The sequence below is a fragment of the Mesorhizobium sp. M1078 genome, assembly GCF_040318615.1.
GTDB lineage: Bacteria > Pseudomonadota > Alphaproteobacteria > Rhizobiales > Rhizobiaceae > Mesorhizobium.
Window position 1 is genome coordinate 169,106 of sequence record NZ_JAMYMP010000004.1, and the last position, 98,016, is coordinate 267,121.

Annotated in this window: 93 protein-coding genes, 2 tRNA genes and 1 pseudogene (1 of these 96 running past the window's edge); 52 read left to right on the forward strand and 44 right to left on the reverse strand. The window is 63.2% G+C overall.

Annotated features, from left to right (window positions below; genetic code table 11):
- The 3 genes from NKH38_RS08540 to NKH38_RS08550 all read right to left on the reverse strand — a co-directional run.
- Positions 1-53: the 5' portion of a hypothetical protein gene (locus NKH38_RS08540; protein ID WP_023691033.1), read on the reverse strand. Its footprint begins 214 nt before the window's first position; 53 of the gene's 267 nt are visible here — the first part of the coding sequence; it begins with the start codon at positions 51-53; its stop codon lies off the left edge, out of view.
- Between the two features lie 157 nt (positions 54-210).
- Positions 211-381: a hypothetical protein gene (locus NKH38_RS08545; RefSeq protein ID WP_023670429.1), complete on the reverse strand. Its 171-nt coding sequence runs from the start codon at positions 379-381 to the stop codon at positions 211-213.
- A 52-nt stretch (positions 382-433) separates the two neighbouring features.
- Complete coding sequence (locus tag NKH38_RS08550) at positions 434-1,219, reverse strand: TSUP family transporter (protein WP_352765636.1); 786 nt, start codon at positions 1,217-1,219, stop codon at positions 434-436.
- A 195-nt stretch (positions 1,220-1,414) separates the two neighbouring features.
- Here NKH38_RS08550 and NKH38_RS08555 point away from each other — a divergent pair, with 195 nt between their 5' ends.
- Complete coding sequence (locus tag NKH38_RS08555; protein WP_023688142.1) at positions 1,415-1,846, forward strand: TerB family tellurite resistance protein; 432 nt, start codon at positions 1,415-1,417, stop codon at positions 1,844-1,846.
- 115 nt (positions 1,847-1,961) lie between these two features.
- On the opposite strand, the gene NKH38_RS08560 is transcribed toward NKH38_RS08555, so the two are convergent.
- The 5 genes from NKH38_RS08560 to NKH38_RS08580 all read right to left on the reverse strand — a co-directional run bounded on the left by NKH38_RS08560 (position 1,962) and on the right by NKH38_RS08580 (position 8,706).
- Positions 1,962-3,584 carry an ABC transporter ATP-binding protein gene (locus tag NKH38_RS08560; protein ID WP_352765638.1) on the reverse strand — a complete coding sequence of 541 codons (1,623 nt, stop codon included), beginning with the start codon at positions 3,582-3,584 and terminating at the stop codon, positions 1,962-1,964.
- Positions 3,581-4,450: an ABC transporter permease gene (locus NKH38_RS08565; RefSeq protein ID WP_352765640.1), complete on the reverse strand. Its 870-nt coding sequence runs from the start codon at positions 4,448-4,450 to the stop codon at positions 3,581-3,583. Before NKH38_RS08565 ends, NKH38_RS08560 begins: the two co-directional genes overlap by 4 nt.
- On the reverse strand, positions 4,447-5,394 hold the full coding sequence (locus tag NKH38_RS08570; RefSeq protein ID WP_352765642.1) for an ABC transporter permease: 948 nt from the start codon (positions 5,392-5,394) through the stop codon (positions 4,447-4,449). The genes NKH38_RS08565 and NKH38_RS08570 overlap by 4 nt, the downstream gene beginning before the upstream one ends.
- Before the next feature lie 434 nt (positions 5,395-5,828).
- The gene (locus NKH38_RS08575; RefSeq protein ID WP_352763475.1) at positions 5,829-7,304 is read right to left on the reverse strand and encodes an ABC transporter substrate-binding protein; all 1,476 of its coding nucleotides are present in this window, start codon (positions 7,302-7,304) and stop codon (positions 5,829-5,831) included.
- A gap of 121 nt (positions 7,305-7,425) precedes the next feature.
- Entirely contained in the window at positions 7,426-8,706 is a 1,281-nt protein-coding gene (locus NKH38_RS08580) for an acetylornithine deacetylase/succinyl-diaminopimelate desuccinylase family protein (protein ID WP_023714367.1), read from the reverse strand.
- Positions 8,707-8,929: 223 nt separating this feature from the next.
- Here NKH38_RS08580 and NKH38_RS08585 point away from each other — a divergent pair, with 223 nt between their 5' ends.
- The gene (locus tag NKH38_RS08585; RefSeq protein ID WP_023681747.1) at positions 8,930-9,361 is read left to right on the forward strand and encodes a L,D-transpeptidase; all 432 of its coding nucleotides are present in this window, start codon (positions 8,930-8,932) and stop codon (positions 9,359-9,361) included.
- Between the two features lie 13 nt (positions 9,362-9,374).
- Here the strand turns inward: NKH38_RS08585 and NKH38_RS08590 are convergent, their stop codons facing one another.
- From NKH38_RS08590 to NKH38_RS08620, 7 genes are all read right to left on the reverse strand, one after another.
- Entirely contained in the window at positions 9,375-10,382 is a 1,008-nt protein-coding gene (locus NKH38_RS08590) for a lipid A biosynthesis lauroyl acyltransferase (protein ID WP_352763477.1), read from the reverse strand.
- Positions 10,383-10,386: 4 nt separating this feature from the next.
- Entirely contained in the window at positions 10,387-11,415 is a 1,029-nt protein-coding gene (locus NKH38_RS08595; protein ID WP_023815478.1) for a zinc-binding dehydrogenase, read from the reverse strand.
- Between the two features lie 36 nt (positions 11,416-11,451).
- Positions 11,452-12,723, reverse strand: coding sequence for a beta-ketoacyl-ACP synthase (locus NKH38_RS08600; protein WP_352763478.1), 1,272 nt, complete (start codon positions 12,721-12,723; stop codon positions 11,452-11,454).
- Positions 12,724-12,765: 42 nt separating this feature from the next.
- Complete coding sequence (locus NKH38_RS08605) at positions 12,766-13,956, reverse strand: beta-ketoacyl-ACP synthase (RefSeq protein ID WP_352763480.1); 1,191 nt, start codon at positions 13,954-13,956, stop codon at positions 12,766-12,768.
- A 55-nt stretch (positions 13,957-14,011) separates the two neighbouring features.
- Complete coding sequence (locus NKH38_RS08610; RefSeq protein WP_010909964.1) at positions 14,012-14,293, reverse strand: acyl carrier protein; 282 nt, start codon at positions 14,291-14,293, stop codon at positions 14,012-14,014.
- Positions 14,294-14,502: 209 nt separating this feature from the next.
- Positions 14,503-15,051, reverse strand: a complete 549-nt coding sequence (locus NKH38_RS08615; protein WP_023670442.1) for a histidine phosphatase family protein — start codon at positions 15,049-15,051, stop codon at positions 14,503-14,505.
- Positions 15,052-15,149: 98 nt separating this feature from the next.
- Positions 15,150-18,164 (reverse strand): caspase family protein, encoded by a 3,015-nt coding sequence (locus NKH38_RS08620; protein WP_023696482.1) that lies wholly within the window; start codon positions 18,162-18,164, stop codon positions 15,150-15,152.
- Positions 18,165-18,309: 145 nt separating this feature from the next.
- Here NKH38_RS08620 and NKH38_RS08625 point away from each other — a divergent pair, with 145 nt between their 5' ends.
- The 3 genes from NKH38_RS08625 to NKH38_RS08635 all read left to right on the forward strand — a co-directional run bounded on the left by NKH38_RS08625 (position 18,310) and on the right by NKH38_RS08635 (position 22,155).
- Positions 18,310-19,260 (forward strand): AEC family transporter, encoded by a 951-nt coding sequence (locus NKH38_RS08625; RefSeq protein WP_023670444.1) that lies wholly within the window; start codon positions 18,310-18,312, stop codon positions 19,258-19,260.
- A gap of 218 nt (positions 19,261-19,478) precedes the next feature.
- Positions 19,479-20,936, forward strand: coding sequence for an NAD-dependent succinate-semialdehyde dehydrogenase (locus NKH38_RS08630; RefSeq protein WP_023714372.1), 1,458 nt, complete (start codon positions 19,479-19,481; stop codon positions 20,934-20,936).
- 193 nt (positions 20,937-21,129) lie between these two features.
- A complete protein-coding gene (locus tag NKH38_RS08635) occupies positions 21,130-22,155 on the forward strand; it encodes an aldose epimerase family protein (protein WP_352763567.1) in 1,026 nt (341 codons plus the stop codon).
- 4 nt (positions 22,156-22,159) lie between these two features.
- Here the strand turns inward: NKH38_RS08635 and NKH38_RS08640 are convergent, their stop codons facing one another.
- Positions 22,160-23,080 (reverse strand): sugar kinase, encoded by a 921-nt coding sequence (locus NKH38_RS08640; RefSeq protein WP_023725631.1) that lies wholly within the window; start codon positions 23,078-23,080, stop codon positions 22,160-22,162.
- Between NKH38_RS08640 and NKH38_RS08645 the strand changes: the two genes are divergently transcribed.
- Together NKH38_RS08645 and NKH38_RS08650 are read left to right on the forward strand one after the other, a co-directional pair.
- Positions 23,004-23,678 carry a FixH family protein gene (locus tag NKH38_RS08645; RefSeq protein ID WP_245260578.1) on the forward strand — a complete coding sequence of 225 codons (675 nt, stop codon included), beginning with the start codon at positions 23,004-23,006 and terminating at the stop codon, positions 23,676-23,678. The genes NKH38_RS08640 and NKH38_RS08645 overlap by 77 nt on opposite strands.
- A gap of 4 nt (positions 23,679-23,682) precedes the next feature.
- Positions 23,683-24,882, forward strand: coding sequence for a cytochrome-c peroxidase (locus NKH38_RS08650; RefSeq protein WP_023696486.1), 1,200 nt, complete (start codon positions 23,683-23,685; stop codon positions 24,880-24,882).
- 1 nt (position 24,883) lies between these two features.
- On the opposite strand, the gene NKH38_RS08655 is transcribed toward NKH38_RS08650, so the two are convergent.
- Entirely contained in the window at positions 24,884-25,336 is a 453-nt protein-coding gene (locus tag NKH38_RS08655) for an Lrp/AsnC family transcriptional regulator (protein ID WP_023688158.1), read from the reverse strand.
- Positions 25,337-25,499: 163 nt separating this feature from the next.
- Here NKH38_RS08655 and putA point away from each other — a divergent pair, with 163 nt between their 5' ends.
- Both putA and NKH38_RS08665 read left to right on the forward strand, forming a co-directional pair.
- The gene (gene putA, locus NKH38_RS08660; RefSeq protein WP_352763489.1) at positions 25,500-29,108 is read left to right on the forward strand and encodes a bifunctional proline dehydrogenase/L-glutamate gamma-semialdehyde dehydrogenase PutA; all 3,609 of its coding nucleotides are present in this window, start codon (positions 25,500-25,502) and stop codon (positions 29,106-29,108) included.
- An 86-nt stretch (positions 29,109-29,194) separates the two neighbouring features.
- Positions 29,195-30,259 carry a glycosyltransferase gene (locus tag NKH38_RS08665; protein ID WP_352763491.1) on the forward strand — a complete coding sequence of 355 codons (1,065 nt, stop codon included), beginning with the start codon at positions 29,195-29,197 and terminating at the stop codon, positions 30,257-30,259.
- 45 nt (positions 30,260-30,304) lie between these two features.
- Here NKH38_RS08665 and hmuQ read toward each other — a convergent pair whose 3' ends face one another.
- The 4 genes from hmuQ to NKH38_RS08685 form a co-directional block, all read right to left on the reverse strand.
- Positions 30,305-30,619, reverse strand: a complete 315-nt coding sequence (hmuQ, locus tag NKH38_RS08670) for a heme-degrading protein HmuQ (protein WP_023714379.1) — start codon at positions 30,617-30,619, stop codon at positions 30,305-30,307.
- Between the two features lie 55 nt (positions 30,620-30,674).
- On the reverse strand, positions 30,675-31,493 hold the full coding sequence (locus NKH38_RS08675; protein WP_352763494.1) for an energy transducer TonB family protein: 819 nt from the start codon (positions 31,491-31,493) through the stop codon (positions 30,675-30,677).
- Between the two features lie 274 nt (positions 31,494-31,767).
- Entirely contained in the window at positions 31,768-32,202 is a 435-nt protein-coding gene (locus NKH38_RS08680; protein ID WP_023730718.1) for a hypothetical protein, read from the reverse strand.
- Between the two features lie 5 nt (positions 32,203-32,207).
- A complete protein-coding gene (locus NKH38_RS08685; protein WP_352763496.1) occupies positions 32,208-34,343 on the reverse strand; it encodes a TonB-dependent hemoglobin/transferrin/lactoferrin family receptor in 2,136 nt (711 codons plus the stop codon).
- 271 nt (positions 34,344-34,614) lie between these two features.
- Between NKH38_RS08685 and hemP the strand changes: the two genes are divergently transcribed.
- The 5 genes and pseudogenes from hemP to NKH38_RS08710 all read left to right on the forward strand — a co-directional run bounded on the left by hemP (position 34,615) and on the right by NKH38_RS08710 (position 38,725).
- Positions 34,615-34,821, forward strand: coding sequence for a hemin uptake protein HemP (gene hemP / locus NKH38_RS08690; protein WP_023673860.1), 207 nt, complete (start codon positions 34,615-34,617; stop codon positions 34,819-34,821).
- A gap of 36 nt (positions 34,822-34,857) precedes the next feature.
- A complete protein-coding gene (locus NKH38_RS08695; protein WP_352763499.1) occupies positions 34,858-35,928 on the forward strand; it encodes a hemin-degrading factor in 1,071 nt (356 codons plus the stop codon).
- Entirely contained in the window at positions 35,925-36,812 is an 888-nt protein-coding gene (locus NKH38_RS08700; protein ID WP_023730721.1) for a heme/hemin ABC transporter substrate-binding protein, read from the forward strand. The genes NKH38_RS08695 and NKH38_RS08700 overlap by 4 nt, the downstream gene beginning before the upstream one ends.
- Positions 36,813-36,816: 4 nt before the next feature.
- Positions 36,817-37,911 carry a FecCD family ABC transporter permease gene (locus tag NKH38_RS08705; protein WP_352763502.1) on the forward strand — a complete coding sequence of 365 codons (1,095 nt, stop codon included), beginning with the start codon at positions 36,817-36,819 and terminating at the stop codon, positions 37,909-37,911.
- A 23-nt stretch (positions 37,912-37,934) separates the two neighbouring features.
- A pseudogene (locus tag NKH38_RS08710) lies at positions 37,935-38,725 on the forward strand (heme ABC transporter ATP-binding protein).
- A gap of 10 nt (positions 38,726-38,735) precedes the next feature.
- Here NKH38_RS08710 and rirA read toward each other — a convergent pair.
- Positions 38,736-39,197 carry an iron-responsive transcriptional regulator RirA gene (gene rirA, locus NKH38_RS08715; protein ID WP_023672640.1) on the reverse strand — a complete coding sequence of 154 codons (462 nt, stop codon included), beginning with the start codon at positions 39,195-39,197 and terminating at the stop codon, positions 38,736-38,738.
- A gap of 295 nt (positions 39,198-39,492) precedes the next feature.
- Here rirA and NKH38_RS08720 point away from each other — a divergent pair, with 295 nt between their 5' ends.
- The 3 genes from NKH38_RS08720 (at position 39,493) to NKH38_RS08730 (ending at position 41,976) form a co-directional block, all read left to right on the forward strand.
- Complete coding sequence (locus NKH38_RS08720) at positions 39,493-40,788, forward strand: DUF445 domain-containing protein (RefSeq protein WP_352763504.1); 1,296 nt, start codon at positions 39,493-39,495, stop codon at positions 40,786-40,788.
- Between the two features lie 107 nt (positions 40,789-40,895).
- The gene (locus NKH38_RS08725) at positions 40,896-41,318 is read left to right on the forward strand and encodes a phasin family protein (protein WP_023672638.1); all 423 of its coding nucleotides are present in this window, start codon (positions 40,896-40,898) and stop codon (positions 41,316-41,318) included.
- 160 nt (positions 41,319-41,478) lie between these two features.
- A complete protein-coding gene (locus NKH38_RS08730) occupies positions 41,479-41,976 on the forward strand; it encodes a MaoC family dehydratase (RefSeq protein ID WP_023710737.1) in 498 nt (165 codons plus the stop codon).
- A gap of 14 nt (positions 41,977-41,990) precedes the next feature.
- Here NKH38_RS08730 and NKH38_RS08735 read toward each other — a convergent pair whose 3' ends face one another.
- Positions 41,991-43,463 (reverse strand): MFS transporter, encoded by a 1,473-nt coding sequence (locus tag NKH38_RS08735; protein WP_352763506.1) that lies wholly within the window; start codon positions 43,461-43,463, stop codon positions 41,991-41,993.
- A 131-nt stretch (positions 43,464-43,594) separates the two neighbouring features.
- Here NKH38_RS08735 and NKH38_RS08740 point away from each other — a divergent pair, with 131 nt between their 5' ends.
- Positions 43,595-44,488 carry a LysR family transcriptional regulator gene (locus NKH38_RS08740; protein WP_352763508.1) on the forward strand — a complete coding sequence of 298 codons (894 nt, stop codon included), beginning with the start codon at positions 43,595-43,597 and terminating at the stop codon, positions 44,486-44,488.
- A gap of 4 nt (positions 44,489-44,492) precedes the next feature.
- Here the strand turns inward: NKH38_RS08740 and NKH38_RS08745 are convergent, their stop codons facing one another.
- A complete protein-coding gene (locus NKH38_RS08745; protein WP_352763510.1) occupies positions 44,493-45,911 on the reverse strand; it encodes an aminotransferase-like domain-containing protein in 1,419 nt (472 codons plus the stop codon).
- A 106-nt stretch (positions 45,912-46,017) separates the two neighbouring features.
- On the opposite strand from NKH38_RS08745, the gene NKH38_RS08750 reads away from it, so the two are divergent.
- Positions 46,018-46,881, forward strand: coding sequence for a DMT family transporter (locus tag NKH38_RS08750; protein ID WP_352763512.1), 864 nt, complete (start codon positions 46,018-46,020; stop codon positions 46,879-46,881).
- Positions 46,882-46,901: 20 nt separating this feature from the next.
- On the opposite strand, the gene NKH38_RS08755 is transcribed toward NKH38_RS08750, so the two are convergent.
- The 4 genes from NKH38_RS08755 to NKH38_RS08770 all read right to left on the reverse strand — a co-directional run bounded on the left by NKH38_RS08755 (position 46,902) and on the right by NKH38_RS08770 (position 50,067).
- Positions 46,902-47,483: a hypothetical protein gene (locus NKH38_RS08755; protein ID WP_352763514.1), complete on the reverse strand. Its 582-nt coding sequence runs from the start codon at positions 47,481-47,483 to the stop codon at positions 46,902-46,904.
- A gap of 126 nt (positions 47,484-47,609) precedes the next feature.
- Entirely contained in the window at positions 47,610-48,653 is a 1,044-nt protein-coding gene (locus NKH38_RS08760; protein WP_352763516.1) for a zinc-dependent alcohol dehydrogenase family protein, read from the reverse strand.
- A gap of 36 nt (positions 48,654-48,689) precedes the next feature.
- Positions 48,690-49,340, reverse strand: a complete 651-nt coding sequence (gene maiA, locus NKH38_RS08765; RefSeq protein ID WP_023710731.1) for a maleylacetoacetate isomerase — start codon at positions 49,338-49,340, stop codon at positions 48,690-48,692.
- Positions 49,341-49,344: 4 nt separating this feature from the next.
- Positions 49,345-50,067: a fumarylacetoacetate hydrolase family protein gene (locus tag NKH38_RS08770; protein WP_352763519.1), complete on the reverse strand. Its 723-nt coding sequence runs from the start codon at positions 50,065-50,067 to the stop codon at positions 49,345-49,347.
- Positions 50,068-50,277: 210 nt separating this feature from the next.
- Here NKH38_RS08770 and NKH38_RS08775 point away from each other — a divergent pair, with 210 nt between their 5' ends.
- Positions 50,278-50,961, forward strand: a complete 684-nt coding sequence (locus tag NKH38_RS08775) for a response regulator (RefSeq protein WP_023701705.1) — start codon at positions 50,278-50,280, stop codon at positions 50,959-50,961.
- A gap of 123 nt (positions 50,962-51,084) precedes the next feature.
- Here the strand turns inward: NKH38_RS08775 and NKH38_RS08780 are convergent, their stop codons facing one another.
- Together NKH38_RS08780 and NKH38_RS08785 are read right to left on the reverse strand one after the other, a co-directional pair.
- The gene (locus NKH38_RS08780; protein ID WP_023688174.1) at positions 51,085-52,428 is read right to left on the reverse strand and encodes a hybrid sensor histidine kinase/response regulator; all 1,344 of its coding nucleotides are present in this window, start codon (positions 52,426-52,428) and stop codon (positions 51,085-51,087) included.
- Between the two features lie 3 nt (positions 52,429-52,431).
- A complete protein-coding gene (locus NKH38_RS08785; RefSeq protein ID WP_348625835.1) occupies positions 52,432-53,616 on the reverse strand; it encodes an FIST N-terminal domain-containing protein in 1,185 nt (394 codons plus the stop codon).
- Positions 53,617-53,865: 249 nt separating this feature from the next.
- Here NKH38_RS08785 and NKH38_RS08790 point away from each other — a divergent pair, with 249 nt between their 5' ends.
- From NKH38_RS08790 to NKH38_RS08805, 4 genes are all read left to right on the forward strand, one after another.
- Positions 53,866-54,366 (forward strand): (2Fe-2S)-binding protein, encoded by a 501-nt coding sequence (locus NKH38_RS08790; RefSeq protein ID WP_023681712.1) that lies wholly within the window; start codon positions 53,866-53,868, stop codon positions 54,364-54,366.
- 123 nt (positions 54,367-54,489) lie between these two features.
- Positions 54,490-56,835 (forward strand): xanthine dehydrogenase family protein molybdopterin-binding subunit, encoded by a 2,346-nt coding sequence (locus NKH38_RS08795; RefSeq protein ID WP_023688177.1) that lies wholly within the window; start codon positions 54,490-54,492, stop codon positions 56,833-56,835.
- A 105-nt stretch (positions 56,836-56,940) separates the two neighbouring features.
- A complete protein-coding gene (locus NKH38_RS08800) occupies positions 56,941-57,738 on the forward strand; it encodes an FAD binding domain-containing protein (RefSeq protein ID WP_352763523.1) in 798 nt (265 codons plus the stop codon).
- Between the two features lie 288 nt (positions 57,739-58,026).
- Positions 58,027-59,049, forward strand: a complete 1,023-nt coding sequence (locus NKH38_RS08805) for an acyltransferase family protein (protein WP_352763525.1) — start codon at positions 58,027-58,029, stop codon at positions 59,047-59,049.
- Between the two features lie 39 nt (positions 59,050-59,088).
- Here NKH38_RS08805 and NKH38_RS08810 read toward each other — a convergent pair whose 3' ends face one another.
- The 5 genes from NKH38_RS08810 to NKH38_RS08830 form a co-directional block, all read right to left on the reverse strand.
- Positions 59,089-59,595: a GNAT family N-acetyltransferase gene (locus NKH38_RS08810; RefSeq protein ID WP_352763571.1), complete on the reverse strand. Its 507-nt coding sequence runs from the start codon at positions 59,593-59,595 to the stop codon at positions 59,089-59,091.
- Positions 59,595-60,365, reverse strand: coding sequence for a copper homeostasis protein CutC (locus tag NKH38_RS08815; protein ID WP_502896640.1), 771 nt, complete (start codon positions 60,363-60,365; stop codon positions 59,595-59,597). Before NKH38_RS08815 ends, NKH38_RS08810 begins: the two co-directional genes overlap by 1 nt.
- 109 nt (positions 60,366-60,474) lie before the next feature.
- Positions 60,475-60,909 carry a cupin domain-containing protein gene (locus NKH38_RS08820; RefSeq protein WP_352763528.1) on the reverse strand — a complete coding sequence of 145 codons (435 nt, stop codon included), beginning with the start codon at positions 60,907-60,909 and terminating at the stop codon, positions 60,475-60,477.
- 78 nt (positions 60,910-60,987) lie between these two features.
- The gene (locus NKH38_RS08825) at positions 60,988-61,374 is read right to left on the reverse strand and encodes a hypothetical protein (RefSeq protein WP_023730737.1); all 387 of its coding nucleotides are present in this window, start codon (positions 61,372-61,374) and stop codon (positions 60,988-60,990) included.
- 64 nt (positions 61,375-61,438) lie between these two features.
- Positions 61,439-62,035 (reverse strand): alpha-ketoglutarate-dependent dioxygenase AlkB, encoded by a 597-nt coding sequence (locus tag NKH38_RS08830; protein ID WP_023730738.1) that lies wholly within the window; start codon positions 62,033-62,035, stop codon positions 61,439-61,441.
- Between the two features lie 96 nt (positions 62,036-62,131).
- Between NKH38_RS08830 and NKH38_RS08835 the strand changes: the two genes are divergently transcribed.
- The 8 genes from NKH38_RS08835 (at position 62,132) to apnL (ending at position 70,944) form a co-directional block, all read left to right on the forward strand.
- Positions 62,132-62,410, forward strand: a complete 279-nt coding sequence (locus tag NKH38_RS08835) for a KTSC domain-containing protein (protein ID WP_352763530.1) — start codon at positions 62,132-62,134, stop codon at positions 62,408-62,410.
- Between the two features lie 222 nt (positions 62,411-62,632).
- Entirely contained in the window at positions 62,633-63,460 is an 828-nt protein-coding gene (locus NKH38_RS08840; protein ID WP_023706030.1) for a phosphogluconate dehydrogenase C-terminal domain-containing protein, read from the forward strand.
- Positions 63,461-63,783: 323 nt separating this feature from the next.
- Positions 63,784-64,725: a D-ribose ABC transporter substrate-binding protein gene (locus NKH38_RS08845; RefSeq protein WP_352652032.1), complete on the forward strand. Its 942-nt coding sequence runs from the start codon at positions 63,784-63,786 to the stop codon at positions 64,723-64,725.
- Between the two features lie 92 nt (positions 64,726-64,817).
- Positions 64,818-65,462, forward strand: a complete 645-nt coding sequence (locus tag NKH38_RS08850) for a DUF2291 family protein (RefSeq protein ID WP_352763532.1) — start codon at positions 64,818-64,820, stop codon at positions 65,460-65,462.
- Positions 65,459-67,015, forward strand: coding sequence for a sugar ABC transporter ATP-binding protein (locus tag NKH38_RS08855; protein ID WP_023681702.1), 1,557 nt, complete (start codon positions 65,459-65,461; stop codon positions 67,013-67,015). Before NKH38_RS08850 ends, NKH38_RS08855 begins: the two co-directional genes overlap by 4 nt.
- Positions 67,008-68,072, forward strand: coding sequence for an ABC transporter permease (locus tag NKH38_RS08860; protein ID WP_023681701.1), 1,065 nt, complete (start codon positions 67,008-67,010; stop codon positions 68,070-68,072). Before NKH38_RS08855 ends, NKH38_RS08860 begins: the two co-directional genes overlap by 8 nt.
- 2 nt (positions 68,073-68,074) lie before the next feature.
- Complete coding sequence (locus NKH38_RS08865) at positions 68,075-69,109, forward strand: Gfo/Idh/MocA family protein (RefSeq protein WP_023681700.1); 1,035 nt, start codon at positions 68,075-68,077, stop codon at positions 69,107-69,109.
- Complete coding sequence (apnL, locus tag NKH38_RS08870) at positions 69,106-70,944, forward strand: D-apionate lactonase (protein WP_352763534.1); 1,839 nt, start codon at positions 69,106-69,108, stop codon at positions 70,942-70,944. The genes NKH38_RS08865 and apnL overlap by 4 nt, the downstream gene beginning before the upstream one ends.
- A 2-nt stretch (positions 70,945-70,946) precedes the next feature.
- Here apnL and NKH38_RS08875 read toward each other — a convergent pair whose 3' ends face one another.
- Positions 70,947-71,660: a transcriptional regulator NanR gene (locus NKH38_RS08875; protein ID WP_023672607.1), complete on the reverse strand. Its 714-nt coding sequence runs from the start codon at positions 71,658-71,660 to the stop codon at positions 70,947-70,949.
- A 187-nt stretch (positions 71,661-71,847) separates the two neighbouring features.
- On the opposite strand from NKH38_RS08875, the gene oiaX reads away from it, so the two are divergent.
- From oiaX to derI, 15 genes are all read left to right on the forward strand, one after another.
- Positions 71,848-73,098: a 3-oxo-isoapionate-4-phosphate decarboxylase OiaX gene (oiaX, locus tag NKH38_RS08880; protein ID WP_023681698.1), complete on the forward strand. Its 1,251-nt coding sequence runs from the start codon at positions 71,848-71,850 to the stop codon at positions 73,096-73,098.
- Between the two features lie 4 nt (positions 73,099-73,102).
- Entirely contained in the window at positions 73,103-74,437 is a 1,335-nt protein-coding gene (locus NKH38_RS08885; protein ID WP_352763536.1) for a four-carbon acid sugar kinase family protein, read from the forward strand.
- A gap of 232 nt (positions 74,438-74,669) precedes the next feature.
- Positions 74,670-76,187, forward strand: a complete 1,518-nt coding sequence (locus NKH38_RS08890; protein ID WP_352763538.1) for an FGGY-family carbohydrate kinase — start codon at positions 74,670-74,672, stop codon at positions 76,185-76,187.
- A complete protein-coding gene (locus NKH38_RS08895; protein WP_352763541.1) occupies positions 76,184-76,960 on the forward strand; it encodes a DeoR/GlpR family DNA-binding transcription regulator in 777 nt (258 codons plus the stop codon). Before NKH38_RS08890 ends, NKH38_RS08895 begins: the two co-directional genes overlap by 4 nt.
- The gene (locus NKH38_RS08900) at positions 76,957-78,669 is read left to right on the forward strand and encodes a glycerol-3-phosphate dehydrogenase/oxidase (RefSeq protein WP_023741520.1); all 1,713 of its coding nucleotides are present in this window, start codon (positions 76,957-76,959) and stop codon (positions 78,667-78,669) included. The genes NKH38_RS08895 and NKH38_RS08900 overlap by 4 nt, the downstream gene beginning before the upstream one ends.
- 275 nt (positions 78,670-78,944) lie before the next feature.
- Positions 78,945-80,009 (forward strand): sugar-binding transcriptional regulator, encoded by a 1,065-nt coding sequence (locus NKH38_RS08905; protein ID WP_352763544.1) that lies wholly within the window; start codon positions 78,945-78,947, stop codon positions 80,007-80,009.
- Positions 80,010-80,036: 27 nt separating this feature from the next.
- On the forward strand, positions 80,037-80,687 hold the full coding sequence (locus NKH38_RS08910; protein ID WP_023691086.1) for a DUF2291 domain-containing protein: 651 nt from the start codon (positions 80,037-80,039) through the stop codon (positions 80,685-80,687).
- Complete coding sequence (locus NKH38_RS08915; RefSeq protein ID WP_352763546.1) at positions 80,684-82,222, forward strand: sugar ABC transporter ATP-binding protein; 1,539 nt, start codon at positions 80,684-80,686, stop codon at positions 82,220-82,222. Before NKH38_RS08910 ends, NKH38_RS08915 begins: the two co-directional genes overlap by 4 nt.
- Before the next feature lie 25 nt (positions 82,223-82,247).
- Positions 82,248-83,381 (forward strand): ABC transporter permease, encoded by a 1,134-nt coding sequence (locus tag NKH38_RS08920; RefSeq protein WP_023688198.1) that lies wholly within the window; start codon positions 82,248-82,250, stop codon positions 83,379-83,381.
- A 39-nt stretch (positions 83,382-83,420) separates the two neighbouring features.
- On the forward strand, positions 83,421-84,362 hold the full coding sequence (locus tag NKH38_RS08925; protein ID WP_081726801.1) for a D-ribose ABC transporter substrate-binding protein: 942 nt from the start codon (positions 83,421-83,423) through the stop codon (positions 84,360-84,362).
- Positions 84,363-84,471: 109 nt separating this feature from the next.
- Positions 84,472-86,031 carry an FGGY-family carbohydrate kinase gene (locus NKH38_RS08930; protein ID WP_352462756.1) on the forward strand — a complete coding sequence of 520 codons (1,560 nt, stop codon included), beginning with the start codon at positions 84,472-84,474 and terminating at the stop codon, positions 86,029-86,031.
- Positions 86,028-87,545, forward strand: a complete 1,518-nt coding sequence (locus tag NKH38_RS08935) for a glycerol-3-phosphate dehydrogenase (protein WP_352763550.1) — start codon at positions 86,028-86,030, stop codon at positions 87,543-87,545. Before NKH38_RS08930 ends, NKH38_RS08935 begins: the two co-directional genes overlap by 4 nt.
- Positions 87,545-88,483, forward strand: coding sequence for a sugar phosphate isomerase/epimerase family protein (locus NKH38_RS08940; RefSeq protein WP_023815452.1), 939 nt, complete (start codon positions 87,545-87,547; stop codon positions 88,481-88,483). Before NKH38_RS08935 ends, NKH38_RS08940 begins: the two co-directional genes overlap by 1 nt.
- 65 nt (positions 88,484-88,548) lie before the next feature.
- The gene (locus NKH38_RS08945; RefSeq protein WP_352763553.1) at positions 88,549-89,316 is read left to right on the forward strand and encodes a triose-phosphate isomerase; all 768 of its coding nucleotides are present in this window, start codon (positions 88,549-88,551) and stop codon (positions 89,314-89,316) included.
- 26 nt (positions 89,317-89,342) lie between these two features.
- A complete protein-coding gene (derI, locus tag NKH38_RS08950) occupies positions 89,343-89,780 on the forward strand; it encodes a D-erythrulose-4-phosphate isomerase (RefSeq protein WP_352763556.1) in 438 nt (145 codons plus the stop codon).
- 15 nt (positions 89,781-89,795) lie between these two features.
- Here the strand turns inward: derI and dhaL are convergent, their stop codons facing one another.
- The 3 genes from dhaL to NKH38_RS08965 all read right to left on the reverse strand — a co-directional run bounded on the left by dhaL (position 89,796) and on the right by NKH38_RS08965 (position 91,753).
- Complete coding sequence (gene dhaL / locus NKH38_RS08955; RefSeq protein ID WP_352763558.1) at positions 89,796-90,437, reverse strand: dihydroxyacetone kinase subunit DhaL; 642 nt, start codon at positions 90,435-90,437, stop codon at positions 89,796-89,798.
- A gap of 26 nt (positions 90,438-90,463) precedes the next feature.
- Positions 90,464-91,471: a dihydroxyacetone kinase subunit DhaK gene (locus tag NKH38_RS08960; RefSeq protein ID WP_023667709.1), complete on the reverse strand. Its 1,008-nt coding sequence runs from the start codon at positions 91,469-91,471 to the stop codon at positions 90,464-90,466.
- A 207-nt stretch (positions 91,472-91,678) separates the two neighbouring features.
- A tRNA-Asn gene (locus tag NKH38_RS08965) sits at positions 91,679-91,753 on the reverse strand.
- 231 nt (positions 91,754-91,984) lie between these two features.
- On the opposite strand from NKH38_RS08965, the gene NKH38_RS08970 reads away from it, so the two are divergent.
- From NKH38_RS08970 to NKH38_RS08980, 3 genes are all read left to right on the forward strand, one after another.
- On the forward strand, positions 91,985-92,245 hold the full coding sequence (locus tag NKH38_RS08970) for a PGPGW domain-containing protein (protein ID WP_027050334.1): 261 nt from the start codon (positions 91,985-91,987) through the stop codon (positions 92,243-92,245).
- Between the two features lie 335 nt (positions 92,246-92,580).
- Positions 92,581-92,654: transfer RNA gene (locus tag NKH38_RS08975), tRNA-Cys, on the forward strand.
- Between the two features lie 285 nt (positions 92,655-92,939).
- Positions 92,940-93,155, forward strand: a complete 216-nt coding sequence (locus NKH38_RS08980; RefSeq protein WP_023730756.1) for a DUF1127 domain-containing protein — start codon at positions 92,940-92,942, stop codon at positions 93,153-93,155.
- Positions 93,156-93,320: 165 nt separating this feature from the next.
- Here the strand turns inward: NKH38_RS08980 and NKH38_RS08985 are convergent, their stop codons facing one another.
- The 3 genes from NKH38_RS08985 to NKH38_RS08995 all read right to left on the reverse strand — a co-directional run bounded on the left by NKH38_RS08985 (position 93,321) and on the right by NKH38_RS08995 (position 95,038).
- Entirely contained in the window at positions 93,321-93,839 is a 519-nt protein-coding gene (locus tag NKH38_RS08985; RefSeq protein WP_023730757.1) for an IS3 family transposase, read from the reverse strand.
- Between the two features lie 491 nt (positions 93,840-94,330).
- Positions 94,331-94,657: a hypothetical protein gene (locus NKH38_RS08990; RefSeq protein ID WP_023730758.1), complete on the reverse strand. Its 327-nt coding sequence runs from the start codon at positions 94,655-94,657 to the stop codon at positions 94,331-94,333.
- A 60-nt stretch (positions 94,658-94,717) separates the two neighbouring features.
- On the reverse strand, positions 94,718-95,038 hold the full coding sequence (locus tag NKH38_RS08995; protein WP_023730759.1) for a hypothetical protein: 321 nt from the start codon (positions 95,036-95,038) through the stop codon (positions 94,718-94,720).
- Positions 95,039-95,524: 486 nt separating this feature from the next.
- Here NKH38_RS08995 and NKH38_RS09000 point away from each other — a divergent pair, with 486 nt between their 5' ends.
- Both NKH38_RS09000 and NKH38_RS09005 read left to right on the forward strand, forming a co-directional pair.
- Positions 95,525-95,815, forward strand: a complete 291-nt coding sequence (locus tag NKH38_RS09000; RefSeq protein ID WP_023730760.1) for a type II toxin-antitoxin system RelE/ParE family toxin — start codon at positions 95,525-95,527, stop codon at positions 95,813-95,815.
- Positions 95,816-95,825: 10 nt separating this feature from the next.
- On the forward strand, positions 95,826-96,140 hold the full coding sequence (locus tag NKH38_RS09005; protein WP_023730761.1) for an addiction module antidote protein: 315 nt from the start codon (positions 95,826-95,828) through the stop codon (positions 96,138-96,140).
- Positions 96,141-96,211: 71 nt separating this feature from the next.
- On the opposite strand, the gene NKH38_RS09010 is transcribed toward NKH38_RS09005, so the two are convergent.
- Together NKH38_RS09010 and NKH38_RS09015 are read right to left on the reverse strand one after the other, a co-directional pair.
- Positions 96,212-96,373 (reverse strand): hypothetical protein, encoded by a 162-nt coding sequence (locus NKH38_RS09010; protein ID WP_023730762.1) that lies wholly within the window; start codon positions 96,371-96,373, stop codon positions 96,212-96,214.
- Entirely contained in the window at positions 96,370-96,522 is a 153-nt protein-coding gene (locus NKH38_RS09015; protein ID WP_156941405.1) for a hypothetical protein, read from the reverse strand. The genes NKH38_RS09010 and NKH38_RS09015 overlap by 4 nt, the downstream gene beginning before the upstream one ends.
- Positions 96,523-98,016 lie beyond the last annotated feature (1,494 nt).

Genomic DNA, 98,016 nt, shown 5'->3' on the forward strand with positions numbered 1-98,016 from the left:
CAAATGTCGGTGACCGCATTCTGCAGCAGCAGGCCCGGCGCGCGCCGCACCATCTCGAACCGGTCGGCGACCGGGCCCTACTGTTGATCGTGGCGCTCCGTCTCGACGGGCATGGTCATCCTTCCGCGGAAGAGCCTAACAGACCATGCATCCAAAGCAAAAGCGCCCGGCTTTTGACCGGGCGCTTCGAATTGCAGAGGTCGCGGGTGCCTAGGCGCCGCGCATCAGGCAGGCGGCGGCAAGCACAATGTATGCGATGAGGACAATCCACACCGCAGCCAGAGGAATGAACGCAAGAACGCCAAGCGCGGCGAGCACGCCGATGATGGCGATAACAAGGGAGATGATGAAAACAAGCTGAGTGGGTGCACTAAGATTCATGTGTGGTCCCTCCAACATGATTCGTACAACGGCACTCTATCAGGCGTGAGGCTTATACACCAATCAGCTGGCGCAATGGGTTCGCCGGGTCGGCCAGCAGCTTCACCGCCAGAGCCAGGCAGATGATCACCAGCAGCGGCTTGATCAGCCGGGCGCCGATGCGGATGGCAAGGCTGGCGCCGAGCCGGGCGCCGAGGAACTGGGCGACGCCCATCATAAGCCCGATCTTCCAGTAGACGACGCCGGCGACGGCAAAGACGATGAAGCCGCCAATGTTGGAGGCGAAATTGAGCAGCTTGGTGTGTGCCGTCGCCTTGAGCACGCCGAAGCCGGCAAGGCTGACGAAGGCCAGCATATAGAAGGAGCCGGCTCCCGGCCCGAACAGCCCGTCATAGAAGCCGACCAAAGGGGCGATGATCAGCCCGAACAGGAAGGGCGACAGGCGCTCGGCGCGGTCGACATCGTTCATGTTGGGTTTCACGGCGAAGTAGATCGCGATGGCGATCAAAAGCAGCGGCAGCAGCGCCCGCAGGAGATCACCTGGCACGAATGCCGCCAGCAAGGCGCCGACGGCACTGCCGGCAAGGGCCAGAAGCGCCGATGGCAGCTGTCGACGCAGATCGACATGGCCATTCCTGGCGTAGTGGATGGTCGCCGAAGCGGTGCCGAAAATGTCCTGCAGCTTGTTGGTTCCAAGTGCTGCGACCGGCGGGAAGCCGGCAAGCAGCAGGGCCGGGATGGTGATCAGCCCGCCGCCGCCGGCTATCGAATCGACAAAGCCGGCTGCAAAGGCGGCGAAGGCAAGCATGATGACGGTCTGGGTAGCGAGGTCGAGCATCGGGATTTTCTGAACATTCCGGCTGGAAAGGCGATGCCGCGCCTTCTCATGGCCATCCGGTTTGCGCAAGGCCGATTCCGCGCTACGTCCATCCAAGCGCGTTGCGCTTGGATTTCCTGTGGTGCATGTCATTATCCCAATACCGCTGGGCAGTTTTGGGTTTGCACTGGGCGGGCTCGGAAAAAAGGGACACTGTTGGCGATGGCATTGCTCGACCAGATACGCTCGATCTTCGATGGTGACCCCGGCGTGCGCAAGGTTGCCGACGACCCCGTGCTGTCGGCGGAACTCTTGATGCTGTTTCGCATGATCCTGGCCGACGGCTCGGTTTCGGAGAGCGAAATGGTCGCCTTCCGGCGTATCTGCAAGGACGCCTTCGGCATCCCGGAAACCAGCATCGACGCGGTCATCGAATATCTCAATGATTTCGGCTACGAGACCAACGGTTCGCAAGCCATTGCGCTGTTCCGCGATCTCGATGTCGAACGGCGCAAGTTGCTGGCGCTCCACATGGCGGAGATCGCCAAAGCCGATTCCAAGCTGGCCGAGAGCGAAGTGCGGCTGCTGCGCCGCACGCTCGATTTGCTCGACATAAGCCCGGTCGATGTGGTGAAGCCGGAGGAGTGAGGCAGACCAGGGGCAACGGCCGCCCAGCCGGGTCCCCGCTGCTTCGCAGCGTCCCAGCGTTTGTGACCTTTCATCGTGCCACTGGCACGATGAATTCGCTGCGCGAACCGGTCACTCACCCCTGTTCCTGCATACGGTGAGCGATCGCCCGATGCAGATCGGGCGCAGCCGCGACCAGCGCCCTGGCCGCCTCCGACTGCGGATGATCGAGCACGTCACCGGTCTTGCCGCGCTCGACGATCCTGCCGTCATGCATGACCAGCACCTCATCGGTGATGGCGCGGGCGACGGTCAAATCGTGAGTGATGAAGAGATAGGCGATGCCGAGCTTCTGGTTGAGCTCTGCGAACAGATCGAGGATCTGGGCGCGGATCGAGACGTCGAGCGCCGAGACCGGCTCGTCGGCGACGACCAGCTTCGGCCTTGTGATGATGGCGCGGGCGATGGACAGGCGCTGGCGCTGGCCGCCGGAAAACTCATGCGGATATTTGTCCATGTCGCTGGTGCCGAGGCCGACCTCGTGCAGTGCGTGCGCCACCATCTCGCGCCGCTCAGCCGGTGTCGGCTTCGTCTCCAGTACATGCAGCGGCTCGGCGACCAGTTTTACGACCTTCTGGCGCGGGTCGAAAGAGCCGTAGGGATCCTGGAACACCACCTGCATGTCGCGCCGCGCGGCTTTGAGCTCCGCCTCGCTTTTGCCGGTGATGGTCTCGCCGCGAAAGCGGATCGATCCCGATGTCGATTTGTCGAGCGCCAGGATCATGCGGGCAAGCGTTGACTTGCCGCAGCCGGAGCGGCCGACCAGCGCCACCGATTGGCCTGGCGCCAGCGACAAGGACACGTCGTCGACGGCGCGGATCGGAGCCGCTGACTTGAACAGGGAGGTGCGCCGGCCCGGATAGTCCCGTGTCACGCCTTCGACCTCAAGCAGCGGTTTGGCCGATCCGGTGGCGTGAACCTTGGCGCGCGCGGGCACGTGCATGGAGGCCAGCGCCAGCTGGCGCGTGTAGGGATGCAGCTGTTCCGACAGCGTGCGTGCGGTGTCGCCGGCTTCCATCACCTCGCCATTGCGCAGAATGGTGATGCGTTCGGCCATTTCGGTGACGACCGCGAGATCGTGCGAGATCAACAGCAGGCCCATTCGGTTTTCGCTGACAAGGCCGCGCAAGAGGTCGAGGATCTGCGCCTGCAGCACCACGTCGAGCGCCGTGGTCGGCTCGTCGGCGATGAGCAGCTTGGGTTTCAATGCGCAGGCAATGGCGATGACGACGCGCTGGCGCTGGCCGCCCGACAGTTCGTGCGGATAGCGCGACAGCGGGAATTTGGCCTCCGGCAGGCCAACGCGGTCGAGCATTTTGCGCGCGCGGTCTTCGGCGTCGGCACGGCTTGCCCTGGTGTGCCAGCGTATGCCTTCGGCGACCTGCTCGCCGATGGTCTTGACGGGGTTGAGCGCCGTCATCGGCTCCTGGAACACCATGCCGATGTCGTCCCCACGCAGCGCGCACATCTGGTCCTCGGTTGCGGCCAGAATATCGATGCCGTCGAAGGTCACGCGGCCGGTGGCGCACGCCGCATGCGGCAGAAGCTGCATGATGGTCAGCGCCGTCATCGATTTGCCGGAACCGGATTCACCGACCAGGCCCATCACCTCGCCGGGCGCGACGGAGAGCTCGACCCCTTTCAGGATCGGCGCGTCGCCGATCGCCAGCGACAGGTTCTCGATTTGCAGCAGGCTCATCGCTGCCGCCGCGATTTCGGGTCGAGTATGTCGGCGATGCCGTCGCCGAGCAGATTGAGCCCAAGCACGGTGATGACGATGGCCATGCCGGGGAAGATCGCCATCCAAGGCGCCACCACCATGCGCGTCTGGGCGTCGAACAGCATGCGGCCCCAGCTCGGCATTGGCGGCTGGGCGCCGAGTCCGACATAGGAGAGGCCGGCTTCGGCCAAAATGCCGAGCGCGAACTGGATGGTGCCTTGCACCAGAAGCAGCGTGGCGATGTTGGGCAGCACGTGCTCGATTGTAATCTGCGTCTTGCTCTTGCCGGCGGCGCGCGCGGCGAGGATGAATTCGCGCGGCCAGATCGCCAGCGCACCTGCCCGGGCGACGCGCGCAAACACCGGGACGTTGAAAATGCCGATTGCGATGATGGCGTTGATTGCGCCCGGTCCGAAGATGGCGGTGATCATGATCGCCGACAGCAGCGCCGGGAAGGCGAAGACGAGGTCGTTCAGCCGCATCAGCGCCTCGTCGACAAACCCGCCGCGCGCCGCGGCGAAGGCGCCGAGCGGCACGCCGACGCCCATGCCGATGCCGACCGCGACCAGCGCCACGGCAATCGAGTTGCGGGCGCCGACCATGATCATCGACAGGATGTCGCGGCCGAAATGATCGGTGCCGAACCAGTGCGCCGCAGAGGGCGCCAGCGTCTTGTCCGAGATCACCAGTTTGGTCACGTCGTAGGGCGTCCAGACGTAGGAGATGACCGCTATTGCAGCCACCAGCACCGTGATGGCGAAGCCGATGTGGAAGGAGCGGTTGCGGAAGGCCTTGGCCAGAATGCTGCCCAACGTCTCCTGCGGGATGTCGATGTGCAGCGTCATTGCCGGCCTCGAAGGCGCGGATCGACGATGGCGTAGGAGACGTCGACGACGAGGTTGACCGCAATGACGGCGACGACCAGCAGCATGACGATGCTTTCCACCACGATCAGGTCGCGCTGAGTGATCGCCTGGAACACCAGCCGTCCGAGGCCCGGCAGATAAAAGACGTTCTCGATGATGATGGTGCCGGCGAGCAGGAAGGCGAATTGCAGGCCCAGAATGGTCAGAACCGGGATCATCGCGTTGCGCAGCGCGTGCCGCCAAAGTACGGCGCGATAGGGCAGGCCCTTGGCGCGGGCGGTGCGGATATAATCCTCGTTCAGCACCTCGAGCAGCGCGGAGCGGGCAACGCGAGCCAGGATCGCGGCCTGCGGCAGAGCGAGTGCTACGGCCGGCAGAAGCAGCGATTTCAGCGCCGGCAAGGCGCCGGCGCTCCAGCCGGGAAAGCCGCCGGCCGGCACCAGCCGCAGCCAGACGGCAAAGAGGTAGATCAGCATCAGCGCGAACCAGAAGTTCGGGATGGCGACGCCGAGCTGGGCGGCACCCATGGCAATCGTGTCACCGGCGCGGCCGCGCCGACTGGCGGAATAGAGCCCGACCGGAATGGCAATGATGGTGGACAGCGTCAGCGCGATCAGCGCCAGCGGCAGGGAAACCGCCGTGCGCTCGCGGACAAGGTCGATGACCGGCACCGAATAAGTGTAGGAGCGGCCGAAATCGAGGCTGAGCAGACCGCCGACCCAGTGGAGGTAGCGCAGGAGAAGCGGCGCGTTGAGGCCCATCTGGTTGCGCAGGAGTTCGACCTGCTCGGCGCTGGCGTTGAGGCCAAGCATCAGCCGCGCCGGATCGCCGGGCAGGACTTCGAGCACGGCGAAGACGACCATCGACGCCAGGATCAAGGTTGCGATCGCGATGGCGAGGCGTTTGAGGAGGTAGGCGGTCATTGCGGCGGGAATGGTGCGTTGCCAAGTGCGATGACTGAGCAAAGGCAGCGTTCTGTCACACCCCCCTCTGTCCTACCGGACCCGGGGGGGGGGGGGGGGGGGGGGGGGGGGGGTGGGGTGTGTATGAGAAGCAGAAGGAGGAAGGGGAGGAGGCGGGGGCCCGCCGCCCCCCCCCCCCCCCCCCGCCCTTCGCTGGCGCTTCGGGGGTTGGTTGTTCGTAAACCCAAGAAGTTGTCTTTCCGTCCGCTGCGCGGACCACTCCTCACCCCCCGCAAGGGGGGAGATCAGCAGTTTCCGTGTCGTCGACCAGCGTTCAACGTTCGCGATAGGCGAAAGCGGAGATGATAGCCCGATCTCCCCCCTTGCGGGGGAGATGCCCGGCAGGGCAGAGGGGGGTGTGACGGAGCGCAAACGCCGCCCTTTGGCCCGCCGCCTCAATCCGTCCACTTCACCTTGGTCAGATCATTCGCCTGGATCGGCGCATTCTCCCACAGGCCCTGCAGCTTGGCGTCCCAGACGCCGACCTTCGGCAGTTCATAGAGGAACCCCACCACGGCGTCGTCGGCCAGGATCTTCTGCGCTTCGCCGAGCAGCGTGTTGCGCTTGGCGTCGTCGGAGGTGAGGTTCAGCTCGGCGATGATCTTGTCGAAGGCCGGATTGTCGTAGTTGAAGTAATAATCCTTGCGCGAGTAGATATCGATGTCGTTGGGCTCCGTGTGAGAGACGATGGTCAGGTCGTAATCCTTCTTGGTGAACACCTGGTCCAGCCACTGCGCCCATTCGACCGGAATGATTTCCAGGTCGATGCCGACATCGCGCAGCTGCGAGGCGATGATCTCGCCGCCAAGCCGCGCATAGGAAGGCGGCGGCAGTTTCAGCGTCGCCTTGATGCCGGTTTCGAAGCCGGCTTGCTTCAGCAGCTCCTTGGCCTTGTCGACATTGTGCGGGTACAGGCCGGTGAGGTCGACATAGGCTTTGCTGGCGGGCGACATGTGCGAGCCGATCGGCACGCCGAGGCCGGCCGAGGCGCCGTCGATGATCGCCTTGCGGTCGAGCGCGAAGGCAATCGCCTGCCGCACCTCGAGCTTGTCGAAAGGCGGCTTCTTGTTGTTGATCGCCAGAATGGTCTCGCCCTCGGTCGAGCCGATCACCACCTTGAAGCGCGGATCGTCCTTGACCTGCGCGACGCTGTCGGGATCGAAGAAAGGGAAAGCCTGGATGTCGGCCGAGAGCAGCGCCGGCACGGCGGCGGCGGCGTCGGGAACGATGCGGAACTCGGCTTTGTCGAGGAACACCGGGGCGCCCCAGTAGTTGTCGGATTTGACCAGCGTGATCGACGAGCCCTTGGCCCAGCTCTGGAATTTGAACGGGCCGGTGCCGATAGGCTTTTCCTTGTTGGTGTCGGCGCTCTCGGGCGCCACGATCACCGCGTCGCCCCAGCCCAGATTGTAGATGAACGACCCCTGCGGGTTCTTCAGCGTCACCTTGACGGTCGTCGGATCGACGACTTCGACCGTATCGATGGCGGCGAACAGGGCCTTTTGCGCGTTTACGGAATTGTCGGCGCGGGCGCGGTCGAGCGAGAACTTCACGTCGCCGGCGTCGAAGTCGCTGCCGTCATGGAATTTGACGCCGGTGTGCAGCTTGAAGGTGTAGACCTTGCCATCGTCGGAAATGGCCCAGCTCTCGGCAAGGTCGGGCAGCACTTCGCCATTCGGGCCGATGCGGGTCAGGCCCTCGAAGACGTTGGCGTAGAGCACTTCGTCGATCGCCGCGGCAGCACCGGCGGTCGGATCGAGATGCGGCGGCTCGAGCGGAATGCCGATCACCAGGTCGGTGCGTGCGGCAAATGCCTGACTGCCGGCCAGTGCCAGCACCGCGGCGGCAAGAATGGTTTTCCACAATTTCATCGTGCAACTCCCAAATGCTCGAACCCTTGTGCGATAGAAGCGTGATTTCGAGGTGGAGTAAATTGCGTTTCGTGCTCTGCAGCGGCGCGGGGAGGAATGTTTTTTCAGCGAAGTCGATGGTTCAGCCCGCGGCCGTGCCCCTGAGCAGCACATTGAGCCCGATCGCCATCACCTTGGCCGACTCCACCATATCAGAGATACCGACCCATTCGTCGGGCCGGTGGGCGAGGTCCAAAATGCCCGGGCCATAGGCGATGCAATCATAGATGTGGCCGATGCGGGCGATGTGCTTCTGGTCGTAAGTGCCTGGTGAAATGACATAATCCGGCTCGCGGGCGAAGATCGCCATGATGCCTTGCGCCACCGCCTTGACCACCGGCGCATCGCGCTCGGTCATCAGCGGCAGCACCTCCATCAGGTCGCGAATCTCGTAGTCGAACTTTTTGCGCTCGCGCTTCAGCCGGTCGAGGATATCGGTCACCTCGCTCTTGACCGTGGCAAGGTCCTCCTCGAGCAGGAAGCGGCGATCGATGGTCAGCCGGCAGGCGTCGGGCACGTTGGGTGAGGGCAGGCCGGGGCGGAAATCCTCAGTCTGGCCGCCATGGATCGAGTTGATGTTCATGGTCGAGCGCTTTGCGCCTTCGGGCACGACAGGCATGCGCGTCACCTTGCGATCGAGCGCCGGAAACAGTTCATCCTCGAAGGCCTGCAGCACGGCGCCCATGTGGCGCACGGCATTGTCGCCGAGGAACGGCATCGAGCCATGCGCGATCTCGCCCTTGGTCTCGATCTCCGCCCACCAGACGCCGCGATGGCCAAGACAGATGCGGTCCTTGTTCAGCGGCTCGGGGATGATGACGTGGTCGACCTTGGGTTTCGAGAAATAGCCAAGCTTCGCCAGATGGGCGACGCCGCCGAAGCCGCCGGACTCTTCATCGACGGTGCCGGAGATTTCGATGGCGCCAGGAAAGTCGGGGAATACCTCCATGAAGGCTTCCGCCGCGATGATCGAGGCGGCCATGCCCCCTTTCATGTCGCAGGCGCCCCGCCCGTAGACCTTGCCGTCCTTCACCACGCCGGCAAAGGGATCGACGCTCCAGCCCTCGCCGGCTTCGACCACATCGATGTGCGAGTTGAAATGGACGCAGGCCCCAGGCGAGCGGCCGTCGAAGCGGGCGACGACATTGACGCGGGGATAGCGGTCGGTATCGCCGGGCGTGCCTTCGGCGCGGATGAATTCGGTTTCGAAGCCAAGCCTGCCTAGGCGCGCACCTATATATTCGACGCAGGGGCGATAGGCTTCGCCAGGTGGGTTGATGGTCGGGAAGCGGATCAGGTCGGCGGTCAGTGCGACCAAGTCATCAACACGGGCGTCTATCGCTTTGAAGAGTCGTTCGTTCATTCCCGGATTTGAGCAGGCAAGGGGGTGGTTTTGCAAGCATCGCGCCACTGGCGCCGAAACTTCGTGTCGCAGCGGCAACTATGGCGGGAAAATCGTTCAAATTCGCTGCTTTAGATTGGCGAATTTATCAAGGAGTGTGTGTTAGATCACTCACCTGTCGTTAAAAAGATGAAAAACCGCGTGATGACAGGGCAGGCAAGGGGCATCAAAGGGGTTTGATCTCATGACTAAAATCGTTCTCATGGCAGCTGCTTTTGCGGCGATGCTGTTCGGCACGTCCATCGAAAGCAGGGCTGCCTCGCTGGTGGCCAGCATCGACGTCTCGTCGCAGACCATGACCGTCAGCCAATACGGCCAGGTGCTTTATCGCTGGAGCGTGTCGACCGCCCGCAGTGGCTATTTCACGCCGCGCGGCACCTATCGGCCGCAACGCACGGCGAGGATGTGGTATTCGAAAAAATACCACATGTCGCCAATGCCTTACTCGGTGTTCTTCCATGGCGGCTACGCCATCCACGGCACCGGCGCGGTCAGGCAGCTAGGGCGTCCCGCATCGCATGGCTGCGTGCGGCTGCACACCGCCAATGCCGCGATGTTCTATGCGATGGTGCGCGAAGTCGGCTTCGGCAATACGCGGATCGTTGTTACGAACTGAGGCTATCGACGACTTAAGATTGACGCTGCCGCTGGCCGGTGGCGTTGGCCTGTCCGCGCCGGCGCCGACGCCGGCCCGAGATTTCCCACCTTTTGTGGAACCACATCCACTGTCCCGGATCCTCGCGCACCCAGCGCTCGACCACGTCGGCGAGCAGTTGGGTGGTGGCCGCGACATCGACGCTGCCGCTTTCATTGCGCGGCAAGGTCAGCTTGTCCTCGATCTCGAGGCGGAAGCGGTTGCCTGGCAGCCGCACACATCGCGCCGGATAGACGTCGCAATCATAGTGACGGGCGAGCATGCCCAGAACCGGATTGCTCTGGCACGGGCGACCGAAGAAGATCGTCTCCAGCCCGCTGGAGAATTTCTGGTCGACCAAAACGCCGATATTGCCGCCTTTCTCCAGAATCGACGCCAGCGCGAAGGAGGCGCCGGTCGAAGACGGCAGCAAGGCGCCCATGCTCGAACGCCGCGTCGAATGGATATAATCGGCGAGGTAAGGATTGTTCGGGGGACGAAACAGCGCCGTGATCTTCATGCCGAACGTCGCGGCTGCCACGGGCAGCAGCTCGAAATTGCCGAGATGGCCGGTGAACAGGATATGCGGTTTGTCCTCGCCAGCTATCTGATGGAAATGATCGGCGCCACCGACTTCGACGCGGCCGGGCGTCGCTGCGTTCGGATCATAGTCGAAGAGGGCGTCAAGAAAGATGTATTCGGCGGCGAGCCGGGCCATGTTGCCCCACATGTCGGAGGCGATGGCCTCGATCTCGACATCGCTCTTTTCGGGATAGGCAAGGCGCAGATTGTTGATGGCGACACGGTGGCGCCCGACCCACGGACCGATGCGCCGTGCCGCCCGGTCGGCGAAATTGAGCGCCCTGTCCGCGGGCAAGAGGCGCAGCAGCGAGATGATCGTCATCGCCACGCGCGCCACCAGCCAGTGCTCCATCTGGCGCAGTCTTCGGCCATAGCGGAACATGAAGTCCCGGCGGGCTTTCTTGAACACCGAGCCGGCCATGGTCCTAAGAAACGCGCAGGATGATCTTGCCGAACACGTCGCGGCCTTCCATGCGCTTCAACGCGGCGTCGATGCCGTCGAAGCCGACTTCGGTGTCGATGACAGGTGCGACCTGTCCCGCCGCCATCTTCTGCATGGCGTTGGCCATGTTCTCCATGCGGCAGCCGAAGGACCCAAGCAGCTTCAGCTGCTGCTGGAACAGCTGCATCAGATTGATCTGCGTCGACACGCCGGAGGTCGAGCCGCAGGTGACCAGGCGGCCGCCGCGCTTGAGGCACAGCATCGAGGCGGCAAAGGTGTCGGCGCCGACATGTTCGAAGACGACGTCGACGCCCTTCTTCCTGGTGAGCTTGCGCACGACGCCTTCGAAACGATCGTCGCGGTAGTTGATGACATGGTCGGCGCCGAGCGCCTTGGCCTTGTCGATCTTGTCGTTGGAACCGACCGTGGTGATGATGGTGCAACCCATGCGCTTGGCCAGCTGGATCGCCGCCGAGCCGATGCCGGAGCCGCCGGCATGGATGAGGATGGTTTCGCCGGGCTGCAGCTTGGCATTGTCGAACAGCATGTGCTCGACGGTGCCGAAGGTGACGGGGGCGACAGCCGCGCCGACATCGGTCACGCCGGGAGGAGCAGGGACCAGCAGGCGCGCCGGCAGGTTGATCTTCTCCTGGGCAAAGCCGTCGAGATGGAAGCCGTGGACGCCCGAGACATGTTCGCAGAGATTGTCGCGGCCTTCGCGGCAGGCGCGGCAAAGGCCGCAGGTGCGCGCGCCGTAGATCGACAGCAATTGTCCGGGCAGCAGGCTGGAGACGCCGGGGCCGACAGCTTCGACCTCGCCGGAGGCTTCGGCGCCGACGACCAGCGGCAGCTTACGCTTGGCGAAGGCCATGCCACGCCAGCCCCAGACGTCGATATGGTTCAGCGCCACCGCCTTGATGCGCAGCGTGACTTCGCCCAATGCGGGGGGCGGTGGGGGCGGCAGGTCCACCGTTTCAAGACGGCGGTCCTCGATAAGTTGCAGTGCGCGCATGGGACCTGTCAGTTCAGTCTGGCTGAAAAAGGTCGCTTAGACCGGTTCCCGCGCCATGACAAGGCAAGTGTTCTGGCCGCCGAAGCCGAACGAGTTCGACAGAACGCTACGAACCTCGGCATTGCGCTTCTTGTTGGGCACCACGTCGAGCACGATTGCCGGGTCGGGATTGTCGTAGTTGATGGTCGGCGGAATGACGCTTTCGCGCATGGTCATCAGCGAAAACGCCGCTTCGACGGCGCCGGCCGCCGACAGCGTGTGGCCGATCATCGACTTGTTGGACGAGACCGGCATCGAGCCGATGCGATCGCCGAACACGGTCGACAGCGACAGATGCTCCATCTTGTCGTTTTCCGGTGTCGAGGTGCCGTGAGCGTTGACGTAGTCGATCTCGTCCTTGCTCAAGCCGGCATCGGCAAGGGCGGCGCGGACTGCTGCGATCGCCGGCGAACCGTCGGGCTTGGAACGGGTGCGATGGAAATCGTCGGCCTTTTCACCGCAGCCGCGCAGGATGCCGAGAACGCTGGCGCCCCGAGCAAGGGCTGCCTCAAGCGATTCCAGCACCAGAGCGCCGGAGCCTTCGGCCAGCACAAAGCCGTCGCGGTCCTTGGAGAAGGGTTTTGACGCCTTTTCAGGGATGTCATTGTGGGTCGACAGCGCCGAGAGCAACGAAAAGCGGATCAGCGCCTCGGCGGTTGCCGAACCGTCGGCGCCGATGGACAGCGCCCGGTCGCATTCGCCGCGGCGGATCGCTTCGACGCCGAGCTGGATGGCGGTGGCGCCCGAAGCGCAGGCCGTCGACAGCGTGATCGGCAGGCCGCGCGTGCCAAAGCGGTCGGCCAGCCGGTCGGCGATCGCGCCGAACTGCGTGCTTGCGAACGTATCTGTTTCCTTCAGCCCGCGCGCCACCCTGAGCAGCCTTTCGGCGCCGGCGCCTTGGCCGTCGGAATTGTAGAGCGCGAAGCGATCCTGCCAGTCGAGCTCGACCGGCGGCGAGGCGAGGAAGAGCGGGCCACCGAAGTCAGAGGAATCGAGGCCGGATTCGGCCACCGCCTCCTTCGCTGCGGTTTCGGCCAGTTCGTAGGTCAGCAGGCTGGCGCCTTTCGAGCTTGAGTCGAGGAAATCGACCATGCCGGAGATGCGGGTGTTGAGGTGGTCGACGGGAAAGCGGGTGATCGGGTGGATGCCCGATTTGCCGGAGGTCAGTGCCGCCCAGTTATCGGCCTTGCCGATGCCGAGCGAGGTTACCACGCCGATGCCGGTGACGGCGACGATCGGCCTGCCCATGTGATCTCTGAGATTGGCCATCCGGAACCTCTTAACTTTGCAGCATGATCGCGCAGCGCTGCTTCAAGCAGCGTTGACCAGCGCCATGCCCTCGAATTGGTGATAGCCGATCGCCGTTGCGAGCACGGTTTCGGGAATGCCTTCGAACGGCTTCTCGGCCGCGGCGTCGAAAACGGGGTAGGCGGCCTTGCGGTCGACGGCCAGGGCGGCGAGGGCGACCGCGAATGGAAACTGCGCTTCCTTCATATGCCCGGTCAGCGTCGCGAAGCCGCGCGCCGATATCGCCGGATTGGCATCCAGCGCTGACTTTTCGGCTGACGTTGCGGTATGCGCCCCGGATGCGCCCGACAGGGCAAGCAGCTTGCCGCTGGGGAGAGTTGCCTGTTTGAGCAGTGTCGCGATCTCGGCGTCAAGCTCGCCGCGCGAGCGCCGGGCGCGGCCTGAGACGACCGGTCCGAGCTCGGCATAGATTTTCCGCTCACGCCTTTGCGCGTGTTCGCGCTGCTCCAGCACCAGGAAGGCGCCACCGGAGCCGGAGACCAGGCCGCCGCCCTCGGCGCCCTGTCTCTGCCAGACCGGCTTCCATGGGCCGCGATGCAGATAACCGGCCAGCTCATAACCGAGCAGCATGTCGGAATGTTCGGTCTGGAAGGCGCCGCCGACCAGTATGTGCGTCGACTGTCCGGAGCGGATGCGCGCGGCGGCGGTCTCGACGGCGGCGACGCCGGCACCTTCCTCGCCCATGAAGGTCCTCGACGATCCCGTCACCTTGTGGACGATGGAGATGTTGCCGGCGAGCAGATTGGAGAGCTGGGCCAGGAAAAGCGTCGGCCGCAATTCGGTGGTCAGCTTCTCGTTGAGCAGCACGTCGCGGTCGTTGCGGCTCTCGGACGCGGCGAGGATGGCGGCATCGACCGCCTCGTCTCGCTCGCCGCCGCCGGCAGCGACAACCATGTCCATGGTCGTGCAGAGATCGTCATTGCCCTTGATGCCGGCGTCGTCCAGCGCCATGCCGGCGGCATAGGTGCCCAGCCTCTGCCAGGTTTCCATCTGCCGCTGGTCGCCGCGCTTGGCGATCTGCAGGTTCCAGTCGATCTCCGGCAGGGGATGCACGGTGTAGGGCGCAAAGCGCGCGGCTTCGAGCACCGGCTGCAAGCCGGGCTGCGCCAGCTTCTGCCAGTGGGTATCCGGACCCTCTCCCAGCGAGGAGACAAGGCCGATACCGGTGATGACGACGTCGCGACGGCTGCTCATGAGCGGCTTTGTGGGTCAGGCGGCGCAGCCCGTCAAGGCCGCGCGCCAGCCGATATCAGGCGGTCTTGGCGGCGACCAGCGCGTCGATCTTGGCGCACAGGTTCTTCATGACGAAGTAATCGTCGGTCGAAGCCTTGCCGTCATTGACTTCCTGGGTCCACTTTTCCAGCGGCACCTTGATGCCGAATTCCTTGTCGATGGCAAAGACGATATCAAGGAAATCGAGACTGTCGATGCCGAGATCGTCGATCGTGTGGCTCTCGGGAGTGATGGTGTCGATATCGATCTCGCTGGTGTCGGCAATGATCTTGGCGACTTTGTCGAACGTGGTGGACAAGGGCTCTTCCTTCGGTTGCGGGCGGAATCTGTCCGCATCTGGTTTGGGCGCTGTCTAATCGGTTTTTCCCGGCAGGAAAAGGCCTGATGCGCCGGGCGCAGATGGGATGGCCCTTCCGTGAAGACAAGAAGGGCAGCCCGACAAGCCGGCGGCCCTCCCAGTTGACGTTACGTCAGCTCAGTTTTCGCGGAGCTTGACCACTGGCTTTCTCAGAACGTGACGCGGCCGAGCACGCGCAAGCCATCGCCCTGCGGCTCGACCACCACCGCTTCGCCCTCGCGCGGCGAGACGCCGGTCAGCGCGACGATGTTTTCGAGATGCGTGACCATGACCAGATTGTCCGAACCGGTGTAGGCGCGGATTTCCTTCATCACCGCGTCGAGCTGCGCGGCCTTCTCGGTCGGATCGCTCCTCAGGAGGTCTAGCGGCGCAAAGAGCTCCGGCTCCGCTTCGAAGGCGATGCGGGCAGTGTCGAGGCAGCGGCAATAGCGGCTGGACAGCACCCGCTCGATGGGGGCGGCGCGGGCGCCGAACAAGGCGCCGATCTTGCTCGCCTGCTGCTTGCCGCGCGCCGATAGGTTGACCTGGGTGGCGCAGTTGTCGATGACGAAATTGGCGGGGTCGGTGGTGCCGGTGACCAGTGCATGGCGAAGCAGCACGACATGGCCGCCGTCACGCAGCAGCGCCCAGCCGGCGTCGGTCGCGTGGGCGACGGCGGGAACAGCAAGCAGGAACAGCGACAGCACAAACCGAATCATCGAAACCTTTCCGGGAGCCGGATGCCGCTCCGGTCATTCTGATATAGGGATCGGAAAGCCGGCACAAAGACAAGCGAAAGGCGAACCCTCGGTTCGCTTCACATTTTCGCCATTTGCTTCTTCGCCAGCTCGATCTTCTGATCGGTGAGCGGGATAGGGATCGTGTAGCCGGCTTCGGTGAAGCCCTGCTTGGCGTTCTCGAAGAATTCGATCGCCTTGAGATATTCCGGCTTGCCCGCGCCATAGCTGGCGCGGTTCCAGTGGACGTCGCCGATATTGTTCTGCTCGAAGGCCCACTGCAGCGGCTGACTTTCGCGCGTAAACACCTTCAGCGCCGCCGTGAACGCCGCTTCGGCGTCGTTGAGATATTTGTCGGTCCGCTGGAGATTGCCGAGATTGAGCAGGCTCATACCGATGCCATTTTGAGCGTTGGCCCAGTCGACCGGCGCGGCCTCGATGGTGAGTATTTCGAGCGCTGCCCGCCGCGCCGCAATCGAATCCTGCAGCGTCTTGGCATCGCCATTGCTCATGCTCAACCAGTGCAGCGTCGAGCCCAGGCCGGCCTGGGCCATTGCCCATTGCCGCGGGTTGGTCTCGCGCTTGTACTCGCGCAACGCATTGCCGTAGGCGTCGACCGCCTCGCTGTAATGCTCGGGCTTGTCGGTGACGCCGCCGAGAAGCTGCAGCGTGTTGCCGAGATTGTAGTAGCTCATCGCCCAGTCCTGCGGGAACTTCCGCCTGACATAGACCTGCCGTGCCGCCTGGAAGGCTGCCGCCGACTGTTCCAGCTTGGCCGCATCACGCGTGCGCTGGCCCAGCGTCTGATAGATCGAGCCGAGATTGTTCTGGGCTGACGCCCAGTCCATCGGGAAGCGCTTGCGGGTAAACACCGTCAGAGCGTCGTCATAGGCAGCAGCAGCTTCTTCGAGCGTAGCCGTGCCCATATCGAAGCGGGCGATACCGCTCAGCGCATTGCCCAGGTTGAGGCGGCTGGTCGCCCAGGACACCGGGAAAGTTTCGCGGGTTCGCACTTCCAGCGCGGCGCGAAACGCGTCGGCCGCCTCGTTGATCTTCGCCTTGTCGTTGAGCTGGATGCCAAGCGTTACAAGCGTGTTGCCGAGATTGTTCTCGACCATCGCCCATTCCACGGGTGCTTTCTCGCGTGTGTATTCCTCAAGCGCCAGCCGGTAGGCTGCTTCGGCCTGGGTGAGATGCTCGCCGGCAGGCTCACGCTCGGAGAGTGCATAGAGCGCGAGGCCTAGATTGTTCTGCGAACCGGCCCAGTCCAACGGCAGCTTGTCGCGCGGACGCTTCTCAAGGGTGGCGCGCGTCGCCGCCACCGCTTCATTGAGACGCTTCGGGTCGCTCTCGCGTTCGCCGATCTTCAGAAGCACGTTGGCCAGGTTGTTCTGCGCCGCGGCCCAGTTGCGGTCGTCCTTCTCGCGCTCGAACACCACCAGCGAATCGCGGAAAATCACCGCTGCTTCTTCGAGATGCGCAGTCTCGGTTTCGCGCTCTCCAATGGTCTGCAGCACCACCGCCATGTTGTTGCGGGTGATTGCCCAGTCGCGATTCTGTTCGCCGTTGGGGATGAAGTTCAAGATGGTGCGATAGGCCTCGATGGAGTGCTGCAGCGCATCGAGGTCGCCGGTGGCGTAGCCATGAGCGTTCAACGCCTCGGCCTCCTGGTTCTTGTAGTTCCAGCGCAGCTTTTCGTCCCACTTCTCGACCAACGAATACGCCTTGGCATAGTCGTTGGCGGCGGATTTGTAGTCGAAGACCAGCGCGGCGGCGTCGGCGCGTTTGGCATAGATGGCGGCGTCGGCGATGCGCTTTTGCCGGAGCAGGTCCTCGGCCTCGTCGACCGCACCGCTGTTTTCCTCGATCCGGCCGACCGCGTCGTCGAGGAATTTGCGCGCCGTCACCATGGCGCCCTGGCCTATGGCCTTGTCGGCGGATGCGACCAGGCGACTGATCTCGGGATCGTCGGTGCGTAATGCGGCGCGCTCGGCCATCATCTTCTTCAGACGCTCGGCCTGGCTGTCCAGCACCTTCTGCAGGTCGTTGGGATCCTCAGGGATCTTTTCCGTGCCGAGCGCCTTGAGCACGCCGTAGAGCGCGTCAAGGGGCACGCCGTCCTGCAGAGAAGCCAACTCCACCTGAGCCCGTTTGGGATCGGGCAGGTCGGAAATGGTCAGCAGCAATTGCCGCCGCTCACCGGTGATCAGCCCGTCGTCGCCGGTCGGTTCCGGCGGCGCGACGCCGAAATAGAGCAGGCGACGCAGACTCTCGCTGACCCAGGGGCGCTGCTTTGCCTTGGTGTCGAGATAGACCTCCTCGGTGACCATGCGCATGACCGAGCCGAATTCCGTGCCTTTCATCGCGGTGAGGTGGCGCAGCAGGGCGGCGGCGTAGGGGCTGTTTTCGCCGGCGGCGCCATCAAGTGCGGGTCGGCCCGGCTCAGCGGCGAAGCCGACCACGGTTCCCAGGCTGGCATTATCCAATGAGGCATCGGCGAGGGCTTTTGCGCCGCGCACCGGTTCCAGCCCGCCGGCGCCGACAGGCTCGGCGGAAGCCGTCGGCCCGCGTCGCACGACCGCGTCCGGCGGAAACGGGTTGGTGCGGCAGGCGTCAAGCAGCACGATCGTCACCGGCACGGTCTTTTTCAGCTCGTCCATGACGGCTGAAATCGGCACCAGCGCCTCACCAGCATTTTTCAACGACGAGACGTCGGCATCGACCGGCACCAGATAATTCTCGCCGCCCGCCTCGATGCCGTGGCCGGAATAATAGATGAAGGCGACGTCGGCGCCTTCGGCGTCCTCGACAAACCGATCGAGATCGCGCTTCAGCTTGGCGGCATCGCGATCGGTGACGTTGCGGGCGTCGAAGCCGAGGTCGGTCAGCATCTTGGCCATGTCGCGGGCGTCGTTGGCCGGGTTGGCAAGGGCTGCGATGTGTTCGTATTTCGACTGGCCGATGATCAGCGCCACGCCCTTGAGACTTTTGGTCTCGGCGGCCTGGGCCTCAGATACGCCAAGGCAAAGCAGTATAGCGACGAAACCCGCCAGCCACCCCTGTCTGAAATGACGCTGTTTCGGCGTCGCAACCATTCGCTGTGTGTCCGCCCTGATGATCCCAAGCCTGTATAGCGCTGCCACCCGACCATGATCAAATTCAGGCGCCGGGCGGATCGAGGATCAGTTTCTGAAGATCATGGCGATTGCGCTGGAATCCGGGCTCGCCTATCCCTGAAAAATGTCTCCGCTTACCGAAACCGTTCTTTTCGTCTTCAGCCTCGTTGCGCTCGGCTATGTCACCGGGCTCACCGGCTATCTGAAACCGGCCAGCGGGGACGGCATCTCCGAATTCGCCATCAACGTGGCGATGCCGCTGCTGCTGTTTCGGACGATGGTGAATTCCGATTTCCACGGCGTGGCGCCCTGGTCGCTGTGGGGTGCTTATTTCGCGGCGGTTGCAATGACATGGGCCGCCGGCCATCTGGTGACGACACGGATCTTCGGGCGGGACGCGCGCACCGGCATCGTCGGTGGAGTGTCGTCATCCTTCTCGAATGTGGTGTTGCTGGGCATTCCCTTCGTTCTCGGCGTATTCGGGTCCAGCGGATTCGAAGTGCTGTCGCTGCTCGTTTCCGTGCACCTGCCGACCATGATGATGGCTTCGATCATCATGTTCGAGATATTTGGCCGCGGCGGCAGCGAGCCCGTACACCCGCTGCGCATCATCCAGAGCTTTCTGAGAAGACTGTTCACGAACCCGCTGATCATCGGCATCCTGGCCGGGCTGGCATGGCGCCTCACCGGCGCGCCGCTGCCGAACCTTGCGACGCGGCTGGTCGATGCGCTGGCTAACACCGCCGGGCCGGTGGCGCTGTTCGCCATGGGGCTCAGCCTGCGCCGTTTCGGCATTTCCGGTAACATCCGACCGGCGCTGGCGCTGTCGACGCTGAAACTGTTCCTGATGCCGGCGCTGGTGCTCGGCCTGGTCTGGCTGTTTGGCCTGCCGCCCTTGACGGCCAAAGTGGCGGTCGTGGTGGCGGCGCTGCCGTCCGGCATCAATTCCTATCTCATCGCCGTTCAGTTCAACACCGGCCAGGCGCTGGCGTCGAACCAGATGACCATCGCCACGGCAAGCGCGGTTGTTACAACCGCCTTTTGGCTGACGGTGGTGGTTCATGTCTTTGGGTAGGCTTGGTCTTCGGCAAGGCTGGGGCCCAAACTAATTTACATGTGAATTTTCTCTGGCGTTTGGCTGGCCCAAAGCCTATATGCCATCTTGCAATTGCTTGCCGAGCTTGCCCTAGGTAAAGAGCAGTGGCTCAGCGTGTCGGGCATCCAGGCCATTGCGCGCGCTCATCGAAGACATCCACAGACCGGCCCGTCAGTGCGCCGAACGGAGGCTAGACCATGCTGCAGAAAACCAGCCATTTCATGCGCCAGGCCAATCTCATCAATGGCGAATGGGTGCAGGCCGACAGCGGCCAAGCGGTCGACGTCAACAACCCGGCCACCGGTCTCAAGATCGGCACCGTGCCGAAGTCGGGCAAGGCGGAAACCCGCCGCGCCATCGAAGCCGCAAGCGAAGCCTTCAAGACCTGGCGCAAGACGACCGCGCTGGAGCGCTCGAAGCTGTTGCGCAAGCTGCATGACGCGATGATGGATAATCAGGATGTGCTGGCCGAACTGCTCACCATCGAGCAGGGCAAGTCGCTCGCCGAATCCAAGGGCGAGATCGGTTCGGCCGCCGCCTACATCATGTGGTTTGCCGAGGAAGGCCGCCGCACCTATGGCGATGTCGTGCCATCGCCGTGGGGCGATCGCCGCATCCTGGTGACCAAGGAGCCGGTCGGCGTCATTGCCGCCATCACGCCGTGGAATTTCCCCTCCTCGATGCTTGCCCGCAAGCTCGGCCCCGCGCTTGCCGCCGGCTGCACCGCCGTGGTCAAGCCCGCCTCGCAGACGCCGTATTCCGGCCTTGCATGGGGCGCGCTCGCCGAGGAAGTCGGCTTCCCAAAGGGCGTCATCAACATCCTGACGGGTGCTGCCGGCGAAATCGGCGACGAGATCTGCGCCAATCCGCTGGTGTCGAAGATCACCTTCACCGGCTCGACCGAGATCGGCAAGCTGCTGATCCAGAAGTCGTCCGTCACCGTCAAGAAGGTCTCGATGGAACTCGGCGGCAATGCGCCGTTCGTGGTCTTCGACGATGCCGACCTCGATCGCGCCGTCGCCGGCGCCATCACCGCCAAATACCGCAATTCAGGCCAGACCTGCGTGTGCACCAACCGCTTCCTGGTGCAGGCCGGCATCTACGACAAGTTTGTCGAGAAGCTGGCCGCTGCCAGCAATGCGCTGAAGGTTGGCTCGGGCCTGGAAGAGGGCGTGCAGCAGGGACCGCTGATCGACGTGAAGGCGGTCGAGAAGGTCGAGGAATTCATCGCCGACGCCACGTCGAAGGGCGGCAAGGTCGTTGCCGGCGGCAAGCGCCACGCGCTTGGCGGCTCATTCTTCCAGCCGACCGTCATCGCCGATGCGAAGCCTGACATGCGCTTCATGAAGGAAGAGATTTTTGGCCCGATCGCCCCGGTGTTCAAGTTCGAGACCGAGGAGGAAGCCATTGCGCTTGCCAACGACACCGAGTTCGGCCTTGCCGCCTATTTCTACACCGGCGACCTCGGCCGCGCCTTCCGGGTCATGGAAGGCCTGAAATACGGCATGGTCGGCGTCAATGAAGGCCTGATCACCACGCCGGAAGCGCCGTTCGGCGGCGTCAAGGAATCGGGCCTCGGCAAGGAAGGCGGACATCAGGGCATCGAGGACTATCTCGACACCAAATATGTCTGCATCGGGGGTCTCGGCCTCTAAATCATTGACGGGCAGGGCAGGCCGCGGGCCGGCCCTTGCCAGACGACATTCAGCCGGCCTGGAGCGGTTCAGCGTTTCACGGAAACGCCGAACCGCTCCAGTTCTTTGTTTTTTGCAATTCCGGACGGAAAACCGTTTCACACTTTTCCTGGAATTGCTCTAAGTCGATAGATCGACGAATTAGCATTTGGACATAGCGATGAAGGACGGCGAAGTCTTCGGCACGACGCAGGCGGGCGAACCCGTTCGCCGTTTCACCATCCGGGGCGGCGGCATCAGCGCCAACATCATCGGGCTCGGCGCAATCATCCAGGATCTGCGCCTCGCCGGCCACGATGCGCCGCTGGTGCTGGGCTACGACCGCTTCGAGCCTTACGAGACCGACCGGGCCTTCTTCGGCGCGGTCGTCGGCCGTTACGCCAACCGCATCCGCGACGGCCGCTTCACCATTGCCGGCCAGCGCTACCAGACCGAGCGCAATTTCCTCGGCAAGCACACGCTGCATGGCGGTTCGGAGGGCTTCTTCCAGCGGCCGTGGACGGTTTCGCTGCATGGCCGGGATTTCGTCACCCTGACCCTGCACGATCCCGAGGGCACGATGGGCTTTCCCGGCGCGCTCGACGTCACCTGCACCTACCGGCTGAAGATTCCCGGCACGCTCTCGATGGAGCTGACCGCCACCTGCGAGGAGCCGACGCTGTGCAATCTGGCGCAGCATTCCTATTTCAATCTCGACGATGGCGGCACCGGTGACATTCTCGACCACCGGCTGATGCTGAATGCCGGCGCCTATACGCCGGTCGATGGCGAGATGATCCCGACCGGCGTCGTCAAACCTGTCGACGGCACGCCCTTCGACTTCCGCCAGGCGCGGCCGCTGCGCATGGAAACGGAAGGCGAGCAGCTTCCCTACGACGTCAATTTCTGCCTGGCGTCAGCCCGGGGCCCGCTTCACCAGGTGGCGTGGGCGCAAGGCGCCAATTCCGGCGTCGAGATGGAAGTCTGGACCACCGAGCCGGGCCTGCAGCTTTACACCGGCCAGTATGTCGCGCCGACCTCGGGCGGCCTGGACCGACGGCGCTACAAGGCGTTTTCCGGCTTTTGCCTGGAAGCGCAGACCTGGCCCGACGCGCCGAACCGGCCCTATTTCCCGCAGGCCACGCTGTGGCCGGGCCAGATCTATCATCAGGTGACGGAATATCGTTTCAGGCTTCCCTAAGGTCTTAGCCCTCGAAAGCGGTTCTTAGAACCTCGAACGGCGCCAGCGCGCCTCGCACCTGCACGACAGCGGCGGCGACACGATGCGCGCGCTGCACGGCATCCGCCGGGGCATGGCCGGCAAGCCGGGCGGCGAGATAGCCGCCATTGAAGGAATCGCCGGCGCCGGTGGTGTCGACCGGGGTGGCGACATGCTGGGCCGGAACCGGCTGCAGGGCTCCGCCAGTGGCGATCAGCGCGGGTTCCTCGCCATTCTTGACGACGACTTCGCCGACCAGTTTTCCGAACCGCTCGGCGGTCGCTTGCGATGCCGTGTCGCCAAACAGCATCTGCTCGTCGGGAAAGGTCGGCAGCGCGATGTCGGTGACGGCAAGCGCGTCGAGGATCGCGGCTTGCGCCTCCTCGCGGCTCTGCCACAGGCGCGGCCGGTAGTTGGGGTCGAAGGCGACGAGCGAACCGGCAGCCCGCGCCTTGGACACTTCCGCCAGCAACGTCTTGCGCGCGGCGGCATCCAGAATTGCCAAAGTGATTCCGGAAAAATACACAAGAGCCTGGTTTTCAAGGCTTTTTGCCAAGGCGGCCGGGTCCGAGGCGAGCCGCCTGGCCGCCGCGTCGCTGCGCCAGTAGGTGAAGGCGCGTTCGGCGCCGGTCAAGGTGATGGCGTAGAGGCCGGGCCGCGCGCCTGGGATGACCGGGCTGGCGCCGATGTCGATGCCGTTTTCGGCGAAGAACGAAATCTGGCCCTGCGAGAAGGGATCGTCGCCGAAGGCCGAGACATAGGTCGCCGGCCGCTCGCCGCTCAGCGCATGCAGCGCCCACAGCGTGTTGAACGTGTCGCCGGCAAAGCCCATGCGCCAGTTCGGCCCGGCCTGGCCGGACAGCTCGAGCATGCATTCACCGATCGAAGCGACGCCGTCTGCTGCCATGTATCTGTCTCCGGATCAGTTCGCTGCTGTAGCTTTTTGCGGCCGGCAGCGCCATGCTTGGCGGCGGCGGTTTTTTGCGCCAGAAGCGTTTTCCCACAGAAGCGGCGGGACGCGAATTGCTTCCCGAGACGTTATGCCCAGAAGAGGAACCGGTTTGGCATCGATATGGCGTTATCTTCTTGCGGGCGTTGGTCTGGCCGGCTTGCTGGCTGGCATATTGGCGATCGTCTATCTGACCGCGCCGCAGTCGGCGCCGGGCCCGGATATTTCGCGCTCGAAGAAGACGGCGAACGGCTTGTTTGTCGCCAGCATTCAGCCGGAACGCGGCGTTATCCGGCAAGGCGAACTGCAATCCTGGTTGCTGACCCTGAAGACGGTCAACGGCGATTCCGTGGAAGGTGCGGCGATCTCGGTGTCCGGCGGCATGCCGCAGCACAATCACGGCTTGCCGACCAGTCCGCAGGCGACCGATTATCTTGGCGAGGGGCGCTACAGGATCGAGGGGCTGAAATTCACCATGAGCGGCGTGTGGCAGTTGCGCTTCGCCATTTCGGCGGCGGCCGGTTCCGACACGGTCGTCTTCAACGTGGTGCTGTGAGCGGATGAACGGCCTGTTGCGCCTTCTGGCATTGGCGGCGGTCGTGCTCGTTGCCGGCTGCGGCAAACCGGATTTTTCCGATGCCGAGAAGAAGACCATCGCTTCGCTGGCGCTGAACACCTTGCCGGCGCTCAAACCCGACACCACCAACCGCTTCGCCGACGTGCCGGCCGCCGCCGCCCTGGGCTCCACTCTGTTCTTCGATCAGGGGATGAGCCGTGACGGGAACGTATCCTGCTCGACCTGCCACAAGATCGACCGGCAATTCCAGGATGACCTGCCGCAATCCGTCGGCGTTGGCCGAACCAACAGGCGCTCGATGCCGCTGGCCGGCATTGCCCGCAATCCGTGGTTCTTCTGGGATGGACGGCGCGACAGCCTGTGGGCGCAGGCGCTGACGCCGCTGGAAAACCCGCTTGAGCAGGCGGGGAACCGCGCGGCCTTCGCGCATTACATCCAGAAGCGGTTCGGCGAGCGCTATGAGCGCATCTTCGGGCCACTGCCGGATCTTTCCGCCGTGCCGGCCAACGCCAGCCCGCTCGGCAATGAGGCCGAGCAGGCGGCGTGGAAGGCAATGACCGCGGCGCAAATGGACGACGTCAACCGCGTCTTTTCCAACATCGGCAAGGCGATCGCCGCCTTCGAACGGTCGATCGAACCGGCACAGACGCGCTTTGACCGCTTTGCCATCGATCTTGCGTCAGGCGCCAAGCCGAAAGCCGACGATGCCTTTTCGCAGGAGGAGATGCTCGGGCTGAAACTGTTCATCGGCAAGGCCAATTGCGTCACCTGCCATAACGGCCCGCGCTTCACCGACAACGCTTTCCACAACACCGGCGTGCGGCCGGTCAGGGATTTGCCATTGGATCGCGGCCGTTTCGATGCGGTGGCCCAGGTTCAGGCCGACCCATTCAACTGCTTCGGCGCCTTCCGCGATGGCGACGCCGGCGCCTGCGGAGAACTGCGCTTCATCGTCAAGGCAGCACCCGAACTGATGCGTGCCTACAAGACGCCGTCGCTGCGGGGCGCGGCGACACGGCCGCCCTATATGCATGCCGGACAGTTCTCCACGCTGGAGGAGGTGGTGGCGCACTACGCGAAGGCGGAGGCGGCCGTTGAAGGCACCTCCGAAGTGCACCCGTTGCAACTGTCGGACCGCGAACGCGCGGCGCTGGTGGCATTTTTGAAGACGCTGTCGGAGTGAGCTAGCGATCCTTCACCGTCTCCATGGCCACGAAGGTCGAGGTCTGCGCAACATGCGGCAGTGCCGAGATGCGCTCGCCGAGCACGCGGCGATAGGCGGCGATGTCGGTGGTACGGACTTTCAGGAGATAATCGAAGCTCGACGCCATCATGTGGCACTGCTCGATCTCCGGCACGGCCTGCACCGCGCGATTGAAAGCATCGAGCGCGGCCGAGCGTGTGTCCGACAGTTTGACCTGGACGAAGGCGACATGACCTTCGCCCATGCGCTCGCGATCGATGATCGCCTGATAGCCCCTGATATAGCCGTCCTTCTCCAGGCGCTTCACCCGCGCCTGCACCGGCGTCTTCGACAGGCCGACCTTGCCGGCCAGTTCCGACATGGACAGCCGCCCGTCGCGCGCCAGCGCCGACAGGATGTTTCTGTCGATGCGGTCCAATTGGTCTCCTGTCACGGATATCACAGTCCATCTGATAACAATTTAGCCGCATGATAGACCGCTCGGCCTGGCATGTCGATTTCTTTGGACCGGCCGAAAATGCGGCTCTGTGCTAGCTTGCGCCATTCGGTCCGGCGACCGCCGGCCCGCTCCCAGATGCTTGCTCCGCAGGACCGCCATGCCGCTCGACACCATCCGCCAGCAGATCCGCGCCAACTACCTGCCCGACGAAGACGCGGCTGTGAAGCGCCTGGCTGCCGCGACAGAACTTTCGGCCGATGACCGCAAAGCCGTCTCGGCCCGTGCCGCGGATCTGGTGCGCGCGGTGCGCGGCTCGTCCGACCCGCGGCTGATGGAGGTTTTTCTCTCCGCCTACGGCCTCTCCACCAAGGAAGGAGTGGCGCTCATGTGCCTGGCCGAGGCACTGCTGCGCGTGCCTGACACCGAGACTATGGACGACCTGATCGCCGACAAGATCGCACCGCATGACTGGTCGGCGCATTCGGGCGGTTCGAGCTCGATCTTCGTCAACGCCTCGACCTGGGCGCTGATGCTGACCGGCCGTGTGCTCGACGAGGGCGAGGGCGGCATTGAAGGCACGCTGCGCTCGATGGTTCGCCGGCTGGGCGAACCGGTGATCCGCAAGGCGGTCGCCGCCGCCATGCGCGAAATGGGCGAGCAGTTCGTGCTCGGCCGCACCATTGCGGAAGCCGTCAAGCGCGGCAAGTCGATGATCCAGAAAGGTTATCTCTATTCCTTCGACATGCTGGGCGAGGCGGCCCGCACCGAGGCCGACGCGCTGCGCTACCTCAAGGCCTATGCCGATGCGATCTCCTCGCTCGATTCAGGCTCCAACGGTCCCGATATCCGCCAGAACCACGGCATCTCGGTCAAACTGTCGGCGCTGCATCCGCGCTACGAAGAGGCACAGAAGGAAAAGATGCTGCCGGTGATGGCCGAGCGGCTGCTGTCGCTGGCGCTGGCCGCACGCCATTCGCGCATGGGCCTCAACATCGACGCCGAGGAGGCCGACCGGCTCGACCTGTCGCTCGATGTGATCGAGCGTGTGTTGTCCGAGCCGGAGCTTGCCGGCTGGAATGGCTTTGGCGTCGTCGTCCAGGCCTACGGCCCGCGCGCGGCCTTCACCATCGACTGGCTCTATGCGCTGGCGGAAAAGTACGACCGCAACATCATGGTGCGGCTGGTCAAGGGCGCCTATTGGGACACCGAGATCAAGCGGGCACAGACGCTCGGGCTTTCCGGCTACCCCGTCTTCACCCGCAAGGCCAACACCGATGTTTCCTACATGGCCTGCGCCAAAAAGTTGCTGTCGATGACCGACCGCATCTATCCGCAATTCGCCACGCACAATGCCCATACCGTCGCCGCCATCCTGTCGATGGCTGACAACCGTGACGCTTTCGAATTCCAGCGCCTGCACGGCATGGGCGAAGCGCTGCATGAGACGGTGCGCCGGGCCGAAGGCACGCGCTGCCGCATCTATGCGCCGGTCGGCGCGCACTCCGACCTCTTGGCCTATCTGGTTCGCCGCCTGCTGGAGAATGGCGCCAACTCCTCCTTCGTCCATCAGCTCACCGACGAGGACGTCGAGCCGGAGGATATTGCGCGCGATCCGCTCGAGACGGTCGAGAGCCAGGGCCCCGCCGCCAATCCGGCAATCGCTCGTCCTGCGACGATCTTCGGCGCTGGTCGGCGCAACTCGAAGGGGTTCGACATCACCGATCCGGTGACGCTGGCGGCGATCGACAAGGCCAAGGCGGCCTTTGCCGGGCCCGAGCGCTGGCATGCCAAGCCGATCACGCGCGCCGCCGGCTACGGCAAGCAGCGCCCGGTGGTCAATCCGGCAAAGCCTGCCGAGATCGTCGGCACGGTCGCCGAAGCCGCTGCCAAGCAGGTCGCGACCGCGGTGCGCTTTGCTGTGGAAGCGCAGCCGGCCTGGGCGAAGCGTCCCGTTGCCGAGCGCGCCGCCATCCTCAACCGCGCCGCCGACCTCTATGAGGCCAATGCGGTCGAGTTTTTCGCGCTGGCTACAAGGGAAGCCGGCAAGTCGCTGGCCGACGGCGTGGCTGAACTGCGCGAAGCCGTCGACTTCCTGCGCTACTACGCTGCCGAAGCGGCCAACAACGAAGCGGGCAGCGAGGCGCGCGGCGCGATCGTGTGCATTTCGCCGTGGAATTTCCCGCTCGCCATCTTCACCGGCCAGATCGTGGCAGCGCTCGTCACCGGCAATTCGGTCATCGCCAAGCCAGCCGAACAGACGCCGCTGATCGCCTTCCGCGCCGTCGAGCTGCTGCGCGAGGCCGGCGTTCCGGAAGATGTCATCCAGCTTCTGCCGGGCGACGGTCCGGCGGTCGGCGGACCGCTAACTGCGGATCCGCGCATTGCCGGCGTCTGCTTCACCGGCTCGACCGAGGTTGCAAAGCTGATCGAGAAGCAACTGGCCGAGACGGCCGCGCCGGACGCCATGCTGATCGCCGAGACCGGCGGTCTCAATGCCATGATCGTCGATTCCACAGCACTGCCCGAACAGGCGGTGCGCGACATACTGGCATCGGCTTTCCAGAGTGCAGGCCAGCGCTGTTCGGCGCTTCGCGTGCTCTACGTGCAAAAGGATGTCGAGAAGAAGATGCTGGAGATGCTGAAGGGCGCCATGGAAGCGCTCACCATCGGCGATCCCTGGCAGATTTCGACCGATGTCGGGCCGGTCATCGATGACGAGGCGCAGGAATCGATCCGCGAGTATTGCACCAAGATGGGGCTGCAGGGCCGGTTGATTGCCAAGCTCGAAGCACCGAAGGACGGCCGCTTCGTTGCGCCGCATGTGTTCCGGGTCAAGGGCATCGAGGAGATGGAGCGCGAAGTGTTCGGTCCGGTGCTGCATGTCGCCAGCTTCGACGCCGACGGGATCGACGCCGTCATCGCCGCCATCAACCGCAAGGGCTATGGCCTGACCTTCGGCCTGCACACCCGCATCGAAGGCCGCGTCCAGCATTTCGTCGACGGCATCCATGCCGGCAACATCTATGTCAACCGCAACCAGATCGGCGCCGTCGTCGGCTCGCAGCCCTTTGGCGGCGAGGGGCTTTCGGGCACCGGGCCGAAGGCCGGCGGGCCGCATTATCTCCGGCGGTTCCGCAAAGGGCCGGAGGCGGGCACGGAGATTGCCGAGGGCCACAAGGTGACGGCGACCGAACTGGCCGACAATCTGCCCGATCCGACGCTTGGCGGCTGGTCGACGCGGCCGGACCGCATCGCCATTTTGAGAAAACATCTGCGCGGCAAGGGCGCTGCAGCCATCGGCGCTGCAGCCGCCATCGATTTCGGCCAGGTCGACCTGCCCGGACCGACCGGCGAGGCCAACACGCTGTCGCTGTCGCCGCGTGGCCGGGTGCTGTGCCTCGGTCCGGACGCCGACACGCTGCTTGCCCAGACGATCCAGGCGCTGGCCGCCGGCAATGCGGTGCTGGCCGTGGCGCCGGGCGCGCCGGCAGCACTGTCGGCGCTGACCGGCAAGGGGTTGCCGCTGGCGGCCATAGACGGTCGGCCAGACCCAGTCGAAGCGCGTTCGCTGCGCGTCGATGTCGTCGCCTTCTCGGGCAGGCCCGAGGCGGCCCGTATCGTGCGCAAGGTCATTGCCGACCGCAGCGGGCCGATCGTGCCACTGGTCAGCGAGGTGCTCAACCCGGCGGCCTATGCGCATGAACGCGCTGTCTGCGTCGACACCACGGCTGCCGGCGGCAATGCCAGCCTGCTCGCGGCGGCCTAGGGGACTTTTCGCAGCTCGCTTGCCTGCAACGAGTTGCAAGGATATGCGCAAGGGACAGACAGCAACTCGAGCGGGCAGCTGAACAGATGGAAGACACGTCCGGACCGTTTGAGCTGCCGCGCGTGGCGGTGGTCATCACCTGCTTCAACTATCGGCCGTACGTCGAACAGGCGATCCGCTCGGTGCTTGCGCAGACCTACCGGAATTGGGAATGCGTCATCGTCGACGATGCCTCGACGGACGGCTCGGCCGACCATGTCCGACAGCTTCTAAGGGATATAGACGACCCGCGCCTGCGCCTGTTGGCGCGCACGGAGAATGGCGGCCAGACCGCGGGATTCCGCGACGGCTTTGCCGCAACCGACGCGCCCTTCGTCGCGTTTCTCGACGCCGATGACGTGTGGCTGCCGGATTTTCTCCTCGCGCATCTGTCCGCCCACCTCAACACGACGCATTCGGCCGCACTGTCGAGTTCCGATGTGTTCCTTGTCGATGGCGACGGCACCTTGCTGGGCGGTACCTTCCTTGCCTTGCGCAAACCGCGGTCCGGAGCGGATCGCAGTGGCGTCGCCATCGCGCCCGGTGGCCGGCTTGCCGGCATGGCGCCCGGGATCGCCTACGCATCGGAGCATCCGGTAACCTATTTCACACCTGCGGTGACGGGCTGGCTGTGGTCGCAATGCTCGGCGATCATGTACCGGCGTGGCGCGCTGGAACCGGTATTGTCCTTCCCGTTCAAGGCCAAGGTCGGGACGGATTATCTGACGGCGACACTCGCGCACCAGGCCGGCGGCAGCCTCATCCTGTCAGAAGGTCTCGGCCTCTATCGCCTGCATGGCTCCAACCTGTCCACCGGAACTGCCTTTGCCGGCGGCAATGTGCGGCAAACGCCTGCATACAGGAGCTACAGGAGCGTGTTGGCGGCGGATGCCGCAGACTATTTGCTGGCGAATTCTGCCTGGCTCAGCGATCTCAACGGGCGCAATTTCATACCTGCGTTCCTGACGCAGCATGTGCGCCAGTTCCCGGAGCTGGCCGGTGATCCGCGGTTGGCGCGCTACCTGACACGCGGACAGCCCTGGCGGCGGCTGCGCCTGCACATTGCCCAGTGGCTTCGGCGACTGGGCGGCCGGAATTCAACCGGAACCTGACGGCATCTGCCCGTCGTCAGATCTCGTCGACGGGTGAAATCTCAATCAGGCCCCTTCGACGACCGAAAAGCCTTCGAACTGCGGATGGCCGAGATAATGCACCTTCGAGGTGCCGGTGTTGCGGTGGGCGGCGCGAAAATTCTCGGATTTGGTCCAGGCGACGAAATCCTCATGGCTTGCCCACACCGTGTGCGAGGCAAACAGCGTATAACCCTCGGTCTCGTTGACCGGGCCGCGCAGCAAGTGGAATTCCCTGAAGCCTTTCATCTCCGAGAGGCTCGAATCGCGGTTCTTCCAGACATCCTCGAAGGCGGTCTCCGAGCCGTTCTGGACCTTGAAGCGGTTCATGGCGATGTACATTGGGCTTCCTCTTGAATTGATGGACGATGACATTTGGCGAAGGTCTACGAGCTGGTTAAAACGGACCGATCCGCGCCCTGAACACCCAACTTGATAATCCGGTCTCAGGTGGAATGGGCGGGAACGGCGCTTGCTGGCGCACCAGTTTCAAAGCGAATTGGTCTAGCTCGGCAGACCCTGAACTTTCGACAAGCTGCAAGTCGCTGACGCTGCCGTCGGCCATGACGACGAAATAGACCCTGGCATTGTTGCGAGCCTTGGCTTGAACCGCCTTCGAAACGTGGCGGTTGGCGCGGACAAGCTTGTTCTGAACTTCAACGCTGTAGCCGGATTCCATCGAATTGCCCGCCGCGCTCTGTTTTCCGCCTTTGCTGGCAACCGCCGTTGCCTCGCGCTCCTCGCCATCTGCCGTGCCGCCAGTCTCTCCCGATATTGGTGCGCCCGATATTGATGTACTTGGCCTCGGGCTTGGGACTGGTGGCCTCGCGGCAGGCAATTCAACGGCAGGCTCATTGGCGGGAGACGCCTCCGAACTCTGCGTTTGAACCGGTGACGGTGCAGGCGTCTCAGCCTCCGGGGCGACACTTTGATCATCCGGGATGGCGGCCGTTGGTGCATCGGGAGCGACGGTTGCCTGCTTGGCAGATTCCGGCGCAGATTTGGGCGCCGCCGGCTCCTCTACGGCTTGAGGCGCCTCGGTTTGCGGCGTGGGTTGGACGGGCTTGGCCGGCTGCGGATCGGTTACCAGGGTAACATCCACCGCGTCGGGTACCGGGTTTTGCAAAGCGGTGCCGAGGACGTCGGCGCCTGATCGATCGGCGCCTTCGGCCTGTATTGCCTTCCCGGTATCGAATGTCCCGGCGGGTGCGACCATGAACGCCGCTGCGGCAGCGGCATGGAGCAGGCAGGACGCGACGATCGCCACAGTCCATTTGCGGTCCGCGGCCGCCGGCTGTACGAGCTCGTCCACAGTTATCGCCGGTTCGCTGCCGGCGTCGAGGAGGGGGGTGATGTCCTGCATGGTTCGCGGCGAGACCTGCCGCCAGCGGGGTGGGATTGTCAAATCAAGATCGGTTGCCGGCCATAACGGAGGGCCGGAGACAGGCCGCGCCGGAATATCTTGCAGGAAGGCGGGATGCAGACCCACCTCAAACGCCGAATGCGATACCGGTCTTGGTCTGCGTCTTCAGGCCGCGCATGCAGGCGCCCGGTTCGACGCCGGCGCATTCGGTGGCGCTGTTGATCAGCACGCGGCTGAGTTTGGTGCAGTCGGTGCCGGCGAGGTCGAAGCGGATCACCTTGGTCTTGCCGGCCGGCAGGTCCTTGAAGTCGAGCACGCTCAGGCGGTCGACCACGCCGGCCTCGTTGAACAGCGCGATTTCGAAAGCCGCCTTGGACAGATCGGCGCCGAGCGCATTGTTGACGACGAAGGTCAGCCGGCAACCCTTGTCCGAGGGCTGCACGGCATTGAGCTCGAGGCTGAGTTGCGGAGCCGGCGCGGACTGAGCCCACGCCGGCATCAAGCCAAGCGACTTCGCCAGCGTCGAGGTCAGGAGCCGAAGCGATGCCGTCAAACTTGTCATGGGTGTCAGCCTCCAAAGCGCATGGTCGCGGCCAGCTTCAGCGTGATGCCGGGTTCATAGATGACGGCGGTGGTGCCGCCGTTCAGCGGGTTGGTGTATTTGACGTCGAACAAATTGTCGGCGCGGAAGTCCACCTTCAGATTGTCGGTGGCCTGGTAACTGGCGAAGGCGTTGACCAGAGTATAATCCTTGGCCACGGGGTTGCCCTTCGGCTTGCCGTTGTACTGCACCTCGCCGCCGACGGTCAGCTTGTCCTGAAGGAAGCGGAAGCCGAGCTGCCCGGTGACCTGCGAGGACGGGATGGTGGCAAGGTCGGCCCGCTCGCCTTCATCGGAGATGGTGTGGCCGTTGTTGATCGAGGCCGACAGCCCGGCATAACCCCAGGCGGCATCGTAGACGCTTTCCAGTTCGAAGCCGTTGATCTTGGCCTGGGCGACGTTCTGGTACTGGAAGCAGATCGGAATGCCGGGGCCGAACGGGCAGCCGCTGGTCGGGTCGAATGCCGACAGCGTGACGCCTTCGATGTAGTCGTCGACATCGTTGTGGAAGTAGCCGGCCTTGAGCCGGAACGCGTCGCCAGCCTCGATAAGGTCGTTCAGCTTGTAGTTGACGCCGAACTCGGTGGTCTTGCCGGTTTCAGGCCGCAGGTTTGGGTTGGGCAGGAACGGGAAGGTGACGCCTGCCGGATGGTTGCCGCTGATCAGCGTTTCGGTCAGTGACGGCGAGCGGTAGCCTTCCGCATAGGTGCCGTAGAACTGCAGGCCCGCAAGGCTGGCGCTTTCGAAGGGCGAGACGCCAACGGTGATGCGCGGCGACAGACGATCACCTGACGTTTCATTGTCGGAATCCTCCAGGCTGTAATTGTCGTAACGCAGGCCGGTGATGATCTCGAGCCAGTCCCAGGTCAGCTTGTCCTGGATGTAGGCGCCCGAGACGTTGCGCTTACCCGACGGCGTGTAGAAGGAGTCGCCGCCCGACGTGCCGCCGGTCTCGACAATGTCGCCCGCCCAGTCGCCGCCATAGGTCAGCTCGTGCGAGATACCGGCGGTTTCGAAGCGCGACGTGTTCCAGATGTCGATGCCGGTGGTGCCGACATCGAAAGTCGACATCGATCCTGCCGGCAGCACGACGGGAAGACCAGTGACTGGATCGAACCTGTTTTGCGGCGCCAGCGTCGTCAGGTCCAGATTGGTCTTGTTGTAGGAGGCGTTGATGTGGAGATCGAGCCAGCTCCTGGCGTCGTCGGTGATGTTGTAGCGGGCGGTGAAGGTGTTCGACTTCACGTCGACGTCGTTGGCCGGCACGCCGCCGCTGGTTTCCGTCCAGCCGTCGCTCGAGCCGACCCAGCCGAGCTTCAATTCGCTGTTCTCGCTCAGGCGGATTGTGGTCTTGAGCAGGCCGCTCAGCACGTCGAAACCGGTACCGGCGACGGTGTCGCCGCTGCCATTCTTGTAGTCGCCGTAGTCGCGGTAGACGATGTTGCCCAGCACATCCAAATCGTCGTTGAATTTGTAGGCGCCGCTGGCGCTGGTGGTCCAGCCCTTGCCGTTGCTTTCATAGCGCCCGGTGACGGAGCCGGCCCAGGTTTCGCCCGGTCTGAGGAAATCCACCGCATCCTTGGTGTCGAAGAAGACGACGCCGCCAATGGCGCCGGAGCCATAGGTGTTGGCGACCGGTCCGCGGATGACATCGACGGATTTGATGAGCTCGGGATCGACATAGAAGGTCGACTGCGTGCCGTGGTCGGAGCGCTGGAAATTCTGCCTGGCGCCGTCGACGATGACGGCGACGCGACCGAAATCCTGCAGGCCGCGGATGTTGATGCTGGAGCTGACGCGTCGCGCATCGGCCTGCACGGCGACACCAGGCACACCGAGCAGCATTTCGCTCGGCGTCGTCGCCATGCGGCGGTCGAGCTGTTCCTGGTCGACATGGCTGGCCGAGGCAAGCGATTCGATCGCCGTCTCGCCGGTGCGGCTGATGACGAGGATCTTGTCGAGCAGCGTTGCGCCGGCAGGGGCGGCCTTGGTGTCTTCAGCTTTCCTGGCCGGATCAGCCTGCTGCTGGTCGGCGGCCGGCTGAGCGCTGGCCGGCGATGGCAGCAGCGCGATCGTCGCTGCCCCCGCAAGCAAGGCTGCCATTGCCTTTGCCATAGGCCGATGCACCGGATCGGCGTTCGCCAGACCCAGTCGTCCACAATTTCCCAAGCCCATGCCCCAACTCCAAAATTCCAGGTTCGATGCTGGCTGGCTTGGCGCTCGCTGGCTTTTTTCATTCCGTCCGGCGTCTTAAATATTGACTCATTTAGTCCGGTATTGCACTGACTAATAAACATGATGATTCAAGTCAAGAAATGAATCGGCATTTGCAACGCCTAGCCAGTTGCCCGGCACAGGAAAGGGATCGAAAGAGATGAACACCCACAATCCCAACGACTTCCGTTACCGCGTCCGCCGTTCCGAGGAGACGCCGACCCGCTTCGACCGGGTGCCGCTGGCGGTGCGGACGCTGTCCTCCAACACGCTGTTCCAGGGCGAGCACGAGATTGGCATCGAGCACCATGGCGCGCTCTATCGGCTGAAGATCACCCGCCAGGGCAAGCTCATCCTCAACAAGTGACGAAACGACCAAACACGGCAGACAGGTAAGCAGGACATGGACCAGCGCGCAAAACCCGCCCCGCATGAAATCCGGCGGGCGCGGACAGACAATCCGAAAGCGCGCGAGCGCGATCTTGCCGCCGAGCTCGGTATTTCCGAGGCCGAGCTGGTGGCCGCGCATTGCGGCGACGGCGTCGTGCGCGTCGAGCCCAGGGTCAACGATCTGCTGACCGGCCTCGATGCCGTTGGCGAAGTGATGGCACTGACCCGCAACGAAAGCGCGGTGCACGAGAAGATCGGCGTCTACGACAAGGTTGTCACAGGTGCGCACAATGCCATGGTACTGGGCGAAAACATCGACCTGCGCATTTTTCCCAAAGTCTGGGCGCATGGCTTTGCCGTGGAAAAGCGCGACGGTGGCGACATCCGCCGCAGCCTGCAATTCTTCGACGCGGCCGGCGATGCGGTGCACAAGGTGCATCTGCGGCCGGCGTCCAATCTCTATGCCTACCAGAAACTCGTGGCCGCACTCGAATCGCCGAACCAGGAGGCGACCGTGTCTATCGCAGGCCTGGCCGACGACGACGCGGAGACGTCGGGCGTTGCCGCAGACACCGACGATCTGCGTGACCGCTGGAGCCGGCTGACCGACGTCCACCAGTTCTTTGGCATGTTGAAAACGCTGAAGCTCACCCGCCACCAGGCCATGCGCATGGTCGGCCAGGACTATGCCTGGCTGCTCGACAATGATGCCATCGGCGCCATGTTCCACCATGCCGCCGACGGCATGCCGATCATGTGTTTTGTCGGAAACCGAGGCTGCATCCAGATCCATTCCGGTCCCGTCAAGTCGATCAAGCCGATGGGGCCGTGGATCAACGTGATGGACGAGACGTTCCACCTGCATCTGCGCACCGACCACATCCAGGAGGCGTGGGCGGTGCGCAAACCGACCAAGGACGGTCATGTCACCTCGCTCGAAGCCTATGGCGCCGACGGCAAGATGATCATCCAGTTCTTCGGCGAGCGCCATGAAGGCGAGGGCGAGCGCGACGACTGGCGGTTCCTCGCCGAAAATCTGCCGCGCATTCCAAGCCCGACCGCTGCCTTAGGACCACGACGATGATTTCACTGTTGCGTTCGGCGCTTCCTCCGGTCGTGGGTCTTTCGTTGGTTCTTGCCATCTCTCCGGCGCCGGCCAGCGAGAATGTGGCCATGTTCGCCGACACGTCGCGGATCGCGGCGGTCGGCGGCTCGATCACAGAGATCGTCTACGCGCTTGGCGAAGAGGGCCACTTGGTCGCTCGCGATTCGACCAGCCGCTATCCCGCCGCCGCGGTCGCGCTGCCCGACGTCGGCTATATGCGCCAGCTGTCGCCGGAAGGTGTGCTTTCGGTCAACCCGTCCGGCATTCTGGCGCTGCATGGCAGCGGGCCGAAGGAAGCGGTCGATGTGCTGAAAAAGTCGAGCGTCCCGTTCATCGACGTGCCCGAGCACTACAGCCATGACGGCATCCTGGAAAAGATCCGCATCGTCGGCAAGGCGCTCGGCGTCGATGCCAAGGCCGAGAAACTTGTGGCCGAGACCGACGCCAAGCTGAAGGCGGCCGAGAAGCAGACGGCGTCGATCAAGCAGCGCAAGCGCATCCTGTTCGTGCTGTCGATCCAGGGCGGCAAGATCCTGGCCGCCGGCACCGACACCGCCGGCGACGGCATCATCAAGCTCGCCGGTGCGGTCAACGCCGTCGAAGGTTTTTCCGGCTACAAGCAGATGTCCGACGAGGCCATCGTAACCGCCAGGCCGGACGTGATCCTGGCCATGAAGAATGCCGGCCCGCCGATTGCGGAGGCCGAGCTGTTCGCCATCCCGTCGATCACCTCGACGCCGGCGGGTGAAGGCCGCAAACTGATCCTGATGGATGGCAGCTATCTGCTCGGCTTCGGGCCGCGCACGGCCGATGCCATCCACGATCTGGCCGCCTCGCTCTATGGCAGCCAGGTCACGGACTGAGCCGATGGTGGATCAGTCGATCGCCGGCGCGGCGGGCAAGATGGCCGAGGGCGATCGTTCCGGGCGCGCGCGCCTGGTTATTTTGCTCCTGTACGTAGCCCTTGCCCTTTCGCTGTTCCTGTCTCTGAGGTCGGGCGCTTCCGATGCATCGGCCGTCGGTGTCATTCGTGACTGGCTAACCGGCGCCGTGCCGGCCGACGCCGCGCTTGGCGCCCGCGACCGGCTGATCGTCTACGACATCCGCATGCCGCGCGTGCTGCTCGGCGTGCTGATCGGTGCGGCGCTGGCCGTATCGGGCGCGGTCATGCAGGGCCTGTTTCGCAATCCGCTCGCCGATCCCGGCCTGATCGGCGTTTCAGCCGGTTCCAGCCTCGGCGCCGTCGCCGTCATCGTGCTCGGCACAACATGGCTGGCGCCGCTCACTTTGGCGCTCGGCGGCATGGCCTTGCCGCTCGCCGCTTTCTGCGGCGGCCTTGCGGTCACGCTGGTGCTCTACCGCGTCGCCACGTGGCAGGGGCGCACCTCGGTCGCCACCATGCTGCTTGCCGGCATTGCGCTCGCAGCCCTTGCCATGGCGCTGACCGGTATCCTGATGTTCATTGCCGACGACCGGCAGTTGCGCGACCTGACCTTCTGGCAGCTGGGCTCGCTTGGCGGCGCGACCTGGCCGAAGATCGCTTCCGTCGGGCCGATCATCGTGCTGGCGCTTGCGGCAATGCCGTTCCTGGCCAAAGGCCTCAACGCCCTGGCGCTCGGCGAGGCGACGGCCGGACATCTCGGCATCCCGGTACAGCGGCTGAAATACACCGCGATCGTCGGCGTCTCGGCAGCGGTCGGCGCCTCTGTCGCAGTCAGCGGAGGCATCGGTTTTGTCGGCATCGTCGTGCCGCATCTCTTGCGGCTGCTGATCGGTCCGGACAATCGCTATCTCTTGCCGGCATCGGCGCTGCTCGGCGCCTCCATGCTGCTGATCGCCGATGCCGTTGCCCGCGTGGTCGTGGCCCCGGCCGAACTGCCGATCGGCATCGTCACCGCGATCGCCGGCGCACCGTTCTTCCTCTGGATCCTGCTGCGCAAGCGCGGCGTAATCGACTTGTGAGATTTGAAACCTATGAGGCCGGCATGATCGAAGCACGCGATGTCTCGGTAGCGATCGGCGGCAAGCGCATTGTTGCCAATGTCGATTTCGTCGCGCGGCCGGGCGAAATTGCGGCAATCGTCGGACCCAACGGCTCGGGCAAGACGACGTTTTTGAAGGCGTTGTCGGGCGATCTGGCGTTTGTGGGGACAGTGGCCGTTAACGGGCGCGATCTCACGGCGATGAGGCCGGTGGAGGCCGCCACCGTGCGTGCCGTGCTGCCGCAGGCCGCGACGCTGTCCTTTCCCTTCACCGTGCACGAAGTGGTCAGGCTCGGCCTTATCGGCGGCCGTTCCGGCGTTCTGCCGGGCGAAGATGATCGTCTGCCCGAGCGGGCGCTGGCGCGGGTCGACCTCGACGGCTTTGCCGGCCGTTTCTATCAGGAGCTTTCGGGCGGCGAACAACAGCGTGTGCAGCTGGCGCGCGTGCTGTGCCAGGTCTGGGCGCCGGTGCTGGACGGCAAGCCGCGCTATCTCTATCTCGACGAGCCGGTCTCCAGCCTCGATATCAAGCACCAGCTGATCATCATGAACATCGCCCGCGATTTCGCCCGGCGCGGCGGCGGTGTGATCGCCATCCTGCACGACCTCAATCTGACGGCCATGTATGCCGACCGGATTTTCGCCATGCATCGCGGCCGGCTCGCCGCCGACGGTTCACCGCAGGAGGTGCTGAGCGACGATCTGATCGAAAAGGTGTTCGATTGTCGGCTAAGGGGGTCGGTGTGTTGCCGGCGGCGAACATGCCGTTCGTCTTGCCGCAGTCAGCCGCCTAAACTAGAAAACTCAGGCGGCCGGAGCTCGCTGGACCAGCATGTCGATGCCGAGCAAATGACGCACATTCGGGCGCGCCGCCACCATATCGGCGATAGTGTAGCGGGAGAGTACGGCAAAGAAGGCGTTGAGCGCCTCGCGCAGCGCCGAATTCAGCTGGCAGCTGTCGACCAGCGGGCATTCGGCGGCGTCGTTCTCGAAGCATTCGGCCATGGCAAAGCTCTCTTCGGTCACCCGTACGACGTCGAACAGGCTGATCTGCTCGGCGGGGCGGCCGATCCTCACGCCGCCATTCCTGCCGCGTACTGTCTCGACCAGGCCATGCTCGACCAGCGGCTGCAGGATCTTGAACAGGAAAAGCTCCGACACCGAATAGGCGGCCGCAATCTCGGGGATGCGGCTCAGGCGATCGTTGTTGGCGGCGCAATACATCAGGATGCGCATGGCGTAGTTGGTCTGGCGCGTCAGCCGCATTTCATTCCTCACCCGAGTGCTGGCGCGTTGGAACTGCACCAGATTTTAGATTGTGCTGGTGCGGCTTTCTCACCCGGAGTTTCGGATTCGCCCACACTGGCCTGATCGGAATATGGCCTATACCTTGGAACAATTCCAGACTGGGATTGCATGATAGATGAACATTCTTGTCAACTTTGCGTGCGAAACCGGCAATTCCCGGACGAAATCGGCCCATCCGATCATGCTACGGGCCCAAACACCCCCTAAATAGCCCATGCCAGATAGCCAAGAGATCGATGAGGAGCGGCGTATCATGTCCCAATCGGCTTCGTCCCTGGCGCCTGGCGGTTTTGATGCCGAGACGGGCGCCAAGCTTTTCGCGTTGCGGCGGACAAAGTTCCTCGCCACGGCTGCGCTGGTGCTTTGCGTCGTGGTTTTTGCCGTGGCCAAATCGTTCGAGGCCAAGTATCCGTGGCTGGGCTTCGTGGCGGCCTTCGCCGAGGCGGCGACCATTGGCGGCCTGGCCGACTGGTACGCGGTGGTGGCGCTGTTCAAGCGGCCGCTGGGCCTGCCGATCCCGCACACCGCCATCATCCCAGCGAACCAGAACCGCATCGCCGACAATCTGGGCCGCTTCATCGAGGTCAATTTTCTGGCGCCGGAGCCGGTGCGGAAAAAGCTGGCCGAGGTCGATTTTGCAGCACTCGTCGCCGACTGGCTGACTGACGCCGAACGCTCTGCCGGCCTGTCGCGCTTCGTCGTACGGCTGGTCCCGCAGACGCTTGCGGCGATCGAGCAATCCGGCCTGCGCGGCTTCGTCACCAGCCGCATGCTGGAGCAGATCGACAAGGTGCCGCTGGCGCCGCTCGCGGCCGAATTGCTGTCGGCACTGACCGACGACCGCCGCCACCAGAAACTCTTCGACGAATTCACCAGGGTGATCGGCCGGTTCCTGAACGATGAAGAGGCGCTGGCGACCATGCGCGAGAAAATCCGCGAGGAATTGCCGTCGCTGTTCAACCTGTTCAGAGCCGACGCCTATCTGCTGAAGAAGATCGTCGCTTCTGCCGGTTCGCTGCTTGACGAGGTGCGGGCCGATCCCGACCATCGGATGCGCGCCGAATTCGACCGTTTCGCGCACAGCTTCATCGAGCGGCTCAGAACCTCGAAGCAATACGCCAAACGGGCCGAGAAGCTGAAGCGCGATTTCCTGGCGCGGCCGGAAGTGAAGTCGCTCGCCGGCGACATGTGGCAGAGCCTCAGCGTGTTCATCGAACAGGACGCCAAGGCGGAGAATTCGATTGTTCGCGCGCATCTCGCCAACATGTTCGTCGAGGTCGGCCGTCATCTCTCAGGCGATCCGCAGATCAGGGCCGACATGAACCAGGGCTTTGTCGTGGCGCTGTCGTCATTCGTCGAGAGCCAGAACAGCGGTGTGTCGACGTTCATCGCCGATCAGGTCAAGCGCTGGGACCTTGCCCAGCTGACGAGGCTGATCGAGATGAACATCGGCAGGGACCTGCAATATATCCGCTTCAATGGCATGATTATTGGCGGCCTGGCCGGTCTCGTGCTCTACACGGCGGAGAGGCTGTTTCTCGCTGGCTGATGCTGCATTTGCCGCTGAATTGCTTGGGCGTCCGAATGGACACACGGCGCGCGAGTGCTATTGTCCAGAACAGGGTTCAGCATTTGCGACACTGGGGAGCACGAGCAATGGCCAAACAACCCGACTCCGATTCGTTCCTGGACATGTTCAGCCGGTTCGGCCGTGACCTGAAGGTGCCGAATGTCGAGGCGATCCTCGCGCATCATCGCAAGAACCTCGAGGCCCTGGAAAGATCGGCGCGGGCGGGAGCTGCCGGCGCGACCTCATTGTTGTCCAGACAGCGCGAGATGCTGCAGGACACGCTGCGTGAAGTCAGCGACATGGCGCAGAGCTACAAGGCGCCGGGCAATCCCCAGGAACTGATGACAAAACAGGCGGAGTTCGCCAGGAAATCCTTCGAAGCCGCCCTGAAAAATGCCGGCGAAGTGGCCGAGCTGGTCAAGAAATCCGGCACCGAATCGATCGAAATCCTGCGCAGCCGCATCAAGGAAGCGATGGAGGAAATCCGCTCGGGCTATGACAAGAAGTAACTCTCAACGCAACCATGAGAGGAGTGGGCCGGTTGCGGCGCATGAGCATGGACGAGGGACGCTGTTTGGCGGAAAATGGCGGAACGGAATCGCAACGGGCGAATTGACAGGAGCCGTCCGTTCGTGGTCCGAGGCACTGGGAGCCACCGGGAAAGCAGGAATGACGGAACTACGGCCGAAAACGCCGCCGACCTTCGAGCAGTTAAGGGCGATGGCCGGGCAGGAGCTCGGCGTGTCGGAATGGACGACCGTCGACCAGAACCGCATCAACCAGTTTGCCGAATGCACAGGCGACCATCAGTGGATTCACGTCGATCCGGAGCGGGCGAAGCGGCAGAGCCCATTTCGCACCACGATCGCGCATGGCTATCTGACGCTGTCGATCATCGGCGCGCTGGCGCTGGGCATGGGCATCGTCCCCGAAAATACGCAAGCCGCCTTCAATTACGGCTTCGACAAGGTGCGGTTCCTGGCGCCCGTCAGGGTCGGCGCACGCATCCGGTTGCGCACGACGCTGTTGTCGGTGGAGGACAAAGGGCCGGGCCAGTATCTGATGAAGGCCGCCAACACTGTCGAGATCGAGGGCGAACAGAGGCCGGCTCTGACCGCCGAAACGCTGGTCATGCTTTATGAGCAGCGCAAGCGGGCGGGAGCGTAAGCTCCCATCTTCGGTCATGATGGCTGTTGCCGCACCGACAGCCTGCCGCCGGCGCGGGTCGAGAGCAGTGCCAGCAACAGCGCAGCCACCGCCAGGACCGTTGCCGTCTGAAAGGTAACCTGCATGCCGTGCGCGGCTGCCGCTGAGGTCAGCATGTCCTGGCTTTGCCGTTCTCCCGTCGAGGCAGCCGCAAAAATGGCGCCCATAAGCGATGCGCCGGTGATCAGGCCGAGATTGCGCGACAGATTGAGCAGGCCGGACACCACGCCGCGCTCGCCGGCAGCGACACCGCTCATGACGGCGGCATTGTTGGATGTCTGGAACAGGGCGTACCCGAAGCAGGTGGCGGCGATCGGCACGATATAGCTGACAATGCCGAGTCTTGTTGCGGCGAGCGACAAAAGCAAGGTGCCGTTGACCAGGCCGAATAGTCCGGCGATCATCATCCTGTTGGTACCGAAGCGATCGGTGAGGCGGCCGGCGATAAGCGCCGAGAGCGCGGAGACCAGCGGACCTGTCGACAGGACCACGCCGACCATCGCAGCATTGAGCCCCAGCCCTCGCGACAAATAGAACGGAGCGACCACCAGGGTCGCCATCATCACGGTGGCGACAACGAGGTTCGCGGCGAGGCTGGCGCTGAGCCGGATGTCGTACAACCGGGCAAGCCGGATCAAGGGACTTTTCGCCTTCGTCTGCGCAACGCCGAACAGAACGACGCCGATGCCGGCGGCCACCAGGAGGCCGATGTTGAGGGCGCCGAAATGGCCGCGGCCGAGCGTCATGGCCAATGCATAGGCGGCCAGCGTCAGGGCCAGCAAGACCGTCCCGATCGCATCGAAGCTGTTTTGAGCTGCTTCCGCAGTCTTGTCGCGGGCAGGCAGGGCCAGCGAGGCGAGGGCAAAGGTCAGGAGGCCGAGCGGCACATTGACGAGGAAGATCGCCCGCCAGCCGAAGCCGGCGATCAGCAAGCCGCCAAGCGAGGGGCCGAGCGTCGTGCCGATTGCCGACATGGCGCCGAGCAGGCCCATGGCGCTGCCGGTTCTCTCCTTGGTCACGGTCTCCGCGACAAAGGCCAGCGTCAGCGCCATCATCAGCGCGGCACCCAGCCCTTGCACGGCGCGCGCCGCGATCAGCAGCCAGAGCGTCGGCGCTAGGCCGCAGAGCACCGAGGCCAGTGTGAACAGCGCGATGCCGCCGAGCAGCAACGGCCGGCGGCCGACCATGTCAGCCAGGCGCCCGGCGCTGACGATCAGGGCGGTGATGGCGAGCAGATAGGCGAGAACCACCCATTGCACGGACTGGAACGGCGCACCGAACGCCTGCATGAGGGAAGGCAGTCCGACGCTGGCAATGCTGGTTCCAAGCGACGACAGCAGCGTGGCGAGCGACAGGCTGGCCAATGCCAAGACAGGAGAGTGGGCCAGGCCTGCGGACCGGGTGTTCTGCGGCGCCGATGCGCACTCGTTCTGCTCAGCAATTGCCATGGCGATTTCCTCCTTGTCAGTCCCGCAACCGGACCTGTCGGAGATCTAGTCGTCAGGATGGAATGGCGGAAGGCGCATCATTTGCATCTTATTCGTGCGGCAAACGCCATGGCATGTGCTACAATCCGCCGATGGCATCGCCCGATCTCAATCTGCTGTTCGCGCTCGACGTTTTGCTCGCCGAAGGCAGCGTGGCGCGCGCGGCAACCCGGCTGCGGCTCAGCCCTTCGGCGATGAGCCGCACGCTGGCGCGGCTGCGGGAAGCGACCGGCGATCCGCTGCTGGTCCGCGCCGGCCGCGGCCTGGTCCCGACGCCGCGCGCGGAGGCATTGCGGCAGCAGGCCGGCCATGTCGTCCAGGAAGCAGAAACGTTGCTGCGCCCTGCCAGGCCTCTCGATCTCGCAAAGCTGGAACAGATCTTCACGCTGCGCACCAATGAAGGGTTCGTCGAGGAATTCGGGCCGCGTCTTGTCGCCCGCATCCAGGCCGAGGCGCCGGGCGCGCGGCTGCGCTTTGGGCCCAAATCCGACAAGGATGTCGCCTCGCTACGCGACGCGGACATCGACCTCGAAATCGGCGTTGCCGGCGAGGCCGGACCTGAAGTGCTGACACAGGCGCTGTTTCGCGACCGCTCCGTCGGTGCTGTGCGAGCCGGCCACCCTTTGAGTGAAGGCGCGGTAACGCCTGAACGCTACGCGGCCGGCCGCCACATCAGCGTTTCACGGCGGGGTCGGGAAAGAGGGCCGATCGATCAGACTTTGGCGCTGCTCGGCCTGCAGCGAACCGTCATGTGCATGGTCTCCGGCTTTTCGGCTGCACTCGCCATGGCGCGCGCTTCGGACCTTATTGCCAGCGTGCCCGAACAGCACACGCAAGGCGCACGCGCCGGCATGGTCAGCTTTCCGCTGCCGGTCGCCACGGTGGAGGTCACCATCTCGATGCTCTGGCATCCACGGCTCGATGCCGATCCGGCGCAACGCTGGCTGCGAGATTGCGTTCGGGAGGTCTGCGCGGCCTCCCGCTGAGCGCTCAGCGCGCCATTGCCGCCTTGAGCACCCTGAAAATCCGCTCGTCTTGGCATTGGGCAACGTTGAAGCGCAGGAACCGGCTGGCGGTTCCCGACAGGCTGAATGCGTTGCCGGGCGCCAGCACGATGTTGTCGGCCAGCGCGCGGCGTGCCATTTCAGCCGCGTCCACGCCATCCGGCAGGCTGCACCACAGGAACAAGCCGGCCGGTTGGTCGATCCAGGGCGTGATGCCGATGGCCTTCAGGCGCGCGCCCGTCTCGCCCATGGCGCGGGAAAGCCGCGCGCGCAGCAATTCCATGTGCTTGCGGTAGCTGCCGTCCCTAAGCAGCGTCAGCACCAGTTCGGCCGCCAGCCGGCCGCCGCCGAAGGTGGTGGCGATCTTGAGGTCGGTAAGTTGCTCGATCCAGTCGCGTGGTGCCGCGATGAAGCCGCAGCGAACCGACGCCGATAGCGTCTTGGAGAAGCTGCCGATATGGACGACGCGGTTGAGGCCGTCGAACGCCGCCAGCCGAGGCGCTGGGCTGTGCTCGAAATCGGCGAAGATATCGTCCTCGATGATGGTCAGGTCCGACTGGTCGGCGAGCTTCAGCAGCCGGTGCGCGGTCACCGGCGACAGGATCGCGCCGGTCGGGTTGTGGATGGCGGAATTGGTGATGTAGAGGCGCGGCCTGTGCTCGGCGAGCGCCTGCGCGAACAGCTCGATATCCGGCCCCGATGGCGTGTAGGGCACGCTGACCACCTTGGCGCGGTGGGCGCGCAGCAGCGCGTGAAAATTGAAATAGCAGGGGTCGTCGAGCAGCACGGTATCGCCGGGCCCGATCAGAAAGCGGCACAGAAGATCGATGGCCTGCGTGCCCGATTCCGTCAGCATGATCTGTTCGGGCGAGACCTCGATGCCGTGCCCTTCCATGCGCCGTGCCAGCAATTGCCGCAGCGGCGGCAGACCGAGCGGCGTGCCGTAATCGGCAAGGTCGACATCGTCGGCGCGCGCCACCGTGCGCAGCGCCCGGCGCAGGGCGGACTGCGGCATCCACGAGGCCGGCATCCAGCCGCAACCGGGTTTCAGCATCTCGTCGCCGGCTTCCAGCGACTGGCGCGAAACCCACAGCGGATCGATGGCGCGGTCGAGCCGGGGTCCAATCTCGGCCAGCGACAACGGCGCCAGCGATCCGGCGGCATAAAAGCCCGAGCCCGGCCGTGAGCGTATCGCGCCTTCGGCAGCAAGCCGCTCATAGGCTTCGACGACGGTGGATTTGGACACCTGCATGGCTTTGGCGAAGGCGCGGATCGAAGGCAGCCGCGCGCCCGGCGTCAGGCTGCGCGCCGATATCCGCTGGCGGATGGTCGCCATGACAGTTTCCACAAGCGTGGTCGCGACAGGAGGGTGCGCATTGCCAGTTTCCAAAATGAGTTCGGTCATCTGTATTGCTCTGATAGCCATTACAGTTTTGCGGAATTGTACTGCATTGTCTCTGGCTGCACCATAGGCACTTGCCCGATAGAGGGCGAAAGCAATGGAGCCTGGAATGGACAAGACCGCGAGCGGCTGGGCGAACGGATTCATCGGCGTGTTGATCTTCTCAGGCTCGCTGCCGGCGACGCGCGTCGCAGTGGCGGATTTCGATCCGACGTTCCTGACCTCGGCCCGCGCGGCGATTGCCGGACTGCTTGGCCTGGCGATGCTCGTGCTGTTCCAACAGAGGCGCCCGGCGCGCAGCGATTTTCTGTCGCTGGTGATCGTCGCCCTTGGCGTGGTCGTCGGCTTTCCCTTGCTCACCGCGCTGGCGCTCAAGCACGTCACCTCCGCCCATTCCATCATCTTTGTCGGCCTGCTGCCGCTGGCCACCGCGATCTTCGGCGTGCTGCGCGGTGGCGAGCGTCCGCGCCCGGCCTTCTGGCTGTTCTCCTGCATCGGCAGCGCGCTGGTCGCCGGTTTTGCCCTGATGCAAGGCGTGACGGCCTCACCTGTCGGCGACGGCCTGATGCTGGCCGCAATCATCGTCTGCGGATTGGGCTATGCCGAGGGGGCCGCATTGTCGCGCAGGCTGGGCGGCTGGCAGGTGATCTGCTGGGCGCTGGCGATCTCGCTGCCGATCATGCTTGTGCTGACCTTTGCGACGCTGCCGCCATCCTTTGCCGGCGTCGGCTCCGGCGCCTGGGTCGGTCTCGCCTATGTCTCGCTGTTCAGCATGCTGATCGGCTTCGTGTTCTGGTATCGCGGCCTGGCGCAAGGCGGCATCGCCGCGGTCGGGCAGTTGCAACTGCTGCAGCCCTTCTTCGGCCTCGCGCTGGCAGCGACCCTGCTGCACGAGCAGGTCAGCCCGCTGATGGTGGTTGTTACGCTCGGCGTGGTGGCTTGCGTGTTCGGGGCGAAGAAGTTTGCGCGGTGAGAGTGCTGCTGCTGCGCTATTCACTGAAGCGGCTTGCCTATGTACGCCAAACCAGGACATTCGGACGAATCGGCGACTTCCTCGCGATCCTCGTAGCGCTTGACGAATTTGCGCCCCGTCCACTCAAAATCCTGGCGCACGCACACTGGATTTTCGGAAGGTTCCGCCCAAGCAACCCTCATTAACCGACTCCTTACGTAGTACTCCAAGTCCAACTGGTAGCCCCCGGGAATCCAAAAGAGCTGACCGGTGCGTAAATCAACCATGCGTGCGGCAATACATGCATTGCCGCAGTTGACCAGAACGACGGAGAAGTGACCGGCGAAGTCGGCACCACGTTTCATCGCTTCGCGAATATCCGGCTTAACTGCCTGCGCCCAGGAATCATTAGGGTGAATTAGGATGTCCTTCGCAGCCTTCTTTTGAAAAATCTTCGCCGGAAAATCTTCGAACCGCAGAGTGGATTCCTTTGCCGTCTCTGCTTCATTGGATGTCGAGGCGGAGCCCTGACCTGGCGCTTGGGCGTCAGCGACTCCACTCTCTTCCGCCCAGGCACTGAGCGTAGGCCACAGCAACAAAAGACAGAGCAGAAAAAGTCTCATTTCCGGCCTCGGCCAAGAGAATGGATCGCATCAATCTATGCGTGTTCCTTAATCTTTATCAACTCCAGATTGTGAATAGTCCTACGTCGATTGTAAAGCGATTGCGGAAAGATTTTTGTCGGATGGCTATGCGAACTTCGTCACCACCCCAATGCCAATCCCCTCGAAACCGCCCATCGCCATCAGCGCCGCCGGCGCCTCATCAAGGCTGATCTTCTTGCCGACCAGCAGTTCGGGCTTGAGCTTGCCGGCGCGGATCATTTCCATCATTGCGGGGTAGCGGTAGGCCTGCATGCCGTGACTGCCGAGGATTTCGAGCTCGAAGGCGATAACCTTGTCCATCGGCACTTGCGGGCGGGCATGTTCGCCCAGCATCAGGCCGACCTGCACGTGGCGGCCGCGCCGGCGCAGATTGGCAATCGAGTTGAACGATGTCGTGGGGTGGCCGAGCGCGTCCATCGACATATGCGCGCCGCCATTGGTGATCTGCTTGACCGCCTTGACCACGTTCGGCGTCGTCGAGGCGTTGATGGTCGCCACCGCGCCGATCTTTCTGGCGAATTCCAGTTTCTCGTCGGTGAGATCGATGGCGATGACATTGGCGCCCATGGAACTGGCGATCATGATCGCCGACAGGCCGACGCCGCCGCAGCCATGCACCGCCACCCATTCGCCCGGCGTCACCCGGCCCTGGTCGACAATGGCGCGAAACGAGGTGACGAAGCGGCATCCGAGGCTGGCGGCGGTGGCGAACTCCATCTCCTCGGGCAGGCGCACGAGATTGGTGTCGGCATGCTCAATGGCGACATATTCGGCAAACGAGCCCCAGGCGGTGAAACCGGGCTGCGTTTGTTGTTCGCAGACCTGATGATTGCCCGAATTGCATTCGAAGCAGCGGCCGCAGCCGACGCAGAACGGCACGGTGACGGGTTCGCCGGCCTTCCAGCGGGTCACCTGCTTGCCGACGGCGACGACGATGCCGGCCAGTTCATGGCCCGGCACATGCGGCAGCGTGATGCCGTCATCATGACCCATCCAGCCATGCCAGTCGCTACGGCAGAGCCCGGTCGCCTCGACCTTGATGACGACGCCGTCGGCAGCCGGTTTCGGATCCGGCACGGTCAGGATTCTCGGCGTCTCACCGAATTTTTCGAAGACGACGGCTTTCATCGGCAACTCTCCGTGCTCTGCTCCGGCATTGTGAGCCTATTCGGCATCTATCTGATTCTCCGGCGCCGCCTTCTGAAAGGCCGGCAGCGCCATGCAGGCGGCGTGGATGCGCGAGATCTCGGGGTAGGGTGTCAGGTCGACGCCGAAGCGGGCGTTGCTGGCGATCTGGGCGACCAGGCAGATGTCGGCGAGGCCCGGTGCGTCGCCATGGCAAAATGTGCCGGTCTCATCCGATGAAGCCAGAATCTTTTCAAGCGGCTGGAAGCCTTCGTTCACCCAGTGGCGGAACCAGTTGACGACATCCTGGTCGCCTGCGCCGAACAAAGTGCGCAGCGAGGTCAGCACGCGCAGATTGTTCACCGGGTGGATGTCGCAGGCGATCATCTGCGCCAGCATTCGCACGCGCGCCCGGCCGAGCGCGTCCTTCGGCAACAGCGGCGGTTCGGGATGGGTCTCGTCGAGATATTCGATGATCGCCAGCGACTGCGTCAAAAGCGTGCCGTCGCCCAGGATCAGCGCCGGCACCAGCCCCTGCGGATTGACCGCCAGGTAAGCCGGCTCCAGATGGTCGCCATGACGCAGATGATGCGGCACGTAATCGTAGGTCAGGCCCTTCATCTCGAGCGCAATGCGTGCGCGATAGGAGGTGGAAGAGCGGTAGTAGTTGTGGAGGACGAGGTCGCTCATTGGATCACGGCTTGTCGGTGGAATTTTGGCCGATCGAATCTTGGCCGACAGTGATCTCGATGGTGCCGATGCCGTCGACGCCGCCGGTCATCGTCTGGCCCGGCACCACCGCGCCGACGCCGGCCGGCGTGCCGGTGAAGATCAGGTCGCCCGGTTGTAGTACAACCGCACTGCTGCAGATCGAAACGATATCGGCGATCGGCCAGATCAGTTCGGCGAGGTCGCCCTCCTGCTTCACCGCGCCGTCGACGGCGAGCCAAATGCGGCCCTTTTGCGGATGGCCGGATTTGGCGGCCGGCACCAGCGGACCGCAGGGCGCCGAGCGGTCGAAGGCCTTCGACCAGTCCCAGGGCCGCGCGGCTTTCTTGGCCTCGTCCTGCAGGTCGCGGCGAGTGAGGTCGATGCCGACGCCGTAGCCCCAGACATGGTCGAGCGCCTCAGCGCGCGGAATGCGGAAGCCGGCCTTGCCGATCGCCGCGACCAATTCGATCTCGTGATGCAGGTTTTTGGTCAAGGGCGGGTAGGGGATCGTGGTGCCGGAATTGACCACCGCATCGGCCGGCTTGGTGAAGAAGAAGGGCGGATCGCGCTCATCATTGCCGAGTTCGCGGGCGTGGGCGGCGTAGTTGCGGCCGACGCAGAAGATGCGTCGCACCGCAAAACGCTCGGCCGAGCCGGCGACGGCGACCGATGGTGTTGCGGGCAGGGGAAGGACGAAGTCTGTCATGCGCGGGTCTCTGCTTGGGATCTTGACGGCACATTTGACCGATTTGAACCCCCGGGCAAGGCATCAGCGTCCGCAAAAGCATCGGCTGCGCCTTGATTGTCTGATAAAGTCGGCTTCGTCTCCGGGGGTTAAGATGGCGATAGACTATTTGCCAATAAGCTGCCCATACCAGCGGGAGTATCCTGCCCAGGGAGGACTGAAACGAACACCATGACCGCAGTGAACGATCGCGCCCGGTTTCTGATCATCGACGACCATCCGTTGTTTCGCGAGGCGCTGCACAGCGCCGTGCAGATGGCGTACCCGGAAGTCGACACGGTGGAGGCGCGCTCGATCGCCGAAGCGCTCGATCTCTTGGGTGGGATAAAACCGTTCGATCTGGCGCTGCTCGATCTCAACATGCCTGATGTCCATGGCTTCGATGGACTGCTGCAACTCAGGACCCGCCATCCGCGGCTGCCGGTGGTCGTCGTCTCGGGCTATGAGGAGCCGAAGATCATCTCCGAGGCGTTGTCCTATGGCGCTGCCGGCTTCATCCCGAAATCGGCGCGCAAGAGCGATCTTGCGGCCGCAATCCGCTCGGTGATGGAGGGCGCGATCTATGTGCCGGAGACATATGAGGGACAGCCGCCCGACGCCGACAGCGCCGACCGCGCCGATATGGTGCAGCGGCTGGCCAAACTGACGCCGCAGCAGCTGCGCGTGCTGCAGATGCTGCGCCAGGGCCTGCTCAACAAACAGATCGCCTACGAGTTGCAGGTCGGCGAGACCACGGTGAAGGCGCATGTCTCGGAGATATTGCGCAAACTCAATGTGTATAGCCGCACGCAGGCGGTGATCGAGGTGTCGAAGCTCGACAATGCGGAGTTGTTCAGGGATCAGGCGGGGTTTTGATCTTTACCCTCCCCCTTGTGGGGAGGGTCGATCCGCGAAGCGGAGCGGGGTGGGGGAGCTTGGCGCTGCACCCCGCCCCGGCGCTGCGCGCCGACCCTCCCCATCGAGGGGAGGGTATGGGGCTCAAGCCAGCAAATGCGCCAGCAGCGCCCTTAGCTGCGCCGGTTTCAGCGGCTTGCGCATCAGTTCGATGCCGGCGGCGCGGGCGGCTTTGGCGACGGCCTCCGATCCGTCGGCGGTGACGATCAGCGCCGGCACGGCGCGGCCGAGATAATCGCGGACTTCGGCGATGGTGGCGGTGCCGAGGTCGCCGTCGTCGAGATGCTGGTCGGCAATGACGATGTCGGGCACCCAGTCGGTGTCGCCAAGCAGGCTGATCGCAGCCTCGGTCGAGGTCGCGGCGCGCACCAGGCACTGCCAGCGCTCGAGCAGGAAGGTCATCGCCTGCAACACGTCGGCGTCATTTTCGACCAGCAGCACCTTGGTGCCGAACAGGCCGTAGCCGCGCGGCCGCTCCATCTCGGCAAGGCTGGCGATGGCGTCGGCGCTGGCGCCGATGCCGACCGGCACGTCGATGTGGAAGATGGTGCCGCGCCCAACCCTCGAGGAGAACGTCACGGGATGACCGAGCGCGGCAGCCATGCGCCGCACGATGGCAAGGCCCAGGCCCAGCCCGCCGCCGGAGATCCCGGTGTCGGCTGGAATGGCGGAGCCGCGATGGAACTCCTCGAACACCGCCTCGCGCTGGTCGTCGGGAATGCCGCAGCCGGTGTCGGCGACATCGATGCGGATGGTATCGCCGCGATGCCTTGTGCCGACAAGCACGCCGCCCGAAGGGGTATAGCGCAGCGCATTGGACAGGATGTTTTGCAGGATGCGGCGCAAGAGCGTGCGGTCCGAACGCACCACGGCGCTGACCGGGCGGAACTTCAGCGCCAGCCCCTTCATCTCGGCCACGGGCAGGAAATCCGAGCGCAGCGACGAAAACAGCGTCTCCAGATTGACGTCGCCAATGTCGGGCTGGACCACGCCGGCGTCGAGCTTGGAAATGTCGAGCAGCGTGCGCAACAGGTCTTCCATCGTCTCCAGCGAGCGCTCGACCTGACGGACGAGTTTCTTGCCCTCGTCGCTGGTCTGCACTTCGGCCAGTGCCGAGACCGAGAGGTGGGCGGCGTTCAGCGGCTGCAGCACGTCATGGCTGGCGGCGGCCAGGAACCTGGTCTTGGACAGGTTTGCCAGCTCGGCGTTTTCCTTGGCGGCGCTGAGGTCGATGTTCGACTGTTCCAGCCGGCGCAAGGTCGAGTGTAGTTCCTCGGTGCGCATGCGCACGCGGTTTTCCAGTGAAATTGCGGTCTGGAACAGCGAGAAGGCGTTGCCCTGCTGGTCCATCGAGCGCTCGACGCGGCTGACCAGAGCGGCGTTGATCTTCTTCAGCCTGTCGACGTCGTTGATGTCCCTGAGCGGCATGCGCTATTCCGCCGCCTGGCGTTCGCCGAAGGCGATGCCGGTGAAGGTTTGGTTCAGATGCATCGAACGGTACTGTTCGCCATAGGTGCCGAAGCCGATGACATTGTTGACCCGGTAGAGCTCCGAAATGTCGCGGAACACCTGGCGGTTGCGGGCGTCGAGCCGGCGCAGCACGCAATCGAAGCCGAGGATCATGTCGATGCCGCCGAGCCGTTGCTCGACGTCGCGCAGTGCGGCGCGCGTGGATTCCACCATGTCCTTGGGCTGGGCGATGGACAGCACGACGCCGTCGTCTATGGCGCAAAAGAAAGACAGGGAACCGTCGGCATGCATCTTCTGGATCGAGCGGCAGTAATATTCGCCGCCCACTTTCACCACCACCGGGTGCGAGGCGAAGCTCATCGGCGTCAGGTTCTGCGCAACGATGCCGACCGAGGCTGCATATTCCTCAGCCGCGTTGGTGGCGTTGAATTCGCGCACGGTACGGTGGTCCGGATCGGATGCCGTCACCACCAGCTTCTCGTCGGTTGGGATGAAATTGTCGGTCTTGAAGACATGGAACGGGATCTCGGTGGCGATCAGCACAATGATGGCGCTGTCGGACGCAACCTTGCCGTTCGAAATCAGCCTGGTGGTTTCGAATTTCAAATCGTCGCCCGCCGAACCGCCGATCAGCGGGATGTCGTCCAGCCCCCAATGGATGGCCGAGGTTACAGCTTCCTCGGCAAAGGACAGGCCGTCGATGAAGCAGAGCGCGAAGGTGCTTTTGGCATGGCAACTGCCGGTGCGTCCGCGCAGCAACCGCCGCAAGCCCTCGACTTCATCAGTGATCCTGTCCATTCCCGACGAGGAGAGATTGTCGACCATGGTGCTGACCGCCGAAAACGACGCGGAGGGAAAGAGCAGCGCCAGCACATGGCCTTCCTCCAGGCCCTGGGGGGTGATCTCGCCGGCGGTCGAGCAGGCGGCGTAGGCCAGCGTCGGCGCGTGGGTCTTCAGCCCTTGCGAAAGGACGCTCGCGTCAAACAGGCTCTGGGAGAAGAACAGCAGGGCAAAGCCGGCATCGATGGCTGCGGCCTCGACGGCGACCGCCAGGGCGAATGCATCGGCGTCGGGCTCGTCGGTGGTGAGCGCCGACAGACCGGATGCATAGCTCGTCCGTGAACTGGCCAGAGGCTTCCTCCCGATATCCTCCGACGCTTCCTGCGCGCGCCCGTTTTATGTCTCTCGGCGCGTTGGCGTCGAGGGCATTGTTGCCCCCTATTCGCTCTTTGGCAATGGGGCGGACAGGCCCATGATTTTCGTTTTCTCCATGACCGAAAGTACAATGAGCGCCGTGTGTTTTTTGCGCTTTTTGCAGTGTACCAATAGCGCATGGCCGAGCGCCAAAGCCGCATCGGCAGCATGACTACCAAGGTCGATACCCAGGGAGGATGCATGTCGGACGTTTCGTTTGTCGTGAACGGAAAACGGATCAGCGGCGCTGCCGAGGACCGAACGCTTCTGGTTCATTTCCTGCGCGAAAATCTTGGTCTCACCGGAACGCATGTCGGTTGTGACACCTCTCAATGCGGCGCCTGCGTCGTGCATGTCGACGGCAAGGCGGTGAAGTCCTGTTCGATGCTGGCCGTGCAGGCCTCCGGGTCGACCGTGGTGACGATCGAAGGGCTTGCCAATGGCGGCGACCTGCATCCGATGCAGGCCGCGTTCAAGGAACATCATGGGCTGCAATGCGGCTTCTGCACGCCGGGCATGATCATGACGGCGACCGACATGATCGCGCGCCATCCCGAAGGCCTTGACGAGGCGACGGTGCGCGCCGAGCTCGAAGGCAACATCTGCCGCTGCACCGGCTACCACAACATCGTCAAGGCGATCCTCGCCGCATCGCAGACGATGGCGAAGGTGCCGAAGGGCAGGGCGAAACAGGCAGCGTAAGAAAGAAGCGAGTAGTGAATAGTGAATAGCGAGTAGTCGGTTTAGCCGAACCGCTCCGAGCACAATTCCCTACTCACTGTTCACTATTCGCTACTCACTATTCGCTATTCCGGAGGAATTCCTATGGGCATTGAAGGCATCGGCGCTCGGGTCGTGCGCAAGGAAGACAAACGGTTCATCACCGGCGCCGGCCGCTATGTCGACGACATGGTGGTTCCCGGCATGAAGCATGCCGCTTTCGTGCGCAGCCCGCACGCGCATGCTCAGATCAAGAAGATCGACGTCAGACGAGCGCAGGCGATGCCCGGCGTCATCGGCGTCTTGACCGGCAAGGAGCTCAAGGCCGACGGCATCGGCAACCTGATCTGCGGCTGGATGATCCATTCCAAGGACGGCTCGCCGATGAAGATGGGCGCGTGGTCGCCGCTGGCCGTCGACAAGGTGCGCTATGTCGGCGACGCGGTCGTCATCGTGGTGGCGGAAACCAAGGGCCAGGCCCGCGACGCGGCCGAAGCGGTCGAGATCACCTACAAGGAATTGAAGGCGGTGGTCGATGCCACCAAGGCGCTGCAAAAAGGTGCGCCGCAGGTCCATGCCGAAGCCGAGGACAATCTTATCTTCGACTGGGAGATCGGCGATGCCAAGGCGACCGACGCGGCGATCCAGGCGGCGGCCCATGTCACCCGCATGAAGATCGTCAACAACCGGCTGGTTCCCAACGCCATGGAGCCGCGCGCGGCCCTTGGCCATTACGACAAGGCCGAGGACCATTTTACCTGCTGGACGACGTCGCAGAACCCGCATGTCGCGCGGCTGGTGATGAGCGCCTTCTACAATGTCGCGCCGGAAAACAAGCTGCGCGTCATTGCGCCCGATGTCGGCGGCGGCTTCGGCTCGAAGATCTACATCTATCCCGAAGAGATCGTCTGCCTGTGGGCGTCCAAGAAAACCGGCGTCCCGGTCAAATGGGTCGCCGACCGCACCGAAAGCTTCCTCACCGACGCACATGGCCGCGACCATGTCTCGACGGTCGAAATGGCGTTCGACAAGAACAACAAGATCACCGGCTTCAAAGTCGACACCATCGCCAATCTCGGCGCCTACATGTCGCTGTTCTCGTCTTGCGTGCCGACCTATCTCTACGCGACGCTGCTGTCGGGCCAGTACAACATCCCGACGATCCACGCCAATGTGCGCACCGTCTACACCAACACGGCACCCGTCGATGCCTATCGCGGGGCAGGGCGGCCGGAAGCCACGTATCTGCTCGAACGGACAATGGAGACCGCCGCGCGTGAACTTGGGGTCTCTCCGGCGGAGTTGCGGCGCATCAATTTCATCACCGAGTTTCCGCACCAGACGCCGGTCATCATGAACTATGACGCCGGCGACTATGGAGCTTCACTCGATGCGGCGACACAGGCGTCCGACTATGCCGGCTTTGCCAAGCGCAAAGCGGCGGCCGCCAGCCAGGGCAGACTGCGCGGCATCGGCATGAGCTGCTATATCGAGGCCTGCGGCATCGCGCCGTCGGCGGCGGTCGGCTCGCTCGGCGCCGGCGTCGGTCTGTGGGAATCGGCCGAGGTGCGGGTCAATGCCGTCGGCACGATCGAGGTGCTGACCGGCTCGCACAGCCATGGCCAGGGCCATGAGACGACCTTCGCGCAACTCGTCAACCAGCGTTTTGGCGTGCCACTGGACTCGGTCTCGATCGTCCATGGAGATACCGACAAGGTGCAGATGGGTATGGGCACCTACGGCTCGCGCTCGGGCGCGGTCGGCATGTCGGCAATCGCCAAGGCGCTCGACAAGGTCGAGGCCAAGGCCAAGAAAATCGCCGCCCATCTGCTCGAAGCCGACGAGGGCGACATCGTCATCGAGAATGGCGAGGTCAAGGTCGCCGGCACCGACAAGAGCCTGCCCTGGTTCCAGGTGGCTCTTGCCGCCTACACCGCTCACAATCTGCCGGCAGGCATGGAGCCGGGACTGAAGGAAACCGCCTTCTACGATCCGGCGAACTTCACTTTCCCGGCGGGCTGCTACATCTGCGAGGTCGAGATCGATCCGGAAACCGGCACGACCGAGATCGTCCAGTTCGTCGCGGCGGACGATTTCGGCAACATCATCAACCCGATGATCGTCGAGGGTCAGGTGCATGGCGGCATCGCCCAGGGTATCGGCCAGGCGCTGCTGGAAGGCGCGCACTATGACGATAGCGGGCAGCTGCTGACGGCGAGCTACATGGACTACACCATGCCGCGCGCGGACGACCTGCCGTCATTCAAGGTCTCGACGTCGAACACGCCGTGTCCGAGCAATCCGCTCGGCATCAAGGGCTGTGGCGAGGCCGGCGCCATCGGCTCGCCGCCGGCGGTCATCAACGCCATCACCGACGCTTTGGGGATTGTGGACATCGCCATGCCGGCCTCGCCGTCGACGGTGTGGGCGGCGATTAGGGCGAAGAAATGAGTGAGTAGGGAGTAGTGAGTAGGGAATTGGCATTACCGGAGATGACAGCGTCCCTATTCCCTACTCCCTACTTACTACTGCCTAACCACTTCAGGGGAGGATCCCATGTACGCAGTCAACTACCACCGCGCCGCCTCGGTCGCCGACGCCGCCAAGCTGGTGAAGAGCGGCGACGCCAGGCTTTTGTCAGGCGGCATGACGCTGATCCCGGCGATGAAGACGCGGCTCGCCGCACCGTCCGACCTGATCGACCTGTCGCGGATCAGGGAGCTGCAAGGCGTCAAGGTGTCGGGCAAGACCGTCACCATCGGCGCCGCCACAACCCATTACGACGTCGCCAATGACGAGAAGCTGCGGAAGGCCTGTCCGGCGCTTGCGCACCTTGCGTCGCTGATTGGCGATCCGGCGGTGCGCCACAAGGGCACGATCGGCGGCTCGGTCGCCAACAACGACCCAGCCGCCGATTATCCGGCGGCGCTCTTGGCGCTGGGCGCCACCATCGTCACCAACAAGCGCGAGATTTCAGCCGCGAAATTCTTCACCGGCCTGTTCGAAACGGCGCTGAAAGAAGGCGAGATCATCACCGCGGTGAGTTTTACCGCGCCGGCCAAGGCTGCTTACGAAAAATTCCGCAACCCGGCCTCGCGCTATGCGATCGTCGGCGTGTTCGTGGCCAAGGGCAAGGACGGGGTCAGCGTTGCCGTTGCCGGTGCCGGCGATGACGGCGTGTTCCGCTCGAAGGAGATCGAAGCCGCACTGGCGAAGAATTTTGCCGCATCGGCGCTCGACGGCGTGAAAGTGCCGGCGAAGAATTTGATGACCGACCTCCACGCTTCGGCCGAATACCGTGCCAATTTGATCGCCGTGATGGCCAAGCGCGCGGTGGCGGCAGCCAACGCCTGACATCATAAAGCTACTGACAAGGAAAGGGGCCATCGCGGCCCCTTTGTTCGTCTGCGGCGGGCTGTAACTGCCCAGTCCTTGCGGGTTCGCTGCCACGCGCAAATCCGTTGTTTCAGGTAATTTCCGTGCAAGAACAGGCGCATACTTCCCAAGGGACTGCCTAGCCCCATTCTCGCACTTGCACAATCTGATATTGCACTGCAATATGTATAGCTTGGCGGAACACGGGGTGGATTCTGCGCGCGGCGGTGTGAGCTGCGCCAAGATCTTGCGTCGTAGAGGATCGGCATGGCCGACATCTCCGCAGCGTCTGTTGCCCTGCCGCGGGCCACAGCCGACAAAGCAGCCAGAGCAAGACTGGCCTATCTCGATGGCTGGCGCGGGCTTTCGATCGCACTGGTGCTGATCGGCCATTTCTTCCCCGTTCCCGGGATCAATCTCGGCGTGCTCGGCGTCGAGTTCTTCTTCGTGCTCTCAGGCCGGCTGATGGACGAGATACTGTTCATCGAACGCTTTCCGCTGAAAAAATTCTTCAAGCGTCGCTTTTCGCGCATCTATCCCGCGCTGCTGGTGTTCGTGACATCAGCCATGATCGGGCTCTCCGGCACCTTTATCGGCTTCAAATGGAAGGCGGCGCTGACGGCGCTGACATTCACCTACAACTATGCCGGAATTCTCATCACCCGCGCCGGCGCGCTCGACCACATCTGGTCGCTATGCGTAGAAGAGCATGCCTACATCATCCTGGCGCTGATCAGCGTGGTGGTGACCGGGCGGGGTAATGTCGTTCGGCTGCTGGTGACGCTGTCGCTGCTGGCGATGGCCAATGGCGCCATTTCGTACTGGGCACTCGGCATGGATTACGAGCACAGCTATTGGCGCACCGATGTGCATATCGCCTCGATCCTGCTGTCGGCATCGATCTGCCTGCTCAAGCACGATGACCGGCTGCCGGCATTCCTGACGAGCCCCTATGTCAGCCTCGTGTCGGCGGCGGCGGCTATATTGCTGTTCCTCGATCCGGTGCCGACGCCGATCCATTACCTACTGGCGGTGCCGTTGCTGGCGCTTGCCGTCAATACGCTGGACACCAGCAACTGGCATCTTACCGGCCTGCTTTCATCCAGGCCGATGGTGATGATCGGGCTATGGTCGTACTCGCTCTATCTCTGGCAACAGCCCTTCTACAAATTCGTCGCCAAGCAGGGCAGTGCGCCGATCCCGATGCTGGCGGCTGTCTTCGCCTGTGCACTATGCAGCTATTATCTGGTCGAGAAGCCCGCGCGGGCCTGGCTGAACCGGAATTGGTGACAGGCGGGCCACCAAGGGCCTGTGGCGCCCAGCGATGTGTCAGCCCGCGATCTGCCTGAGGTAGTAGCGCACGGTCTTCTGGCCGCCATGGATCGCCGCTTCGCCGACCTCGCCGAAGCCAAGCGCCGCATGGAAGGCGTCCGAAGCCGGATTGGGCGGTTCGACATTGACCTCGCAGGTGACGATGCTGTGGCCCGCGCGGGCGACTTCCCCGAACAGATCCTCGTAGAGCCGGCGGGCATGGCCGCGGCCGCGTGCTTGCGCCGCGACGACGACACGGTCGACATAGACGAAACGTGGATAGCGCTCGCGGAACCAGAGGAAATTCGGGCTGTCGTAGGCCGCATTTTGGTCGAAGGTCATGATGAAGGCTTCGAGCGCGCCGATGCGCCTGACGTAAAACGCTTCGCCAAGCAGGAAAGACAGCCGTTCGGGCTCGAGCCATGACAGTTCGGCGGCGTGCTCATTGTTGAGTGCGAGGATGGCCGCTTCGTCCTGAGGCGAGACACGGCTGATCGGCGACGGCCCAGTCACGGCTTCGCTCATCATGCTCTGGCCGCCGCAATCGTCGCGGCAACCAGCGCCCCATCGGTGACTGTGGTGCGGTATTCGCGGTCCAGATCGGCGCCGCCCATGCCGACTTGCGGGTTGCGGTAGGCCATGGCGCTCGGTACGTCCTTGAGCGCGGCGAAATGCAGTTCCGTCAGCCCGGTTGATGCCAGCACCCCGGCGATGTTTTCGGGGTCCAGCGCGCCGCAGCCGAGGATGATGATGCGGCCGTCGGCCTGGCGGACGAGATCCGCCAACAGGCCGGCGCCTTCCACCGCGGTGTCCCTCTGGCCGCTGGTCAGCACGCGGCCGACCTTGCAGCGGATCAGCGCTTCCAGCGCCTCGGCCGGGTCGCGCGTCATGTCGAAGGCGCGGTGGCAGGTGACGGCGAGCGGACAGGCGGCATCGACCAGTGCGCCCATGCGGGTTTCATCGATGGTGCCGTCGGCATTGAGGCAACCGACGACGACACCGGCGACGCCGAGGTCACGAAGCGCTGCGACATCGGCGAGCATCGAGCTGTATTCGGCCTCGCTGTAGAGGAAATCGCCGCCGCGCGGCCGCACGATGACATGGAAGGGAATTGTCGCGCTCTCGAGTGCGGCGCGCACCGTGCCGAGGCTGGGCGTGATGCCGCCTTCGACCAGGCTGGCGCAGAGCTCGACCCGGTCGGCGCCGGCGGCCTGCGCGGCCAGCAGTCCATCGATGCCTTCGACGCAGATTTCGATCAGGGGGCGAGCATTTCCGGCCAAGGGGCGATCCTTCATGATTGCATGACGGCCAGCCCTACCATCGGCTCGGTTGGTGGGGAAGCCGGAACAGCCAGTCGCTGCTTGGGCCAGCCCGGCAACCCTGCCTAGGTCCTTAGCGAGAGATCTATTGTTTCTGCAGCACCGTGTTCTTGGCGCCTTGTTCGGCCTGGTCGATGACCAGCAGCTTGACCGGGGCGTCGCCGATGTTGGTGGCCTGGTGCCATTGGCCGATCATCTCGATGATGAAATCGCCCGTCTTGTAGGTGTTGCTGTTGCCGGTCTCGACATTCGTCACTTTGAGTGTCCCGGCCTCGACATAGGCGTAGCGGGCAAACGGGTGCTTGTGCACCGGCAGAGTGGCGCCGACCGCAATGTCATAGGTTGAAACCAGCACTTGGACATTTTTCTGCGGCAGCACGATCGGCTGGCCGGACGCCGTCTGGCTGCGATCGGCAAGCGGCGTGACGACAACCGGCGGGCTGGTACTGTCCAGCGCCCGAGCGGGGTTTGCAGATAGCGCCGCCGCGAACAGCAGCATCGATGCCAGGATCTTTCGCATGGTTCCTCCAGGTTTTACCGCCACCGCGCGGGCGCGACGCCAAACTTCTATCTCTCGTCAGTTACTGGAGACACAACGTCATCCGCCGGTGCCGTCGTCCATCATCGTATTCGTGAGCGCTTCATAGATGTTGCTGCATACCTGGGACCGCGGACAGTGTTTTACGATGAATACCGGCACGACAGTCAGTGCGGCGGCGATCAGGATTTGCAGGAAGAGAGGAGCAGGCTCGAAGCGTTTGCCAAACAAGGCTCGGCAAGCGAAGTAGAGACTTTGAGCCAGGCATGCCCAGACAAGGACATGTAACAGCGTGCTCGTTGCTCGGGCATAGGGCGTTATGTATCCGTCGGGAAAGCCGACCATGCCAAGGTCGACGAGCCACTGCAGAGCCAGAACGCAGGACAGGCATGCCCACAGAAAGAGCGCCACGCGGGTAACCAAAACTCTGCTGCGATCCACGCTCATGTGCGATCCAAGCACAACTGCGCTCGGCCTTCCAGAGCGGCTGCTGCGTGGCTTGGAGTGTGGCCTATTTCAGAGTGCGCAGCGTGATCGAATAGCGGTGCCCGGCGACCGGCGGAATGCTGTGCTCCCACTCGTGGCGCGCCGGGCCGTCAATGAGATAGACAGATCTCGGCTGAACCTCGATCGTCTCGCGATCCCATTTCGAGCCGTTTTTTCGGCGCAGCCGAAAGCTGCAGGGCGCCAGCAGCGAGACGCCGGCGACGAGATCGAAATGCGGCTTGTCGCGATGCCAACCTATGCCCGCGCCCGGCCGATACTCGTTGATGAGCACTTGCGCGAATTCCGTGGCCTGCCTGCCGGCAAAATCCGCGACCTTGTCGCGAAGCGGCAGCAGGAATTTCGGGATGGGCGGCGCTTCGACGACCTGGCGCCGGTCGTAGTCGTAGCGCCAGCCGAAGCCGGCGACCTGCCGGTTGGCAAGGTGGCCGTGGAAATCGAACGGCTTGAAGGACAGTTCATTGAGGTGACGGACCAGTTCCGCCTCTTCGTCCGTTGTGATCAGGCTAGGCCGGTAAGAAAATCCTTCCGGCAGCGTGTCGGCCGCGCCGAAGAGATCGCCCTGGCTGGCATACGCTGTTGTACTGGATTTCGTCTGTGCCATCTGACGGAGAGATAGGAAGCCTCGCCACCCGGGCAAGATTTTCGGCGTTGTGGTGCGCCTCCCTGTCGGAACCTCCGCATCGTTGCGGCATTACGCATGTTCGAAGCAGGATTTGGAGAAGATTTGGGGACGAAGCGGGATTTCGACATGCCGTCCACTGCCATCCGCAATACCCATTACGACCCGTCGACGAAAATCCTCTCGGTCTGGTTCGTCCCGAGCGGAGCCCGCTACGACTACGAGGAGGTCGAGCCCGAGACCTACGCGGCGTTCCGCGCCGCCTTCTCGAAAGGGCAATTTTTCAACGAGTTCGTGCGCGATCGCTACCGGTTTCACCTGGTTGAAGAAGGGCGCCGGCGCGTGACTGGATCCTGAAGGCGCTACCAGGAGTCGCAGCGCAGGGATAGTTTTCGGGCTGAGAAGACCAGGGACCCAGGCAGCTATAGGCCCGCCAAGTGCGAGTGGAATGCCAAACGGGCGCCCGTATAGCCGCTCATCAAAGCCCTGTTCAACTCCTCAATTCGTGGTAAGGTGATTATACCAGTTGATAACATGACGATGGGCGCGACCGTCGTTCAAAATCGGGAGTAAGGATAGATGACGACGATTGCGCTACTCGGTGCCGGCGGCAAAATGGGTTACCGCCTGTCGACCAATTTTCGCGGATCGCTCTATACGGTACGCCATGTCGAGGTGAGCGAGGCCGGCCGCGAGCGGCTGAAGACCGGACTGGGCTTTGACGCGGTCAGTGCCGATGCGGCGCTGGACGGGGCGGACATCGTCATCCTGGCCGTTCCCGACACGCATATCGGCAAGGTGGCGGCTGATATCGAGAGCAAACTGGCGCCGGGCACAATGGTGATAGTGCTCGATGCGGCCGCACCCTTCGCCGGCCATCTGCCCAACCGGCCGGACCTGACCTATTTCGTCACCCATCCCTGTCATCCGCCGATCTTCAACGACGAGACCGACATGGCGGCCAAGAAGGACTATTTTGGCGGCGTCAAGGCCAAGCAGCATATGGTCAGCGCGCTGATGCAGGGACCGGAAGCGGATTACGCCAAGGGCGAGGCGGTCGCGAAAATCATCTGGGCGCCGGTCATGCGCTCGCACCGTGTCACTGTCGAACAGATGGCGCTGCTGGAGCCCGGTCTATCGGAGACGGTGTGCGCGTCACTGCTTGTCGTCATGAAGGAAGCCGTCGACGAGGTCGTCGCGCGAGGCGTCGACCAACAGGCGGCGCTCGACTTCCTGCTCGGCCACATGAACGTGCTCGGCGCCGTGATTTTCGGCGAAACCAAGGGCGTATTCTCGGATGCCTGCAACAAGGCGATCGAATTCGGCAAGCCGGTGCTGATGCGCGACGACTGGAAGCGGGTGTTCGAGCCCGAAGAGATCGCCGCGAGCATTCGGCGCATTACCTGAGACAGGCCGAGTCGGGCGCTTGCCGGAGCGCCTCGATGGCTCGACACACCCGCCATGACGAACAGATGTTTTGCTCAGTGGGAACATGTCACCTCAATTAGTGATTGACTCATCATACCAGTTGGCTTAGCTGTTGATGGCTTGGGCAAGGGTTCGCGGGAAGTACGAAGCCTGGGCGAGTGGAGGGACGGCGGGGGAGCAGCGATCGTTTGGGAAGCCGGCACCGGCATTCAGCCTGAACCGATCGGCGGCCCGCGTTGCGCGATGAATTCGAATGCAGAGGCCTTGATTTATCAAGGCAATTTTTCAAACGGGAGGACATCATGAAACTCACACGCAGAATGACACTTGCGGCGTTCGCCGGCATGCTGGCGCTTGGCACGGCGGTACCCGCCTATGCGGCCGACCTCATTGCCATCATCACGCCCTCGCACGACAATCCGTTCTTCAAGGCGGAAGCCGTCGGCGCCGAAGCCAAGGCCAAGGAACTCGGCTACGAAGCGCTTGTGCTCGTCCATGATGACGACGCCAACAAGCAATCCGAATTGATCGATACGGCGATCGGTCGCGGCGCCAAGGCGATCATCCTCGACAATGCCGGCGCCGACGCCACTGTCGCTGCCGTGCAGAAGGCCAAGGACGCAGGCGTGCCGTCGTTCCTGATCGATCGCGAGATCAACGCCACCGGCGTCGCCGTGGCTCAGATCGTCTCCAACAACTACCAGGGCGCCCAGCTCGGTGCGCAGGAATTCGTCAAGTTGATGGGCGAGAAGGGCAATTTCGTCGAGCTGGTCGGCAAGGAATCCGATACCAATGCCGGCATTCGCTCGAAGGGCTATCACGACGTCATCGACGATTATCCGGATCTGAAGATGGTCGCCCAGCAGTCGGCAAACTGGAGCCAGACGGAAGCGTATTCCAAGATGGAATCGATCCTCCAGGCCAACCCGGATATCAAGGGCGTCATCTCCGGCAACGACACGATGGCGATGGGCGCCTATGCGGCGCTGGTCGCGGCAAACCGCAAGGACGTCATCGTCGTCGGCTTCGACGGGTCGAATGACGTGCGCGACTCCATCACCGCGGGCGGCATCAAGGCAACCGTGCTGCAGCCGGCTTATGCGCAGGCGCAGATGGCGGTCGAGCAGGCCAACGACTTCATCAAGAACAAGAAGTCGCCGGCCAAGGAAAAGCAGTTGATGGACTGCGTCCTGGTCAATGGCGACAATGCTTCCAAGCTGGAAACTTTTGCGCTTACCAACTGAGCCGGCGTGACATGAATAGCGAGGGGCGACCCAAGGGTCGTCCCTCGTCGCCATTTTCCGTGGGTACTGATCACCATGCTCAACAAGCCATCATGCTGAACAACAAGCCGACCTGGCCGATCCTTGCGGTGATACTCGGCATCAGCTTGACCGCCTGCAAGATCCTCCCGACCGCTTCGGGGGACAGCGGCAATGCCGCCGTCTTCAACCCGGACAAGATGGTCGAGGAGATATGGGCGGCGAAGGTCGTGCCTTACCTCCAGCAGAAAGCCGGGCCGTTTGTGCAAGTCCACGCTCTGGCAAAAACCGATCCTGCTTCCGCCGGCGCCAAATATGGCAATCCGAACAAGCAGGCGAATTCGCCCTGGACCTTCGCGGTTCGCGTCGAGGGCAAGATCATCGCCGCCAACACGCAGTCGCGGGCAGCGACCATGGAAGTCGATGTCGACGGCGACGGCAAGGCCGATGCGCGGGTGCAAATCGGACCGGCGATGCGGGGAACCGCGCTGCGCGACAGCCTCGATTTCATCCAGTTCAACGATTTTACCAATCAGATCGACTTTGCCCAGTTCGGCAAGGCGTTCAACGCCTATGCCGTCAAGGCCCTGTTTGCCAAACTGCCGCGTGACGCGCTGGAAGGCCGGACCGCCAAGGTTCTCGGCGCCTATACGCTCGAGAGCGGCCAGGACCTGCCGCTGGTGACGCCGGCGGAGGCAGAAATCGGGCGGAAGCCATGAGCGCTGCGGTTGCTCACGATGTCATCCTGAAACTGGAGGACGTCTCCAAGGTCTATTCCGGCACCGTCGCGGTCAAGCGCGCGAATTTCGAGGTGCGCAAGGGCGCCGTCAATGTGCTGGTCGGCGAAAACGGCGCCGGCAAATCGACGCTGATGAAGATTATCGCCGGCGTCGAACAGCCGACGCTCGGCCGGATCCTCCTGGAAGGGGAGGAGGTCTCCTTCTCGTCATCGGGCGACGCGGTGAACCGCGGCATCGGCATGGTGTTCCAGGAGCTGAACCTGTTTGGCAATATGACCGTCGCCGAGAACATCTTCGCCACGCGCGAGATCACCAACCGGTTCCGCAAGATCGACCGCAAGGAGCAGGAGCGTCGCGCGGCGCAATTTCTCGAACGCCTGCAGGCCGGGATAAGGCCCGACATGCTGGTCGAGGATCTGCGCATCGGCCAGCAGCAGCTGGTCGAGATCGCCAAGGCGGTTTCGCTCGATGCGCGCATCCTGATCATGGACGAGCCGACCTCGGCGCTCAGTGCGGCGGAAGTCGAGATCCTGTTCAAGGTGATCGCCGACCTCAAGGCGCGCGGCGTGGCGATCGTCTACATCTCGCACCGGCTGGAAGAACTGATCCGCATCGGCGACTACATCACCGTGCTGCGCGATGGGCACATCACCGGCCAGGAGGAGATGAAAAACGTCGACACCCGGTGGATCGTGCGGCAGATGATCGGCTCCGACGCCAAGGATTTCGCCAAGGCCGACGGCCATGTTCCCGGCGAAGAGATATTCCGCGCCGAGGACATCTGCCTGCCGCGCGCGACCGGCGGGCTGGCGGTCGATCACGTCTCGCTGTCGCTGCGCGCCGGCGAGATCCTCGGCATATACGGCCTGATGGGCGCCGGGCGGAGCGAGCTGTTCGACTGCATCATGGGCCGCCATGGCCAGGCTACCGGCGCGATCTTCATCGCCGGCAAAAAGGTCAAGGAGCGCGACACGACGCGGCGTATCCGGCGCGGGCTGGCGCTGATCCCCGAAGACCGCCAACGCGAAGGGCTAGTCTCGATCCTGTCCGTCGCGAGCAATCTGACACTGGCCAGCCTGTCGCGTTTTGTCCGCCTGTTTCACATTCGCGGCGGCCACGAGAAGCAGGCGGTGACGCAGATGGTGCGGGAACTGGCGATCAAGGTCGCCGACCCGGCGCAGGAGGTCTCATCGCTGTCGGGCGGCAACCAGCAAAAGGTGGTGATCGGCAAGGCGCTGCTCACCGGGCCGAAGGTGCTGCTGATGGATGAGCCCAGCCGTGGCATCGATGTCGGCGCCAAGGCCGACGTCTTCCGCACCATGCGCAAACTATCGCGCGATGGGCTCGGTATTCTGTTCGCCACCTCGGATCTCGATGAGGTGATGGCGCTGTCCGATCGCATCGCGGTGATGAGCAATGGAAAACTGACGGGCATGTTCGATCGCTCCGAGGCGACGGAGGCAGCCCTTGTCGCCGCCTCGGCACTTGGCCACGGACCGACCCCGCACACGGAGAAAAGCGCCCATGACTGACATCCCGGCCAAGGCGGCTGTCTCCTCCGTCTCGAGCGGCTCGCTGCTGCTGACGCTGATGAAGGCGAGGACGTTCATCGCGCTGATCGCCGTCTTGATCTTCTTTTCGATCGCGGCGCCGAATTTCCTGTCGACCGCCAACCTGATCCTGATGTCGAAACATGTGGCGCTGAACGCCTTCCTCGCCATGGGCATGACCTTCGTCATCATCACCGGCGGCATCGACCTGTCGGTCGGCTCGATCGTCGGTCTGTGTGGCATGGTCGCCGGCTACCTCGTGCTGAACGGCATCGACCTGCAATTCGGCTACACCATCTATTTCAACGTCGTCGAGATCGCGCTGATCACGCTGGCGGTCGGCATATTGATCGGCGCTGTCAACGGACTGCTGATCACCAGGCTGAACGTCGCGCCGTTCATCGCCACGCTCGGCGTGCTCTATGTCGCGCGCGGCCTGGCGTTGCTGTCGTCGGACGGCCGCACCTTCCCCAACCTGGTCGGCAAGCCGGAGCTCGGCACCACCGGGTTTGGTTTCCTCGGCGCCGGGCGGCTGCTTGGCCTGCCTGTGGCGATCTGGATCCTGATCGTCGTCGCGCTGGCTGCGGCCTATCTCGCCAAATACACGCCGCTCGGCCGCCACATCTTCGCCGTCGGCGGCAATGAGCGGGCGTCGCGAATTTCGGGCGTTCGTGTCAACATGGTGAAAATGTTCGTCTACATGTTCTCCGGCTTCTGCGCGGCGATCGTCGGCCTGATCATCTCGTCGGAACTGATGGCCTCGCACCCGGCAACGGGCGAAAGTTTCGAGCTCAACGCCATCGCGGCGGCAGTGCTCGGCGGCACCTCGATGTCGGGTGGGCGCGGCACGATCGGCGGCACCATTGTCGGCGCCTTCGTCATCGGCATTCTTTCGGACGGGTTGGTGATGATGGGCGTGAGTTCCTTCTGGCAGATGGTGATCAAGGGCCTTGTCATCATCGTCGCCGTCGTCGTCGACCAAGCGCAGCGCCGGCTGCAGAGCCGGGTGACGCTGATGCAGATGGCAAAGGCAGGCTGAGCATGGCGGAGTTGCGGGGAGGGCTCATCGGCTGCGGCTTCTTTGCCATCAACCAGATGCATGCCTGGCGCGACATTGAAGGCGCCGCGATGGTCGCCATTTGCGACCGCGACCCGGAGCGGCTGCGCATCATCGGCGACCAGTTCGGCATTGCGAAGCGCTACACCGACGCGGCAGAGATGTTTGCAAGCGAAAGCCTCGACTTCGTCGATATCGCCACCACCGTTCCCAGCCATCGTCCGCTGGTCGAGATGGCGGCGCTGCACCGTGTGCCGGTGATTTGCCAAAAGCCGTTCGCGCCGACGCTTGCCGACGCCAAGGCGATGGTGAGGGCCTGCGTGGAAGCCGGCGTACCGTTGATGGTGCATGAGAATTTTCGTTGGCAGTCGGCGATCCAGGCGGTGCGTGCCGTGCTCGACAGCGGCGAGATCGGCACGCCGTTCTTCGGGCGCATCTCCTTCCGCTCTGCCTATGACGTGTTTTCCGGCCAGCCCTATCTCGCCAAGGGAAAGCGCTTCATCATCGAGGATCTCGGTATCCACAGTCTCGACATCGCCCGTTTTCTACTGGGCGACGTGTCGACGATCACGACGCGAACCGCGCGCATCAACCCCGGCATCGCGGGCGAAGATGTCGCGACGATGCTGATGGACCACAAGAGCGGGGCGACGTCAGTGGTCGACTGTAGCTACGCGACGAAGCTCGCCACCGAACCGTTTCCCGAAACGCTGATCGAGATCGACGGCAGCGACGGCACGATCCGCTTGGCGCAGGGATATCGGCTCACCGTCACCGGCAGGAGCGGCACGAAGATTACCGACGTTTCGCCGCCCGTACTCGCCTGGGCATCGCGCCCATGGCACAACATCCAGGAGAGCGTCGTCGCCATCCAGCAGCACTGGGTCGACTGCCTGGCAAAGGGAACCGAGCCGGCGACCTCGGGCGCCGACAATCTCAAGACATTCGCGCTGGTCGAGGCGGCCTATCTGGGCGCCGCGAGCCACGAACCTGTCCACCTGGATGGCTTGCTGACATGACAGCCGACGCCTTCCTCCTATACGGCACACGCGTGGTCGAGGCCGAGCCGGTTAGGCTGAGTGCGGGCTTGCTCAGCGCCGACTTTGTCAACGGCAGCCTGCGCACCATCCGTTACGGCGGCATCGAAGTGCTGCGCGCCATCGCCTACATCGTGCGCGACCGCGACTGGGGCACCTATGAACCGGCGCTGACGGAACTTGCCGTCGATCAGGACGCCGACAGCTGCTCCGTCAGCTACTCCGCAACTTGCTTAGCACCGGGCGGAAGCCGGCTCGACTTTCGCGCTACGATCAAGGGCTCCGCCAACGGTCACCTAGTGTTCGACGTCAGCGCGGTCCCTGAAAGCGATTTCGAGACCAATCGCTGCGGTTTTTGCGTCCTGCATCCGATCGCCGGCCTCGCCGGCAGCCCGGTCACGGTCGAGCATACCGACGGCAGCGTGGTGGCGATGAAACTGCCACTGCTGATCGATCCCTGGCAGCCTTTCAAGGATTTGCGCGCGATCACCCATGAGGTCCGGCCGGGCATCACTGCCGAATGCCGGATGGAGGGCGACACTTTCGAGATGGAGGACCAGCGTAACTGGTCGGACGCGTCCTACAAGACCTATGTGCGGCCACTGGCGTTGCCTTGGCCCTATGTGCTGCCGGCCGGCCAAACTGTAAGCCAGACGGTCAGCCTGCGCATCACCGGCGAGGGGGGAATGCCGGCCGCAGCATCTGCCGCCGAACCGGTCAGCGTCGAACTCGGCGAGACCGGGCAGAGGCTGCCGGATCTCGGCGTGATCATCTACCCGGATGAGGTCGAAGCAGCGCTCGCAAATCTTTCGACATTGACCGAGCTCGGCCCGCAGCAACTTGTCTTCCACTACGATCCGACGCGCGGTCACGGCGTCGAAGCATTGCAGTCTTATGCAAGGCTCACCGCCGCCTATCCGGTGCAGACGACGCTGGAATGCGTCGTTGCCTGCGCGGGCGACCTCGATGCCGAGCTGTCAGGCGTTGCCGACATGGTGCGTCAAGCCGGGTTGAAGCTTTCGGCCATTGCCGTCTCGCCTTCGGTTGACCGGCAGTCGACACCGCCGGGCAGCGCGTGGCCGGACTGTCCGCCGCTCGAAGACGTCTATGCCGCGGCCTGTCGCGCCTTTCCCGATATCCGGCTCGGCGGCGGCATGTTCAGCTATTTCACCGAGCTCAACCGCAAGCGCGTGCCGGCGGGCCAACTCGATTTCGTCACCCACTGCACGTGCCCGATCGTGCACGCCGCCGACGATCTCAGCGTCATGCAGTCGCTGGAGGCGCTGCCCTTCATCACCGCGTCGGCGCGGGCGATCTTCGGGGAAAAGCCTTACCGCATCGGTCCATCGACGATCGCCATGCGCCAGAACCCCTATGGCGGCGCGACCAAGGGCAATCCCGGGGGCCAGCGCATCGCCATGGCCGATCGCGACCCTCGCCATGCCGGCCTGTTCGCAGCCGCATGGGCGATCGGCTATGCCGCGCGTGTCGCGCCGGCCGGGCTGGAACTGCTCACGCTGTCCGGCTTCGCCGGGCCTTTCGGCGTGCTCGCAGCATCCGGCGAACCCGTCGCGGAAGGATCGCCTCGGCCGATCTTCGATGCCATCAAGGGGCTTTGCGAACTGGCCGGCCTTACGTATGTGGCGACGAAAACGAGCGACGAGACCAAGGTGCTGGCGCTGGCCGGCCGCTCCGCTTCGGGCAAGACCGTGGCGTGGCTGGCGAACCTGACGGCGGACGACGTGACGGTCGACATCTCAGCGTTTGGCCGAGGCCAACTGGTGATGACCCCTTACGCGATCACGCGGATCGGCTGAAATCAGTTGCCGGAGTTCATCACATAAAGCGCGCGCGAGCGCTCGAGGTGCTTGATCATCGCCTTCTCGGCGCCGTCGGCATCCTTCTTCTCGATGCGGCCGATGATCTCTTCATGCTCGGTCAGCGTGAACTGTTCCTTGCCGGTCCAGATCAGCATTTCGGTGTGATATTCCTTCAGCCAACCGAGCATCGCCTCGCTGACGGCGATATAGATCGGGTTGCCTGAAATGGCCGCGATCTGGGTGTGAAACTTCATGTCGGCTGAAATGAAAGCCTCGGAATCGCCGCGAAAGCCACGCTGTTCGGCAATTGTGGCCCGCAGCTGCTCAACGTCCTCGGCAGTGGCGTTTTCGGCGGCTTCCCTGACCATACCGCGCTCGAAGAAGATGCGCGCCGTTTTCAGGTGTTCCAACGTGTCCTTCGACGACGACAGGATGATCTTGGCTGCGCCATCGACCTGCTTGATGATCGACTTGGCGGTCAGCTGCAGCACCTTGGCGCGTTCCCCATGCGAGATCGCGACGAGGCCCATATTGCTCAGCGCCTGCATCGCCTCGCGGATCGCGGGACGGCCGACCTCGAAGCGCTCCATCAACTCGCGCTCCGACGGCATGTCGTCGCCCGGCGTCAATTCTCCGCTGGTGATCAGGCGCTTCAGCCGCAAAAACACTTCGTCGGAAAGTTTGCGCCGGACGATCGGCTCCGAACGGTTCATCGTCGCGAATCACTCCCTTGACCTGTGTCTATCTAACACTGCCGCAGCTGTTCCCGGAATGGCTGTCGCCCCGATCGCCCATAGCCGCCAGACAGGATATTGCTTGCAAAGCTTATGTACTCATTATACCAGATTCCGACGATCAAGGAACTCTTTTCGAACCCCCTGCGGCCTCAGACAACGAACCATGATCACGCTCACCTACCGCATCGAGACATCAGGCAGCATCGAGACGCTGGCAGCCAAGATCGCCAGCGACCAGTCGTCTGGAACCTTCGTCGCGCTGCCCGGCGAGACCGAGGAACTGAAAGCCCGGGTGGCCGCGCGTGTCCTGGCCATTCGGCACCTGCCGGACGCACTTCGCCCCTCCATTCCCGAGGCCGGTAACGGGCCGTTCAAGCGCGCGGATGTCGACATCGCCTTTCCATTCGATGCCATCGGCCACGACCTGTCGGCTCTGATGACCATTGCCATCGGCGGCGCCTATTCGATCAAGGGCCTAACCGGCATTCGCGTTGTCGACATGAAGCTGCCGGAGCAATTCCGCGGCGCGCATCCAGGTCCGCAATTCGGCGTCGCCGGCAGCCGCAGGCTGACAGGTGTCACGGATCGGCCGATCATCGGCACCATCGTCAAGCCGGCGCTGGGGCTGCGGCCCCCCGAAACCGCCGCGATGGTGGGCGAGCTGATCGCCGCCGGTGTCGATTTCATCAAGGACGATGAGAAGCTGATGAGCCCAGCCTATTCGCCGCTGGCGGAGCGGGTAAAGGCAATCATGCCGCTGATCCTCGACCACGAGCAGAGGACCGGCAAGAAGGTGATGTACGCCTTCGGCATCTCGCATGCCGACCCGGACGAGATGATGCGCAATCACGATCTGGTGGCCAAGGCCGGCGGAAATTGCGCCGTGGTCAACATCAACTCCGTCGGTTTCGGTGGCCTGGCCTTCTTGAGAAAACGCTCCAGCCTGGTGCTTCACGCTCATCGCAACGGCTGGGACATCCTCACCCGCCATCCCGGCCTCGGTATGAACTTCAAGGTCTGGCAACAGTTCTGGCGGCTGCTCGGCGTCGACCAGTTCCAGATCAACGGCATCCAATCGAAATACTGGGAGCCGGACGCGTCTTTCGTCGAGTCCTTCAAGGCGGTGACGACGCCGATTTTTGCCCCTGAGGATTGCGCCTTGCCTGTGGCGGGCTCCGGCCAATGGGGCGGGCAAGCGCCCGAGACCTATGAACGGACCGGCCGGACGGTCGATCTGCTCTATCTGTGCGGCGGCGGCATCGTCAGCCATCCGGATGGACCGGGCGCCGGGGTGCGTGCCGTGCAGCAAGCCTGGCAGGCGGCGGTCGACGGCATTCCGCTGGCGGATTTCGCCTTGAGCCATCCGGAGCTGGCGCGGTCGATCGAAAAATTCGGCGACGGCAAAGCGGCCTGAAGCAATGCAAGACCTGCTTCTCAGCTATTATGGCGACGACCTCACCGGCTCGACCGACGTCATGGAAGCGCTCGAACTCGGCGGCGTGCCGACCGTGCTATTTATGCGCCAGCCGGACGCGGCCATGCTTGCGCAGTTCGCACATTGCCGAGCCGTTGGCCTGGCCGGCACCAGCCGCAGCGAAACCCCGCAATGGATGGACACCCATCTCAAGAGTGCCTTCGTCTGGCTGAAGACGCTCAACGCAGCTCTCTGTCACTACAAGGTCTGCTCGACCTTCGATTCCAGCCCGACCATCGGCAGCATCGGTCGCGCCATCGAGATCGGCCGCTCGGTCTTCGCGCAGGACAGCGTGCCGCTGCTGGTCGGGGCGCCGCAGCTCAAGCGTTACACTGCCTTCGGTCATCTATTCGCGGCCTATCGCGAAAAGTATTTCCGCATCGACCGCCATCCGGTGATGAGCCGCCACCCGACGACGCCGATGGATGAATCCGACCTGCTGATCCATCTGTCGCGGCAGACGGAGCTCACATCGGGGCTGGTCGATCTCGCGACGTTGCAGTCGGTGTCGCGCTCGGAAGCCTTCGACCGCTTGCTCGCTGAGGGCACCGACATCGTACTTGTCGATGTCGACAGCCTCGAGACGCAGGCGCTTGCCGGCAAGGGGATATGGCGCGCCCGCAAGCCGGGCGGTTCGTTCGTCGTCGGCTCGTCCGGGATCGAATATGCGCTGCTGGCCGAATGGGTGTCGAGTGGGACAGTCAGAGCTGAGCCAGGATTTTCGCCGCCAGGTGCCGCCGACCGGATCGCGGTCGTCTCGGGCAGTTGTTCGCCGACGACCGAACGACAGATCCGGCACGCTTTGACCGACGGCTTCGATGGCATCGAGGTCGATCCCGTCGAACTGATCTCCGAAGCTTCCGGAGATGCGATCGCACGCGCGACGGCAGCCGGTCGCGCCAGTCTGGAAGCCGGGCGCAGCGTCGTACTCTACACGGCCCTTGGACCCACGGCCGACAGGGGGGGCGAAATCGACCGCCAGGAAGGCGCCCGCCACAAGCTTGGTCGCGGCCTCGGCGAACTGCTTCGCGCGCTGACGATCGAGCAGAAGTTGCAGCGCGTGGTCATAGCCGGAGGCGACACGTCGAGCCACGCTCTCGGCCAGATGGGCGTCGGTGCGCTGACGGTGCGGATGCCGCTGCCGGCGTCGCCGGGCTCGCCGCTTTGCGTCGCTCACTCGCGTATTGAGGCGATCGATGGGCTGGAGGTGGCGCTCAAGGGCGGGCAGGTCGGAACCGACCGCTATTTCAGCGCCATCCGCGACGGCCTTAGCAGCTGACAACGCGTCGCTCCGGCAACCGCGAGTTCTATCCGTCCTCGACTGGCGCCGAAGGCTTTTGTCGCGTATGTTGACGTTAAATTCACATAAAGATATGAGTTCTTTGTTGCGGCAAGGTGCTTTTGCCGTTTGTCCCCCTTGCTCAATCGGGTTGTCGCCATGTGTTTCGCCCTTGCATCAGACTACAGGATCGCCCTGTAGCAATCGCCAGTTGCTGAAAGAGGCGGTGATCATGCCCAGCCTGCTCGGAATCGATAACGGCCTCACGGTCACCAAGGCGGTCATCTTCGATGCCGACGGCACGCAATTGTCAGTGGCGCGCCGCCGGGTGCCGCAATCGATGCCCCACGCGCGCTGGGTGGAGCGCGACATGTCAGGCCTGTGGCAAGCAACCGCCGACGCCATCAAGGAGGCGATCGCGCTCTCCGGCAGGCCGGCGGAAGACATCCAGGCGGTGGCGGCGACCGCGCATGGCGATGGTCTCTATCTGCTCGATCATGATCGTCAGCCTTTGGGACCAGGCATCCTGTCGCTCGACAGCCGCGCCGGCGACATTGTCGACAGGTGGTCCGCCGGTACCGTTTTCACCGATGCGCTGGCGACGACAGGCCAGACGCCGCATGTTTCTGCGCCGTCGGCGCTGCTGGCATGGCTCAAGCAGAACGATCCTGATCGCTATGGCCGCATCGGCCATGTGCTGGCCTGCAAGGACTGGCTGCGCTTTTGCCTGACCGGCACGATCGGGACCGACCGCACGGAGGCCAGCACTTCATTCACGGATTTTCGCACGCAAGCCTATGCGCCTGAAGCGCTGCGCATCTTCGGGTTGGAGGATCTGTTCAACGCGCTGCCGCCGGTGGCGCATTCCGCTGACATCGCCGGTCAAGTCACAGCCGATGCCGCCGAAAGGACCGGCCTTCGCAAGGGAACACCGGTCGCCTGCGGCCTGCACGACGTGGCCGCCTCGGCGCTTGGCATGGGCGGCCATGAAGACGGCGTGCTCGCCATCGTCGCCGGCACCTATTCCATCAATGAAGTCGTCTCTTCGCAACCGCGCGTCGACCGGCGTTGGTTCTGCCGCAACGCCATCGACGCGGGCCGTTGGAACAACATGTCGATCTCGCCGGCCTCGACCGCGAACTACGACTGGTTTCTCGACACGTTTTGCCGCGCGGAGCAGGACAGGACGGATGGCGGCTCCCTCCACGAATTGCTGGCGGGAGAGATCGACGCGGCGTTGAAGAAGCCTTCGACCATCCTGTTTCATCCCTATCTGTTCGGCTCTCCCTATGGCGATTTGGCCAGCGGCAGCTTTGTCGGCCTGCATGGCTGGCACAATCGCGGCGACATGCTGAAGGCGGTTCTGGAAGGCATCGCCTTCAATCACCGCACCCATGTCGAGGCCTTGCGCGACGGCTTTGCCGTCAGCGAGATCCGCCTGACCGGGGGCGGCTCGCGTAATCCTGCTTTCGTCCAGATGTTTGCCGACGTGCTGAACGCCCCGGTCACCGTCACCTCGACGGATGAGACCGCGGCCCTCGGTGCCGCGCTTTGCGCAGGCGCTGCGGTCGGCTTGTTCAAGACGCCGCAAGAGGGTGCAAGGCAGATCGGCATGACGGCGCGGACGTACCAAACCGTGCCCGCCTCCAGTGCTGTGTTCAATGAGCGGTTTTCGCTCTACTGCCGCATAGCCGAGCAGCTGAAGTGGCATTGGCCTGATATCGAAAGGCTGGCGGGGGTAAACGCATGATCAAGGCCGACGAACGACGCGAAGAGATCGCCGATTATGTGATCAAGCTCGGCCAGGTGCGCATCGATGATCTGGTCGAGCATTTCGGCGTGTCGCGCATGACCATCCACCGGCATATCGACCGGCTGGCGCAGCAGGGCGTGCTGCGCAAGCTGCACGGTGCGGTGACGGTCCAGCCTTCCGGCCTCTACGAGAGCGCTTTCCGCTACCGGGTGACCGTCAATCGAGCCGAGAAGGATGCACTGGCGCGGGCGGCACTGGATTATATCGAGGCCGGCCAGGTGGTGATGCTGGACGATTCATCGACGGCAAACGCGGTCGCGACGCTGCTGCTCGACGTCAAGCCGCTGACCGTCATTTCCAACAGCGTCTCGACGGCGGGCCAATTGATCAATGTCGACGATATCGATTTCATCTGCCTCGGCGGCCAGTATCACGGCACCTACAATGCCTATATCGGCATCGTCTGCGAGAACGCCGTGGCGCAGTTGCGCGCCAATGTGCTGATCTGTTCGGCTTCGGCCGTCACCGGAACCACGGCTTTCATCCAGGATCCGAATGTCGTGCGGGTCAAGCAGGCGATGATGACCGCCTCCGTGAAGCGCATCCTTTTGGTCGACCACGCAAAATTCGACCAGATCGCGCTGCATGTCTTCGACGATCTGACCAGTTTCGACGCCGTGCTGGTGACCGAGGGCCTGGGCGATGCGCAGGCGCAGAGCCTCGAGCGGGCGGGGGTGAAGTTGCGCATCGTCAAGACGAAGGCGCCATGAACCCAGCAGATGGAGCCGGGGCGGACAATCCCGCCGGGCGTCTCGCCGCGATGGCCGGGACCGGCGAAGTCGACGTCGTCATTCTTGGCGCCGGCATCAACGGGGCTGGGCTGTTTCGCGATCTGTGCGCGCAAGGTGTCAGCTGCCTGATCGTCGAAAAGGCGGATTTCGGCTCGGGCACCAGTGCCGCGCCGTCGAGGCTCATCCACGGCGGCTTGAAATATCTCGAGACCGGCGAGTTCGGGCTGGTGGCGCAGTCGACGCTCGAACGCAATCTGCTTCTTCAAAACGCGCCGCACTATGTCAGCCCGCTGCCGACCGTCATCCCGATCTTCTCGTGGAGCAAGGGCATGCTCGCGGCGTTGCGAACGCTGTTCGGCTCGACCAGCGCGCCGCGCAGCCGCGGCGCCATACTGATCAAGATCGGCTTGATGATCTACGATTTCTACGGTTCACGAAACCAGGTCATGCCGCGCCACCGCATGGTCGGGCGGCGGCAGGCGCTTGTTGAGATGCCGGCGCTCAATCCGGCGATCGTCGCCACCGGCACCTACTACGACGCCAAGATAAGTCACCCGGAAAGGCTGGTGCTGGAACTGATCCTCGACGGCTTGCAGGCTCACGCGGCGTCTGCCGGTGCCAACTACACGACACTGGCGGCTTCAGCCAATGGCGTGCTCACATTCCAGCCGGAAAACGGCGCGGCCTTTTCGGTGCGGCCGAAGCTGGTGGTGAACGCCGCCGGTCCGTGGATCGACGACGTCAACGCGCTGCTTGGTGCTCCATCGAAGATGATCGGCGGCACCAAGGGCTCGCATATCCTGTTAAGGCATGACGAACTGGTCAAAAGCCTCGCCGGGCGCATGCTCTATTTCGAGGCCGATGACGGCCGCATCTGCCTGGTCTACGACTATCTCGGCCTGGCGCTGGTCGGCTCGACCGACATCAAGGCCGACAATCCGGACGCGGTCCGCTGCGAACCCGAAGAAGTCGACTATCTGCTCGACAGCGTGCGAACGCTGCTGCCGGGCATGGCGTTCGAGCGCGACCAGATCGTCTACGCCTATAGCGGCATCCGGCCGCTGCCGACGTCTGAAGCAGCGACGCCCGGACTGATCAGCCGCGATCATTCGGCGCCCGTTGCCGAGCCGGACGGCAACAGGCCCTTTGCAGTCATTTCGCTGGTCGGCGGCAAATGGACGACGTTCCGCGGCTTTGCCGAGGAAGTCACTGATACCGTACTCAAGCGCTTGCAGCGCAGCCGCAAGGTGACGACGCGAGCCATGCCGATCGGCGGCGGGAGGGATTTCCCGGCCAACGCCACGGCCCGCGCGGACTGGCTGGCCGAGGCACAGCAGGCAACAGGCGCCGGGGAAGGGCGCCTTGATCAATTGCTGTCGCGCTACGGGACCAGAGCCGTTGAGATCGCCAGGCATGGGTCGGATGATGAGGGTCGTCTGCCGGACTCGGACGGCTACGGCAAGGCGGAAATCGACTACATCGTGCGCAACGAATTCGTCGAACATCTGGCCGATGTCGTTATGCGCCGCAGCACGTTGGCGATAGGCGGCTCGTTGACGAGCCGCGACCTGCAGGAGATTGCCGCGATCGCCGGGCGGGCGTTGGGGTGGAGCACCGAGCGCCTGGCGCGGGAGGTCGAAGCCGCTGTTGTCGAGCTCGAGGGCAGGAACCTGATGCGGCTGGACTGATCGCTCCATCGCCGACACCTTAGCTTTTCCTGATGCAATCCGATCGATTTGCCCTTGTTGCGCCGTGTGCATCAACCTTCCCATTTTGCACCCGGATTGGGATTTTGCCGCGCCCTACGGGTTCATGCCGTCACCTGGATGAGGTAACACAAATTGACGTTAAATTAACACTGCCGTATGGTCGGATTATATGCTTAGCTTCTAATAGGCCCGCGTTGGCTGCCGAACATCGGCTGAGGCAACCATCTGCGGAGGATTGACAGCGATGCAAAGGTATGAAAATTTTTGCACACAAAGATAATATTATCGCCTGGGGAGGGGATGGCTTGAATTCGGGCGGAAGCGCAAACCGCGACCATGAGTCCAGCCTCGCCACGCGCGCGGCCTGGCTGCACTATGCCGGTGGTCTGACCCAGGCCCAGGTGGCCAAGCGGCTTGGCCTGACCAGCCTCAAGGCGCATAGGCTGATCACCAAGGCCAACCAGGAAGGTCTGGTCAGGGTCTTCATCGACGGCGACGTCGCCGAATGCGTCGACCTGGAACAGCGCCTGATCGCCGCCTATGGGCTCCACTATTGCGAGGTGGTTCCCGATCTCGATCAGGACGAACTGCCGCTGAAGGGGCTGGGCATTGCAGGCGCCCAGTTCCTGAAGCGCGAAATCGATCGCGGCGAAGACATGCTGATCGGCGTCGGCCATGGCCGCACGCTTGCCGCCAGCGTCGAATATCTGACGCGCGCAACTGCTGCTCACATCCGTTTCGTCTCGCTGCTTGGCGGCGTGACGCGCAAATTCGCCGCCAACCCGCACGACGTCATGCATCGCCTGGCAGAGCGGACAGGCGCGCAGGCCTTTGTCATGCCGGTGCCTTTTGTCGCCAATACCGCCGAGGACCGTGAAGTGCTGCTTGGCCAACGCGGCATCAGCGATGTGTTCGCTCTCGCCAGCCGGTCCGACCTGATGTTCGTCGGAATAGGCACGGCCGAGCGGGAGGCGTCGCTGGTCGCCACCGGCATGATCGAGCCTTCCGAAATCGATGAGGTCAAGCGGGACGGCGGCGTCGGTGAATTGCTGGCGCATTTCTTCGACGACAAGGGGCGTCCGGTCGAAACGGCCCTGTCGGAAAGAATACTGGCGCTTCCGCGCGATCAGTTGAAGGGCCGCAGGATCGTTGCCGTCGCCGGCGGCAAGGTGAAGGTGCGCGCCATCAAGGCAGTACTCGAAAGCCGTTATCTCAGCGGCCTGATCACCGACGAATGCACGGCCCGCGCGCTGGTCGAGCTCGACGATGCAGCCGGGGCCGCGAAGCGCCGCGTGAACGGAGGAACTTCGAATGCGTGACAACGGAAAATCGCTGGTGGTTGCATCATGAGCGCGAAGGCTGCCACCGCCCGGCAAGCTTCGCCCAACCTGCGCCGGGTCCTTGCCAGCGCCGCGGCTCTGGTTCTGCTCGGCGCCATGGCGCTCGACACCAAGGTGATCAAGATCGGCTCTGCCGGCGATGTTCGCAACGCCGTGTTTTCGGCCGCCGACTACGGCAAATCTGAATTCCCCAAGGTGCAAGCCGATGTCGAAGCGCGTGCCGCCGACGCCGCGACGGTGGCGACGGCGATCGCCAAGGACAGGGCGACGGCCGAAAAGGAATATGGCGTACCGGCGGGAGTCGGACCGGTCATCTCGGTCAAGTTCACCGGCGTCGTCGGCGAGGGAAAATCGGGCATCTACAAGGTCGCCGTCGACGGTTTGCCGGACACGTTGACCGTCCGCGTACAGACTGGGCCGGCGATCAACGGAACCGAGCTTCGCGACGCCACCGGCAAGATCACCTTTGGTCAGTTCACCAACCAGATCGAGTATCAGGACGCCGGCTCGGCGCTGAACAACGAGATGAAGAAGGAGGTGCTGGCGAAAGTCGATACCAGTGCCTTGACCGGCAAGACAATAGCGGTGGTCGGCGTCTTCAAGCTGGTCAATCCGAAGAGCTGGCTGGTCACACCGGTGAGGCTGGACGTCAAATGACAATGACTGCCGGCACAGAACCCGCGACTGGCGATGCCGTGCTTTCGGCGCGCAATGTCGTCATGTCGTATGGCGGCGTCCACGCGCTCAAGGGCGTCAACTTCGACATCCATCGCGGCAAGGTCACCACCCTGTTCGGAGAGAATGGCGCCGGCAAATCGACGCTGATGAAGATCCTGTCCGGCGTGGTGACGCCGACATCCGGCGACATCGTGCTCGACGGCAATCTCGTCAGCTTTGCCTCGTCTTCGGACGCGCGCGATCGCGGCATTTCGATCATCCACCAGGAGCTCAGCCTGGCGCCGAATCTGAGCGTTCGCGACAACATCTTCATGGGCCGCGAACTGCGCACCAGAACCGGCCTCGACTTCGCCGAGGAGGCGCGCCAGGCGCGGGCGCTGATGGCCGACCTCGAAGAAGACATCGATCCGATGACCCTGGTCGAGGACCTGCGCCTGGGGCAGCAACAGATCGTCGAGATCGCACGCGCGCTGTCGGTCGATTCCCGCATCCTGATCATGGACGAGCCGACCTCCGCACTCAGTGCGACCGAGGTGGAGGTGCTGTTCAAGGTGATCCGCGATCTGACCAGCCGCGGTGTCTCCATCGTCTACATCTCGCATCACCTCGAAGAGGCGCTGCAGATCACCGACTACGCCGTCGTGCTGCGTGACGGGGCGATCACGGCAACGGCCGAGGCCAAGGACATCGACCTCGAATGGATCGTCCGCAACATGGTGGGCGAGAATTTCGATCTCGGCTCGCCGCCGACCGGCCACGAGTTCGGCGCGGTGGCGCTTTCGATCGAGGATGTCAGCGTCACCGACGCTTCGGGTTCAGGCTACGTCGTCGATCATCTGTCGCTGGATGTCAAAGCGGGCGAGATCGTCTGCATCTATGGGCTGATGGGCGCGGGCCGCACGGAATTGCTGGAGGCCGTCGCCGGCCGTGTGCCCATGGCGGGCGGGCGGGCGCTGCTGGAGGGTGAGGACGTTTCGGGGCTGACCATTGCCCAGCGCATCGCCCGAGGTCTGGTTCTGGTCCCCGAGGATCGCCAGCGCGATGGCCTGGTTCAGACCATGACCGTCGGCCGCAATCTGTCGCTTGCCAGCATCGAGGCGTTCGCGAAAGGCCTGTTCCTCTCCCGGCCGAGGGAACGCGCACTGATCGACGATTCGATCCGCAAGGTGACCATCAAGACCGCGGGCGGCAACGCCATGATCGGATCGCTGTCGGGAGGCAACCAGCAGAAGGTCGTCATCGGCAAGATGCTGACGACAGATCCCAAGGTCATCCTTCTCGACGAGCCGAGCCGCGGCATCGATGTCGGCGCCAAGGCCGAAGTCTTTCGCTTGCTCAGCGAGCGCGCCGCGCAAGGCTTGGCGGTCGTCTTCTCGACTTCGGAGGTCAATGAGTGCCTCAGCGTCGCCCATCGCATCGTCGTGATGCGGCGCGGCAAGATTTCAGCCGAATTCGGCGCCAACGCCACCAAAGAGCAGATCATGGCCGCCTCCGGCGAAGCCGTGGTCGCCTGACCATAGAATTTCGGAGCCCCGACCCATGAGCGATGTCAGCCAGGCCAGCAAACAGTCCAGCCCCAATGCGGGCGGCGAGGGCTTCGACGTGGCCAAGCTGCTGCTCGAAGGCCGGGCCTTCTTTGCCCTGATCGTCATCATTGTCGTCTTCTCGATCCTGTCGCCCTATTACCTCTCGGTGGCGAATTTCCTGACCATGGCCTCGCATGTCGCCATCTTCGGGATTCTCGCCGTCGGCATGCTGCTCGTCATCCTCAACGGCGGCATCGACCTGTCGGTGGGGTCGACGCTCGGGCTTGCCGGCGTCGTCGCTGGGTTTCTGATGCAGGGCGTGACGCTGACCTGGCTGGGCGTCGTTCTCTACCCGCCGGTCTGGGTGGTCGCGGTGCTGGCCTGCATGCTGGGTGCGGCCGTCGGGCTTATCAACGGCGTGCTGATCGCGCGGTTCAAGGTTCCGGCCTTTGTCGCCACGCTCGGCGTCATGTACATGGCGCGCGGCCTGGCACTGCTGATGACCAGCGGCCTGACCTACAACAATCTCGGCGGCAAGCCGGAGTTGGGCAACACCGGTTTCGATGCTCTCGGCTTCAACCGCCTGTTCGGCGTGCCGACCGGCGTGGTGGTGCTGGCGGTCATCGCGCTGATCGGCAGCATCGTCCTGAACCGCACCGCCTTTGGACGCTGGCTCTACGCCTCGGGCGGCAATGAGCGCGCCGCCGAACTCTCCGGCGTTCCGGTCAAGACTGTGCAGATTTCGGTCTATGTGCTTTCAGGCATCTGTGCCGCCATTGCCGGCCTGATCCTGTCCTCGCAGTTGACCTCGGCCGGACCGACCGCTGGCACCACTTACGAACTGACGGCCATCGCCGCCGTCGTCATCGGCGGCGCCGCACTCACCGGCGGGCGCGGCAACATTCGCGGCACCCTGCTCGGAGCCTTCGTCATCGGCTTCCTGTCCGACGGTCTGGTGATCATCGGCATCTCATCCTACTGGCAGACAGTGTTCACCGGCGCCGTCATCGTGCTCGCCGTGCTCCTCAATGCCGTTCAGTATCGCCGCCGTAGCAAGCTTCCAGCTTCGACGGGCGGCCAACCGACTTCTCAGAAACGGGGGAAGGCCGAACCGGCCAATCCTGCCCAAGGGAAGACTGCCAGCTGACTGGCAGCAAGACCGCGTAAAATCATTGGAGGAATGTACATGAAAATCGTGCTTAGAAGTTTGCTTGCCGCCGCGATGGTGGTCGGGTTTAGCGCAGCCGCATCGGCCGCGGGCCTGATCTCGATCATCGTCAACGATCCGGCCAACCCCTACTGGCTGACCGAAGGCAACGTTGCCAAGGCCGAAGCCGAAAAGCTTGGCTATACAGCCAACGTCGCCGCCCACAAGGGCGACACCAATACCGAAAGCAATCTGATCGACACCGCCATCACCAACAAGTCGGTGGCGATCATCCTCGACCCGGCCAATGCCGATGGTTCGGTCGGCGCGGTGAAGAAGGCGATTGCCGCCAACATCCCGGTTTTCCTCGTCAATGCCGAGATCAACCAGGAAGGCCTCGCCAAGGGACAGCTCGTCTCCAACAACGCGCAGGGTGCGGCTCTCGGTGCCCAGCAGTGGGTGCAGGCGGTCGGTGAAAAGGGCAAGTATGTCGAACTGCTCGGCGCCCCGTCGGACAACAACGCCGCCACGCGCTCGAACGGCTACGCGACCGTGCTGAGCCAGTATCCGGATCTCGAAAAGGCCGCTTCGCAGGTCGCCAATTGGGATCGCACCCAGGGACACGACAAGATGCAGAGCATGCTGCAGGCCAATCCCGACATCATCGCCGTGATCAGCGGCAACGACGAAATGGCGCTTGGCGCAGTTGCGGCGCTGAAGGAAGCTGGCAAGCTCGCCGGCATCAAGGTCGGCGGCTTTGACGGTTCCCCGGATGCGGTTGCGGCCATCAAGTCCGGCGAACTGCAGTACACCGTGCTTCAGCCGGTGGCCATCTTCTCGGCCAAGGCCGTGCAGCAGGCCGACTCGTTCATCAAGACGGGCGCTACTGGCGCCACCAGCGAGAAGCAGCTGTTCGATTGCCTGCTCATCACCAAGGACAATGTGGACAAGTACACCGCACCCTTCGTGCTGTCGGAATAAAACGTGCTCAGGGGGTGTCCTTTGCGGACACTCCCTGGCTCTTCCACGGCTCCAGACAATAAAGACTGCTCCTTGTGAATTGCCTTCATAATCATCCGGAACGTGCGGCATGAAAGACCTGCTGATCGGGATCGACGCGGGAACGTCCGTGATCAAATCGGTCGCTTTCGATCTCTCGGGGCGGCAGCTTACCATGGCGTCGGTGACCAACAGCTTCGTCACGCTGGAAGGCGGCGGCGCCGAGCAGGACCTTGATCAGACCTGGCGCGACATGGTGCTGACCGTTCTCGATCTGGCGACGAAAATTCCAGACCTCGCGCGGCGAACCGCGGCCGTCGCGGTCACCGGGCAGGGCGACGGCACCTGGCTGATCGATGGCGACGGCATGCCGGTCGGGCGCGCCTGGCTCTGGCTCGATGCGCGCGCCGGACATCTGGTGGACGAGATGCGCGGCGATCCCCGGGATCGCACGCGGTTCGCGATCACCGGCACCGGGCTCAACGCCTGCCAGCAGGGCGCTCAGCTCAGCTGGCTGAAGAAAAACAGCCCGGAAATCCTGGAGCGCGCCGCCAATGCCTTTCACTGCAAGGATTGGCTCTATTTCAAGATGACCGGCGAGCGCGCCACCGATCCTTCGGAGGGAACATTCACCTTCGGCGATTTCCGCTCGCGCAGCTATTCCGACGAGGTGCTCGACATTCTCGATCTGACGTCGCACCGCCGGCTGCTGCCGCCAATGCTCGAAGGCACGACCGACCATCATCCGCTTTCTGCGTCGGCAGCAAATGAGACCGGCCTGCTTGAGGGCACGCCGGTGGTGCTGGGCTATGTCGACATGGTCAGCACCGCGCTTGGCGCCGGCCTCTATGATCCAAGCGGCAATGTCGGCTGCACGGTCATCGGCTCGACCGGCATCCACACACGCCTGGCGCGCACTGCCGACGACGTCGTTCTCAACGACGATGCATCAGGCTACACGATCGCCATGCCGGTTCCTGGCGCGTATGCGCAACTGCAATCCAACATGGCGGCGACGCTCAACATCGACTGGCTGCTTGGCCTGGCGCGCGACGTGCTGACCGCCAGCGGCGCAAAACCTTCGCGCGACGAGCTGCTGAAAGCGCTCGATGTCTGGGTCGAGGGATCGGAGCCGGGATCGCTGGTCTATCAGCCCTATATCTCGCTTGCCGGCGAACGCGGACCGTTCGTTGACCCCGACGCACGCGCGGGCTTCATCGGCCTCTCGGTCAAGCACGGTTTTGGCGATCTGGCGCGCGCAGTTCTCGAAGGATTGGCCTTCGCGGCCCGCGATTGCTACCAGGCCATGGGCAGCGTGCCCGGCGAAATCCGCCTGTCTGGCGGCGCCGCGCGCAGCCCATCGCTGCGCCGTATCATCGCTGCGGCGACCCGCGCGCAAGTCAGGACCAGCAGCCGCCAGGAAGCCGGCGCCGCGGGTGCGGCGATGATGGCCGCGGTCAGGCTTGGCGTCTATCGCTCGATGGATGTTTGCTGCGCCGAGTGGGTGACGCCGCTGCTGGGCGAATGCGACGCCTATGACGAGGCGCTTTCGCAAACCTACGATGCGCTGTTTCCGTCCTTTGTCGCGGCGCGTCAGGCGCTGCATCCGGTGTGGAAATCGATGGCGCACCGCACAGGAGCTAAGTCTTGAGCGATACAACGGATATTGTCGATCTCTTCGTGATCGGCGGTGGCGTCAACGGCGCCGGTATAGCGCGCGATGCCGCGGGTCGCGGGCTGTCGGTCATCCTGTGCGAGAAGGACGATCTGGCGCAAGGCACCAGCTCGCGTTCCGGCAAGCTGGTGCATGGGGGCCTGCGCTATCTCGAGTACTACGAGTTCCGGCTGGTGCGCGAGGCGCTGATCGAGCGCGAGGTGCTGCTTGAGGCGGCGCCGCACATCATCTGGCCGATGCGCTTCGTGCTGCCGCACAGCCCCGAAGACAGGCCGGCATGGCTGGTCCGGCTCGGGCTGTTTCTCTACGACCATCTTGGCGGCCGCAAGCGCCTGCCGGGAACGAGGACGCTGAATTTGAGAACCGCGCCGGAAGGAGCGCCGATCAAGGATGAATTCAAACGAGGCTTCGAATATTCGGACTGCTGGGTCGATGATGCACGGCTGGTGTTGCTCAATGCGCTCGACGCCAGTCAGCGTGGCGCAAAAGTCTTCACGCGCACGGCCTGTATTGCCGCCAGGCGCGAAGGCGGCCTGTGGTCGATCGACATGCAGGATGGCCGCACGGGTGCTGTGACGAGGGCCCGCGCACGCGGGTTGGTCAACGCGGCCGGGCCATGGGTGAATGACATCGTCAGCCGCGTCGCTGGACAGAATTCCACCCGCAACGTTCGCTTGGTGAAAGGAAGCCATATCGTCGTGCCGAAATTCTGGGAGGGACGGCAGGCCTATCTCATCCAGAACAACGACAAGCGGGTGATCTTCGTCAACCCGTATGAGAACGATCTGGCGCTGATCGGCACCACCGACATTCCTTATGAAGGTCGGCCCGAAGAAGTGGCGGCCGAAGCCAGCGAAATCGATTATCTGATCAAGGTGGTCAACCGCTACTTCAAGCGCCAACTCACCGCGCAGGACGTGGTCTACAGTTTCTCGGGCGTGCGGCCGCTCTATGACGACAATGCCGACAACCCGAGCGCGGTGACGCGCGACTACATCTTCGAACTCGACGCTCCGAACGGTGGCGCGCCGCTGCTTTCTGTGTTCGGCGGCAAGATCACCACCTTCCGCAAACTGTCTGAACATGCGCTGGAAAAGATCCAGCCCTTCTTTCCGACCATGAAGAAGGCCTGGACAGCCAAAATTCCCCTGCCGGGAGGCGACCTGCCCAACGCGGATTTCGAGCAGTTCCTGGGCGATCTGCACGCCGAGTTTTCGTGGCTTAGCCCGTCGCTGGTGAAGCACTATGCCCGCAGCTACGGCACGCGCACGCGCGCCTTGCTGAAAGGCGTAAAAGGCGAAGCCGATCTCGGCCGTCGTTTCGGCCCGGATTTCTATGAGCTCGAAGCTGTCTTCCTGTTCGAGACCGAATGGGCGATGACCGCCGCCGACGTTCTCGAGCGCCGGACCAAACACGGGCTGCATATCAATGCGGAAGAGCGGAAAACATTCGAAGACTGGTGCACAAAGACAATGGCGGCGGTGAACTGATGGCCTTCACGCTTTCGCTGAACACCAACCCGCTGGTCAATCGCTTCGCCGATCCCGACGATCTGATCGACGCCATTGCCTATGGCATCGGCATCCGCGACGTGCAGCTGACGCATGAATTCGTCAATCCGGGCTGGCCGGCGGCAACGATTGCCAAGTTCCTGCGCCGGTTCAAGAGCGCCCTGGCGCGGACCGGCGTGCGGATCACTTCGGGTATGACCGGTCCCTATGGTCGGCTCAATCATTTCGGCCATCCGGATGCCGATGTGCGCCGCTATTATGTCGACTGGTTCAAGACCTTTGCCGACATTTCCGCGGCGCTTGGCGCGTCGGGCATGGGCACGCAGTTTGCCATATTCACCTACAAGGATTTTGACGATCCAACCCGGCGCGCGGCGCTTCTCGACATCGCGCTCGAATGCTGGCGCGAAGTGGCCGAGCACGCCAAGGCGGCGGGCCTGACCTACCTTTTCTGGGAACCGATGTCGGTCGGCCGCGAGTTTGGCCACACGATCGAAAGCTGCGTCGAATTGCAGGGCGCCATCGATGCGGCCAAGCTGCCGATCCCGATGCAGATGATGGTCGACATCGACCATGGCGACGTGACCTCGCCCAATCCTGACGACACTGATCCCTATGCCTGGGCGAAAGCGTTCCCGTTGCAATCGCCGATCATCCACATCAAGCAATCGTCGATGAACAAGGGCGGGCACTGGCCGTTCACCGCCGCCTACAACAAGGATGGCCGGATCATCCCGCAGAAGCTGCTCGATGCCGTGCGGGCGGGTGGCGGAACCGACAATGAGATCTGCCTTGAACTTTCCTTCCGGGAGAGGGAACCGGTCGATCATCAGGTTATTGCCATGATCCGCGAGTCGGTGGATTTCTGGGCGCCTTATATCGACAGCGGCCGCAACGATCTCAAGCCTCGCGCCTGACGCAAAACGCCGGCGCACAAGTCGGGAAATACGCATCATCCGAATTCGGATCGAAGGAGAAAAGAATGACCCCATATTGGGTCGGCACCAGCTGGAAGATGAACAAGACGCTGGCGGAGGCGCTGCAGTTCGCCGAGGCATTGGCTGCCTTCGTGCCCGGCTTCGATCCGGCGATACAGCCTTTCGTCATTCCGCCCTTCACCGCGGTGCGGCAGGTCAAGGCGGCGCTCGCCAAAACCCGCGTCAAGGTTGGCGCCCAGAACATGCATTGGGCCGATGCCGGTGCCTGGACGGGCGAGATTTCGCCGGTGATGCTGAGGGATTGTGGGCTCGACCTGATCGAACTCGGCCATAGCGAGCGCCGTGAGCATTTTGGCGAGACGGACAAGATCGTGGGACTGAAAACCGCAGCGGCAGTCAAGCACGGCTTCGTACCCTTGATTTGTGTCGGCGAGACGCTGGCCGAGCGCGAGGGCGGCCGCGCCGACGAAATCCTGACCGCGCAGGTTTTGGGCGCGCTGCAGGGTCTCGCAAACAATGAGTTGTCGGCGGAAATTCTGTTTGCCTATGAACCGGTGTGGGCGATCGGCGAAAACGGCATCCCGGCCAGCGCCGACTATGCCGACAAGCAGCACGCGCTGATCAAACAGGTGGCCGCAAGCCGGTTGCCGACCGCCCCGCTTGTGCTCTACGGCGGCAGCGTAAATCCCGGTAACGCGGCCGAACTGATCGGCCAGCCGCATATCGATGGGCTGTTCATCGGCCGCTCGGCATGGCAAGCGGAAGGCTATATCGACATTCTCAAAAAGGCGTCGGCCGCCATCGCGCGCTGACCACGAAAACGAAGGAGTTCATTGCCATGAAGATCGCACTCGGAGCCGACAGCGCCGGCAAGCCGCTGCTCGATGTCATCGCCAAGCATCTCGCCACCAAGCCAGAACTGCAGGTCGTCGATCTCAGCCAGGCCGGATTCTACGCCGATATCGCCGCCGCGGTCGGTCACGAAATTGTCGACGGCAATTTCGATCGCGCCATCCTGTTTTGCGGCACCGGCATCGGCGTCAGCATCTCGGCCAACAAGGTGCCCGGAATCCGTGCCGCGCTAACCCACGACACCTATTCGGCGGAACGCGCTGCGAAATCCAACAACGCCCAGATCATCACCATGGGCGCCCGCGTCATCGGCCCCGAACTGGCAAAATCGATCGCCGATGCGTGGCTGGCCTCCGAATTCGATCCGAACGGTCCCTCTGCCGCCAATGTGCAGGCTGTCGACAAGCTCGACGCGAAGCGCTGAGGATTCGCTCCCGACCTAGCCGGTCAAGGCGATCCGCATCGCCTCGATGACGGTTACGGCGGACGCCGCGCCTGGATCCATATGGCCAAGCGAGCGTTCGCCGAGGCGGGAGGCCCGGCCCTTGGTGGCGATCATTGCCTTGGTCGCCTCCGCGCCGGCCTTTGCCGCCTCGGCTGCAGCCGCGAGGCTGCCGGCCAGCCCCTTGCCGGCGGCCAGTGCCTCGCCCGCAGCCGTCGCGGCCGGCGCCCACGCATCGATCATCGTCTTTTCGCCAGGCTCGGCCTTGCCGCGATCCTGAATGCCTCTGGCCATCGCTTGGAACATAGCGACCGCGTCGGCGTCGTCGAGCGTCGCCTTGCCCTTGACGGCGGCCGCGCCGCGCATGAATGCCGTGGCATAGAGCGGGCCCGAGGAGGCGCCGACGGCGTTGAGGAACGACTTCGCCGCCGTGTTCAGCAAGATGGTCGGATCGGTGGTGCCGGTATCCAATGCGGCCACCGCATCGCGTGCCGCGGCAAATCCAAGCTCCATCGCAATGCCGTGGTCGGCATCGCCGATCACCCCGTCAAGCGCGCACAACCGATCCCGGTCGGCTGACATAGCGTCGGCGATGGCCGCGAACATCGCGGCAAGGCGGGTGGTGTCGATTGTCGTCATCTCTTGTTCCTTGCCGTTCACCAAGTTTACCCGGCGCGAAACATGGCGCAGTCGCAAGGGTGGTCGAGCATCGTTTGCAACTCGTCGTCGAGGTGGTGCAGCGTAATCGAAGCGCCGGCCATTTCGAGCGAGGTGCAGTAATTGCCGACCCAGCTTGCGTGAATGGATACACCGATATCGTCAAGCCTCTGCTTCACGCGCCGGTTCATGATGTAGAGTTCCATCAGCGGCGTCGAACCCAGCGAATTGACCAGAACGGCGACCTTCTCGCCGCGTGCCGGCGCCATCTCGGCGAGAATCCTGTCCAGCATTTCGTCAGTGATCTCGTCGGCCGTTTTGAGTTTTCCTCGTGCGATGCCGGGTTCGCCATGGATGCCCATGCCGATCTCCATCTCGTCGGGTCCGATCTCGAAATTCGGCCGGCGGGTTTGCGGCAACGAACAGGGCGCCAATGCCACGCCCATGGTGAATGTGTGGTCGTTGGCCTTCCCGGCAATGCGTTCGCATTCGTCGAAGGACAGCATCCGGTCGCAGGCAGCGCCTGCCGCCTTGAAGATGAAGAAGTTGCCGGCGACACCGCGCCTCTTGTGCCTGTCGCCAACGGGCGCGGAAGCGACGTCGTCGGTGCTCAGAACCGTGCGCACCTCGATGTCGTCCATCGCGGCCATCTCGGCCGCCATGTCGAAATTCATGACGTCGCCGGCATAGTTGCCGTACATGAACAGCACACCGGCGCCGCCGCTCGCCGCCTTGGCGCATTCGAGGATCGGGTCGGGCGGCGGAGAGGCGAAGACATTGCCGATCGCCGCCGCGTCGGCCAGCCCCTTGCCGACGAAGCCGAGAAAACTCGGCTCGTGGCCCGAGCCGCCACCAATGACAAGGCCTACCTTGCCTTGGCGCGGTCCATCGCGGGCGATGATAGAGCGCGGGCTTCCGTCAACGGCTTTGAGATGGCGGGGATGCGCAGCCAGGATGCCTTCCAGCATCTCGTCGACGGCGCGATTGCCGTCATTGATGATCTTCTTGGTTTGCACCAACGTCCTCCCGATTTGGTATTTTCATAGATGATACCGGGCGTTATCAGGCTGCCTTCGGGCGAGGGCAGGGGCGCGATGCCCACCAAACTGCCTCGATCGGCTTCGTAGCTGTTACCAGCCGTTCTGGCAGAAGCTAAGCGGACCGAAGTGCGCGGACAATGGCGCTGTAGTGTACAAGATCGCACCACGGCTTAGAAAAGGCGGTGGCTCCCCGGGCCGGATTCGAACCAGCGACCAACCGGTTAACAGCCGGTTGCTCTACCACTGAGCTACCGGGGAATAGAGGCTCTCATGTGAGTGGCGCAGCCTATAGCAAACCCTTTTCGGCTTTGCAAAGAAGCATTTCGCATTTTTTAGCGCATTTTCACCCAATGGTTTCTGGCAATCGCCGGATGACACCACATATGAGCCGTCTTGGGCGCCGTCGGACCTTGGTCGGCGGAACCTGAAAGGCGATTGCAGCCTTTAGCGCATATGGCTTTATCGAAGGCAACCGGATCGACTTTCGACATGACTGCAGCAGACGAAAACCAGGCACCGGCGCGGAAAATCTCGGTGTTCGGGCGCGAGTTCACCATGCCGCGCTCGCGCGGGCTGAGGATCGCCATCGGTATCGTGCTGGTGTTTTTCGGCCTTCTCGGTTTCCTGCCGATTCTCGGCTTCTGGATGATTCCGCTCGGCCTTTTGGTGCTTTCCTACGAATTTGCCGCGGTGCGCCGCCTGCGGCGCCGGTTCGTCGTCTGGTGGGAACGGCGTCGCCGGCCAAATTGAAAGCGATGGCGCGCGGTCCCGGTTCAGTGGACGCTTCGCTTCCAGCCCCCCGCAGACCTTCCCCTCGAATATCTCCTTGAGAACGGCAGCCCCTGGTGTCAGCCGCGCGTTTACGGTGAAAGCCAGTTTGCACCCGCTGCGTAAAGCTGCGGGTTCGAGTTTCGCCGGTCGCGCAGCCATGCTTGAGGAGCGGCCAATATGCCGGTGCGCCAAGCGCTGAAATCGCTCGGGAACCACGTTGCGGCGGCTGATGAGGAAAGCGCGCCGGAATGCCGCGCGGACGCTTGACGACCTTTCGCTGCCACCATATTGAGTTCGCTCGCCGGGAGCGATGAGGCCTCGTGGCGGAGTGGTTACGCAGAGGACTGCAAATCCTTGCACCCCGGTTCGATTCCGGGCGAGGCCTCCAACTGGTTACATAGGAATAACAATGGTTTAGCGAAACAGGGCTCCTTCGGGGGCCCTTTTTCATGTCGCACCATGTTGCAAGTGGCTACCATTGATTACAAAGGGCTTTCTCTGACACGCGGCAATTCCGTGCGACATGAAACGCGACATGACACAAAAAACACACCGTCAGGCATCCGGGCACCTTTTGCCCGTTCCCGATTGATCTGTGAGGTTTGTCACAGACGCACCGACGTATCGGCGTAGGCCACGTTCAGTTTCCTGCAGCGGTAAAGGGAGTGCTCCGATGCTCATGAACCTTCCTATGCTTGTGAACCTTCCTCTTGTCGCAGTTGGTCCCCTTGCCGATTGGGTCCGTCATCGAGCCGAGCAGAAGGCGCTGTTGAAGGCAACGGACGAGTTGAGCGAGTCACCAGACGACATGCTCAGCGACATCGGGATTTCCCGTGACGACATCACGACGTTTGAGTTCCGCAGCCCGGTGTCGAGACGTAGGGGCTGAGCAATAAAAAGCCCGCCACTGTTGAACTGACCCCATAAAGTTGGACGGTTCATTGAGTTGGTAGGTTTAAGGGGTGGTTCCTGTATTGCACAGGGGCCAGCCCTTTCAGCGTGCTGCGCGCAAGCTTCGCCAGCTCGAGCAGCCCCTCAAGCGAATGCAACGGCCTTAACGCCTGGACGGCTTGCGCTTTTTGGGCGCGTGTCCCTGCGTTAAGGCCTCCAGTTTTTTTAGGTAGTCGTTCTCCATCCGCAGATGCTTCAGCTCAGCCAGCAGTTCTTCGCGGCTTTTGGCCTCGTCACTGGCTGCAGGCACTGCGGGGGACGGCGGCTTTGACATGGGTCGTCCTCTGGGACGTGGGCCGAGCGCCTCTATCCCGCCCGCATGATAGCGCTTCTCCCAGCCCGTCAGGCAACTGGCATTGCGGATATTGAACAATGCAGCCGTCTGCCGATACGACAGACCTTCCTCCCACATTCGCTCAAGCACCGACAGCCTGAACGCCGCGTCGTAACGACCGTACTTGGCAGATAGCCCGGCATCGCCATGCGCCTGGTACAACGCAACCCAGTTGCGAACAGTGGCCGCATCAACGCCATGCATCGACGCCGCACTCGCGCAGCTCTCATCCCCGCCTAAATAGCTATCGACAACCGAGCGCTTGAAACTCTCGCCGTGTCTGGACATTCAAAACGCCCGAAGGTTGTGTCCAACTTTCGGGGGTCAGTTCACTGTGAGGCAGCGGGTTCTCTTTCGGAAATGATGAAGTGCCTTTTACCGCCGGCCTTCATGGGGCGGGGTTGCGGATGTCTCTGGCCGGCCTTTCGAAGTCATTGAACCGAGAAACTCTTCTAGGCGTTCCAAGCGTACTCTCTTGCATCGCAGTGTGTTCGCGACGTCGTGCAGCCTAGATTGACCCTTACAACTGGCTGCGGCGATCAAGTCCATTTCGAGCCGATCGATATCGCTTCGCAGTTCGCGAGCCTCAGCTTCCCTTAAGCCCTTGATCCATCCAGCCCCGCGCATCGCAAACCCCATCCACCGACACTAGGTGGCACGATAGCAGCGAGTTTGCTAACGACCATGCCCTGGACCTTCTCGAATTTTATGCATTGCTAATATAAAAAGCCCGCCACCATGAGGCAGCGGGCTTGCGCGGCGGAAAACTTTCCGTGGCGTTAGAGCGACACCAGCACTTCCTGGGATTTCAGATCATCGCCCCACATGACGGTTTCGCCGTAAATGTCTGGACAAGGCTCTGCGTCGGCGCCTTCCTCGTCGTCGGCGTTGTCTAGCTCCAGATCATCGAGGCAGCCAAGCGACGGCTCGTCGTCTGCCGTTTCCTCCAGATCGCAATCTGCCTGCATGAGATCCAGTGCCGTTATCAGGCTCATGGCACGGTCCAGGAGGTCGTTGAGGCGTTTCTCGACAGACTGACGCCATACGCGCGGGTCGGCTCCCTGCGGCATGCCGTAGGGCTTCAGCATCCTGATGTGAGCGGTCATGACATGCGCTCCTGATCGAGGAAGGCCAGCGCCGACATCAGGATAGCTTCTGCTACCCGATCAATTAGCGAATGCTCCTGCAGAGCGTATCGCTTCTGCAACGCCCCGATTGCTCGTTGCCGGCGGCGTTGCGTGCCACAGCTTGTCATCTAGCGGCCCATAGGTTGCTGCTACATAGGCGTTCTCATTTTCCATAGTCAGGTGATGGCTCGGGATCGCTTCGAACTCTGCCAGCTTGGCATAATATTCGGCGATGGTGTCGGCGAGCGGGTCAGGAGCCTTTGCGCGCGGCGCCAGCGCTACAGCGCCCGCTATTGCCGGCAGAGAGGCCAGTCCGACGAGCAAGCCCCGCCGGTCGATGGTTGTTGCCTGTGATGTCATGTTGATGTCCCCAGGAAGAGCTGTTCAGGCCCGCATGGCGAGCAGCGCCATAGCCGGGGTTGAACACTTGCCTGGAAGACAAGCCGAACGCCTTTAAGGTTTCCCTCTGGACATAGCGTCCGCCCCCGGCTATAAAAGCCGAGTGGACGCCCGCCAAGGCGCTCCACATGCGTCTAGGAAGCCCTGCCAGGGCCTCCAAGTCTCGCTTTTTCGGTGAAGCCGCCCCGCCAAGGGTTGCGCCGCCGTATTCCAGGTCCGGGTGTTCAGCCCACGGACACACTTTGCTTATTCGCCGATTTCGTCAAGCACTCCCTTCGGGGAGCCGGCTTGTGCTCTAGCGAACTTAGCGCGATGCTCTTGCTTCGGCGACTCCCGTATCGCGAGATCCCCCCGGCTTCCTGCCTTAGCTTCGTGCTCCAGTTCCCACTGGCTCGCCTCTGGAACCATTTATCCCTTGTAAACTTGTAGTCCATAGGATACGTAAGCATGATCGAAGTCCGAGAGACCGACGACTACTCCGATTGGTTCAAATCACTCAAAGACATACAAGCTCGCGCTAGGATTCTCGCGCGGTTGTCGCGTGTTTCGCAAGGCACCTTGGGTGATGTCGCGCCTGTTGGAGAAGGGGTAAGCGAGTTTCGGATTCACTACGGCGCAGGCTATCGGGTCTATTTTATCTCTCGGGGTACGACTGTCATCATCCTGCTTGGTGGCGGCGACAAGAGTACGCAGAAAGAAGATATCGCAGCCGCAAAGGCATTAGCGAAGAAAGTGTAGGAGTGATCTCATGACCCTAAAGACGAAACGCTGGGACGCATCAGAGCACCTCGACAGCGAAGAAATGATCTTCGCTTACATCAACGCAGCATTCGAGGAATGTGATCCCGCAGTCGTTACAGCTGCTATCGGCGACATAGCGCGCGCTCGGGGAATGACAAACATCGCGAAATTGGCGGGAATGTCACGGGAAAGTCTGTACAAGGCTTTAAGCGCGGACGGAAATCCCGAATTCGCCACGATCATGAAAGTGCTGAAGGCGCTTCAGCTGCATCTAACTGTGGCTGCCGATCCAAAGAACAACGATAATTTGGCTGACGCCTAAGCTCTGGCGGGGGTTCGTTTACTGCCCCCGCCAATTCCTTCATTATTGGCGGGTTGTCCTGTACCGCCGCCTCAGTTCGGCCAACACGAACGTTTCCGATGCTGTAGGAACAGCCTCCGGTCATGCTGCTCTTCCAGCGGCTCCGGCTCTCGATCGGTGTCACCGTCCATGGCGTCCAGCATCGCAATCAGATGCTCGATCGTGGCTTCAATGCGGTCGCGGAAGGTGCTCAATGGACGCTCCCCCACTGAACGGAGAGCGTGCCGCCGAGTTCGTGGATGGCGCGCACGATGCAGTTATAATTTGCGGTCCCACGCTTTCCTCGCCAGCGTTTGTTCTTGAAATAGCGCTTGGCATTGGCGAACTCATCGAGGTCAGCCATCGAGATGTTCTGCCGCCAACACTCCTCGCGCAGTGTGTCCAACAGGCCGATGCCGGTCGTCTCGTAAGGCTTACGCGGTCTTGAAAGCTTTTGCTGCGAGCCACGGTCGAAAATAGCACGCGATCCATCTCAGGAAACGCTTCGTACAGCACCTTAGTGGTAGCCGTGCGATACAGCTTGCGGAACAGCGTGTCTCTCTTAGCTGTCCATGTGCTGCTCTTGGTGATTCCGATGCTCACGCACCGGCTCTTGATCGCGCAGCGGCTGCGGTGGGGAAGCGCTCTTGATATAGCGGCATAGTCGAGATAACCGTCCCGGCAAATGCCGTCTTCAGCGTCTGTCCACAGCTTGTAGCCTCTGCATGTCACACCCTGCTTTTGGATCCTTCTTCTGGTCTTGTCCCCGATCGCTTGATGGCGGGCGGCGTTCGCTAGGTACATCAGGCACTCTCCTCTTCATGTGTGTTTTGATCCCTGGAGGTTTGAACCCGACCGCGTCGAACGTTGCGCCGTCGACGCCATGTTTCGGCGCCGCTGCGAATTGTCATAGTGGGTGAACAAAACTGTGCCCGTGAATCCCGCTGTTATCCCCCGCCCATGAACATTATTCCGCTCTACATAGCCGCCATCGCCCTCCTGATGCTCGCTGGCGCGGTCTGACGCTACCGGCAGCGCGACATGTCTTAAGCGGGGGAGCGGCTAGCTGGTCGAGCGTCCAGCCTATTTTGGTAAATGCGCAAGAGTACGTCGCGAGCAGTCTCGGCGCGTTCTCGCGTGCAGCCCATAAGTATTTTTCCGCCCAAGGTTGCGGGCTCGTCGGCAACGTGATCCCATACCATCCAAGCGCCGGCCGGATCGAGAATGCAACTAAATCTATCTGGGCTTTCTTCCATCGACCCATCCCCAATGGGTGGGAGCGTTTCATTATTTTAGCAATCACGCAAGTAATGACCGGCGCGACACCACTATTTCGTTTGGTCAAAGTTAATTGGAGTGCAGAGGAAAGCCTAGCGTACCAGTTGAATGGAATTTTATTAAAATGCCCTTCAAATCAGTATTTGCGGAGTGAGAGGCTAATGCCTCTTCGGCGCACTGTGCCATGGTAGGCTGCTGTTGTTTGGTGCGTGGCGCAGCATCCCGTCCGCTTCACGGTGTTTGGCGGCGACATTTCAATTCCGCGGCAATTTGTGGATCTCCAATCTTACGGGTCCGCCCCGATCGCAGTAGGTGCAGAACAAGGCCCTCTCGACCGAACTGAAAAGCGCGCCCTTGCGTAACCGTCCAGGCGCTTGGTCGCCTGATGGTCGATGCTGGCACGGTCCAGATGGTGAAAAAATACCGCCGGCCGAAGGGAACGGAGCCGCTGCTGCAGAAGCCTGCCTAGATGTTTGCTCCCAGGCTTTGATGGTGCATACTTTTCGTCCGAATCAAAGGATGCGCTATGGGCCAGGTTCTTCATGGGAGCGCCACGACGACAGAGGCGATCCGTCGAGCG

Bases quoted from the DNA above. Each gene is read 5' to 3' on its own strand.
- NKH38_RS08545 (WP_023670429.1), bottom strand. From the start codon at position 381: ATGAATCTTAGTGCACCCACTCAGCTTGTTTTCATCATCTCCCTTGTT.
- NKH38_RS08550 (WP_352765636.1), bottom strand. From the start codon at position 1,219: ATGCTCGACCTCGCTACCCAGACCGTCATCATGCTTGCCTTCGCCGCC.
- NKH38_RS08560 (WP_352765638.1), bottom strand. From the start codon at position 3,584: ATGAGCCTGCTGCAAATCGAGAACCTGTCGCTGGCGATCGGCGACGCG.
- NKH38_RS08565 (WP_352765640.1), bottom strand. From the start codon at position 4,450: ATGACGCTGCACATCGACATCCCGCAGGAGACGTTGGGCAGCATTCTG.
- NKH38_RS08570 (WP_352765642.1), bottom strand. From the start codon at position 5,394: ATGACCGCCTACCTCCTCAAACGCCTCGCCATCGCGATCGCAACCTTG.
- NKH38_RS08575 (WP_352763475.1), bottom strand. From the start codon at position 7,304: ATGAAATTGTGGAAAACCATTCTTGCCGCCGCGGTGCTGGCACTGGCC.
- NKH38_RS08580 (WP_023714367.1), bottom strand. From the start codon at position 8,706: ATGAACGAACGACTCTTCAAAGCGATAGACGCCCGTGTTGATGACTTG.
- NKH38_RS08585 (WP_023681747.1), top strand. From the start codon at position 8,930: ATGACTAAAATCGTTCTCATGGCAGCTGCTTTTGCGGCGATGCTGTTC.
- NKH38_RS08590 (WP_352763477.1), bottom strand. From the start codon at position 10,382: ATGGCCGGCTCGGTGTTCAAGAAAGCCCGCCGGGACTTCATGTTCCGC.
- NKH38_RS08595 (WP_023815478.1), bottom strand. From the start codon at position 11,415: ATGCGCGCACTGCAACTTATCGAGGACCGCCGTCTTGAAACGGTGGAC.
- NKH38_RS08600 (WP_352763478.1), bottom strand. From the start codon at position 12,723: ATGGCCAATCTCAGAGATCACATGGGCAGGCCGATCGTCGCCGTCACC.
- NKH38_RS08605 (WP_352763480.1), bottom strand. From the start codon at position 13,956: ATGAGCAGCCGTCGCGACGTCGTCATCACCGGTATCGGCCTTGTCTCC.
- NKH38_RS08615 (WP_023670442.1), bottom strand. From the start codon at position 15,051: ATGATTCGGTTTGTGCTGTCGCTGTTCCTGCTTGCTGTTCCCGCCGTC.
- NKH38_RS08620 (WP_023696482.1), bottom strand. From the start codon at position 18,164: ATGGTTGCGACGCCGAAACAGCGTCATTTCAGACAGGGGTGGCTGGCG.
- NKH38_RS08625 (WP_023670444.1), top strand. From the start codon at position 18,310: ATGTCTCCGCTTACCGAAACCGTTCTTTTCGTCTTCAGCCTCGTTGCG.
- NKH38_RS08630 (WP_023714372.1), top strand. From the start codon at position 19,479: ATGCTGCAGAAAACCAGCCATTTCATGCGCCAGGCCAATCTCATCAAT.
- NKH38_RS08645 (WP_245260578.1), top strand. From the start codon at position 23,004: ATGCGCCAGTTCGGCCCGGCCTGGCCGGACAGCTCGAGCATGCATTCA.
- NKH38_RS08640 (WP_023725631.1), bottom strand. From the start codon at position 23,080: ATGGCAGCAGACGGCGTCGCTTCGATCGGTGAATGCATGCTCGAGCTG.
- NKH38_RS08650 (WP_023696486.1), top strand. From the start codon at position 23,683: ATGAACGGCCTGTTGCGCCTTCTGGCATTGGCGGCGGTCGTGCTCGTT.
- putA (WP_352763489.1), top strand. From the start codon at position 25,500: ATGCCGCTCGACACCATCCGCCAGCAGATCCGCGCCAACTACCTGCCC.
- NKH38_RS08665 (WP_352763491.1), top strand. From the start codon at position 29,195: ATGGAAGACACGTCCGGACCGTTTGAGCTGCCGCGCGTGGCGGTGGTC.
- hmuQ (WP_023714379.1), bottom strand. From the start codon at position 30,619: ATGTACATCGCCATGAACCGCTTCAAGGTCCAGAACGGCTCGGAGACC.
- NKH38_RS08675 (WP_352763494.1), bottom strand. From the start codon at position 31,493: ATGGTCGCACCCGCCGGGACATTCGATACCGGGAAGGCAATACAGGCC.
- NKH38_RS08680 (WP_023730718.1), bottom strand. From the start codon at position 32,202: ATGACAAGTTTGACGGCATCGCTTCGGCTCCTGACCTCGACGCTGGCG.
- NKH38_RS08685 (WP_352763496.1), bottom strand. From the start codon at position 34,343: ATGGCAGCCTTGCTTGCGGGGGCAGCGACGATCGCGCTGCTGCCATCG.
- hemP (WP_023673860.1), top strand. From the start codon at position 34,615: ATGAACACCCACAATCCCAACGACTTCCGTTACCGCGTCCGCCGTTCC.
- NKH38_RS08695 (WP_352763499.1), top strand. From the start codon at position 34,858: ATGGACCAGCGCGCAAAACCCGCCCCGCATGAAATCCGGCGGGCGCGG.
- NKH38_RS08700 (WP_023730721.1), top strand. From the start codon at position 35,925: ATGATTTCACTGTTGCGTTCGGCGCTTCCTCCGGTCGTGGGTCTTTCG.
- NKH38_RS08705 (WP_352763502.1), top strand. From the start codon at position 36,817: ATGGTGGATCAGTCGATCGCCGGCGCGGCGGGCAAGATGGCCGAGGGC.
- rirA (WP_023672640.1), bottom strand. From the start codon at position 39,197: ATGCGGCTGACGCGCCAGACCAACTACGCCATGCGCATCCTGATGTAT.
- NKH38_RS08720 (WP_352763504.1), top strand. From the start codon at position 39,493: ATGTCCCAATCGGCTTCGTCCCTGGCGCCTGGCGGTTTTGATGCCGAG.
- NKH38_RS08725 (WP_023672638.1), top strand. From the start codon at position 40,896: ATGGCCAAACAACCCGACTCCGATTCGTTCCTGGACATGTTCAGCCGG.
- NKH38_RS08730 (WP_023710737.1), top strand. From the start codon at position 41,479: ATGACGGAACTACGGCCGAAAACGCCGCCGACCTTCGAGCAGTTAAGG.
- NKH38_RS08735 (WP_352763506.1), bottom strand. From the start codon at position 43,463: ATGGCAATTGCTGAGCAGAACGAGTGCGCATCGGCGCCGCAGAACACC.
- NKH38_RS08740 (WP_352763508.1), top strand. From the start codon at position 43,595: ATGGCATCGCCCGATCTCAATCTGCTGTTCGCGCTCGACGTTTTGCTC.
- NKH38_RS08745 (WP_352763510.1), bottom strand. From the start codon at position 45,911: ATGACCGAACTCATTTTGGAAACTGGCAATGCGCACCCTCCTGTCGCG.
- NKH38_RS08750 (WP_352763512.1), top strand. From the start codon at position 46,018: ATGGACAAGACCGCGAGCGGCTGGGCGAACGGATTCATCGGCGTGTTG.
- NKH38_RS08755 (WP_352763514.1), bottom strand. From the start codon at position 47,483: ATGAGACTTTTTCTGCTCTGTCTTTTGTTGCTGTGGCCTACGCTCAGT.
- NKH38_RS08760 (WP_352763516.1), bottom strand. From the start codon at position 48,653: ATGAAAGCCGTCGTCTTCGAAAAATTCGGTGAGACGCCGAGAATCCTG.
- maiA (WP_023710731.1), bottom strand. From the start codon at position 49,340: ATGAGCGACCTCGTCCTCCACAACTACTACCGCTCTTCCACCTCCTAT.
- NKH38_RS08770 (WP_352763519.1), bottom strand. From the start codon at position 50,067: ATGACAGACTTCGTCCTTCCCCTGCCCGCAACACCATCGGTCGCCGTC.
- NKH38_RS08775 (WP_023701705.1), top strand. From the start codon at position 50,278: ATGACCGCAGTGAACGATCGCGCCCGGTTTCTGATCATCGACGACCAT.
- NKH38_RS08780 (WP_023688174.1), bottom strand. From the start codon at position 52,428: ATGCCGCTCAGGGACATCAACGACGTCGACAGGCTGAAGAAGATCAAC.
- NKH38_RS08790 (WP_023681712.1), top strand. From the start codon at position 53,866: ATGTCGGACGTTTCGTTTGTCGTGAACGGAAAACGGATCAGCGGCGCT.
- NKH38_RS08795 (WP_023688177.1), top strand. From the start codon at position 54,490: ATGGGCATTGAAGGCATCGGCGCTCGGGTCGTGCGCAAGGAAGACAAA.
- NKH38_RS08800 (WP_352763523.1), top strand. From the start codon at position 56,941: ATGTACGCAGTCAACTACCACCGCGCCGCCTCGGTCGCCGACGCCGCC.
- NKH38_RS08805 (WP_352763525.1), top strand. From the start codon at position 58,027: ATGGCCGACATCTCCGCAGCGTCTGTTGCCCTGCCGCGGGCCACAGCC.
- NKH38_RS08810 (WP_352763571.1), bottom strand. From the start codon at position 59,595: ATGAGCGAAGCCGTGACTGGGCCGTCGCCGATCAGCCGTGTCTCGCCT.
- NKH38_RS08815 (WP_502896640.1), bottom strand. From the start codon at position 60,365: ATGAAGGATCGCCCCTTGGCCGGAAATGCTCGCCCCCTGATCGAAATC.
- NKH38_RS08820 (WP_352763528.1), bottom strand. From the start codon at position 60,909: ATGCGAAAGATCCTGGCATCGATGCTGCTGTTCGCGGCGGCGCTATCT.
- NKH38_RS08825 (WP_023730737.1), bottom strand. From the start codon at position 61,374: ATGAGCGTGGATCGCAGCAGAGTTTTGGTTACCCGCGTGGCGCTCTTT.
- NKH38_RS08830 (WP_023730738.1), bottom strand. From the start codon at position 62,035: ATGGCACAGACGAAATCCAGTACAACAGCGTATGCCAGCCAGGGCGAT.
- NKH38_RS08835 (WP_352763530.1), top strand. From the start codon at position 62,132: ATGTTCGAAGCAGGATTTGGAGAAGATTTGGGGACGAAGCGGGATTTC.
- NKH38_RS08840 (WP_023706030.1), top strand. From the start codon at position 62,633: ATGACGACGATTGCGCTACTCGGTGCCGGCGGCAAAATGGGTTACCGC.
- NKH38_RS08845 (WP_352652032.1), top strand. From the start codon at position 63,784: ATGAAACTCACACGCAGAATGACACTTGCGGCGTTCGCCGGCATGCTG.
- NKH38_RS08850 (WP_352763532.1), top strand. From the start codon at position 64,818: ATGCTGAACAACAAGCCGACCTGGCCGATCCTTGCGGTGATACTCGGC.
- NKH38_RS08855 (WP_023681702.1), top strand. From the start codon at position 65,459: ATGAGCGCTGCGGTTGCTCACGATGTCATCCTGAAACTGGAGGACGTC.
- NKH38_RS08860 (WP_023681701.1), top strand. From the start codon at position 67,008: ATGACTGACATCCCGGCCAAGGCGGCTGTCTCCTCCGTCTCGAGCGGC.
- NKH38_RS08865 (WP_023681700.1), top strand. From the start codon at position 68,075: ATGGCGGAGTTGCGGGGAGGGCTCATCGGCTGCGGCTTCTTTGCCATC.
- apnL (WP_352763534.1), top strand. From the start codon at position 69,106: ATGACAGCCGACGCCTTCCTCCTATACGGCACACGCGTGGTCGAGGCC.
- NKH38_RS08875 (WP_023672607.1), bottom strand. From the start codon at position 71,660: ATGAACCGTTCGGAGCCGATCGTCCGGCGCAAACTTTCCGACGAAGTG.
- oiaX (WP_023681698.1), top strand. From the start codon at position 71,848: ATGATCACGCTCACCTACCGCATCGAGACATCAGGCAGCATCGAGACG.
- NKH38_RS08885 (WP_352763536.1), top strand. From the start codon at position 73,103: ATGCAAGACCTGCTTCTCAGCTATTATGGCGACGACCTCACCGGCTCG.
- NKH38_RS08890 (WP_352763538.1), top strand. From the start codon at position 74,670: ATGCCCAGCCTGCTCGGAATCGATAACGGCCTCACGGTCACCAAGGCG.
- NKH38_RS08895 (WP_352763541.1), top strand. From the start codon at position 76,184: ATGATCAAGGCCGACGAACGACGCGAAGAGATCGCCGATTATGTGATC.
- NKH38_RS08900 (WP_023741520.1), top strand. From the start codon at position 76,957: ATGAACCCAGCAGATGGAGCCGGGGCGGACAATCCCGCCGGGCGTCTC.
- NKH38_RS08905 (WP_352763544.1), top strand. From the start codon at position 78,945: ATGAAAATTTTTGCACACAAAGATAATATTATCGCCTGGGGAGGGGAT.
- NKH38_RS08910 (WP_023691086.1), top strand. From the start codon at position 80,037: ATGAGCGCGAAGGCTGCCACCGCCCGGCAAGCTTCGCCCAACCTGCGC.
- NKH38_RS08915 (WP_352763546.1), top strand. From the start codon at position 80,684: ATGACAATGACTGCCGGCACAGAACCCGCGACTGGCGATGCCGTGCTT.
- NKH38_RS08920 (WP_023688198.1), top strand. From the start codon at position 82,248: ATGAGCGATGTCAGCCAGGCCAGCAAACAGTCCAGCCCCAATGCGGGC.
- NKH38_RS08925 (WP_081726801.1), top strand. From the start codon at position 83,421: ATGAAAATCGTGCTTAGAAGTTTGCTTGCCGCCGCGATGGTGGTCGGG.
- NKH38_RS08930 (WP_352462756.1), top strand. From the start codon at position 84,472: ATGAAAGACCTGCTGATCGGGATCGACGCGGGAACGTCCGTGATCAAA.
- NKH38_RS08940 (WP_023815452.1), top strand. From the start codon at position 87,545: ATGGCCTTCACGCTTTCGCTGAACACCAACCCGCTGGTCAATCGCTTC.
- NKH38_RS08945 (WP_352763553.1), top strand. From the start codon at position 88,549: ATGACCCCATATTGGGTCGGCACCAGCTGGAAGATGAACAAGACGCTG.
- derI (WP_352763556.1), top strand. From the start codon at position 89,343: ATGAAGATCGCACTCGGAGCCGACAGCGCCGGCAAGCCGCTGCTCGAT.
- dhaL (WP_352763558.1), bottom strand. From the start codon at position 90,437: ATGACGACAATCGACACCACCCGCCTTGCCGCGATGTTCGCGGCCATC.
- NKH38_RS08970 (WP_027050334.1), top strand. From the start codon at position 91,985: ATGACTGCAGCAGACGAAAACCAGGCACCGGCGCGGAAAATCTCGGTG.
- NKH38_RS08980 (WP_023730756.1), top strand. From the start codon at position 92,940: ATGCTCATGAACCTTCCTATGCTTGTGAACCTTCCTCTTGTCGCAGTT.
- NKH38_RS08985 (WP_023730757.1), bottom strand. From the start codon at position 93,839: ATGTCCAGACACGGCGAGAGTTTCAAGCGCTCGGTTGTCGATAGCTAT.
- NKH38_RS08990 (WP_023730758.1), bottom strand. From the start codon at position 94,657: ATGACCGCTCACATCAGGATGCTGAAGCCCTACGGCATGCCGCAGGGA.
- NKH38_RS08995 (WP_023730759.1), bottom strand. From the start codon at position 95,038: ATGACATCACAGGCAACAACCATCGACCGGCGGGGCTTGCTCGTCGGA.
- NKH38_RS09000 (WP_023730760.1), top strand. From the start codon at position 95,525: ATGATCGAAGTCCGAGAGACCGACGACTACTCCGATTGGTTCAAATCA.
- NKH38_RS09005 (WP_023730761.1), top strand. From the start codon at position 95,826: ATGACCCTAAAGACGAAACGCTGGGACGCATCAGAGCACCTCGACAGC.
- NKH38_RS09015 (WP_156941405.1), bottom strand. From the start codon at position 96,522: ATGGCTGACCTCGATGAGTTCGCCAATGCCAAGCGCTATTTCAAGAAC.